109 protein-coding genes and 1 tRNA gene (1 of these 110 cut by a window edge) are annotated in these 115,343 nt (G+C 32.6%); 59 read left to right on the forward strand and 51 right to left on the reverse strand.

Annotated elements, in window-relative coordinates; genetic code table 11:
* Together BLT80_RS06340 and map are read right to left on the reverse strand one after the other, a co-directional pair.
* A protein-coding gene (locus BLT80_RS06340) for a DUF3050 domain-containing protein (protein ID WP_092466717.1) crosses the window boundary here: on the reverse strand, nt 1-523 show its 5' portion. The gene continues 239 nt to the left of window position 1, outside the view; only the first 523 of its 762 coding nucleotides appear in the window; the start codon lies at nt 521-523; the stop codon falls past the left edge of the window.
* A gap of 9 nt (nt 524-532) precedes the next feature.
* Nucleotides 533-1,351 carry a type I methionyl aminopeptidase gene (map, locus tag BLT80_RS06345; RefSeq protein ID WP_092466718.1) on the reverse strand — a complete coding sequence of 273 codons (819 nt, stop codon included), beginning with the start codon at nt 1,349-1,351 and terminating at the stop codon, nt 533-535.
* Nucleotides 1,352-1,476: 125 nt separating this feature from the next.
* Between map and BLT80_RS06350 the strand changes: the two genes are divergently transcribed.
* Nucleotides 1,477-2,745, forward strand: coding sequence for an acetyl-CoA hydrolase/transferase family protein (locus BLT80_RS06350; protein WP_092466899.1), 1,269 nt, complete (start codon nt 1,477-1,479; stop codon nt 2,743-2,745).
* A gap of 8 nt (nt 2,746-2,753) precedes the next feature.
* On the opposite strand, the gene BLT80_RS06355 is transcribed toward BLT80_RS06350, so the two are convergent.
* Nucleotides 2,754-3,152: a BT0820 family HAD-type phosphatase gene (locus BLT80_RS06355; protein ID WP_092466719.1), complete on the reverse strand. Its 399-nt coding sequence runs from the start codon at nt 3,150-3,152 to the stop codon at nt 2,754-2,756.
* A 43-nt stretch (nt 3,153-3,195) separates the two neighbouring features.
* The gene (gpmI, locus tag BLT80_RS06360) at nt 3,196-4,713 is read right to left on the reverse strand and encodes a 2,3-bisphosphoglycerate-independent phosphoglycerate mutase (RefSeq protein WP_092466720.1); all 1,518 of its coding nucleotides are present in this window, start codon (nt 4,711-4,713) and stop codon (nt 3,196-3,198) included.
* Between the two features lie 261 nt (nt 4,714-4,974).
* On the opposite strand from gpmI, the gene BLT80_RS06365 reads away from it, so the two are divergent.
* A complete protein-coding gene (locus tag BLT80_RS06365; protein ID WP_092466721.1) occupies nt 4,975-5,370 on the forward strand; it encodes an ankyrin repeat domain-containing protein in 396 nt (131 codons plus the stop codon).
* A 115-nt stretch (nt 5,371-5,485) separates the two neighbouring features.
* Here BLT80_RS06365 and pepE read toward each other — a convergent pair whose 3' ends face one another.
* Nucleotides 5,486-6,193, reverse strand: a complete 708-nt coding sequence (gene pepE / locus BLT80_RS06370) for a dipeptidase PepE (protein WP_092466722.1) — start codon at nt 6,191-6,193, stop codon at nt 5,486-5,488.
* 233 nt (nt 6,194-6,426) lie between these two features.
* Between pepE and BLT80_RS06375 the strand changes: the two genes are divergently transcribed.
* The 6 genes from BLT80_RS06375 (at nt 6,427) to BLT80_RS06400 (ending at nt 12,966) form a co-directional block, all read left to right on the forward strand.
* On the forward strand, nt 6,427-7,245 hold the full coding sequence (locus BLT80_RS06375; protein WP_092466723.1) for a carboxypeptidase-like regulatory domain-containing protein: 819 nt from the start codon (nt 6,427-6,429) through the stop codon (nt 7,243-7,245).
* Nucleotides 7,232-8,044, forward strand: a complete 813-nt coding sequence (locus BLT80_RS06380) for a peptidase associated/transthyretin-like domain-containing protein (protein ID WP_139181024.1) — start codon at nt 7,232-7,234, stop codon at nt 8,042-8,044. Before BLT80_RS06375 ends, BLT80_RS06380 begins: the two co-directional genes overlap by 14 nt.
* Before the next feature lie 47 nt (nt 8,045-8,091).
* Nucleotides 8,092-8,598: a DUF6702 family protein gene (locus BLT80_RS06385; protein ID WP_092466725.1), complete on the forward strand. Its 507-nt coding sequence runs from the start codon at nt 8,092-8,094 to the stop codon at nt 8,596-8,598.
* Between the two features lie 61 nt (nt 8,599-8,659).
* Nucleotides 8,660-10,957, forward strand: a complete 2,298-nt coding sequence (locus BLT80_RS06390; protein ID WP_092466726.1) for a M1 family metallopeptidase — start codon at nt 8,660-8,662, stop codon at nt 10,955-10,957.
* A gap of 102 nt (nt 10,958-11,059) precedes the next feature.
* The gene (locus BLT80_RS06395) at nt 11,060-11,350 is read left to right on the forward strand and encodes a Sec-independent protein translocase subunit TatA/TatB (protein ID WP_092466727.1); all 291 of its coding nucleotides are present in this window, start codon (nt 11,060-11,062) and stop codon (nt 11,348-11,350) included.
* A 116-nt stretch (nt 11,351-11,466) separates the two neighbouring features.
* The gene (locus BLT80_RS06400) at nt 11,467-12,966 is read left to right on the forward strand and encodes a S8 family peptidase (protein WP_092466728.1); all 1,500 of its coding nucleotides are present in this window, start codon (nt 11,467-11,469) and stop codon (nt 12,964-12,966) included.
* Nucleotides 12,967-13,035: 69 nt separating this feature from the next.
* Here BLT80_RS06400 and BLT80_RS06405 read toward each other — a convergent pair whose 3' ends face one another.
* The 13 genes from BLT80_RS06405 to kynU form a co-directional block, all read right to left on the reverse strand.
* Entirely contained in the window at nt 13,036-13,428 is a 393-nt protein-coding gene (locus tag BLT80_RS06405; protein ID WP_092466729.1) for a DUF3037 domain-containing protein, read from the reverse strand.
* Nucleotides 13,418-14,197, reverse strand: coding sequence for a HipA family kinase (locus BLT80_RS06410; protein ID WP_092466730.1), 780 nt, complete (start codon nt 14,195-14,197; stop codon nt 13,418-13,420). The genes BLT80_RS06405 and BLT80_RS06410 overlap by 11 nt, the downstream gene beginning before the upstream one ends.
* Nucleotides 14,198-14,208: 11 nt before the next feature.
* Nucleotides 14,209-14,850, reverse strand: a complete 642-nt coding sequence (locus tag BLT80_RS06415; RefSeq protein ID WP_092466731.1) for an O-methyltransferase — start codon at nt 14,848-14,850, stop codon at nt 14,209-14,211.
* A gap of 41 nt (nt 14,851-14,891) precedes the next feature.
* Nucleotides 14,892-15,977: an amidohydrolase family protein gene (locus BLT80_RS06420; protein ID WP_092466732.1), complete on the reverse strand. Its 1,086-nt coding sequence runs from the start codon at nt 15,975-15,977 to the stop codon at nt 14,892-14,894.
* Between the two features lie 157 nt (nt 15,978-16,134).
* Complete coding sequence (locus BLT80_RS06425) at nt 16,135-16,671, reverse strand: 3-hydroxyanthranilate 3,4-dioxygenase (protein WP_092466733.1); 537 nt, start codon at nt 16,669-16,671, stop codon at nt 16,135-16,137.
* 27 nt (nt 16,672-16,698) lie between these two features.
* Nucleotides 16,699-17,481, reverse strand: coding sequence for an SDR family oxidoreductase (locus BLT80_RS06430; protein WP_092466734.1), 783 nt, complete (start codon nt 17,479-17,481; stop codon nt 16,699-16,701).
* A 35-nt stretch (nt 17,482-17,516) separates the two neighbouring features.
* The gene (locus BLT80_RS06435) at nt 17,517-17,834 is read right to left on the reverse strand and encodes a GIY-YIG nuclease family protein (RefSeq protein WP_092466735.1); all 318 of its coding nucleotides are present in this window, start codon (nt 17,832-17,834) and stop codon (nt 17,517-17,519) included.
* 36 nt (nt 17,835-17,870) lie between these two features.
* A complete protein-coding gene (locus BLT80_RS06440) occupies nt 17,871-19,310 on the reverse strand; it encodes an aldehyde dehydrogenase (RefSeq protein WP_092466736.1) in 1,440 nt (479 codons plus the stop codon).
* Entirely contained in the window at nt 19,311-19,934 is a 624-nt protein-coding gene (locus tag BLT80_RS06445; protein ID WP_092466737.1) for a hypothetical protein, read from the reverse strand.
* 1 nt (nt 19,935) lies between these two features.
* Nucleotides 19,936-20,370 carry a RidA family protein gene (locus tag BLT80_RS06450; protein WP_092466738.1) on the reverse strand — a complete coding sequence of 145 codons (435 nt, stop codon included), beginning with the start codon at nt 20,368-20,370 and terminating at the stop codon, nt 19,936-19,938.
* Between the two features lie 64 nt (nt 20,371-20,434).
* The gene (locus tag BLT80_RS20380) at nt 20,435-20,560 is read right to left on the reverse strand and encodes a hypothetical protein (RefSeq protein ID WP_262508022.1); all 126 of its coding nucleotides are present in this window, start codon (nt 20,558-20,560) and stop codon (nt 20,435-20,437) included.
* A gap of 126 nt (nt 20,561-20,686) precedes the next feature.
* Nucleotides 20,687-22,084, reverse strand: coding sequence for an FAD-dependent oxidoreductase (locus BLT80_RS06455; RefSeq protein ID WP_092466900.1), 1,398 nt, complete (start codon nt 22,082-22,084; stop codon nt 20,687-20,689).
* Between the two features lie 66 nt (nt 22,085-22,150).
* Nucleotides 22,151-23,425, reverse strand: a complete 1,275-nt coding sequence (kynU, locus tag BLT80_RS06460; protein WP_092466901.1) for a kynureninase — start codon at nt 23,423-23,425, stop codon at nt 22,151-22,153.
* A gap of 153 nt (nt 23,426-23,578) precedes the next feature.
* On the opposite strand from kynU, the gene BLT80_RS06465 reads away from it, so the two are divergent.
* Nucleotides 23,579-24,976, forward strand: coding sequence for a sensor histidine kinase (locus tag BLT80_RS06465; RefSeq protein WP_092466739.1), 1,398 nt, complete (start codon nt 23,579-23,581; stop codon nt 24,974-24,976).
* Between the two features lie 160 nt (nt 24,977-25,136).
* Here BLT80_RS06465 and BLT80_RS06470 read toward each other — a convergent pair whose 3' ends face one another.
* Complete coding sequence (locus BLT80_RS06470; protein WP_092466740.1) at nt 25,137-25,826, reverse strand: hypothetical protein; 690 nt, start codon at nt 25,824-25,826, stop codon at nt 25,137-25,139.
* A gap of 42 nt (nt 25,827-25,868) precedes the next feature.
* Between BLT80_RS06470 and BLT80_RS06475 the strand changes: the two genes are divergently transcribed.
* Nucleotides 25,869-26,669: a class I SAM-dependent methyltransferase gene (locus BLT80_RS06475; RefSeq protein ID WP_092466741.1), complete on the forward strand. Its 801-nt coding sequence runs from the start codon at nt 25,869-25,871 to the stop codon at nt 26,667-26,669.
* A gap of 72 nt (nt 26,670-26,741) precedes the next feature.
* Entirely contained in the window at nt 26,742-27,629 is an 888-nt protein-coding gene (locus BLT80_RS06480) for a carboxypeptidase-like regulatory domain-containing protein (protein ID WP_139181025.1), read from the forward strand.
* Nucleotides 27,630-27,686: 57 nt separating this feature from the next.
* Here the strand turns inward: BLT80_RS06480 and msrA are convergent, their stop codons facing one another.
* The 3 genes from msrA to BLT80_RS06495 form a co-directional block, all read right to left on the reverse strand.
* The gene (msrA, locus tag BLT80_RS06485) at nt 27,687-28,349 is read right to left on the reverse strand and encodes a peptide-methionine (S)-S-oxide reductase MsrA (RefSeq protein WP_092466743.1); all 663 of its coding nucleotides are present in this window, start codon (nt 28,347-28,349) and stop codon (nt 27,687-27,689) included.
* A 130-nt stretch (nt 28,350-28,479) separates the two neighbouring features.
* The gene (locus BLT80_RS06490) at nt 28,480-29,265 is read right to left on the reverse strand and encodes a zinc ribbon domain-containing protein (protein ID WP_092466744.1); all 786 of its coding nucleotides are present in this window, start codon (nt 29,263-29,265) and stop codon (nt 28,480-28,482) included.
* A 2-nt stretch (nt 29,266-29,267) separates the two neighbouring features.
* The gene (locus BLT80_RS06495; protein ID WP_092466745.1) at nt 29,268-30,362 is read right to left on the reverse strand and encodes a Nif3-like dinuclear metal center hexameric protein; all 1,095 of its coding nucleotides are present in this window, start codon (nt 30,360-30,362) and stop codon (nt 29,268-29,270) included.
* A 40-nt stretch (nt 30,363-30,402) separates the two neighbouring features.
* Here BLT80_RS06495 and lpxK point away from each other — a divergent pair, with 40 nt between their 5' ends.
* Complete coding sequence (gene lpxK / locus BLT80_RS06500; RefSeq protein ID WP_092466746.1) at nt 30,403-31,401, forward strand: tetraacyldisaccharide 4'-kinase; 999 nt, start codon at nt 30,403-30,405, stop codon at nt 31,399-31,401.
* On the opposite strand, the gene BLT80_RS06505 is transcribed toward lpxK, so the two are convergent.
* The 6 genes from BLT80_RS06505 to BLT80_RS06530 all read right to left on the reverse strand — a co-directional run bounded on the left by BLT80_RS06505 (nt 31,394) and on the right by BLT80_RS06530 (nt 37,763).
* Complete coding sequence (locus BLT80_RS06505) at nt 31,394-33,634, reverse strand: ATP-binding protein (protein ID WP_092466747.1); 2,241 nt, start codon at nt 33,632-33,634, stop codon at nt 31,394-31,396. The genes lpxK and BLT80_RS06505 overlap by 8 nt on opposite strands.
* Before the next feature lie 29 nt (nt 33,635-33,663).
* Nucleotides 33,664-34,680: a type I glyceraldehyde-3-phosphate dehydrogenase gene (gene gap, locus BLT80_RS06510; RefSeq protein WP_092466748.1), complete on the reverse strand. Its 1,017-nt coding sequence runs from the start codon at nt 34,678-34,680 to the stop codon at nt 33,664-33,666.
* On the reverse strand, nt 34,680-35,552 hold the full coding sequence (gene lipA, locus BLT80_RS06515; protein WP_092466749.1) for a lipoyl synthase: 873 nt from the start codon (nt 35,550-35,552) through the stop codon (nt 34,680-34,682). Before lipA ends, gap begins: the two co-directional genes overlap by 1 nt.
* A gap of 352 nt (nt 35,553-35,904) precedes the next feature.
* Nucleotides 35,905-36,450, reverse strand: a complete 546-nt coding sequence (locus BLT80_RS06520) for an RNA polymerase sigma factor (RefSeq protein ID WP_092466750.1) — start codon at nt 36,448-36,450, stop codon at nt 35,905-35,907.
* Entirely contained in the window at nt 36,441-37,553 is a 1,113-nt protein-coding gene (locus BLT80_RS06525; RefSeq protein WP_092466751.1) for a glycosyltransferase, read from the reverse strand. Before BLT80_RS06525 ends, BLT80_RS06520 begins: the two co-directional genes overlap by 10 nt.
* A 6-nt stretch (nt 37,554-37,559) precedes the next feature.
* Nucleotides 37,560-37,763: a membrane or secreted protein gene (locus BLT80_RS06530; RefSeq protein ID WP_092466752.1), complete on the reverse strand. Its 204-nt coding sequence runs from the start codon at nt 37,761-37,763 to the stop codon at nt 37,560-37,562.
* A gap of 223 nt (nt 37,764-37,986) precedes the next feature.
* Here BLT80_RS06530 and aqpZ point away from each other — a divergent pair, with 223 nt between their 5' ends.
* The gene (gene aqpZ, locus BLT80_RS06535) at nt 37,987-38,673 is read left to right on the forward strand and encodes an aquaporin Z (RefSeq protein ID WP_092466753.1); all 687 of its coding nucleotides are present in this window, start codon (nt 37,987-37,989) and stop codon (nt 38,671-38,673) included.
* Nucleotides 38,674-38,747: 74 nt separating this feature from the next.
* Here the strand turns inward: aqpZ and BLT80_RS06540 are convergent, their stop codons facing one another.
* The 5 genes from BLT80_RS06540 to BLT80_RS06560 all read right to left on the reverse strand — a co-directional run bounded on the left by BLT80_RS06540 (nt 38,748) and on the right by BLT80_RS06560 (nt 43,032).
* A complete protein-coding gene (locus BLT80_RS06540) occupies nt 38,748-39,539 on the reverse strand; it encodes an anti-sigma factor (protein WP_092466754.1) in 792 nt (263 codons plus the stop codon).
* An 11-nt stretch (nt 39,540-39,550) separates the two neighbouring features.
* Nucleotides 39,551-40,084, reverse strand: a complete 534-nt coding sequence (locus BLT80_RS06545) for an RNA polymerase sigma factor (protein ID WP_092466755.1) — start codon at nt 40,082-40,084, stop codon at nt 39,551-39,553.
* A 197-nt stretch (nt 40,085-40,281) separates the two neighbouring features.
* Nucleotides 40,282-41,295, reverse strand: coding sequence for a UDP-N-acetylmuramate dehydrogenase (gene murB / locus BLT80_RS06550; protein ID WP_092466756.1), 1,014 nt, complete (start codon nt 41,293-41,295; stop codon nt 40,282-40,284).
* Nucleotides 41,295-42,485, reverse strand: a complete 1,191-nt coding sequence (locus tag BLT80_RS06555) for a pyridoxal phosphate-dependent aminotransferase (RefSeq protein ID WP_092466757.1) — start codon at nt 42,483-42,485, stop codon at nt 41,295-41,297. The genes murB and BLT80_RS06555 overlap by 1 nt, the downstream gene beginning before the upstream one ends.
* 121 nt (nt 42,486-42,606) lie before the next feature.
* On the reverse strand, nt 42,607-43,032 hold the full coding sequence (locus BLT80_RS06560; protein ID WP_092466758.1) for a DUF1573 domain-containing protein: 426 nt from the start codon (nt 43,030-43,032) through the stop codon (nt 42,607-42,609).
* Nucleotides 43,033-43,219: 187 nt separating this feature from the next.
* Here BLT80_RS06560 and BLT80_RS06565 point away from each other — a divergent pair, with 187 nt between their 5' ends.
* Entirely contained in the window at nt 43,220-45,853 is a 2,634-nt protein-coding gene (locus tag BLT80_RS06565) for a valine--tRNA ligase (protein ID WP_092466759.1), read from the forward strand.
* Nucleotides 45,854-45,944: 91 nt separating this feature from the next.
* Here the strand turns inward: BLT80_RS06565 and rodA are convergent, their stop codons facing one another.
* From rodA to purH, 6 genes are all read right to left on the reverse strand, one after another.
* Nucleotides 45,945-47,225 carry a rod shape-determining protein RodA gene (rodA, locus tag BLT80_RS06570; RefSeq protein ID WP_092466760.1) on the reverse strand — a complete coding sequence of 427 codons (1,281 nt, stop codon included), beginning with the start codon at nt 47,223-47,225 and terminating at the stop codon, nt 45,945-45,947.
* 6 nt (nt 47,226-47,231) lie between these two features.
* The gene (gene mrdA, locus BLT80_RS06575) at nt 47,232-49,184 is read right to left on the reverse strand and encodes a penicillin-binding protein 2 (RefSeq protein ID WP_092466761.1); all 1,953 of its coding nucleotides are present in this window, start codon (nt 49,182-49,184) and stop codon (nt 47,232-47,234) included.
* Nucleotides 49,181-49,687, reverse strand: a complete 507-nt coding sequence (gene mreD / locus BLT80_RS06580) for a rod shape-determining protein MreD (RefSeq protein ID WP_092466762.1) — start codon at nt 49,685-49,687, stop codon at nt 49,181-49,183. The genes mrdA and mreD overlap by 4 nt, the downstream gene beginning before the upstream one ends.
* A complete protein-coding gene (gene mreC / locus BLT80_RS06585; RefSeq protein WP_092466763.1) occupies nt 49,680-50,501 on the reverse strand; it encodes a rod shape-determining protein MreC in 822 nt (273 codons plus the stop codon). The genes mreD and mreC overlap by 8 nt, the downstream gene beginning before the upstream one ends.
* A gap of 10 nt (nt 50,502-50,511) precedes the next feature.
* On the reverse strand, nt 50,512-51,540 hold the full coding sequence (locus BLT80_RS06590; RefSeq protein WP_092466764.1) for a rod shape-determining protein: 1,029 nt from the start codon (nt 51,538-51,540) through the stop codon (nt 50,512-50,514).
* 225 nt (nt 51,541-51,765) lie between these two features.
* Nucleotides 51,766-53,295, reverse strand: coding sequence for a bifunctional phosphoribosylaminoimidazolecarboxamide formyltransferase/IMP cyclohydrolase (gene purH / locus BLT80_RS06595; protein ID WP_092466765.1), 1,530 nt, complete (start codon nt 53,293-53,295; stop codon nt 51,766-51,768).
* 144 nt (nt 53,296-53,439) lie between these two features.
* On the opposite strand from purH, the gene BLT80_RS06600 reads away from it, so the two are divergent.
* Nucleotides 53,440-54,693: an ABC transporter permease gene (locus tag BLT80_RS06600; protein ID WP_092466766.1), complete on the forward strand. Its 1,254-nt coding sequence runs from the start codon at nt 53,440-53,442 to the stop codon at nt 54,691-54,693.
* Nucleotides 54,694-54,791: 98 nt separating this feature from the next.
* On the opposite strand, the gene BLT80_RS06605 is transcribed toward BLT80_RS06600, so the two are convergent.
* On the reverse strand, nt 54,792-55,250 hold the full coding sequence (locus BLT80_RS06605) for a GAF domain-containing protein (protein WP_092466767.1): 459 nt from the start codon (nt 55,248-55,250) through the stop codon (nt 54,792-54,794).
* A gap of 92 nt (nt 55,251-55,342) precedes the next feature.
* Between BLT80_RS06605 and xrtF the strand changes: the two genes are divergently transcribed.
* The 9 genes from xrtF to BLT80_RS06650 all read left to right on the forward strand — a co-directional run bounded on the left by xrtF (nt 55,343) and on the right by BLT80_RS06650 (nt 62,067).
* Complete coding sequence (gene xrtF / locus BLT80_RS06610; protein WP_092466768.1) at nt 55,343-55,894, forward strand: exosortase family protein XrtF; 552 nt, start codon at nt 55,343-55,345, stop codon at nt 55,892-55,894.
* On the forward strand, nt 55,887-56,315 hold the full coding sequence (locus BLT80_RS06615; RefSeq protein ID WP_092466769.1) for an exosortase F system-associated membrane protein: 429 nt from the start codon (nt 55,887-55,889) through the stop codon (nt 56,313-56,315). The genes xrtF and BLT80_RS06615 overlap by 8 nt, the downstream gene beginning before the upstream one ends.
* Before the next feature lie 49 nt (nt 56,316-56,364).
* Nucleotides 56,365-56,778, forward strand: a complete 414-nt coding sequence (locus BLT80_RS06620) for an HYC_CC_PP family protein (RefSeq protein ID WP_092466770.1) — start codon at nt 56,365-56,367, stop codon at nt 56,776-56,778.
* Nucleotides 56,779-56,850: 72 nt separating this feature from the next.
* Entirely contained in the window at nt 56,851-59,088 is a 2,238-nt protein-coding gene (locus BLT80_RS06625) for a TonB-dependent receptor (protein WP_092466771.1), read from the forward strand.
* Nucleotides 59,089-59,176: 88 nt separating this feature from the next.
* Nucleotides 59,177-59,548: a heavy-metal-associated domain-containing protein gene (locus BLT80_RS06630; protein WP_092466772.1), complete on the forward strand. Its 372-nt coding sequence runs from the start codon at nt 59,177-59,179 to the stop codon at nt 59,546-59,548.
* A 180-nt stretch (nt 59,549-59,728) separates the two neighbouring features.
* On the forward strand, nt 59,729-60,292 hold the full coding sequence (locus BLT80_RS06635; RefSeq protein WP_092466773.1) for a Crp/Fnr family transcriptional regulator: 564 nt from the start codon (nt 59,729-59,731) through the stop codon (nt 60,290-60,292).
* Nucleotides 60,293-60,439: 147 nt separating this feature from the next.
* The gene (locus tag BLT80_RS06640) at nt 60,440-61,252 is read left to right on the forward strand and encodes a type 1 glutamine amidotransferase domain-containing protein (protein WP_092466774.1); all 813 of its coding nucleotides are present in this window, start codon (nt 60,440-60,442) and stop codon (nt 61,250-61,252) included.
* Nucleotides 61,253-61,645, forward strand: coding sequence for an ACT domain-containing protein (locus BLT80_RS06645; protein WP_092466775.1), 393 nt, complete (start codon nt 61,253-61,255; stop codon nt 61,643-61,645).
* Between the two features lie 95 nt (nt 61,646-61,740).
* Nucleotides 61,741-62,067: a DMT family transporter gene (locus tag BLT80_RS06650; RefSeq protein ID WP_092466776.1), complete on the forward strand. Its 327-nt coding sequence runs from the start codon at nt 61,741-61,743 to the stop codon at nt 62,065-62,067.
* A 94-nt stretch (nt 62,068-62,161) separates the two neighbouring features.
* Here the strand turns inward: BLT80_RS06650 and BLT80_RS06655 are convergent, their stop codons facing one another.
* From BLT80_RS06655 to miaB, 10 genes are all read right to left on the reverse strand, one after another.
* The gene (locus BLT80_RS06655) at nt 62,162-62,815 is read right to left on the reverse strand and encodes a DUF6090 family protein (RefSeq protein ID WP_092466777.1); all 654 of its coding nucleotides are present in this window, start codon (nt 62,813-62,815) and stop codon (nt 62,162-62,164) included.
* Between the two features lie 180 nt (nt 62,816-62,995).
* A complete protein-coding gene (locus BLT80_RS06660) occupies nt 62,996-63,829 on the reverse strand; it encodes a phosphatase PAP2 family protein (RefSeq protein WP_092466778.1) in 834 nt (277 codons plus the stop codon).
* 117 nt (nt 63,830-63,946) lie between these two features.
* Entirely contained in the window at nt 63,947-65,575 is a 1,629-nt protein-coding gene (gene groL, locus BLT80_RS06665; RefSeq protein ID WP_092466779.1) for a chaperonin GroEL, read from the reverse strand.
* A gap of 97 nt (nt 65,576-65,672) precedes the next feature.
* Complete coding sequence (locus BLT80_RS06670) at nt 65,673-65,948, reverse strand: co-chaperone GroES (protein ID WP_092466780.1); 276 nt, start codon at nt 65,946-65,948, stop codon at nt 65,673-65,675.
* 170 nt (nt 65,949-66,118) lie between these two features.
* Nucleotides 66,119-66,460 carry a preprotein translocase subunit SecG gene (gene secG, locus BLT80_RS06675; protein ID WP_092466781.1) on the reverse strand — a complete coding sequence of 114 codons (342 nt, stop codon included), beginning with the start codon at nt 66,458-66,460 and terminating at the stop codon, nt 66,119-66,121.
* A gap of 1 nt (nt 66,461) precedes the next feature.
* Nucleotides 66,462-67,427, reverse strand: coding sequence for a tetratricopeptide repeat protein (locus BLT80_RS06680; RefSeq protein ID WP_092466782.1), 966 nt, complete (start codon nt 67,425-67,427; stop codon nt 66,462-66,464).
* 5 nt (nt 67,428-67,432) lie between these two features.
* Entirely contained in the window at nt 67,433-67,936 is a 504-nt protein-coding gene (locus BLT80_RS06685; protein WP_092466783.1) for an LptE family protein, read from the reverse strand.
* A gap of 64 nt (nt 67,937-68,000) precedes the next feature.
* Nucleotides 68,001-69,266, reverse strand: coding sequence for a sigma 54-interacting transcriptional regulator (locus BLT80_RS06690; RefSeq protein ID WP_092466784.1), 1,266 nt, complete (start codon nt 69,264-69,266; stop codon nt 68,001-68,003).
* Nucleotides 69,267-69,269: 3 nt separating this feature from the next.
* Entirely contained in the window at nt 69,270-70,199 is a 930-nt protein-coding gene (locus BLT80_RS06695) for a hypothetical protein (protein ID WP_092466785.1), read from the reverse strand.
* An 11-nt stretch (nt 70,200-70,210) separates the two neighbouring features.
* Nucleotides 70,211-71,656 carry a tRNA (N6-isopentenyl adenosine(37)-C2)-methylthiotransferase MiaB gene (gene miaB, locus BLT80_RS06700; RefSeq protein ID WP_092466786.1) on the reverse strand — a complete coding sequence of 482 codons (1,446 nt, stop codon included), beginning with the start codon at nt 71,654-71,656 and terminating at the stop codon, nt 70,211-70,213.
* 178 nt (nt 71,657-71,834) lie between these two features.
* On the opposite strand from miaB, the gene BLT80_RS06705 reads away from it, so the two are divergent.
* From BLT80_RS06705 to BLT80_RS06740, 8 genes are all read left to right on the forward strand, one after another.
* Nucleotides 71,835-72,623, forward strand: a complete 789-nt coding sequence (locus BLT80_RS06705) for a hypothetical protein (protein ID WP_092466787.1) — start codon at nt 71,835-71,837, stop codon at nt 72,621-72,623.
* Nucleotides 72,624-72,795: 172 nt separating this feature from the next.
* The gene (gene topA, locus BLT80_RS06710) at nt 72,796-75,339 is read left to right on the forward strand and encodes a type I DNA topoisomerase (protein ID WP_092466788.1); all 2,544 of its coding nucleotides are present in this window, start codon (nt 72,796-72,798) and stop codon (nt 75,337-75,339) included.
* A gap of 6 nt (nt 75,340-75,345) precedes the next feature.
* Nucleotides 75,346-76,512 carry a formimidoylglutamase gene (locus BLT80_RS06715; RefSeq protein ID WP_092466789.1) on the forward strand — a complete coding sequence of 389 codons (1,167 nt, stop codon included), beginning with the start codon at nt 75,346-75,348 and terminating at the stop codon, nt 76,510-76,512.
* Between the two features lie 165 nt (nt 76,513-76,677).
* Nucleotides 76,678-78,024, forward strand: a complete 1,347-nt coding sequence (gene porK / locus BLT80_RS06720; protein ID WP_449488721.1) for a T9SS ring complex lipoprotein PorK/GldK — start codon at nt 76,678-76,680, stop codon at nt 78,022-78,024.
* Between the two features lie 76 nt (nt 78,025-78,100).
* Nucleotides 78,101-78,736: a type IX secretion system motor protein PorL/GldL gene (gene porL / locus BLT80_RS06725; protein WP_092466791.1), complete on the forward strand. Its 636-nt coding sequence runs from the start codon at nt 78,101-78,103 to the stop codon at nt 78,734-78,736.
* A gap of 46 nt (nt 78,737-78,782) precedes the next feature.
* Nucleotides 78,783-80,357: a type IX secretion system motor protein PorM/GldM gene (porM, locus tag BLT80_RS06730; RefSeq protein WP_092466792.1), complete on the forward strand. Its 1,575-nt coding sequence runs from the start codon at nt 78,783-78,785 to the stop codon at nt 80,355-80,357.
* Between the two features lie 64 nt (nt 80,358-80,421).
* Entirely contained in the window at nt 80,422-81,333 is a 912-nt protein-coding gene (porN, locus tag BLT80_RS06735; RefSeq protein ID WP_092466793.1) for a type IX secretion system ring subunit PorN/GldN, read from the forward strand.
* Between the two features lie 121 nt (nt 81,334-81,454).
* Entirely contained in the window at nt 81,455-82,498 is a 1,044-nt protein-coding gene (locus tag BLT80_RS06740; RefSeq protein ID WP_092466794.1) for an NAD(P)/FAD-dependent oxidoreductase, read from the forward strand.
* Here BLT80_RS06740 and BLT80_RS06745 read toward each other — a convergent pair whose 3' ends face one another.
* Nucleotides 82,499-82,906, reverse strand: coding sequence for a DUF983 domain-containing protein (locus BLT80_RS06745; RefSeq protein WP_092466795.1), 408 nt, complete (start codon nt 82,904-82,906; stop codon nt 82,499-82,501). It abuts the gene before it with no gap.
* Between the two features lie 111 nt (nt 82,907-83,017).
* Here BLT80_RS06745 and BLT80_RS06750 point away from each other — a divergent pair, with 111 nt between their 5' ends.
* The 27 genes from BLT80_RS06750 (at nt 83,018) to BLT80_RS06880 (ending at nt 115,235) form a co-directional block, all read left to right on the forward strand.
* Nucleotides 83,018-84,925: an ABC-F family ATP-binding cassette domain-containing protein gene (locus tag BLT80_RS06750; protein WP_092466796.1), complete on the forward strand. Its 1,908-nt coding sequence runs from the start codon at nt 83,018-83,020 to the stop codon at nt 84,923-84,925.
* 76 nt (nt 84,926-85,001) lie between these two features.
* Nucleotides 85,002-86,141: an efflux RND transporter periplasmic adaptor subunit gene (locus BLT80_RS06755; protein WP_092466797.1), complete on the forward strand. Its 1,140-nt coding sequence runs from the start codon at nt 85,002-85,004 to the stop codon at nt 86,139-86,141.
* On the forward strand, nt 86,141-89,338 hold the full coding sequence (locus tag BLT80_RS06760) for an efflux RND transporter permease subunit (protein WP_092466798.1): 3,198 nt from the start codon (nt 86,141-86,143) through the stop codon (nt 89,336-89,338). The genes BLT80_RS06755 and BLT80_RS06760 overlap by 1 nt, the downstream gene beginning before the upstream one ends.
* Nucleotides 89,328-90,647: a TolC family protein gene (locus BLT80_RS06765; RefSeq protein WP_092466799.1), complete on the forward strand. Its 1,320-nt coding sequence runs from the start codon at nt 89,328-89,330 to the stop codon at nt 90,645-90,647. Before BLT80_RS06760 ends, BLT80_RS06765 begins: the two co-directional genes overlap by 11 nt.
* Nucleotides 90,648-90,653: 6 nt before the next feature.
* A complete protein-coding gene (locus BLT80_RS06770) occupies nt 90,654-90,833 on the forward strand; it encodes a CPXCG motif-containing cysteine-rich protein (protein ID WP_092466800.1) in 180 nt (59 codons plus the stop codon).
* 134 nt (nt 90,834-90,967) lie between these two features.
* Complete coding sequence (locus BLT80_RS06775) at nt 90,968-91,813, forward strand: leucine-rich repeat domain-containing protein (RefSeq protein ID WP_092466801.1); 846 nt, start codon at nt 90,968-90,970, stop codon at nt 91,811-91,813.
* 172 nt (nt 91,814-91,985) lie between these two features.
* Nucleotides 91,986-92,058 (forward strand) — tRNA-Met (locus BLT80_RS06780).
* A 52-nt stretch (nt 92,059-92,110) separates the two neighbouring features.
* Complete coding sequence (locus BLT80_RS06785; RefSeq protein WP_092466802.1) at nt 92,111-93,466, forward strand: tyrosine-type recombinase/integrase; 1,356 nt, start codon at nt 92,111-92,113, stop codon at nt 93,464-93,466.
* Entirely contained in the window at nt 93,459-94,388 is a 930-nt protein-coding gene (locus tag BLT80_RS06790; protein ID WP_092466803.1) for a hypothetical protein, read from the forward strand. The genes BLT80_RS06785 and BLT80_RS06790 overlap by 8 nt, the downstream gene beginning before the upstream one ends.
* A gap of 237 nt (nt 94,389-94,625) precedes the next feature.
* A complete protein-coding gene (locus BLT80_RS06795; protein ID WP_092466804.1) occupies nt 94,626-95,123 on the forward strand; it encodes a DUF6364 family protein in 498 nt (165 codons plus the stop codon).
* 2 nt (nt 95,124-95,125) lie between these two features.
* Nucleotides 95,126-96,166 (forward strand): AAA family ATPase, encoded by a 1,041-nt coding sequence (locus tag BLT80_RS06800; protein WP_245710135.1) that lies wholly within the window; start codon nt 95,126-95,128, stop codon nt 96,164-96,166.
* A 3-nt stretch (nt 96,167-96,169) separates the two neighbouring features.
* Nucleotides 96,170-96,367: a hypothetical protein gene (locus BLT80_RS06805; protein WP_092466805.1), complete on the forward strand. Its 198-nt coding sequence runs from the start codon at nt 96,170-96,172 to the stop codon at nt 96,365-96,367.
* Nucleotides 96,368-96,424: 57 nt separating this feature from the next.
* Nucleotides 96,425-97,273 carry a DUF6371 domain-containing protein gene (locus BLT80_RS06810; protein ID WP_092466903.1) on the forward strand — a complete coding sequence of 283 codons (849 nt, stop codon included), beginning with the start codon at nt 96,425-96,427 and terminating at the stop codon, nt 97,271-97,273.
* 142 nt (nt 97,274-97,415) lie between these two features.
* Nucleotides 97,416-100,121, forward strand: a complete 2,706-nt coding sequence (locus tag BLT80_RS06815) for a class I SAM-dependent DNA methyltransferase (RefSeq protein ID WP_092466806.1) — start codon at nt 97,416-97,418, stop codon at nt 100,119-100,121.
* Nucleotides 100,122-100,174: 53 nt separating this feature from the next.
* The gene (locus tag BLT80_RS06820; protein ID WP_092466807.1) at nt 100,175-101,173 is read left to right on the forward strand and encodes a virulence RhuM family protein; all 999 of its coding nucleotides are present in this window, start codon (nt 100,175-100,177) and stop codon (nt 101,171-101,173) included.
* A gap of 1 nt (nt 101,174) precedes the next feature.
* Entirely contained in the window at nt 101,175-103,115 is a 1,941-nt protein-coding gene (locus BLT80_RS06825) for a DEAD/DEAH box helicase (RefSeq protein ID WP_092466808.1), read from the forward strand.
* Nucleotides 103,108-104,319 (forward strand): GIY-YIG nuclease family protein, encoded by a 1,212-nt coding sequence (locus BLT80_RS06830; protein ID WP_092466809.1) that lies wholly within the window; start codon nt 103,108-103,110, stop codon nt 104,317-104,319. Before BLT80_RS06825 ends, BLT80_RS06830 begins: the two co-directional genes overlap by 8 nt.
* A 1-nt stretch (nt 104,320) precedes the next feature.
* Nucleotides 104,321-105,553, forward strand: a complete 1,233-nt coding sequence (locus tag BLT80_RS06835) for a putative phage abortive infection protein (RefSeq protein WP_092466810.1) — start codon at nt 104,321-104,323, stop codon at nt 105,551-105,553.
* 40 nt (nt 105,554-105,593) lie between these two features.
* Nucleotides 105,594-107,297 (forward strand): hypothetical protein, encoded by a 1,704-nt coding sequence (locus tag BLT80_RS06840; protein WP_092466811.1) that lies wholly within the window; start codon nt 105,594-105,596, stop codon nt 107,295-107,297.
* Between the two features lie 4 nt (nt 107,298-107,301).
* On the forward strand, nt 107,302-108,072 hold the full coding sequence (locus BLT80_RS06845; protein WP_092466812.1) for a hypothetical protein: 771 nt from the start codon (nt 107,302-107,304) through the stop codon (nt 108,070-108,072).
* Nucleotides 108,065-109,558 (forward strand): DUF6339 family protein, encoded by a 1,494-nt coding sequence (locus BLT80_RS06850; protein WP_092466813.1) that lies wholly within the window; start codon nt 108,065-108,067, stop codon nt 109,556-109,558. The genes BLT80_RS06845 and BLT80_RS06850 overlap by 8 nt, the downstream gene beginning before the upstream one ends.
* A 12-nt stretch (nt 109,559-109,570) precedes the next feature.
* Entirely contained in the window at nt 109,571-110,260 is a 690-nt protein-coding gene (locus BLT80_RS06855; RefSeq protein ID WP_092466814.1) for a hypothetical protein, read from the forward strand.
* Between the two features lie 10 nt (nt 110,261-110,270).
* The gene (locus BLT80_RS06860) at nt 110,271-111,668 is read left to right on the forward strand and encodes a protein NO VEIN domain-containing protein (protein ID WP_092466815.1); all 1,398 of its coding nucleotides are present in this window, start codon (nt 110,271-110,273) and stop codon (nt 111,666-111,668) included.
* Nucleotides 111,659-111,874 carry a hypothetical protein gene (locus BLT80_RS06865; RefSeq protein ID WP_092466816.1) on the forward strand — a complete coding sequence of 72 codons (216 nt, stop codon included), beginning with the start codon at nt 111,659-111,661 and terminating at the stop codon, nt 111,872-111,874. The genes BLT80_RS06860 and BLT80_RS06865 overlap by 10 nt, the downstream gene beginning before the upstream one ends.
* Nucleotides 111,875-111,878: 4 nt before the next feature.
* Nucleotides 111,879-113,876 carry an AAA family ATPase gene (locus BLT80_RS06870; protein ID WP_175455554.1) on the forward strand — a complete coding sequence of 666 codons (1,998 nt, stop codon included), beginning with the start codon at nt 111,879-111,881 and terminating at the stop codon, nt 113,874-113,876.
* A complete protein-coding gene (locus BLT80_RS06875) occupies nt 113,873-114,844 on the forward strand; it encodes a hypothetical protein (RefSeq protein WP_092466818.1) in 972 nt (323 codons plus the stop codon). The genes BLT80_RS06870 and BLT80_RS06875 overlap by 4 nt, the downstream gene beginning before the upstream one ends.
* A gap of 13 nt (nt 114,845-114,857) precedes the next feature.
* Nucleotides 114,858-115,235, forward strand: coding sequence for a DUF6979 family protein (locus BLT80_RS06880; RefSeq protein ID WP_092466819.1), 378 nt, complete (start codon nt 114,858-114,860; stop codon nt 115,233-115,235).
* Nucleotides 115,236-115,343: the final 108 nt, after the last annotated feature.

Below are 115,343 nucleotides of genomic sequence, written 5' to 3' on the forward strand. Positions count from 1 at the left end.
ACATATCAGGAATTACATCTTCACGTCCAAAAGTAAATGCTGAGGCAATTTTGTGCGATTCATTTGTTGCAATTACCTTAAATGTAAAATCTACAAATTTTAAGGTTTCAGCATTCAAAGTTACTTTTTCTGCAGCATGAGATACAGAATTATTATTTTGAATATGATTAACAAAACTTTCAATTTGCGAAGTGCTTGCTCCAATTTGGTGCATCGCATCTAAGTACATTTCATAATGACTTTTAGGCTCTCCTAATTCATTAATATCACTTTCTTCACCAAGAACAATTTCATTAATAAAACGCGCCGTCGATGGATTTTTAACAGGAGTCCAAGGCACTCTAGTGTTCGTTAATTGATTTTGAAGCGCTTTTAACAAAGACATAAAGTCCCAAACGGCAAACACATGTTGCTCCATAAAAGTTTTTACATCTTCAATAGAAGATAAAGCACTATATAATTTATGGCTGTTAAGTTCAGACCTTAAGTCTGTTAATTCGTTTTCTAAATACTTAATTGTCATGAGAGTCTTTTAAATAACGAGTGCTTTTTGTCTAAAAGCATCTTCTTCATCTGAAGTAATACCCAAAGCCTCATGCACATAAGCAAAAGTTGAAAGTATTTCTGGTTTCCCGTTTACAATAGCAACATCGTGTTCAAAATGTACACTTGGTTTCCCATCTTGCGTTACAATAGTCCAACCGTCGCTCAATTGTTTTACTTTATGAGTTCCTAAATTTATCATTGGCTCAATGGCAACAACCATACCTTCAATAAATTTCTTACCACGACCACGTTTTCCGTAATTTGGCATTTCAGGATCTTCATGCATTTTTCTGCCTAAACCATGACCAACTAATTCTCTAACCACACCATAGCCTTCTGCTTCCGTAAATTGTTGAATTGCAAAACCGACATCACCAACGCGATTGCCAATTTTTAATTGTTCAATACCTTTATAAAGTGATTCTTTAGTAATCTGAATGAGTTTCTTAGTCTCTTCTGCAACATTTCCAATTTCAAAAGTATAAGCATGATCACCATAAAAGCCATTCATAAATGAACCACAATCTATAGAAACAATATCACCATCTTTTAATGGAATGTCTGTTGGTAAACCATGAACTACAGCTTCATTAACACTACAAAGCAACGTTGAAGGACAATCGTAAAGGCCTTTAAAGCCAGGTAAAGCACCGTGATCCCTAATAAATTCTTCAGCGATAGCATCCAAATGATTCGTGGTTACACCTTCTTTGGTTTCTTTAGCCAACATACCTAAGGTTTTAGATACGATGAGCGCACTTTGACGCATTAATTCAATCTCTTCTGCTGTTTTTACTATAATCATGATTCAAAATATTGAGCGGCAAAGATAGGGAATTATAACAATTCTTAAGTATTTCTAAAACATGATATATAACAGTTTAAAAATAAGTTTTCTATTATATGTTTGCAGAATTAAATGGTATAACTATGTATAGAATTGTTTCCGCAGAAGAGGCTTTAAAAGTTGTGAAGTCTAATGATCGTGTATATATTCAAGCAGCAGCGGCTGCACCTCAGGTACTTGTTAAAGCATTATCCGCAAGACATGAAGAGCTGCGTAATGTTGAGGTTTGTCAGTTGCATACCGAAGGAGTTGCTCCTTATGCTAATCCGGAATTGAAAGACAGCTTCCATGTTAATTCCTTTTTCATTGGAAAAAATGTGAGACATACCTTAAAAGCGGGTAATGGATCTTATACACCTGTGTTTTTAAGTGAACTTCCGCGTCTTTTTCAGCAACGCATTTTAGAGCTCGATGTGGTTTTGATTCATGTTTCTGTTCCAGATCGTCATGGCTATTGCTCTTTAGGTGTTTCTGTTGAGGCTATTTTGGCTGCTATAGATAATGCTAAGACTGTGATTGCTCAAGTAAATCCACAGATGCCAAGAACACATGGAGCAGGAATTATTCATATTTCAGAAATCGATTATTTTGTAGAATCGAATGAAGAATTGCCTGTACATTTAATGGCTGAACCTAATGCTATAGAACTTAAAATAGGAGAATACGTAGCCAGTTTAATCGAGGATAGAAGTACACTTCAAATGGGAATTGGTTCTATTCCTAATGCCGTTTTAACGCAGTTAACAAATCACAAAGATCTAGGTTTACATACAGAGATGTTTTCAGATGGAGTTATAGATTTAATTCTTAATAATGTTATAAATGGTAACTATAAAAAGATTAATCGTGGACGAGCGCTTTCAACATTTTTAATGGGATCCAAACGCTTATATGATTATGTAGATGATAATCCGTTTGTAGAAATGCGTGCTTCAAATTACACCAATAATGCAGCATATATTAAACAGAACCCTAAGATGGTTGCCATCAATTCTGCAATTGAGGTTGATGTAACAGGTCAAGTATGTGCAGATTCTATTGGTTCTGATATGTATTCTGGTGTCGGAGGACAAATGGATTTTATTAGAGGCGCATCATTAAGTGATGGAGGTAAAGCAATTATTGCCTTACCATCGGTTACTAAAAATGGGATCAGTAGAATTGTTCCTATTTTAAAACCAGGAGCAGGTGTTGTAACGACGAGAGCCCATGTGCATTATGTCGTTACGGAATACGGCATTGCGAATCTATATGGTAAAACAATTAAAAATAGAGTAAAAGCTTTAGTCAATATAGCACACCCAGATCACAGAGAGGATATTGAGAAATCTTATTTTGATTTAATAAACTAGAAGACCCACTAAAATTGCCACCACTTTTTATTAGCAGTAGGAATTTTAGGTTCTTCATTGGTAATAATTTGATAAACTTCGCCCCAGCCGAGAATACCTCCAATGTTTCTATCGTCTATAAATAGATCAGCATGGATTTTTCGACTTCTACTGTAATCGTATTTTTCTTCCGGAAAACTAGCATTTACGGCATAGAATTCAATGCCGTTATCTTTACAGAAATCAACAGCTTCTTGCAGTTTTGCACCATTTCTATACGTCCAAAGAATTAATCGATGACCATCTTCTTGAAGCTTTTTTAAGGTTTCAAAAGCAAAGATGCGCGTTTTTCCAATTTTAGGATAGGCATCTTCTACAATGGTGCCATCGAAATCTACGGCTACTATTAATCTATTTTGAAAATTCATGCTATTTATTATAATCTAGGGCAAAGTTACACTATTAAGAAATTTATACAAGACTTTCTCTAGTCATTGCTTTAGGCTGAGGTACACCAATTAATTTTAAAATCGTTGGCGCTATGTCGCCTAAAACACCGTCTTTAATGTTTTTTAAATCTTTGTCTATTAATATAATTGGAACAGGATTAGTTGTATGAGCCGTATTTGGAGTGCCATCAGGATTTATCATGGTTTCGCAGTTACCATGATCAGCAATTAAAATAGTGGTATAATCATTCTCTAATGCTGTAGTCACAACTTCTTTGACGCATTTGTCTACATGTTCACAAGCTTCTATCGCTGCTTGCATAACACCTGTATGACCAACCATATCACCATTGGCAAAATTTAAGCATACAAAATCAACCTCTCCTTTTTTAAGTTCAGGAATAAGTGCCTCTGTTAATTCATAAACACTCATTTCTGGTTTTAAATCGTAGGTTGCTACTTTTGGTGAGTTTCTTAAAATTCGAGTTTCACCTTCGAATGGTTTTTCTTGTCCACCTGAAAAGAAAAAAGTAACATGAGGATACTTCTCAGTTTCAGCGATACGAATTTGCTTTTTATGATGTTTCTCTAAGACTTCACCTAGGGTTTCTGTAAGATTATCTTTATTGAAAACAACGTTAATGCCTTTAAAGGTGTTATCGTAATTTGTAATCGTCACATAGTTAAGATTCATTTTGTGCATGTTGTACTCATGAAAATCTTTTTGTGTTAATGCTTCTGTTAGTTGTCTTCCTCGGTCGGTTCTGAAGTTGAAAAAGATTACAACATCATCTTCTTTTATCGTCGCCACAGGTTGGTTATCTTTACCTGTTACAATTAAAGGTTTTATAAATTCGTCTGTAATGTCGTTTTCGTAATTATCTTGAATCGATTTTAAAACATCTTTAGTTTTTTCTCCTTCTCCATTTACTAATGCATCATAAACAATCTTTACACGTTCCCATCGCTTATCTCTATCCATAGCATAATAACGACCAGTTACGGATGCTAATTTCCCAGAGGTTTCTTTTAGGTGGTCTTCTAATTTCGAAATAAAACTAAATCCAGATTTTGGATCTACATCTCTACCATCTGTAAATGCATGTACAAAGACATTTTTTAGTCCATAATCATGTGTGGCATTTAAGAGTCCGAAAAGATGATTAATATGAGAATGCACTCCACCATCACTAACTAAACCTAAAAGGTGTACATTTTTATTATTGACTTTTGCGTATTCAAAAGCTGTTTTTAAAACAGGTTCTTCACGAAGCGTATTATTTTCTACAGCAAGGTTAATTTTTACTAAATCTTGATATACAATTCGTCCCGCACCTAAATTCATGTGTCCTACTTCGCTATTTCCCATTTGTCCTTCTGGTAAACCCACATGTAAACCATCAGTTCTTAAACTGGCGCTTGGGTATTTAGTGTAAAGTGAATCTATAAATGGAGTGTTTGCATTGTCTATAGCTGAAACTTTAGGATCGGGTGATTTTCCCCAACCATCTAAAATCATTAAAATAACCTTTTTATTCATGTGAAATATTTTGAGTATCAAAGATAATACATACAACGCTACAACAAATCTGTATGTTAAAAAAATTTGAAATGTTAACCCTATTTTAAGTCTTTCTAAGTAGATGATAAAGATTTATTTATGTTTTGAGACGATATTAACATATTTATTTTCAAAGTGTTAAAGAAATGTTATAAAAAAAATAAAGTGTAACACATTAAGGAATCTGTCGTCTATTAGGTATAATCAAAAAACAATCAATTAAATTAAAAATCTTTCATCATGAAAAAATCAGTAATCGTATTAGCTTTAGCATTAGGCTTCTCCATTTCAAATTTAAATGCATCCAATGATCTTAAAACTTCAGAATTAAATGAAGTTATTGTAAAAACAGTTGAAGTGAGTCCTTTATGTAAGGCCGTTGCTACTGGTAACTTAGAAGAAGTTAATAAGCTTATAAAAGCTGGTGCTGATGTTAATGCAAAGTCTAATGGTATGATGCCAATTCATTACGCAGCAAAATATAATCGTGTAGAAATTATTAAAGCTTTGATCACTGCAGGTTCTGAAATTCACAAACCATGTGATTTGGGATATACCGCTTTAAGTCATGCGAAAAATTCTAAAGCTAAAGAAGCGGAAATGTTTCTTAAGCGTTTTAAAAACAAAGATGTCTAGGAGTAGACAATTATTTGAGTTAGTTAGTTGAAAAAAGCGCCTTTAAGGCGCTTTTTTGTGTTTATAAATATTTTGTTTTAGCTTTTTGATTATGGCATATCAATAGGGCTTTAACCTATTTTAAAAAGCCTAAATCTGAATGTGTTGTAATTTCATAAGGCTCCTTGTTAAACTCAAAAATTCGAGCTTCTAAAGTTCCTTTTAAAGTAAGTTTTTTGCCATCGACAGCAATCCAACTCCCTTCTCGTAACCCAATTACAGGTTGATTATTATAAGCATGAAATTCTTTAATCCGTGTTTCTCTGGTTTCCCCCATATGCGTACTACCTTCAATAGGATCTAAGTAATGCGGGTTTATATTAAATGGTACCAGTCCTAAAGTTTTGAAACTCGGAGGATATACTATTGGCATGTCATTAGTAGTATGCATCGTTAAGCCACAAATATTACTTCCTGCACTTGTACCTAAATAAGGTGTGCCATGATTAATGGCTTCTTTTATAGGTAACAGTACATTGTTTTTATATAATTGAGACACTAATACAAAGGTATTACCACCACCAACAAAAATACCTTGTGCATTTTTAATGGCGTCTTCTGCATTCTCAAATTCGTGAATACCTTTTACTGTTTTTCCTATTTTAGCAAAAGCTTTAGAAGCTGTATTTGTATAGTCATCATGCGAAATACCTCCTGGTCTAGCATACGGAATGAATAAAATTTCATTTGCAGATTTAAAATGAACTTTTAGTTCGTCCATTAAATACTCTAAATAACCACTGCCATGAATGGTCGACGTACTTGCTATTATAATAGATTTCAAAATTTTTTGTTTTAGATGTACAGTTTTACAAAGAAAGTCAATCTTTTTTTAAAAGTGCTATTTTCTCATTTAACAAACATTTACGAACGGATTCCTATGAGAATTGAAGAATATAACCGAAATTTAGTACAAGAATTGAAAACAAGAACCAAGCGTGTTAAAATTGTTGTCAGTTAGGCGTATGACTATGAGTGAACAGCAGGTGGTAATTACGAATAAAAAAATATAAACACATGAAAAAAATACTACTCTTATTATTTACAATTACAACGTTAACAGCTTTTAGTCAAGATATTGATAGAGTTACTGTAAATGGTAGAATTGTGGTGTCCTCTGATGATAAAGAAGGTGTCACCGTTTTTAATTCCTCTTCCAATAAAGGAACTTATACAGACGCAGATGGAAATTTTGAAATAAAAGTAGCAGTTAATGATGTTGTAGAATTCGGTGCACTTCAATTTAAAGATTTTAATGTTACAATTACCGATAAGATTATTTTATCTAAGCGTTTAACGGTTATCCTTGTTGAAGACGTCAATAAATTAGATGAGGTTGTGTTGCTGCCATTTGACTTAACGGGTAACTTGGGAGCCGATTTAGAAAACGTTAGAACTTACAACGTAAGTTTAGACGCCGTTTATTTTGGTTTGGATAATATCGAGGATTTTGAGTTCTCTGCAGATTATAAAACCAAAGCAGATAATTTGGCTTTTAACGAATACAATCCACATGTGGGAGATATGGTGGATCTAGTTAATGTAGCCGGATTTTTGATTAAAAATGTGGTTGATTTTAGTAAAATTAAGTTTAAAAGTAAGAAAGATGTTGTGTTAGAAAAAACACCTTTTAAGAAAGCCTTAGATACTTACAGTGTAAATTATATTCACAATAACTTTGATATACCTCTAGAGCAGGTGGAATCATTTATTGATTATGCTGATAAAGAAGGTATAGATGATAGCTTATTTGAAGAAAATAAGGAAATGCAACTTTTAGAACGTATTTCTCAATTAAGTAAAGCGTTTTTAAAAGACACTAGTGAAAAAGAGTAAAATTCTTTATGTCCTGACTACCTTTTTGAGTGTGTTATTTGTTAATGCACAGCGAAGCGATTTAAATGGGAAGTTAATTGCAAACGACGAGGTCGAAGGACTTCATGTTCAAAACAAAACAGCAGCAAAATATACCATTTCAAATGAAGATGGAAGTTTTGTGATTCCGGCAAAAGTACAAGACACATTAGTTATTTCTGGTGTTAAATATCAAACACAAGAAGTTATTATTTCACAATCGATATTAGATTTAGGCGAATTCAGTGTTGTGCTTATTGAAAATATTAATGAACTGAATGAGGTTATTGTCGGTAAAATTTTAACAGGAAGCTTAGAATCAGATCTTCAAAACTCAGACGCTAAACCCGAGATTAATTTTTACGATTTGGGTATTTCTGGGTATAAAGGAAAACCTCTTACTCAAAACGAACGGAAACTACACGATGCTGATGCAGGGCCTGTTGGATCAATAATGGGAGGTCCGTTTGGAGGTGGTGTAGGTTTAAATCTTCATAAAATACTGAATAGGGTTAGTGGTAGAACTAAAAAACTCGAAAACATCGTAGAATTGGATGATAGAGAACGTTGTATTCAACGTTTAAGAATAGGGTATGAGTCGTTTATTTTTGAGAATGATTCTTTAGCTGAAAACCTACGTACTGAGTATTTTCTGTTTTGCCAAGAGGACGATGAATTTTTAACGTTGTGTAATAAGAATGATGATATAACACTATTAGAATTTTTACAAGCAAAGCTAAAAGTGTATCAGGAAAATAGAAAATCAATAACTAAAGACTAACTTTGGAATGCGTTTTGTAAATAAATTATGCATCGTTAAAATAAAATATGAAATTACTACCTATTTTAATTGTCTTTTTAAGTCTTCCATTTTTAATTTCGAATACAAATAATCACGAATATTATGTTAGTGTAACTGAAGTAGAATACGCAAAAGAAGAACAAGCTCTCCAAATAATAAGTCAAATATTTATTGATGATTTTGAAACCTTATTACGCAAACGTTACGATGAAGATATAACACTCGATATCGAAGGTGAATCAGATAAGGTAGACACATATATGAGTCGGTATTTAACAGATAAATTAAAGGTTATCGTAAATGGTGATATCGTAAACTTCAAATTTATAGGAAAGGAATATAAAGATGATATTACGTATTGCTATTTAGAAATAGAAAATATTTCAATTATTAAGTCAGTAGAGATTACCAATCAAATTTTATTCGATGCGTTTTCAGAACAGCAAAATATAGTTAGGTTAAAACTTCTAGGTAAAAACAAGAGTTTTTTGCTGGTTCCGCAGAATGACACTTGCGTGTTAAAATTTGAATAAAAAACTATTAAGCCATCATAAATTTATACTTTAGGCATCATTTTAACAACAATAAAATTATATGAAAATTATTAAATTTTTCGTGTGTGCTATGCTTTTGACTTCTTTTAGCACATATGCTCAAGATGACGTAAAGGCCGAACGCCAACAAGGTCATACTAACCAAAACAAATTCAAACAGCTTTATGAAGAGTTTTCTACGCCAAATGTGTTTAGAACAGGTTCTGGAGCGCCTGGTCCTGGATATTATCAGCAGCAAGCCGATTATAAAATGGATATTGAAATAGATGATGTTAATGCAAAATTATTTGGAGATGAAACGATTACATATACCAATAATTCACCAGATGAGTTAAAATATTTATGGGTACAATTAGACCAAAACATGCGCGCAAGAGATTCAAAAACACCACTTATTGGTAGCTCTAGCATTTCTCCTGCGTCGTTGTCTTCTAGTGTTGTAAAATCTTATTTAAAAGAATCTTTTGACGGAGGTTTCAATATTGTACATGTTAAGGATGTTAATGGCAATGATTTACCATATACCATAAATCGTACAATGATGCGAGTAGAATTGCCACGAGCAATGAATACTGGTGATAAATTTTCATTTCAAATAAAATGGTGGTACAATATAAATAATCATGTTAAAGATGGTGGCCGTTCTGGTTATGAATACTTTGAAGAAGATGATAACAATCTCTACACAATAGCTCAGTTTTACCCACGTATGGCCGTATATAATGATGTAGAAGGATGGCAAAATTCTCAGTTTTGGGGACGTGATGAGTTTGCTTTGCCATTTGGTGATTTTGATGTTAATATTACAGTGCCTGCAGATCATATTTTAGATGGGACAGGAGTATTAACGAATCGTGAAGAAGTTTTTACAAAAGAGATGATGAAACGCTACAAGAAAGCACAGAAATCTTATGACGAACCTGTAATGATTGTAACAGATGAAGACGCTAGAAAAGCTGAAAAATCTAAAAGTAAAGACAAGAAAACGTGGAGGCTTTCGGCTAAAATGGTTCGTGATTTTGGTTTTGCAACCTCTCGTAAGTTCCTTTGGGATATGATGGCTGTAAAACTTGGAGAAAAGGATGTTATGGCTGTGTCACTATATCCAAAAGAAGGAAATCCTTTATGGGAACAATGGTCAACTAAAGCAGTGGCGAGTACATTAAAGACATACTCTCGCATGACGTTTGATTATCCTTATCACAAAGCAATTTCTGTAAATACACCTATGGGAATGGAATACCCAATGATCTGTTTTAATTTTGGTCGTCCGGATAAAGAAGGAAATTATTCCGATAGAACTAAATACGGAATGATAGGAGTAATTATTCATGAGGTTGGGCACAATTGGTTCCCAATGATTGTAAATAGTGATGAGCGTCAATGGACATGGATGGATGAAGGGTTAAATACATTCACCCAATACGTTGCAGAGCAAGATTTTGGGGAATGGTATCCTGGTGCTTTATCTCCACAGCACAAAGCATTTCCATCTAGACGAGGACCTGCCAAGAATATTGTGAGATATATGGGAGGTGATCAAAATTTTATTGCACCAATTATGACCAAAGGTTTAAATACGTATCAATTTGGAAATAACGCTTACAGTAAACCTGCTACAGCCTTAAATGTTTTAAGAGAAACCGTAATGGGGCGTGAGCTTTTTGATTATTCATTTAAAGAATACGCAAATCGTTGGATGTTTAAACACCCAACTCCTGAAGATTTTTTCCGTACTATGGAAGATGCATCTGCAGTAGATTTAGATTGGTTTTGGAGAGGTTGGTTTTACACTACAGATTATACTGATATAGGTGTTAAAGAAGTTAAGAAATTTGCAGTTACTACAACTCCAAATGATAACGGAAAAAGATTAGCTGAACGTTATAATAGAGATCCTAAAAGTTTAGTGTATTTTATTGAAGAAGGTGACGAAGGCTATGATGATGCAATAAAAACAAATACATCTATTGATGCTTTGCCTACAGTAAAAGAATACATAATGGATAATTTTACACCAGAAGAGCAGAAGGCAATGAAAACAGCACCTAAATATTTTTATCAAATTACATTTGATAAACCAGGTGGATTAGTAATGCCGTTAATTGTAGAATATACATATGCAGATGGAACATCAACCAGAGAAACATATCCAGCTCAAGTATGGAGATTAAATGATAAGGAAGTGAAGAAAGCAATTGCTAGCGAAAAAGAAATTGTATCTATACAAGTAGATCCAGATTTAGAAACAGCAGATGTAGATACCTCTAATAATTCTTGGCCTAGAGAAGTTAAAGAAAGTGATTTTGATAAGTTTAAAAGTAGAGTAAGAGATTAATAAGAAGTAAGATTATAAATTTAAGCCAACTTTTTTTAGGTTGGCTTTTTTTATTTTTAATTTGAAGTGGTTTAATTCACAAACTCATTCTATATTTGCACCGTGATACATCAAATAACAATATTATTTATTGGAGCTGCCGAAATAATGGTGATACTATTAATAGTGGTATTAGTATTTGGTGCAGATAAACTTCCTGAAATTGCACGAGGCTTGGGTAAGGGTATGCGTCAATTAAAAGATGCAAGTAATGACATTAAACAAGAAGTTACTAAAAGTGCAAAAGAAAATAACATCCTAGATAAGGATGTTACAAAAAATGTTCAGGAAGAGATCGATAAAATTAAAGATGATCTCGAAGACTTCACAGGATCATTAAAACGCAATAAGTAATTGCGTATTTCTTAAGAATACACCTCGTTTTTTAATACAATCATAAAATAGCTTACTAATTAGCGCGTTTTATTTAATATATTTAGAGAGTTAATTAACCATCTAAATTTTATTACATGAAAAAAATGTACACATTGGTAGTGCTTCTATTAGCAATTACCATGGCGTCTTGTTCTAAAGATGCTATTATTGATTCTGAATTGGAAGCAGTTCAATTTCCAAAGGACCCTTTAACCGTTGAGCAAATTAACCAACGTATTAGTGAAAGCATCAGAACAACGGGTGATTTTGATTGGAATAAGGAAGATGCACACTTTTTATGGAGCGCATTAACGCACGGACAAAATGTACTGACTGTTGGTTATGGTGACGAAGGACAAAGCTTTAGTGAAGTCGAAGATGAAGAACTTAAAATTAAAAAAAATAATTTGTTGGCAACAATAATTAGAGAAGAGCAAATTCTTAAAGAAGACTTTAAGCTAAAAGAGGATGATATTCTAACTGTTTTTGATGCAGAAGTTACAAAGCTCGAAACTATTATTGCCTTAAGAGAAAGTGAATACGTTAGATATTTAGAGCCAAATGGGTATAATCAATATACAGATGTTCAAGAAAAATCAAGCTCAGGATGTGATACTAGTGGGGATTCAATAAATTCTGCACACTATTCTACAATAGCTCCTAATAACGCACAAGTGTCTTGGCATTTTAATGAACATAATATTCAAAGTGCTTGGAATTATTCTACAGGGGCTGGAGTTACGATTGGTTTAATTGATACTGGGGTTTCAAAAAATCAAGTACTTTTAAATTCAGCAGGAATTAATGATGGCTACTCATCAGGTCGGTTTGTTCAAAAGTATGGCACTTTTATAGATTCTAATTGGTGGTGGTCTAGTAATTATGATGGTCCTCACGATAAATGTGGTCATGGAACTGCAATGGGATCTACCATGGCAGCACCAAGAAATGATAACGGAATGCCTTTAGGTGTAGCGTATAATTCTAATTTAGTGGCTTACAGAGCTACGGAAGACGTGCTATTAAACGATTATCATGAGCGTAAGGGTGTTTCTCAAGCCTTAAAAGATTTAGGTAATAGAAGTGATGTAAAAATAATTTCAATGTCCATAGGTTATGTGTGGTCAATTGGTAATGTAAAAGATGCAGTACGATACGCTTACAGTAAAGGCAAATTAATTTTTGCGGCAGGTGGAACGTCTACTAGTTTTACCAATGGCTTTGGTGTTATATTCCCAGCAACCATGAGCGAAACGGTAGCAGTTACGGGAGTTAATGATGGAAGTAATTATGAACGTTGTGATACCTGTCATAGCGGTAGTAAAATAGATTTTACGATTGTCATGGAAGGAGATAATAATACAAGTAAAGCACCTCCTGTATTAGGATTTTATGATGGTCAGAGACGTTATACAGGTGGATCTTCTGTAGCAACAGCAACTACAGCTGGTATAGCGGCTTTAATATGGTCGAGATATCCAAGTTGGAGTCGCACACAAGTTCTTAATAGGTTAAAACAATCAGCAGAATTTTATCCAAATAAAAACAGCAGTTTTGGTTATGGTAATATTGATGCTTTGCAAGCCGTGCAGTAATCTGAAATGTTTAATAAAAGGAAAAGCCTCATTAGTTTATAATGAGGCTTTTTTTTATGAACAGTGGTGTCAATCTGCAACTAAAACATGTTTTTTGAAAATAGATTGTAATTCAAGTTCAGGATTGTCTGTTAACCCAGAATGCGTCTTAGAACTTTGAATAACCGTACTGCGAGAGGCAGCTAACCATCTAAATCTATCTGACAATTCAAACTGCGCAATCGCTCCGCCAGAGGCATCTCCTTTAGAAATTAATTCCCAAGATTTTAAGTAACTATTTAAGGCGTCTAAATCTAATTCGCATGAAAAGGCATTTAACTTATTTTCGTCGACTTTAAATTTAACTCCTAGAAATTTCTTTCGTTTAGAGAATAAAATGACTCCAATGTTGAAAAACTCTTCACGTTCAACTTTAGGTACCAATCTAATAATGGCATATTCAAAAGTAACTTTATCTTGCATCTTCAGCTTCTTTTACTAAGGTGTCAATTTTTGAGAGTCTTGAATTTAAGTATTCAATATAGGCTTTTCGCATTTGATTTGGTGTGAAGGAATCAGACTCATTTATCAGCCAATCTTCAGGTATATTATAGATGATATCTTCAATGGTACTTTCATTAAGCATATCAATAATGGTTTTAGAGGCTTCGTTTAAAAGTGAAGCACGCTCTAAAAGCACATGATCTTTAATAAGAGGAAACGTTCTAGTGAGATGATTTTCCCATGTGTCCCAATTATGATGAAAATAGAAACTAGCACCATTATCTATAACCCATAATTCTTTATTCCAATTTAATAAATTAGTGTTTTTTACGGTTCTGTCTATATTGCTAATAATACTATCGAGCAGTACTATTTTAGAAGAGGTTAGTGCGTCTGCAACAGAAACTAAAGGATCAAAAGTTATAGAACTACTTAGGTAATGTAATCCTAGATTTAGACCCACACTAAATTTTAGTAAATCTTGTATTTCTTCATCCGGTTCCGTTTTACTAAAGGAATCGTCCAAATTCAAAAAAACTAATTCGGGAACTTTTAAACCAATGGCTCTGGCTAATTCACCTCCAATAAATTCTGCGATTAATGCTTTTGTACCTTGGCCAGCTCCTCTAAACTTTAAAACATATAGAAAACCATCACTAGCTTCAATAATAGCAGGTAAAGAACCACCTTCTCTTAAAGGGGTGATGTATTTAACAACATCAACGGTTCTTATATCAATTTTACTCATAATCTGCGAGGTTATATTTTTCTGCTAATCGTTAAACCATCTCTTATGGGCAGAAGAACGGTTTCAATACGTTTATCATTTTTAAGAAGTGTGTTATAATCTAAAACGGCTTTGGTTGATTTATCCTTTTCATCTAAAGGTTCTACAACTTTTCCATGCCATAATACGTTATCTGAAAGAATAACACCTCCTTTATTTAGTTTGTCTATTATTAAATGAAAATAATTTGAATAGTTTGGTTTGTCTGCATCAATAAAGACCAAATCAAATGTCTCGTCTAGTTGAGGGATAATATCTAAAGCACTTCCTGTATGTTGAATAATCTGTTTTCCATATTCAGATTTATCAAAATATGTTCTCTGAAAATCAACTAATTCTTCGTTAACATCTATAGTATGAAGCGTGCCATTTTCTTGAATTCCTTCGGCTAAACATAATGTAGCATAGCCTGTAAATGTGCCCAATTCTAAAATAGATTTTGGTCTAATTAACTTAGATATCATACTCAATACACGACCTTGGTAAGGTCCGCTAAGCATAATCGGTTGTAATACTTTTTGATACGTTTCTCTAGTAAGCTGTTGTAGTAGTTTAGGTTCTTGTTCAGAATGGTCAACTACATATTTATCTAAGTTTTCAGGTAAGAAATGCATACATAATAATTTTAATTATAGGAATAGGATAAGGGAAACCACTAGGATAAAATCCTATCGACTAATTTCTTTTTAGCAGCTCCATCATCTCCACATAACCACTGAATAACGTTGTCTTCCCAAATAGCATCACCTTCGGTCTCTGTAATTATCTCGCGCTCTATAGCTAAATCTATTATTTTTCCAGGGTAAGAAGATTGCTTTTCGCTTTCCATTTCACCCAATGGATAAGGGTCATCTAATCCCATTAAGACTTGTTTAGAGCCTTGATTTCTAATTAATAGTTCTAGGCCACCTGTGTCGTGTACCAATGTATCAAAGAATATGTTTTTATGACCAACGGCTTTTCTAGGATGACTTTTGCCTTCAAATAAATCTGGACGACCATCAAAGCCTTGAATACGTCTCCCTAAGTTGATTTGTGCCAATTGTCCACCATGGGCAAAACACGTACGCATATTAGGATATTTGTCTTGGTACCCATTTAAAGTTAAGAAGTGATATGCATCAGCACATTGTGCCAACATCCATATTAAGTGAAATCTCCAAGAGGTATTTTCTAGTTTTATGAATTTTTCTCCATCGTAAGGATGGATTTCAACAGCAAGATTGTATTTGTTCGCTAATTCGAAAATAGGCTCGTTTTCTTCGTCAAAAATACAACGCCATGTCCCAATAGTATCCATGTAATGGGTTGGTAAACATAGAAGTTGAAGGCCTAAAACTTCAACGCAACGTTCAATTTCCCAACATGCTCCTCTAACAAACCCAGGATGAACAACAAATCCACAGGTAAATTTACTTGGATGATTATGTTGGATTTTGGCATTAAAATCATTCTGAAAACGTAAGGCTTGTTTCATCTCCTCAACACGAAGCCCATTTCCATAAAGTTGCGATAGGTTTAAAACAACAGCATGGTCAATATTAAAACGCTCCATCCATGCTAACTTTTCATTTAAGAAAAAACTAGAATCCGTAATTGGTCGATTCCAATCTTTTTGAAGCATGAATTTTCGATCTTTGTCCACCCAAAAAATCCCTTTATCTTGCATAAATTGAGGAATTTCCTCTGGATATGGAAGTAAATGTGAGTGGCCGTTTATTCTAAGTTTTCGTTTAGTCATATGTAGTTGTCATGCTGAGCGCAGTCAAAGCATCTCGTTTTGTCATTCCTGCGAAAGCAGGAACCTTATTGATTGGAATTCAACTTATTATTGAACCCTTTAGTTAGTTCTGTTTTATGAATTTAGAGTTTTTCCTTTTCGGAAAATCAACCGACCTTTAATTATCGATCTTCACCTTTTCTGGTGGTTCCATTACCTCACCACAATTCGGACATTTACGTTTATCCTTGTCTCCATAATATTTGTCGAAAATTATAGGCATATCGGTTTCAATATTTTCAACAGTGAAATCTTCTTCGTACAATTTGGTAGTACAGTTTTCACAGAACCAAAGTAAAGCATCTTGAACACCTTTATCTCTTGGGTATTCTATAACTAAACCAACGGTATTGGCTTCACGTTGCGGTGAATGTGGAACTTTTGGTGGTAAAAGAAATATTTCACCTTCTCTAATATGAATATCTTTTGGTTCACCATTTTCAATGATTTTTAAAACCATATCTCCTTCAATTTGATGGAAAAACTCTGGTGTTTCATTATAGTGATAATCTTTTCTGCTGTTAGGCCCACCAACAACCATCACAATAAAATCACCATCTTTCCAAACCACTTTGTTACCAACAGGTGGTTTTAATAAATGCCGGTTTTCATCTATCCATGCTTTGAAATTAATGGGGGGATATATTTTACTCATGATTTTTGTTTTTTATTCTCTATAAAGTTACAAAGATTTTGTTCGTCCACCATCAACAGGAAGATTAATTCCGTTAATATAAGCGGCGCGTTCACTTGCTAAAAAAGTAATAGCATCAGCTAATTCTTCTGGTTTTGCGAAACGTTTGGCTGGTACAGCACTTTTCATAGCATTAGCAGCTTCTTCTTCAGTGTTCCCTGTTTTTGCTGATTTGTTTTTTATGATTTCAGCTAAACGTTCTGTTCCTGTAGCGCCAGGTAAAACGTTATTCACTGTAATACCAAATTGCCCTAATTCATTGGCTAAGGTTTTACTCCAGTTAGCCACTGCACCACGAATGGTGTTACTAACACCTAAACCATCTAAAGGTTGTTTTACAGAGGTTGAAATCACATTGATGACACGACCATAACCTTCAGCTTTCATAAAAGGAACTACCGTTTGAACTAAGACATGATTACATTTTAAATGTTGCGTAAAAGCGGATTCAAATTCTTCAACATCGGCAGAGAATACTGGACCACCTTTTGGGCCACCTGTATTATTTACTAAAATATGAAACCCGTGATGTTTAGAAATATAATCTGAAACTTTAGATTTTAAATCTGAAGGGTTAGAGAAATCAGCTACGATATAATCGTGTTGTCTTTGTTGAGGTAACTCGGCTAGTGTAGCTTTTAATTTATCTTCATTTCTAGCAATTAGGGTTACTTGTACACCTTCTGCCGCTAAAGCTAGTGCTGTTGCTTTTCCTATTCCTGCTGTGCTTCCGCAAACTAGTGCGTATTTGTTGTTTAATTGTAAATCCATAATATTTTGTCTGGTCGAGCGCAGTCGAGACCTGCCTAGTTTTCGGGATTATAATTTGAGTGTGTTGCATTTCTGCATTCAGATAGAATTTGTAACAAATCATAATCTCCTTTAGCTAAAGCATATTTTTTCTTTGCACTCCATTTTTTTATTTTCTTTTCAAAGAATATTGCTTGTTCAATATCGTTAAATTCTTGATGAAATATTAATTTTAAAGGTCTTCTTTTATATGTGAAACAATTTTTGTTTAATCCTTTTTGATGTTCTTCAAAACGTCTTGAAATGTTATTTGTTACTCCTGTATAAGTGAGGTTGTCTGAGCATTGTAATATGTAAACATAATAGGTTTTCATAAGCTACCTCTCGACTGCGCTCGAGGTGACATTTAATTAATACTTTATACAAACATTCTTAGCTTCCGTAAAAAAACGCAAAGCGTCAAATCCACCTTCGCGTCCAACTCCAGAAGCTTTTACTCCTCCAAAAGGGGTTCTTAAATCGCGCATCATCCAAGTGTTTACCCAAACAATTCCTGCTTGTAATTGGTGACTTAATTTCATGGTGCGTTTTAAATCATTGGTCCATAATGTCGCTGAAAGTCCGTATTTAACTTTGTTGGCCATTTCTAAAACCTCGTCTTCAGTATTGAATGGCATAATGGTGACTACTGGTCCAAAAATTTCTTCTTGGTTCACTCTGCAGTCGTCATTAGGAACTTCAATAACTGTTGGTTCTAAATAATAACCGTTTTCATAACCTTTAATAGTAACTTCATTACCACCACATAACACAATTCCGTTTTCTTCTTTAGCGATTTCAATATACTCTTTTACTTTCTCTAAATGAGGTTTAGATACTAATGCTCCAATATTGGTGTCTTCATTCGAAGGATGTCCAACTTTTAATGCTTTTACTTTAGCTACAAAATCTTTTTTGAATTTCTCATAAATAGAGGCTTCAACAAAAATACGACTGCCACATAAACAAATTTGCCCTTGATTAGCAAACGATGAGCGGACCGTTGTGTTAAGCATGTCTTCATAATCACAATCTGCAAAAATGAGATTTGGATTTTTCCCTCCTAATTCTAAAGATAATTTTTTGAACATTGGTGCAGCTACTTTGGCAATGTGCGCTCCAGTTGCTGTGCCTCCTGTAAATGAAATGGCTTTAATATCTTGATGTTCAATTATGGCTTGTCCTGTTGAGGTTCCTAGACCGTGAACAATATTTAATACGCCTTTTGGCAAGCCAGCTTCATTGCAAATTTCGCCTAATAAATAAGCGGTCATTGGAGTGACTTCACTTGGTTTGGCAACCACACAATTTCCGGCAGCAAGCGCTGGTGCAATTTTCCAAGTAAACAAGTAGAGTGGAAGGTTCCAAGGTGAAATACAGCCTACAACACCAATGGGTTGGCGTAAGGTGTAATTTATGGCTTGTTGTCCTACGGATTCATGACTTTCACTTGCAAATTGTGTAATCGCATTTCCAAAGAATCTAAAGTTGCTTGCAGCTCTTGGAATATCAACCACTTTTGCTAAACTGACAGGTTTCCCGTTATCTTTACTTTCTGCTTCTGCTAAACGCTGTAAGTTAGCTTCTAGTAATTCTGAAATTTTAATTAAGATTCTGCTTCGTTCTTCTAGTGTCGTTTTACTCCAAGTTGGAAAAGCAGATTTTGCTGCGATATAGGCATTTTCAACATCTTCTTTTGATGAGTTAGGTATTTGTCCGTAAACTTCACCATTAGATGGATTGTAGTTATCTATCCAATTATCTTGAATTGGGTCGTGGAATTTTCCGTTTATGTAGTTTTGAATTTTCATTTATAGTGCATCACAATGAAATATTAATAATATGCCTTTATTGAGTAGAGATTCTTTTTTTTCTTTAAAATAATTACTGAGTTCATCATTATGTTTGGTGAAATCGTCTTCAAAGGACTTTATTTTTTCTGAAATGTCATTTCTATGGTTTAATAATTCAGTATCTTTATTCCAGGTCATTAGTATTGTACTACAATTTTCAGCATAATTTTCGTTGTAGATTCCTGCGGAATTAGGTTGATTGATTTTGATTAAATCATATTCCGCATCAGTTAATTCAAAGATTCTGTCTGTCACTCCAAAATCTAAATAATCGTTTATACTTACTTTCCAATAGTCGGAAAGATTTATTGTTTTTTTGAATTCAGTTTTTGTAAAATCTAAAGCTAGGTTTCCTATGGATATAGTTGAAATTGAAGAATATAAAGTAATAATATCTTTACCTAAAAATTCTTTAAAATCGTTATTTCTTCTAAATTCATTTTCAGTGTATAAATAATAGTATCCGTTTAGTGTATCACCTTTTTCAGATACAAGATTTAAATGAAAACGATAGGCATAGCCTGCATCTGCAAATGAATAGCAGCTGACAAATAGAAATAAGATTAAAACTATTTTCTTCATTTTAAGATTTCTTATAAGCCATAACCTTTATCTCAACCACCAAATCTGGATGTGGTAATTGATGCACAGCAACTGTTGTTCTAGTTGGTCCTGTTTCTTTTTCGAAGAACTCTGCGTAAGCTTTGTTATAATCGGCAAAGTCATTCATGTTGACTAAAAACGAGGTGACATCAACTACATCTTTTAAACTAGCTCCAACTTTTTGAAGGTTTTTATCGATGTTTTTTAAGACTTCTTGGGTTTGTGTATAGGCATTTAAGCGTTTTGTTCCCATGTCGTCTATAATATCGACGCCTGCAATGGTGTTATCTGGTCGACGAGAACTTGTGCCTGATACGAAAATAAAATCTCCGACATGTTTTACGTGTGGATACGCTCCTCTTGGTGTTACTCCTGTTCCTACAGAAGCAGGAATATTATCATTTGTTTTACTCATGTTTTCTTTTTTACTTGTTCATTTTGTCTTGAAACAAAACGAACCAAAAATTCAAAACGATTTATTATGAAATTGCTAAAGCACCACTCGCTTTCGAAGCTACATGCTTGAAGCTTCGCTTCGCAGTTTCGCTTCTTCGCTCTTTATTTCTGAAAATCGTTGCTTCCGATAATATCGGAATATGGGACATTAACTTTTGTTGATTTTTGTTTTCTTCCCGAGTTATATTTTAATCTTTGCTAACAGCTAACAGCTAACAGCTAACAGCTAACAGCTAACAGCTAACAGCTAACAGCTAACAGCTAACAACTAACAGCTAATGCAATCCCGCAATCCGATCGTCTTCTAAAATTGCTTCCGTTTCTACGTTTACCTTATCTAAGATGTCCTTCAAATCATCATCGGATGACATAATGTTATCAGTTAACATATTCAAAATAGCCTTGTCTTGTGCTCGTCCTTTTAACATGGCTTCTCTATAACCAATGTTTTCATTAAAGGTAACCAAACTATATTTTGATGAATATTGATTTGGGAATTCTTTTTCTAAAGCCATTTCAATTTTTCGTTTTTCTTGAAATATTGGATTCGCAACATGACCTTTCATTTCATGGAAATTGTCAATAGCTAAATCGGCAATGGCATCTGTATCTTTCTTCCTGTTTTTTTCGTAAGCTTCAAATGTAGCTTCCCAATTGTCAAGATTTTGGTCTAGTACTTTATCAAATTCAACGACATCTTCAAACGAAGCATTCATACCTTGACCATAAAATGGAACTATGGCATGTGCTGAATCTCCCATTAATAAGGTGTTGCCTTTATAATGCCAAGGGGAACATTTTACGGTTCCTAAAGCGGCTGTTGGATTTTCGAAAAAATCATCTACCAAATTAGGCATGATTTCTAAAGCATCTGGGAATTCTTTTTGGAAGAATTCCGTTACGATTTCTGGTGTGGTTAAATTATTAAAATTGTATTCTCCTTCGTTGTAACTTAAAAATAAAGTGACTGTAAAACTACCGTCTAAATTTGGTAAAGCGATAAGCATAAAGCTACTTCTTGGCCAAATGTGTAACGCATTTTTATAGGTTTTGTAACCACCATCTTCTTTTGGTAAAAAGGTTAGTTCCTTATAACCGTGACTTAGATACTCTTGGGAAAAACTGAATAGGAATTTATGACTTAAATAATAGCTTTTTCGTAATGCTGAGCCAGCTCCATCTGCGGCGATAATACAATCTGCATCTTCAATAAACTCTTCTTTAGAATTGTAATCTTGAAATAAGGCTGTGGTTTTTTCGAAATCTACAGAGTTACATTTCTTGTTGAAATGAATGGTGACATTGTCGTGCTTTTCCGCTTCTGTTAAAAGTAAACCGTTGAGTTCACCTCTAGAAATAGAATTGATATATTCATAATCTCTTCCGCTGTAATTAGATAAAAACGTATTGCCTTCTTTGTCGTGGATCATTCTGCCATTCATAGGTATGCATAATGCTTTCACTTTATCTTCAATACCAACGAGTTTCATGGCTTTATTTCCACGATCCGAAAATGCTAAATTGATGGAGCGACCTGCAGAAATATCTGTGGTTCTTAAATCTGGACGCATTTCGTACACAGTGACGTTATAGCCTCTTTGGCCTAGTCTTAATGCTAATAGGCTTCCACAGAGTCCTGCTCCGATGATTAGTATGTTTTCTTGTTTCTTCATAGTATTCTGTCTGGTCGAGCGCAGTCGAGACCTAATTTGACCTCTCGACTGCGCTCGAGGTGACATTTAGTTTTTATTCAAAATAACTTTCATTTTTTCAACCATCAAATAAACATCTTCAAATGAATTATACAATGGCACTGGTGCACATCTTATAACATCTGGTTCTCTCCAATCGCTAATGACTCCGGCTTCGGTTAATTTATCGTGTAATGATTTATCAGCCTTTAAAACTTGAATGGAGAGTTGGCAACCACGCTCATCAGGATTTTCTGGTGTGATAATTCTTATGGTGTCTTCTCCTAAGTCTTTCAGTAAATACTCGAAATAACCCGTTAGTTTTTTTGATTTTTTAATGATCTTATCAATACCAACTTCATTAAACATATCTAAAGACGCTTTAATGGCGGCCATTGATAAAATTGGAGGATTGCTCAATTGCCAGCCTTCGGCTCCTGGTAACACATCAAACTCATGTCGCATATTAAAACGTGTGTCTTTGTTGTGGCTCCACCAACCTGTAAATCGGTTGAGGTCTTTGTCGTAAGCATGTCGCTCATGGACGAAACATCCCGACAAACTTCCTGGTCCAGAATTCATGTATTTGTAAGTACACCAAACGGCAAAATCGGCTCCAGAATTATGTAAGTCTAAATTAACGTTTCCTGCACCATGTGCACAATCAAATCCAACTTTACATCCGTAACTGTGACCAAGATCTGTAATACGTTTAAAGTCGAAAAATTGACCTGTGTAATAATTGACACCACCAATCATTATTAATGCAATTTCTTTAGCGTGTGTTTTTAGTATAGATTCTAAATCTTCATAATTTAATAATTCTTCACCTTCTCTTGGTTTCCAAAGAATTAAACCTTCCTTGTCATCATAACCATGATGGCGTAATTGCGATTCTACAGCATATTTATCAGAAGGGAAGGCATCACTTTCAATGAGAATTTTATAACGTTCTTTAGTTGGTTTGTAAAACGAAGCCATCATAAAATGAAGATTCGCTGTTAAGGAATTCATCGTAACAACTTCAATAGGTTTTGCTCCAACCAGTTTTGCTGTTGCTTCAGCTAAAAATTCATGATAAGGTAACCAAGGGTTTTTGGCATCTGTATGTCCTTCTACTCCAAGATTAGCCCAGTCTTCTAATTCTTGATTGATATATGCTCTTGTAGACTTTGGTTGAAGTCCTAAGGAGTTGCCACAGAGGTATATAAGTTCGTTTCCGTTTTTGTCTTTAGGGATGTGGAATTGTGTTCGATACTGGGATAATTCGTCTAAAGCGTCTTGTTTTTTTGCGTAGTCAAGACCTGGTTTGTAGTTGGACAATTTGAAAGGTTTTTCGGTTTGTAACAAAAATAGCATAATTATATGATATTTCCGTTAATCGATTAATGTAGAAAGTAGTAGGGAATTAAAAAGAATTAAATAGTTTTGCGCATATTTTCCTGGCTAAGTTTAAAGTCAATAATTATTTTGTATATGCTAAAAAAACTTTGGTTGTCCTATCGCCAATGGTATATTAAGTATAGCGGTTTTTCTAATGAAAAAGAGAAAGAAGATTTATCATATTTTAGAGATAAATTGTTTGTTTCTATTTTAATATTAACCCTTGCTTTAAGCTTATTGTCTTATATCCCTAGTGCAGGTATGGCTGTTGCATTAGATAAATGGTTTGTTTTTGTTATAGATACAGTAGCTGTGTTGGTTATGATGTTTTTGGTTTTTAATAAACAAATGCGTTTAACAACAAAGAAAACAATATTTTCTGTCAATTTATTTGTGTTGTCTTTTGCTTTAATTATTGATTTAGGGCTTAATGGTAGTGGCACAATTTTACTCTTTATGCTAAGTGTTTTAATAACACTTTATAGTGGAAAAAAAGCGGGTGTTAATTCTGTTATAGTATCTGCAATATTTTATGGGATTGTATTATTCATTGATTATGCTAAGTGGATAGATATTCGGTTTTTTACAGAGTCTCCAATAGAAGTGTTATTTGTAGTTTTTATTAATAATGTGCTTTTTGGTATGCTTACTGTTCTTTCAGTTTCGTTTTTAATTGATCGTTTGCATAACGTGCTATTAAAGGAAAATGAATTGCAGGAAGAGCTTCTTGAGAAGCATAAAAATGTCGTCATTGCAAAAGAGCGTGCCGAGCAATCGGATCAGTTAAAATCTGCGTTTATGGCTAATATGAGTCATGAGATTAGAACACCAATGTATGGTATTTTGGGTTGTGCTGAACTTTTAAAAGGATATCATGAAGACGATGAAGAGTACCAAGAATATGTTAAAGTCGTAGAGGGTAGCGGTAACGAGTTATTAGATGTTATTACAGATATTTTAAATATCTCTAAAATTGAAACCGGACATATGACTGTTAAAACATCGTTGTTTAATGTTAACGATTGTATAGAGGCTACGTATAAAGCGTTTTTACCTCAAGCAGAATTAAAGCAGGTTCAGTTTACTTTAAACAATTTTATTTCGGAAAAGGATTTTCAAATAAATTCTGATAGCGATAAGCTAACTGCGGTGTTAAAGCATTTAATTGAAAATGCATTGAAGTATACATCAAAAGGAGATAGCATTTTGCTTAGTTGTGGTTTCGATAATAGTACTTCTCAATTAAGGTTTCACCTAAAAGATACGGGTGTCGGTATTCCAGAAGATAAAATAGAAACTATCTTTCTTCCTTTTTATCAAGTTGATGTTGCAAATAGACAGGCGCTTCATGGTTCGGGTATTGGCTTATCTATATCCAAAGCATATATAGAAATGTTAGGCGGAAATTTGGTATTGGAGAGTGAAATTGGTGAAGGAACGGCCTTCAGTTTTTGTATAGCTGTAGATTTGGAAAATACCAACCCTTCTTAAATATTGATTTTATAAGTATTCTACAAAAAAAAGCACTTCAATATAAAAATTGAAGTGCTTTAAATATATATAGGCGCCCTAAGGCGGAAAATGTAAGCTATGCATTTTAAGTTAAAACTTAAAACACGAATCTTACATTATAGGTTGCAAAAATACAGTGTTATTTCTGATCATCCAAAGTAATACTGACATCCGTGAAATTCAAATTCCATTGGCCACCTTCTTGTTTGTGATCTGTCGCTATTTTAATGCCGTTGTAATCTTTATAATTTTCAAAAGTTGTAGTTAGTGAGGGTTCTGGCGAATTTCCTTTTCTGTAAGTCCATTCTCTTATAATGAATTGCTCATCATAAAAAATATCATAAGCATCGCCTGGTGTATAACCACCTTCATTAGAATAAGTAAGGGTTATCCTATTTAATTCTGTCTTGCTAATTGGAGCTTGTGCTTTTGTTGTTTCAGAAATTCTAGCAGAGGTGTCCCATACCAATTGAAAGGGAACCAAAAGCCAGAATTTATCATTAATAAAGCCTCTATCATTGGCTATTTGTGTACTGTCCATATGCTTTCTGGAATATCGTTGTTCTCCATGTAAAGATTCAAAAAGTACTTCGTCGCTTTTAGGATACCAAGACCAAGATCGTCCTTTTCCTCTTCTGCTGTCGGTATCTACTTGAAAGGTGAATTTGACTTCTGATACATTTTTCCATTGTTCAAAACCATGAGCGTTTGCAATTTTTTCAGCTATGGATAATTCTTTTGTATCGACTTTTAAGCTTGTTTGTTTTGGGTCGGATTTACAGCTTGAAACAAGTAGCAGACAGATGAGACCTAGATATAGTGACTTCATATTAAAAAAGATATAGTAAATTACACGCTAAATTAATCAACCATGAAAGACGACACTAATTATTTTGAAGTTAATAAATCCACTTGGAACAAAAAGGTAGCCATACATGCTCAAAGTGAAATGTATAATATTGATGCTTTTAAGAAAGGAAAAACTTCTTTGATGCCTTATGAGTTAAAGGCGTTGGGTGATGTAAACGGGAAGTCGCTATTGCATTTGCAATGCCATTTTGGTCAAGATACGTTGAGTTGGAGTCGAATGGGAGCAAAGTGTACAGGTGTAGATTTGAGTGATGAAGGTGTGAAATTAGCAAAGCAATTAAACACCGAATTACAACTCGATGCAGAATTTGTGTGCTGTAATGTTTTAGAGACCTCTAAATATATTTCTGAGACGTTTGATATTGTATTTACGAGTTACGGAACTATTGGTTGGTTGCCAGATTTAAAGCCTTGGGCAAAAATGATTGCTGAACGCTTAAACGTAGGAGGAACATTTTATATTGTAGAATTTCATCCCATTGCATGGATGTTTGATTATGTAGATGGACAGCCAAAAATGACATATCATTACAGTCAAGATGAAGTGATTTATGACGAATATGAAGGGACTTATGCCAATCAAGATTCAAAAATGGTGAGTAAAGAGTATGGTTGGAATCACGGCTTAAGCGAGGTTGTTAATTCACTTATTGAAGCTGGATTGCAAATTGATTATCTCAATGAGCATGATGAAAGTCCTTATGATGTGTTTCCAGATTTAATAAAAACGGAATTCGGGATGTATAAGATGAAAAATCAATTATTTCCTATGATTTTTGAATTGAAGGCGACAAAAATGTAGTTGGAATCGCTTCTGGTGTTTTAAGTTTAAAAACCGTTAGTATTCAATGAATTATAAATATAAAAAACAAATTTGAAAATAAATACACTTTTAATTGTTCTGTTTAGTATCAGCATGATTAATGCTCAAACCATTAATGGCGTTGTAAAAGATTCTTTATCAGGTGAAGTCATAGCGTATGCAAATATCGTTTTAAAGAATGGAAAAGGAACGTACTCAGATGAATTTGGAAGTTTTAAGTTGACTGTTAAAAACGTAGATACCGATACTTTAAAAGTTTCAACAATAGGGTATGAGTCTCAATTTATACCCGTCAATTTGTTTAAAGATGATTTGATTTATAACGTTTTATTAGCGCCAAAAACAGAAGGTTTAGATGAGGTTCTTATTTCTAGTAAAAAATTAAAATATGGTAAAAAGGAAATTTTAGGTGAACAGCGTGAGGGCAATCAGAGTGTGACGTCTTTAATTGGGTATGAAACGGCTGTTTTAATCGAGAACCCTGAAAACAAAACAGGAAAAGTAAATGGGGTTTACATCAACCTAAAAAAGAGAAATGATGCTGAATATATAGCCACTTTTAATGTGAAATTTTATCAGTTTGATTCTATTGCTAATGCACCAGGAAAATTAATGTATAATGAAAATATATACGTTCAACCTAAAAATAAAAAATACAGATTATGGGTTAATGTTGAAGATTTTGGTATTCTGTTTCCTAAAAATGGAATGTGTGTAGGTGTAGAAATGGTGAATACATATGGTAAGGTTAAAAAGTACGCTTATTTTGGTCCCATGTATAGGTATACATTTACAGAAGATAAAACGTTACAGACGTGGTCTAATTATCATAACTCAGGTTGGAGAGATGGATCTATTGAGTATAAAAATCCGAAACGCACTAAAGTGGGAGTTTTAAATCCCATGATAGGTGTTGAGGTTGAGTATATTTTGGAATAAGATTTTTTAAATATTTTAAGACCTGTCAGATTTTAAAAACCTGACAGGTGTTAAGTATTAATGCTTTCCACTGTCTTTTAACAACTCAGGAAACTTAGCTTTAAATTTATTTAACCTCGGAATAGATACGTTTCTTATGTAGCCTTGGTCAGGGTGTAAACGCTCATAATTTTGGTGGTAATCTTCTCCAACCCAAAACTTTTGAAACGGGTAAACCTCAGCGGCTATAGTAGCATCTAATTCTTTAGCTAAAGTAGCTTTTTTATCTTCAATGATTTTCTTTTGTTCATCATTTTGATAAAATATAATAGAGCGGTATTGCGAGCCATGATCAGGTCCTTGGCCATTAACTTGTGTTGGGTCTTGTGATCCAAAATAGACATCAACTAAAGTTGCAAAACTGACGACTTCAGGATCGTAAATAATTTCTACAGCTTCTGCATGTCCGGTTCTACCAGTGTTGCTTGCTTCATAAGTTGGGTTTTCTGTATGTCCGCCAGCATATCCTGAAATAGATTCTTCAACACCTTTTACGCTTTCAAAAACGGCTTCAACACACCAAAAACAGCCACTTGCAAAATAGGCTCTTGCTTTACCATCTATTAAAGGGACAACTACGGGTTCTGCATCTATTGCAGCTTGTTGCTTTGGGTTTGTTTGTGCTTGGTTGTGACAACTGAACACTAAGGATATCGTTAAAATACTGAGTAACTTTTTCATACTTTAATTTTCTTTAATTAAGTAGTCGTTGAAAAATGCATATCCTTAGTTTAAATTATCATAAAATTATATTAAATAAAAAAAAAGCCTTTGCAAATGCAAAGGCTTAGATATATGATGTGTAGAATATTTATTTACTAAGCTTAGCAAATAATTTATTCATTTTTATTTTTTCTTCTTCTGCTAAATCAGCATCAACTAAAATACGACCACTATGTTCGTCAGTAATTACTTTTTTACGAGAAGCAATTTCAACTTGTATTTGTGGTGGAATTGTAAAGAAAGAACCTCCAGATGCTCCACGCTCAATAGCAACAACAGCTAAACCATTTTTAACGTTGTTTCTAATTCTTTGGTAAGCCTTTACTAAACGCTCATCAATTTTCTTTTGAAAATCTAAAGACTTATCGTTAAGTGCTTCTTCTTCTTTTTCAGTTTCCTTCAAAATTTCATTAAGCTCTCCTTTTTTGTGCTTTAAATGCGCAGTACGGTCCTTTAAACGATCTTTAGTTTCAGAAATAACTTCTTTTTTCTGCTCTATCTGAACTTTAAATTCTTTAATGTGCTTTTCAGCCAATTGAATTTCTAATTCCTGAAATTCAATTTCTTTAGTCAGTGAGTTGTATTCTCTGTTATTTCTAACATTTTTCTGCTGCTCACTATATTTTTTGATTAAAGTCTTAGCTTCTTCGATTAAGTTTTTCTTAGATTTAATCTCATCATCAACAATAGTTAGGCTATCATTTAGCTTTTCCATTCTTAAGTTAAGTCCTTCAACCTCGTCTTCTAAATCTCTAACTTCTAAAGGAAGTTCTCCTCTGACATTTCTTATTTCGTCTACTCTAGAGTCAATTAATTGTAAATCATATAGTGCTCTTAACCGCTCTTCAACAGAAACTTCAGCTTTTTTTGCCATAATTATAGATACTTTATCGGATTTGTATTTGTCTTTGATAAAATGATTGCAAAATTAGTGATTTTTTTTGAGAGATAGTCTACTAAAAACGATTTTGTGAACTGTTCGCTTTCATAATGTCCAATATCTGCCAATACTAGGTCGTTTTCCGCACTAAAAAAATCATGGTATTTTAAATCTGCAGTGACTAAAATATCAGCATTAGCCGCTTTTGCAGCCGAAATAGCAAAACTGCCAGACCCACCTAAAACAGCAATGCGTTTAATAGGTTTATTTAAAGATTTTGAATGTTTTATACATTCCGTATTCATTTTATTTTTTATAAAATTGAGACAATCTTCGGTTTCCATGGCATTTTCTAGCTCCCCAATCATGCCTATTCCTATATGTTGGTTGGTGTTTTCTAAGGTCGAAATTTCATAAGCAACCTCTTCATAAGGATGCGCTTCAAAAAGCGTTTTTAAAACTTTAGATTCTAAATGTTTTTTGAAAGTTATCGAAATCGCTACTTCCTTTTCAGTATGTAATTTACCCTTTTCTCCAATTACAGGATTAGAATCTTCATTTCCTAAATATGTGCCTTCTCCTTCAACATTAAAGCTACACGATTCGTAATTGCCAATACTCCCTGCACCAATATTGAATAACGAAGTTCTTAATGCCTCGGCGTTTGCTTTTGGGACATAGGTTTGTAATTTTTTAATTGTACCAGATTGCGGAATTAAGATTTTTTTGTTTGTTAATCCCAATCGATCGCATATAATTGAATTAACGCCCTGTAGAGCGTTGTCTAAAGCTGTATGAATAGAAAATATAGCAATATTATGTTGAATGGCTTTTATAACCACACGTTCTACGTAAGTTTTTCCTGTTAATTTTTTTAAACCCGAAAATATAATAGGGTGGAAACTGACAATAAGATTGCAATTGTTTTGAATGGCCTCATCTACAACGGATTCAAGCGTGTCTAATGTGACAAGAATGCCCGAAACATTTTGCTTTTTATCACCGACTAAAAGTCCTACGTTATCAAAATCTTCAGCATAAGCTAAAGGAGCTAAGTTGTGTAAATGATTAATTACGTCTTGTATAATCATAAGTGTATATTTGTTTCAAAAATAATATAATTTAGTACTCGTGAAGATTATCCGCATCATATTGTTTCCTATTGTACCTATTTATTTCGTAATTACTTGGTTGCGAAATTGGTTGTATGATGTAGGAATTAAACCGTCTAAGTCTTATGATTTTCCTGTGATTTGTGTAGGAAACCTAAGTACAGGTGGTACAGGGAAAACACCAATGATAGAATATTTAATTCGACTTTTAAAAGATGAAAAGTCGCTTGCCACATTAAGTAGAGGTTATAAACGTAAAACAGACGGTTTTGTTTTAGCAGATAAAAATGCGAGTGCAGATACTATTGGAGATGAGCCTTTTCAGTTTTATAGAAAGTTTAGTAATGTAACCGTTGCTGTTGACGCTGACCGACAAAATGGAATTGCAAAACTTAGAACTTTAAACTCGCTACCAGAAGTTGTGTTATTAGATGATGCTTTTCAACATAGAAAAGTAAAAGCCGGTTTTAATATTCTTTTAACCGCATACAATAATCTGTATTATAAGGATATTGTTTTGCCATCTGGTAATTTGAGAGAACCTAGATCTGGTGCAAAACGCGCAGATTTAATTGTGATTACAAAGTGTAATAAAAACATTTCGGAAGGGGAAAAGGGGGAAATTGCTTCGAGGTTAAATATTAAAAATAATCAGCACTTATTTTTTAGCTATGTGGATTATGCTTCAGAGGTGCTATCAGAATCAGATTCGTTAGAGCTAACAAAACTTCCGAAATTTACCTTAGTTACAGGAATTGCCAATGCGAAACCATTGGTTGATTTTTTAGTTGAGAAGGGATTGAAATTTGACCATCTAGAATTTAGTGATCATTATAATTTTAGAGCTACTGATATTAAAAATTTGGCTTCAAAATCATTAATAGTTACAACAGAAAAGGATTATGTGAGGTTAAGCAATCATAGAAGTTTAGATGGTAAATTGTATTACATACCTATTGAAATAAAAATAGATAAGGCAGCACAATTTAATGCAGCAGTTAAAGCCTTTGTTAACTAAAGAAACTAGATACTATTTTTTCTCCAGATAATGCTGCGTGCAATTTATCTTCAAAATCGTCTTGTTTAAACGGTTTAGAAATTATATCATCAAAACCAGCTTCGCCAAACTCGTGCATTTTGTCTTCTAATGTCACTGCTGTTAGTGCAAAAATGGTAAGCTCTTTATCAAATGTTCTAATGATCTTTGTGGCTTCTAATCCGCTAATACCTGGCATATGAATATCCATTAAAACGACATCGTATGTCACTTCTTTAACTTTTTCTACAGCAGCTTCTCCATTATCAACCACATCACAATACAGATTCATTTTGTTTAGAATCTTTTTGGTAATCATTTGATTGATTTTGTTATCTTCTACAATTAGAATCTTAACGTTACTTAAATCTAATCCTTCCATCTTATTTACTTTTTTAACTTCTACTACTTCAGTTTTGTCTACAGCTTCATCATACTTTAATGGAATTTCAAAAAAGAATGTTGTGCCTTTACCAAGCTCACTCTTTAAATGAATTGTTCCCTTAAGAATTTGAATTAGTCCTTTTACAATAGATAAACCTAAACCAGTACCTCCATACTTTCTGTTAATTTGTACAGAACCTTGCGAGAAACTCTCAAACATATGTTCTTGTTTTTCTTTTGTAATACCAATACCATTATCTTCAATTTCGAAGCGAAGCTTGTACACATCGTCTTTTAGATCAACTTTATACGCTCTCACCCAGATGTCGCCATCTTTTGTGAATTTAATAGCATTTCCAAGTAGGTTGATTAGGATTTGGGAAATCTTTAACTGGTCACCAACAAATGTTTCTGGTAAACCATTTTCATAATCAAAATGAATTTGAGTGTCTTGATCCTTAGCAGAGTTACTAAGAGCCGAGATTACGTTTTCTAATTTGTTTTTAAGATTAAAATGTTCTGGGTCTATTTCAACTTTATTGGCTTCAATTTTATTAATTTGAAGAATATCATTGATGAAGGTTAATAGATAATCTCCAGAAAATTTTAAGGATTTTAAATGTGGTACTTGATGTTCTTTTGGATCTTCATCCAATAACATATTAGTAAGTCCTGTTACAGCATACAATGGTGTCCGTAACTCATGAGTAACGGTAGATAAGAAGTTAGCTTTAGTTTTTGAGGCTAATTCTGCTTTTTCTTTTGCAACAATAAGCTCATCATTCTTTTTATGAAGCATAGTGTTGGTATTCAGTCTTATGTTATTGTTCTTATATAATGATAACGTTAATAATGATAAGATTGTAATTAATGCGATACTCAGTATTGTTGTAATCCTTGTAAATGCACTATCTGCTTTTACTTCGTCTATTTGTGCTTTTAATTGGGCATTTTCAGCGTCCTTATAATTATTAATGGATTGGCTAGATATGCCAGTTGCGATGTTTTCTCGCTTTACATTTAATATAGAATCAGATAAATGAATGTGTTTTTTTATATAATCATGAGCCCTTTTGTAATTTCCATTTTTTTCATGGATATCACTGAGTGTTACATAGGCTTCGTTTACATTTTCAATAATCTTTTGAGATTGGGCAATAGCTAAACCTTCTTCGGTTTGAGATAAAGCCATTTTTGAATTATCAAGAGCGCTATATACTTTTCCACTTTGAATCAATGCACTACTCAAACGACGCTTCTGACCGTATTTTTTAGCTATGATTGTTGTTTTTTCGAGTTTCGTTTTAGCTTCTTCATATTTTTTTTGTGCTATATATGCTTTAGCTTCGTTAAGGGTAACGTCTGAGATGTATTCCTCTAAATCAACTTGTTCAAATAGATTTTTGGCCGATTCATAATAGATTAAAGCTTTGTCGTATTTTTGTTGTGTGCTAAATATTACACCTTTAATATTATAGGTAACCGCTAGGTTGCTATAATCATTATTCTCACGTTGCAGTTGAATAGCTTTACTCAGAGAAATGGTAGCTTGGTCTTCCTCACCAACGTAAAACTCAACTTTAGCTATTTTTGTGTGAATTGTGCCTTGACTAGTTTTGTCGTCAATTTTTTCTGCGATAACCAATGCTTTATCCAAATTATCCTTGGCATTATAATAATTGCCACGATCGTTGTCTAGTTTTGCTTGGTTTAGATGTTCATTAAGTCTCAAAGTAAGCATGTCTTTATCTTCTACGCTGTCTTGCTGCGCGAAAATAAGACTACCGAAACATGCTAAAAAAACAAATATGTAGTATTTGATCTGGGACATTCAGCTCACTTTAATTTAAACAAATATAATTATTTATTCGACAAACGTGCTTTTTTGTCCGATAAATTGCAGATTAAATCTAAAATTCTAGAACTGTAACCTGTTTCATTATCGTACCAACCAACTATTTTTACCATATTACCTATAACTGAGGTCATTAGAGAATCGAATATACAAGAATGTGGATTGCCAACAATATCAATTGATACAATAGGATCTTCGGTATATTCTAGAATACCTTTTAATTCGTTATTTGCTGCATTTTTAAAAATGGCGTTCACTTCTTTAATTGAAGTCGGCTTTTCAACATTTATTGTTATATCCGTTAATGAACCGTTCGCAACAGGAACTCTAATGCCACAACCACCTATAACCTCTGATAAATCAGGGAATATTTTTGTCAAAGCTTTAGCTGCTCCTGTAGTGGTTGGTACAATGGATTGTCCTGCGGCTCTCGCGCGTCTTAAATCTTTATGAGGTTGATCGTGCAGGCTTTGATCTGTAGTGTACGAATGTATCGTTGTTATGTAAGCTTGCTTTATACCTAAATGCGCTTTTATTAAAGCAATCATTGGTGCAGCATTATTAGTGGTACAAGAAGCATTTGATAGAATGGTTTCTGTACCATCTATGCTTTGGTCGTTAACACCCAAAACAATGGTTTTAATATCATCTTCCAGAGCTGGAACAGATAAAATAACACGTTTCGCTCCATTGGTAATGTGATATTGAAGATCTTCCTTTGTCTTGAATTTGCCTGTCGATTCTACTACAAAATCGGGTTGTACTTTAGACCAATTAATGTTTTTTGGATGCGATTCGCTATATAATGGGATTGAAACGTTATTAACAATGATATGATTCTCATCATATGAAACAGTGTCTTTTAAAACACCATGAATACTATCATATTTTAATAAATGGCTTAACGTTCTTGCATCAGCCAAATCATTTATACCAACCACACGAATTTCTGGATGCTCTAGAGCTAATCTAAATACACGACGGCCAATTCTACCAAAACCGTTAATGGCTATAGTAATCATTAATTAATATGTTTTTGAGCTTTGTACGAAGATCTTACTAAGGCACTACTTTCTACATGCCTGAAGCCTAACTCTAAACCAATGGCTTTATATTCATCAAATTGATCTGGGTTTATAAATTGTTTTACAGGTAAGTGCTTTTTGCTTGGTTGTAAATATTGTCCAATCGTTACAACATCTACATCGTGCGCTCTTAAGTCGTGAAGTGTTTGAATAACTTCTTCACGTTCTTCACCTAAGCCTAGCATAATTCCAGATTTGGTTCTGCGTTGTCCTTGTGCTTTCAAATATTTTAAAACACCAAGACTGCGGTCATATTGTGCTTGGATTCTCACCTCTCGTGTTAAGCGTCTTACGGTTTCTATATTGTGAGATACAACTTCTGGTGCTACATCAATAATACGATCAATGTGTTTTTCTATGCCTTGAAAATCGGGAATTAATGTTTCGAGCGTAGTTTCAGGATTCATGCGTCTTACGGCTTTTACAGTTTCAGCCCACATTATGCTTCCCATGTCTTTTAGGTCATCGCGATCAACGCTTGTTAAAACGGCATGCTTAATTTGCATTAATTTTATAGATCGTGCTACTTTTTCGGGTTCATCCCAATCTACCGTTTCTGGTCGTCCTGTTTTTACCCCACAAAATCCACAAGATCGCGTACAAACGTTTCCTAAAATCATAAACGTTGCTGTTCCCTCTCCCCAACATTCGCCCATGTTTGGGCAGCTTCCAGACGTACAAATTGTATTTAATTTATACTTGTCAACTAATGTTCTAAGTTCTGTATATTTTTTGCCTGTAGGTAATTTTACTCTTAACCATTTTGGTTTACGTTCTGGTAAAATATTTGAAGCAACTTTTGTGTCCATGCAATTATCAATTTCTAAGGGCAAAGATACAAAGTAAATAATAAAACTAGTTTATAGTATAGAGAGATGCTAGATGCTAAATCTGGTTATAAAAATGATTTCTAACCAAGCTATAAATAGAAGTTTTTTACTAAATCTCTCATCTAGAGGCGTGGTTAACGAAGGTATAGTCGTATTTTTAGAATTCTACTTATTTCAGAAGCAAAAGTAAAAAGTATAATATTGACTCTGAATATCTAGTTAAAGATTCAATTCAATCTGCTGATGCTCTGGTTGTTTGTGCTAGATGATAAACATCGATGGCTCTCGTGGCAAAGATTAAATATTGATCCAATTTTTAATATTAAAGCTGTTAGCTTTTAATAATAATTTCAGCTAATAATTTTTTGGCTCTCAAAAGTTTAACTTTCACGTTATTGATAGGCTCTTTTAATTCCACTGAAATTTCTTTATAACTCAACTCTTGGAAATACCTTAAGTTAATAACTTCTTGATAATGAGGTTTTAATTTTTTGATATTACGTAAAAGATTGGCGAGATTCTGCTCTGTAATAATCTTATCCTCAGGTGTAGGTGAATCATCAATGATATCAAAATAGTGATCTTCGTTATCTTTAGACGTGTTGTTGATTGTTTTTTTCTGTTTTCGGACTAAATCGATATGAATGTTTTTCGAAATAGTGATTAGCCAAGTTTTAAATTTATAATCGTCATTATACGTGTCAATCTTATCGAAAGCTTTAGAAAATGTCTGAATGGTTATGTCTTCAGCATCATTTTCGTTCATGGTGCGTTTCAGTTGAAATGCATAGACGTCATTCCAATAGGTGTCTAGGAGAAATTTGAATGCAATTTGGTTATTATTTTTTGCTTTGTGTATAGCTTCTTTTACTTCCAATGTTTTGGCTTAGATATCAGATTAGCTATAAAGATACTTAATTGTGTAGTAATGAGAAATAATTCTAGTATTGGCATGAGAATAATAAGGTCTGTCTCTTTAAATTTCTTCGCTGTAAATCCAAAACATAACCATTGAATCACAAAGCGTAAGCCAATTAAGGCTATGATCCAAGGCCAAGAAAACCCAATGATTAATAGTGAAATTCCCAAAATCCAAAATAGTAAGTTCGTGATATAAAATAAGCCTAATAAAAATTGATGCTTCAATTTGTAAAAATTAGCTGTACTAATATGTCTTCTTTTTTGAAGAATCCATGCTTTAAAACTTGTTTTCGGTTCAGAAATTGTAAAACTATCTGTTGTAAAACATAGTGACGTGTTAGAAGCTTTTGCCACTTCATTTATAAACAAATCGTCATCACCAGATTTAATAGACATATGATTGTTAAATCCACAATTATTGAAGAATAGCTCTTTTCTGTACGCCATATTACGACCAACGCCCATATAAGGTGTTCCCATTTTTGCATAAGAAAAATACTGTAAAGCTGTCATTACGGTTTCAAATCGTATAAGCTTGTTTAAAAATGAAAACTTCTTTTTGGCGTAGGCTCCATACCCTAAAACGATAGACTTATCATTCGAAAAATGACTACTAATTTGTGCCAGCCACTGTTCAGAGTTTGGAGTGCAATCCGCATCAGTAAATACTAAAAAATCATGTTTAGAAGCCTTAATACCTAAGGTAAGTGCGTATTTTTTATTTCCCCAAAAGGCTTCATTAGTTTTTACATCCACAAGTTTAATATTGTTGTTTTCAGCATCAAAAGCTTTCATAGTTTCCAATGTATCGTCAAACGAACTGTCGTTAACTAAAACAATTTCAAAATTTGAATAGTCTTGATTTAGTATTAGTGGAATATTTTTCTTTAGATTTTCTGCTTCATTTTTAGCGCAGATAATCACAGATATTGGGATGTGCTTTTTTAGTTGCGTCTCGGCACGTGTGATACTAAAAGAGAAAAGAAAACTAAGATAATATGCAATTTGAATACCAGTAACAGCAAAAAAGGCATAAAATAGTATTGAGGGAATTGTCATTAATGCTTAAGAATGTTGAGGTTCGCTACAGTCTTTATATTCGTCTGGCGATTTTCCACAAAAACCACATGCTTCACCGTCTTTATTAAGCATAGGGTTTTGACTGGCACAAGTACCTGCAAATTTACCGTCTTTTTTTGCCCATATTTTTATAGCGATTCCTCCTACTGCAAGAGCTAATAATCCTAATGTAAGTAATAGTAATTTCATCTGTTTATATCTATATTTATTTTAATTGCCAGATGGAACATCCTTAATAATTCCCTAAGTATTAAATTATTAAATCTCAGAATGTTTCACTTAAATGCTTAAATTTATTGCAAAGATAATGCTTTTACATTTATTTCCTTGCTCATTTTGGTGTGACTTAACTTGCTGATGTGGTGTCTTATTACTAAATAAAGTTTTTTATTAACTAATTAATTAAAGAATTATGAAAAAATTATTCGCAGAGTTCTTCGGAACATTTTGGCTTGTATTTGGAGGTTGTGGTAGTGCAATATTTGCTGCTGGATTTCCTGAATTAGGAATCGGATTTCTAGGTGTGGCTTTGGCATTTGGTCTTACCGTATTAACTATGGCATTTGCTGTTGGTCACATTTCTGGTGGTCATTTTAATCCTGCTGTATCTATTGGTCTTTGGGCTGGTGGAAAGTTTGAAGCTAAAGATTTATTAGGTTATATTTTAGCCCAAGTTATAGGTGCTGTTGCTGCAGCTGGTGTGTTATATCTTATCGTTTCTGGTAAGGCTGGTTTTGATGGAGTAGGAGGGTTTGCTGCTAATGGCTATGATGATTTATCGCCAGGAGGTTATAATATGATGTCTGCTTTAGTTGCTGAGATGGTTTTAACAGCCTTCTTTTTAATTGTTATTTTAGGAAGTACAAATTTTAGAGCTCCTAAAGGGTTTGCTCCAATAGCTATTGGATTGGCATTAACTTTAATTCACTTAATTAGTATTCCAATTACAAATACTTCTGTGAATCCTGCAAGATCTTTAAGTCAGGCTATATTTGCTGATGGAGCGTATTTATCACAAGTATGGTTGTTTTGGGTGGCTCCAATTGTGGGTGCTATAATTGGTGGAATAATTCATAAATCATTTTTTGAAAAAGGGTAGACTCTCTAAATTTTAGATATAAAAAAAGAGGAGCAATTTAAATTGCTCCTCTTTTTTGGATTAATTAACCTTATTTACTTTTCTTTTAAAGAAATTTCTGCAACTTCGGTATCATTTTCGTTAGCGTTGTCTCCTTTAGTACCAATTTTAATACTAAGTGCTAAGGCATCTTCCATGTACGGAATTTGCTTTAACTTACGATCAGATTCATCTAAAATACCCAAGTTAACCATTCTGTCTTGCAACTCAGCCCAAATTTGATATTGCTGCTCTTTTGGTAATTGAGGTAAGGTAATAACATCAATCATAGACGTTTTCTCTACCGGATTAATATATGCTACCGTTTTTAAATTTTTAGCACGGTCATTACCATTAATAACATACTTTCTAGAATCTGGATTATTAAGTTTTAATAATTCTCTAGATAGCTCGTCTAATTTAGAGTTGTTGCTCTCTATGTCACTTCGTAAGTCAAAAATTTCTTCAACAACAACATTGTTTTCACTATTTAAATCAATATTTTTTTGATAAAGCATAAACGACGTTGCTGCAAATAATATGGCTGCTGCACTAGCTGCAATACTGTACCAAGGGGTTCTTTTTGTTGGTGTTAATTGAATTACTTTAGAGTCATTAGTTTGTTCTAAAGAGTCTAAAATATCTCCTATAATATAATTAGGTGCGTCAACAGCACCCGCTTTCGCAACAATTTCTAAATTATCTTGAAGTTTTTCATAAGCTTGCGCTGCTTCAGGATACTTAGAAATAAAGAGTTCTACTTCTTTAGATTCTTCCAAAGAAATGTCTCCGACCAAGTACTTATTAAGTAGGTCAGAATTTAAAAAGTTTTGTAGTTTTTTTTCCATGATCAAATAATTTAGGGATTGTAAACCTTTTTCAGTTCTCGCAATCCTATTTTTAATCTAGATTTAATTGTGCCAAGCGGAATGTCTAATTCGTCGCTAGCTTCTTGTTGTGTCATTCCTTGAAAAAACAAGGCATCTAACACAATTTGATATTTTTCTTCTAGTCTTCCAACATGTTCTTTGATGTCCATGACATCTTGGTTAAAATTTGTTGTTGGTAAGATATATACGTTGGATGTTTCAATTTGGACTTCTTTATGGTACCGATTATTAAAACTTCGCAGTTTGTCTATGGCTGTATTACGTGCAATACGAAACAGCCATGTAAAGAGTTTAGCTTTAGATGAATCGTATTTTGAAGCGTTTTTCCATACCTTAACAAAGGTTTCTTGTAAAGCATCTTGAGCAACTTCTTCATTTACTGTTATTTTTAAGATAACACCATAAAGACTATTAGAATAGTTTTCATAAAGCAAATTCAAAGCACGTTTATCTCCTTGTTGGAGATAATCAATAATCTTTTGTTCTGTAGGTGTTATACTCAAAGTGTTAAAATCTTTTTTTTTAGATGGTTAAAACGTCCAAAGCAAATTTCTGAACGTAAATATAATTAAATACACCTTAAAGGTGCTCAATATAAAGTCTTAGAATGATTTTATCTTCATAAGAGGTTGATTAATAGCATTTTCAAATAAAAATTATTCTAAATTCAAAAGTCACAATTCTAATTGTGACTTTTGCTTTATATAATATTCACTTCAGTTTCTATACTAATATTAAATAATCGTTTCACTGTCTTTTGAATTAATTGTGCCAATTCAAAAATTTCTTTCCCACTTGCATTGCCATAATTAACCAAAACTAAGGCCTGTTTATTATGAACACCATAATCGTTAAAACGTTTGCCTTTAAATCCGGCTTTTTCAATGAGCCATCCAGCAGGTATTTTAATAGCCTCGTCTGATATTTTATAAGAAGGTACATCTGGAAAGTTGGCTTCTAATTCAATAAATTCTTCAGCTGAAATAATAGGATTCTTAAAAAAACTGCCACTATTACCGATCTCTTTCGGATCTGGTAATTTACTTTGTCTAATAGCAATTACGGCGTCTGAAATATCTCGAATCGATGGTTCTTTAATATCATTAGCATCTAGTTCATTTCTAATAACTCCATAGTCTGTGTGCAATATATGGCTGTTTTTAGTGAGTTCAAGATTAACACTTGTAATGATATATTGTCCCTTAAGGTCTTGTTTAAAAATAGATTCTCTATAACCAAAATTACAATCAGATTTTAAGAATGTTCTTTTAGATTGGTCGTCTATTTTTAAAGCTTCACAACTTATAAAGACATCTTTAAGCTCAACTCCATAAGCACCAATGTTTTGAATAGGAGCGGTTCCAATATTACCAGGAATTAATGATAAGTTTTCAATACCTCCAAAATTGTGCTCTAAACACCAAAGCACAAAGTTATGCCAGTTTTCACCAGCCATGGCTTTTATAATAACTGAGTGTTCAGTTTCACTAATGATTTCAATACCTTTTAAATTAATGTGAAGAACTAAGGCTTCAATATCTTTAGTTAACAACATATTGCTTCCTCCACCTAAAACAAATAAAGGAGTTTTATGATGTTCTTTTAAAACAGATTTAAGGTCTTCAATAGCGCTAATGTCACAATAGGATTGCGCTTTAGCATCTATACCAAAAGTATTAAATGATTTTAAGGAAGCATTGTTAATAATAGTCATTAGTCTTTATATACTTTTAATGCTTCTTCTAAGATTTTAACGGCAATTTTTAAACTTTCGCTATTTAAAACATAAGCAATACGGATTTGGTTTAAGCCAACTCCGGGAGTCGAATAAAAACCTGCAGCAGGTGCTACCATTACAGTATCGTTATTGTAATCAAAGGATTCTAAAAGCCATTTCGCAAAATTATCTGAATTTTTTACAGGTAATTCTGCTATGCAATAAAAGGCACCACTTGGAGTCGCTACCTTAACTCCTTCAATTTTTTCTAATGCTTCAATTAGTGTATTTCTACGCTTTACATATTCTTCTTTTACATCATCAAAATAACTTTGAGGTGTATCTAATGCAGCTTCACTCGCTATTTGTGCTAGAGTAGGCGGGCTCAATCTTGCTTGTGCAAACTTTAAGGCTGTTTTTATAAAGTCTTTATTCTTCGACACTAAATAGCCAATACGTGCACCACACATACTGTAGCGTTTAGAAACGGAATCAATCACAATAGCATGTTCTTCTAAACCAGGTTCTTGTAAAATAGAATAATGCTCTACACCATCGTAAACAAATTCTCTATAAACTTCGTCAGCGATTAAAAATAAATCGTGTTTTTTTACAATAGCGGCAAGTTGTTTTATTTCTTCTTTTGAATATAAATACCCTGTAGGATTACCTGGATTACATATTAAAATAGCTTTAGTCTTTGGTGTAATTAATTTCTCAAATTCTTCAATTGGTGGTAATGCGAAATTATCTTCAATTTTAGAAATTACAGGAACTACATTCACTCCAGAAGCAGTTGAAAATCCATTGTAATTGGCATAAAATGGTTCTGGAATGATGATTTCATCACCTTCGTCCATAATACTTCCAAAAGCAAATAAAAGCGCTTCACTTCCTCCTGTAGTTACAATAATATCATTGTGCGAAACTTCTATTGAATTGCGTTTGTAATAGTCGGCAATCTTTATTCTATAACTCTCAGCTCCTTCAGATCTACTATATGCTAAAGTTTCAATTGTCGTATTTTTTATAGCATCTAATGCTACTTGCGGTGTTTTTATATCTGGCTGACCTATATTAAGGTAGTAGATGTTTTTTCCTTTTTTTTGTGCTTCTTCAGCATATGGTACCAATTTTCTAATTGGAGATTCTGGCATCTGGATGCCTTTATTTGATATTGATGGCATTTGGTAGTGGTTTTAAAATGCTAAGTTCTGAAAATTCTTAAAGTTTAAAGGTAAAAAAAGCATAAAAAAAGAGCTTTCAATTTGAAAGCTCTTTTCTTTAAATTTATAAATGGATGCTCGATTATTGCTCAAGCATACTTTTACTTTTCTTTTCTAAAACGCTAGTCTTATTAGAATCAACTACTAATCCTTTTATTTTAAGCGCTACTGTTGGAGTTTCTGCATTAGAAAAAACAGTAATAGTCTTTCTAATTGGGTTAACTCTTTTAGTATCATATTTTACTTCTATTTTACCTGTTTCACCTGGCATAATTGGGCCTTCTGGTTTTTTAGGAACTGTACAACCGCAAGTCGATTTTACATTAGAAATTACTAAAGGAGCATCTCCTGTATTGGTAAACTCAAAAACTCTTACTCCATCAGCACCTTTTTCAATGGTACCGTAATCTATAACATCTGTTTTAAATTCTATTTTTGCTACCTTCTCCTGAGCATAAGAACCAAAACTCATTAATCCTACAAATAATACTACTATTAAATTTTTCATCATTTTAATTTTAAAATTGATTAGTCAAACTTAGTTACTTTTTCATTCCTAACAAAATTTATTAGACGTAATACACTCCATTTAACAGAAATTTTGGCTTTTGAACCTATATTGTTACGCTAATAATTTTTCGAAAAAGGAATTATAAGTACTTTTGACAGTTCTATTACAAAAACAATACCAAAACATGGAAATTCCATCTAAATATAATGCATCTTCAGTAGAAAATAAGTGGTACGACTACTGGATGGAGCACAAATACTTTCATTCTAAACCAGACGAAAGAGAACCTTATACCATTGTAATCCCTCCACCAAACGTTACTGGGATATTACACATGGGACATATGTTGAACAATACGATTCAAGATGTCTTAATTCGTCGTGCCCGTTTGCTAGGCAAAAATGCATGTTGGGTACCTGGTACAGACCACGCCTCAATTGCTACAGAAGCTAAAGTTGTTGCGAAACTTAAAGAACAGGGTATTGATAAAAATGATTTGTCAAGAGAAGAATTTTTAGAACATGCTTGGGAATGGACAGAAGAATACGGTGGAGTCATCCTAGAACAACTTAAGAAATTAGGATGTTCTTGCGATTGGGACAGAACTAAGTTTACAATGGATGACGATATGTCTGAAGCTGTAATTAAAGTTTTTATAGATTTATACAACAAAGGTCTTATTTATAGAGGCTACCGAATGGTGAATTGGGATCCTGAAGCACAAACAACCTTATCTGATGAAGAAGTAATTCATGTTGAAAAACAAGGTTTACTATATTATTTAGAATATAAAGTTGAAGGTAGCGATGAAAAGTTAACCATTGCAACCACACGACCAGAAACCATTTTTGGAGATACTGCTATTTGTATTAACCCAAATGATGAGCGTTTTACACATTTAAAAGGTAAGAAAGCGATTGTTCCTATTTGTGGACGTGTCATTCCTATTATTGAAGACGAATATGTAGATGTTGAATTTGGTACAGGATGTTTAAAAGTAACACCTGCACACGATGAAAATGATAAAGTCTTAGGTGATAAGCATCAATTAGAAGTTGTTGATATTTTTAATGCGGATGCCAGTTTAAATAGCTTCGGAATGCATTACGAAGGTCAAGATCGTTTTGTCGTTAGAAAGGCAATTACAAAGGAATTAGAAGAGGCCGGTATTTTAGTGAAAACTGAAAACCATATCAATAAAGTAGGAACATCAGAACGTACAAAAGCAGTGATCGAACCAAGATTGAGTGATCAATGGTTTTTAAAGATGGAAGATTTAGCACAACCTGCTATTGATGCTGTTTTAAAAACTGGAGATGTAAAGTTATTTCCTAAGAAGTTTGAAAATACGTATCGTCATTGGATGGAGAATATTCGCGATTGGAATATTTCACGTCAATTACTTTGGGGACAACAAATCCCTGCATATTTCTATGGAGATGGAAAAGAAGATTTTGTAGTTGCTGAAAGTTTGGAAGATGCTTTAGTTTTAGCTAAAGAGAAAACCAACAACCAACAACTAACCACTAATGACTTAAAGCAAGATACTGATGCACTAGACACATGGTTCTCATCATGGTTGTGGCCAATGAGCGTGTTTGATGGTATTAGAAATCCTGAAAACGAAGAAATAAAATACTATTATCCAACAAATGATTTAGTGACTGGTCCAGATATTTTATTTTTCTGGGTAGCACGTATGATAATTGCTGGTTATGAATATAGAGATGAAAAACCTTTTGAAAATGTTTACTTAACGGGGTTAGTTAGAGATAAACAACGACGTAAAATGTCGAAGTCTTTAGGGAATTCACCAGATGCTTTAAAGTTAATTGAAGATTACGGAGCAGATGGAGTTAGAGTTGGACTTTTATTAAGTTCAGCGGCTGGAAATGATTTAATGTTTGATGAAGATTTGTGTCAGCAAGGAAAGCAGTTCGCTAACAAAATTTGGAATGCCTTTAGATTAGTACAAGGTTGGGAAGTTGATAACACAATAAGTCAGCCAGAATCGAGCAAAATTGCTTTAGAATGGTTTGAGTCTAAATTTCAGAAAACTATTTTAGAAATTGAAGATCATTTTAGTAAGTATAGATTAAGTGATGCGTTAATGTCTACTTACAAGTTAATTTGGGATGATTTTGCATCATGGTTATTAGAGATTATAAAGCCAGCATATCAACAACCTATTGATGCCAAAACATTAGAAAGTGTTAATGCTATTTTTGAAGATATCCTAAAGATTTTACATCCATTCATGCCATTCTTAACAGAAGAAATCTGGCATTATATTAAGGAACGTTCGCCAGAAGAAGCTTTAATTATCGCAAAATGGCCAGAAGTAAAACCAATTAACGAAACTTTGATTTCAGAATTTGAATTTGCTTCAGAAGTCATTTCTGGATTAAGAAACATTAGAAAGCAAAAAAATATTGCTTTTAAAGATGCGATTGGTTTTTCTGTAGTAAATAACGAAAATGTAAATCCTACGTTTGATGAAGTGATTTCAAAATTAGGAAATCTAGAGAGCTTCGATTATGTTACAGAAGCTGTTGAAGGTGCGTTGACGTATCGTGTTAAATCGAATGAGTACTTTATTCCAATGGAAGGCAGTATTGATATAGAAGCTGAAATTGAAAAGCTAACAGAAGAATTAAAATACACCGAAGGCTTTTTGAAATCTGTTCAAAAGAAATTATCTAATGAGCGTTTTGTTGCAGGTGCACCAGAACAAGTAGTTGCTTCAGAAAAACAAAAAGAAGCTGATGCATTGGCTAAGATTGAAACCATACAAGCTAGTTTGGCGAGTTTGAAGTAAATTATATAACCTGCAAGGTTTCTAAAACCTTGTAGGTTTTTGTTTTGAAGATCATTAAAAAAGGACTACTGGAAAAAGTGGTCTTTTTTATTTACCATTCATTAATCTTATTGCTGTCTAACTTTACAAAGATAAATAACAAAATAGTAAAGCCCCAAAGCCCTGAGCCCCCATAACTAAAAAAGGGCAGGGGAATACCAACAGTAGGTATTAAACCCATCACCATACCGATATTAATGGTGAAATGCACAAAAAGAATAGAAGCTACTCCATAGCCGTAAACACGACTAAATTGTGATTTTTGACCTTCAGCTAAGTATAAAATTCTAACAATTAGCAGTACAAATATGATGACGACAAAGCTTGTGCCTAAAAACCCCCATTCTTCACCTACAGTGCTAAAAATATAATCGGTATGTTGTTCTGGTACAAATTTACCTGTCGTTCTTGTGCCTTGTAAAAAGCCTTTTCCTGAAACACCACCAGAACTTATGGCTTGTTCTGATTGAATAAGGTTATAAGCTTCTACTTTTTTCATGCGTTCTAGCTTGGCAGGATCTTTTTCTAACCGCAACCAAAGACTAATTCTATTTTGCTGATGTGCTTTTAGTCCATGTTCATAAAACACTTTTACTCCGTAAGAAAAAGCTATAGAGACCATTAGGACAACGATATATTGTAAAATTGAACCTCTCTTTTTCTTTCTGAAGAAATATACGCATGTAAGTATAACAGCAACTACAATTGCTGTTATTAGAACCCCAAATTTTAACCCTAAAACAGCAAGGATTATCAAAGATAAAGCGATAACTAAATAGACTTGCTGTAAGCCTTCACGATAAAAAACAAAGAAAAATGCTAAATAAACGATGGTGCTTCCTGCATCATTTTGAAGTAAAATAAGTAAGGCAGGAATAAAAATAATAGCAGCAACTCTAAGCTGGTCTTTTACAGTTGTCATATTAGTTTGGAGGTCACTAATATATTTAGCAACAGCCAATGCAGTCGCAAATTTCGCAAATTCGCTAGGTTGTATAGTCATGCTACCAATACCATACCATGAGCGTGCCCCATTAACATCTTTTCCAAAAATGAAAAGTCCTATTAAGGCCAGCATCGCAATTAAATAAAGGATACTTGCAAACTGTTCATAGAACTTGGCTTCAAAAGACAAAATTAACACGATGAGTAGGGCGGTTAGACCTATGAAAACAAGGTGTTTACCGTAAAGTTGGCTGGTGTCGAAGTAACTTGTGATTTCTCCAACATGGGAAGCTGATAGTATATTGAGGTACCCAAAACCAAGCAATAATAAAAATAGAATGATGGTAATCCAGTCAAACTTAAAATGTCTTTGATTTTCTCTTAACATGAAAGGTTACGATTTTATGTCGATTGGATTTTCGGTCTTAATTGGGTAATTTTCTTCAGTTGCATAATTTTCGATTACCTGAAGTTTAGCCTCTCCATTAATTTTGAAATTCTCACCAGAATATGGTTTTTTATATTCATCCTCTAGGCTATGGGTTAAAATCCAATCTTCTAAATCTGTTCTTGTAATATGACCTTTAATATATTTTTCTATCATTAAACTTGCCATTCTTCCTGCAAATCGACCTCCCCAATATCCGTTTTCAACAAAAACAGCAATCGCAATCTTTGGGTTATCTTTAGGGGCAAACGCTACAAATATAGAGTGGTCAGTAAGTTGAGTTTTGACGCTATCTATTCTTATGAAATTTTCTGCAGTACCCGTTTTTCCGCAAATATCAATTCCTGGGATTTTTATGTGTTTTGCAGTACCTTCATTATAAACATCAAACATACCTTGTACAACGGGTTCAAAGTGTTGTTTGTCAATAGTTGTATACTTTGGAGTCGTGTATTTGCTATCTATAGTTTCGCCTTCAATATTCTTTATAATATGTGGAGTGTAATAATAACCTCGATTACCGATAGCTGCAGCCATATTTGCCAATTGAATAGGTGTCGCTTCAACCTCTCCTTGTCCAATAGCATTAGAAACAATATAGGTAGATCCCCAACGATTATCTCCGTACTGTCTGTCGTAATAATCTCCATCAGGAATACGACCCGGTTGTCCGACGGATAAATCATTGTTTAAAAAATTTCCTAAGCCAAAACTTTTAGCGTGATTTGCCCAAACGTTCATGCCTTTTCCTGCATCATCATATTTATCGACAATACGGCGATACACATTTACAAAATATGCATTGCAAGATTGTGCAATACCTCCATTCATGGCAATAGGACTTCGGTGATGGTGACAACCCGTTAACCGTCTACTACCATAATAATAACCCATTCTACAAGTGAATTTTTCGTCAATGGTAACAACACCTTCTTGTAGGCCGATGAGGGCGTTAATAACTTTAAAAGGAGAACCCGGAGGGTATTGCGCTTGTAAGCCTCTATCGAAAGTGGGTTTGTTAACTTTATCTAAGAATAAGCTTGAAAAATTTTTGTTACGCTCTCTACCAACTAACAAATTGGGATTGTAACTAGGTCCTGTTACCATAGCGAGAATTTCACCGCTGCTTGGGTCAATCGCCACAATACCTCCTCTTTTGTGCTTCATTAATAATTCTCCATAAGCTTGTAAATCTGAATCAATGGTAATAGTAACATCTTTTCCGGCTTGTGGTAAAGTATCAAGAGTTCCTTCTTTAAAAGGGCCTATGTTTTTATTAAATCGGTCTTTTTGAATAAATTTTATCCCTTTAACACCTCTTAAGGTTTCTTCGTATGTTTTTTCAATACCTTGTTTTCCAATTAGATCACCTAAAGTATAGTAAGGGTCAGTTTCAATAGTTCTACGATTGACCTCTCCAAGGTCGCCTAGTACATTGGCGCCAATACTTGTTTGATAAGACCTTAGAGAACGTTTTTGAATATAGAAACCTTCAAACTTTCTCATTTTTTCTTGAAGAACCGCATAGTCTTTTTTTGAAAGCTGGGGAACAAAAGGTGAGGGTAGTCTTGGTGAATAGTGAGTTGCACGTTCTAATTTTTTATCGTAATCTTCTCGCGTTATTTTTAAAAGACTGCAAAATTCTTCAATATCTAATGAGTCTAAAGGAGCAACCTCTCTCGGAATAACCATAACATCATAAGAGGGTTGGTTGGCGACTAATAATTTTCCATTTCTGTCATACACATAGCCACGCTTAGGGTAGTTGTACTCTTTCCTTATGGCATTGTCCTCAAAAATATCATAAACCGCATTATCATAAACTTGAAGATAAAATAAACGCGCAATAAAAACGAGACCAACAAGGATTACAGTTGTTAATAATAGCAGCTTTCTCATTTTCGGTTTCGGCTAAATAGAATTATAATCAATACACTAAGTAGTATTGTGAAAATACTAGAAAATAACGTCTTTTGTAATACTAAAAGTATGTTGGAAATGTTAAAAATTTCTAGTGAGAATAATATAAAATGGTGAATTACGGTTCCTAATGAGATATAAGTAATTAAACTACCAATATCCGTAGTACTAAACTTTATAGTTTGATGCTCATACAACATTCCAAATGAGCTTTTTAAAAGTATTGGTCTTGCATAAGCCAAACTAACTGCTGCTGCTGCATGCACTCCACCAGAATCGGAGAATATATCCACCATCATGCCTAACAAAAAGCTAACTAAAAGGAGGACTAGTCTGTCCTCTCGTATGGGAAACAGAAAAATAAAAATGATATAAATGTAAGGATTAATGTAGCCTAGAAAATCAATATGATTGCATATTACAACCTGAAGCAGCAGTAATAGAACGAATCGGACGATATTTATGCCAGCAATACTATTCATCAATGTTTTTTTCTAAAGATTGAATTTCTGCACGGTCTAAATTTTCTAAAATGTAAACGGTTCCAATATTAGTCATGTCATTAAACAATTTTACTTGGATCGTATAGGTGTCTCCACTAATATCACTTTCAAAACTCGTAATAGTACCAATACCAATTCCTTTTGGGAAAATAGAAGATTCACCACCTGTTTGAATGGTGTCCCCAACTTTTATAGGTGCAAACTGAGACACATCTTCTAACTGAACATAAATCGGTGATTTGCCATCCCAAGTTAAAGAACCAATATGATTGGTAGATTTTATCTTAGCATTAATCTGGCTTTTGACATTTAAAATAGATAATACCGTAGAATAATTGTTAGAGGTATTATCAATTATTCCAATAATACCATTAGAAGTCATAACCCCAAAATCTTGCTTAATACTATCGTTTTTACCTTTGTTTAAGGTGAGGATATTATTGGTTGAAGAATAGCTGTTTTTATAAAGGTCAGCAATCGTAATCCTATATTGTCCCTTTGTATAGGAGCTGTCTATATATGAAGAGTCTTTAGTAACGCTAGTATTAAATAGCTGCTCTCTTAAGAGTCTATTCTCTTCAGTTAAAATGTCATTGGTAGTTTTTAAATCAAAATACTGATCTACAGAATTCATTGTACCATAAACTCCGCCAGTTAAAAAATTGGCTGAATTTATGAATTTACTCCTATGATAAGAATGCGATTGAATCGTTAAAGCTAAAGCAATACTAAAAAGCAATAAAAACAACAGAAAGGTTTTGTTTTTAATAACAAAATTGAAAATTTGTTGCATTATTTACTTCTTATTTAATCAATATACTTTTGTATTTAGGTAAGTTTTTAAGCACTATTCCTGTACCTCTTACTACAGCTCTTAATGGATCTTCTGCAATATAAACAGGTAGATCTGTTTTTTGAGATAGACGTTTGTCTAAACCTCTTAACATAGACCCGCCACCTGCTAAATAAATTCCGGTATTGTAAATGTCTGCGGCTAATTCTGGAGGTGTTTGAGATAGTGTCTCCATTACAGAATCTTCAATACGCAAAATAGATTTGTCTAATGCTTTGGCAATTTCACGATACGAAATCTGAACTTGCTTTGGTTTTCCTGTTAATAAATCACGACCTTGAACACTCATGTCTTCTGGAGGTAACTCTAAATCTTCAGTAGCTGCACCAATTTGAATTTTAATTTTTTCAGCAGTTCTGTCACCAACATATAAATTGTGTTGGGTTCTCATATAATAGATAATATCATTTGTAAAGACATCACCTGCAACTTTTACAGATTTATCACAAACAATACCTCCAAGGGCAATAACTGCAATTTCGGTAGTTCCACCACCAATATCTACAATCATGTTTCCTTTTGGTTGCATAATATCAATACCTATACCAATAGCAGCTGCCATTGGTTCGTGTATTAAATAGACTTCTTTTCCATTAACACGCTCACAAGATTCTTTTACCGCTCGCATTTCTACTTCTGTAATTCCAGAAGGAATACAAACTACCATGCGCAATGCTGGATTAAAAAACTTCTTCTTTAACGCAGGAATGTTTTTTATAAACATGCTAATCATTTGCTCAGAAGCATCAAAATCGGCAATAACTCCGTCTTTTAACGGGCGAATAGTTTTAATATTCTCGTGCGTTTTTCCTTGCATCATGTTGGCTTCTTTACCAACTGCTATGATTTTTCCGCTAATGCGGTCTCTTGCGACTATCGATGGATTATCAACAACAACTTTGTCATTGTGTATTATCAGTGTATTTGCGGTTCCTAAATCTATGGCTATTTCTTCCGTTAGGAAATCAAAAAATCCCATGTGCTGTTCTTAATTATTTGGGTTATTTGTGTCTTATTTTAAAGACTATCTGTAAAAGTAGTAAAATATACGTTATTTATATGTTTAAAGATGTTTATTGCTAAACTTTTTTTGTTTTTTCTTTTACTTTACTTATAAAATAAATTAGAGAAGGGTTTTGGTAAAAAAAAAGAACCCAAAATAAAGATGGATTACATCTTAATTCTGGGTTCTAAAATGAAGTTTTTAATGTTTAAAATGACGTGTGCCTGTCATTACCATAGCGACATTATTTTCATTGCAATAGTCAATACTTAATTGGTCTTTTATAGAACCTCCTGGTTGAATTACAGCAGTAATACCAGCATTGTCTGCAATCTCTACACAATCTGGAAAAGGGAAGAATGCATCACTTGCCATTACCGAGCCTTTTAAATCAAATTTAAAGGATTGCGCTTTATGAATCGCTTGGTTTAACGCGTCAACACGACTGGTCTGACCGGTTCCACTAGCGCATAACTGTTTATTTTTTACTAAAACAATTGTATTAGATTTTGTGTGTTTGCAAATTTTTGAAGCAAAGATTAAATCGTCTAATTCATTTGAGGTAGCCGTTGTTGTGGTAACCGATTTTAAACCTTCAAGTGTATCTGTTATATTGTTTCTGTCTTGAACTAAAACACCATTTAAACAACTTCTAACGTTGGTTTGTGGCATCTCTATATCTTTTAAAATTAAAAGGATTCTGTTTTTCTTTCCTTTTAAAATTTCTAAAGCCTCTGGTGAAAAAGAAGGTGCAATAACGACCTCACAGAATAGTTTATGAATTTCTTCAGCAGTAGCTATATCTATTTCCGAATTACTAATTAAAACTCCTCCAAACGCAGAAACTGGATCGCCTGCTAAAGCATCGACATAGGCTTGGTGTAAGCTCTCGCGTTGCGCTAAACCACATGCGTTATTGTGTTTTAAAACAGCAAATGTTGGTGCGTCGTTTTTAAATTCTAGCATTAAATTTACGGCGGCATCTACATCTAAAAGATTGTTGTAGCTTAATTCCTTTCCATGTAATTTTGTGAAAATTTCATCAAAATCTCCGAAGAAAAAACCTTTTTGATGTGGATTCTCGCCATATCGTAAAACCTTGCCTTTATTTTCTGAAATTTTTAAAGTCGGAATTTCTTGGTTTTTATTGAAGTAATTAAAAATAGCTGAATCGTAATGCGAAGACACATTAAATGCTTTTGCAGCAAATTGTTTTCTGTCGTCTTCTGATGTTTCACCATTTTTAGTTTCTAATAATTCTAAAAATTCAGCATAATCGACAACTGAAGATACACAAGTGACATCAGCATAATTTTTAGCTGCTGCTCTAATTAAAGAAATACCTCCAATATCAATTTTTTCAATAATATCTTGGTTGCTCGCTCCTGAAGCAACTGTTTTTTCAAAAGGATATAAATCGACGATAACAACATCGATTTGTGGAATGTCAAATTCTTTTAATTCGGCAACATCACCTTCGTGATTTTGACGATTTAAGATACCTCCAAAAACTTTAGGGTGTAATGTTTTTACACGTCCGCCAAGTATAGACGGATAAGATGTTACATCTTCGACCGGCACGACGTTGATGCCTAAATCTTTAATGAATTTTTCAGTGCCTCCTGTGGAATAAATCGTAACGTTGAGGTCGTTTAGTTTTTTTACGATTGGTGCTAATCCGTCTTTACTAAATACAGAGATTAGTGCAGACGAAATGGTTTTGTTGCTCATAATGTTGTGTTGTGTTTTAGATGCTGCAAAAGTACGTATATTCAAAAAGAAAAGCTCGATGCGAAAACGAGTTTCTTTAAGTTTTTTGTAACAATATATTGTTGAAAACGTCCTATCTTTAAAATGTTTTAAAACAAACCTTGCATGCTGGTCTATTTACGTTTACTAAAAGAGAGTTTTTCATTCGCCATAAATGCACTTCGTACTAATAAACTCAGGACATTCTTGTCACTTTTAGGGGTTACGGTAGGGATATTTTCTATTATAGCGGTGTTGGCAGCTGTTGATTCACTTGATAAAACGATTCAAGGGCAATTAAGTTCATTAGATAGTAATACTATGTATTTGGCAAATATGTCTTTTGGACCAACGGATGTACCACGTTGGCAAAGAGAAACTTTTGATGAGGTGTCTTATAACGAATACAAAACTATAAAATCGTCTATAGCTGATGCAGAGCATGTGGCTTTACAGTTATTTGTAAAACGTGAAAATATTAGATACGAATCGGAATTGGTAAGTAGTGTTAATACTGTTGTGGTATCACATGAGTTTATCGATATTCAGGTTATGGAATTTGAAAAAGGCCGTTTTTATAACGAATCTGAATCTAATGCTGGAAGACCTGTTGTAGTTATTGGTTCTGAGATTTCAAAATCACTTTTTGGAGAACTTGAGCCAATCGGTAAGAAGGTACGCCTCTATGGTCAGAAATTTACAGTTATTGGAGTCGTTAAAAAAGAAGGCTCAGGCTTATTTGGGGATAGTAATGATGTTTCTATTTTTCTTCCAGCAAACTATGTTAGAAATAGATATGGAGATAATAATCCATTTATGAAGTATATCGTTATCATTAAGCCAGAAAAAGATGCTGATATTGAAGGTGTAAAAGCTGAAATCACTCAAGTAATGCGTAATAAGAGAGGCTTAAAGCCAGATGAAATAGATACATTTTTTATAAGTGTTATTTCTGGTTTACAGGATGTTATAGATACGATTATTGGAAGTTTAAATTTAATCGGATGGGTTATTAGTGGTTTTTCTCTTTTAGTTGGAGGTTTCGGAATTGCTAATATTATGTTTGTAAGTGTTAAGGAGCGTACTAATCTTATAGGTATTCAGAAGTCCTTAGGTGCTAAGAATAAGTTTATACTATTTCAGTTTTTATTTGAGGCCGTTATACTCGCTGTAGTTGGTGGTTTGGTAGGGTTGTTTTTAGTGTGGATAGGAACTATAATTGGAAGTAATCTTACGGAAGATTTTGAATTTGTGCTTTCACCTCAAAATATGGCGCTTGGATTTTTTATATCTTCTATAATAGGGTTGATTTCTGGAGTGATACCTGCATTAACGGCATCACGATTAGATCCTGTAGAGGCTATACGAACTGGAATGTAATTTCGTACATTCTCAATATTTAATATATAAATTCTAAAAGAATCTTTATTGGATAACCTTTACTCAGTTTAACTGTTATTACAGTACTAATGATGGTTTTATTTTAATAAAGAAGAAACTTCTTTACAAACAAACTCTAAAAATCGCTCGTCTGCTTCAGAAAATGGATCTGGTGTATTAGAGTCAATATCTATTTGACCTACGTTTTCATTATTTAGAAAAATAGGAATCACAATTTCAGCTTTAACTGTAATACTACAAGCAATATAATTATCTTGAGCAGCCACATCTGGAACCACAAAATTCTGATTACTTATTGCAACTTGTCCACAAATACCTTTTCCAAACGGAATAATAATATGGTCTGTTGGCTCACCTACGTAAGGACCTAATTTTAATTCGTCTTTATCTCCATTTTTAAAGTAAAAACCAACCCAATTATAATAACTTATATTTGCTTCTAGAGTTTCGCAAATCTTTAATAGACGTTGATCAACACTAAGGTTTTCTTGTGCTACAATTGATTTGATTTCAGGTTTTAAGTCGTGTAAATTCATAGGTGTAAAAAACTTTTTGCAAAAGTATCTAAAATACACTGTTTTAAAATGCTGTTTTTATAAATTTAACAACAAACTAACATTAGGAATTTTTGAAGGCGCTTTTAGTAAAATATAAATCTGTAATTCGTTTTATCGTCACTTTTTTGGCGGTATATGGGGCTTTGACTATTGGTTATAATGTGTACTTAAATGTATCTCATGGTTCTGTGTTTTACCCAGATTATTTAACCAATTTGGTAGCAGAACAAACCAATGCTTTATTAAATGGTTTGGGTTATGAGGCGAGTATTACTCCACATCCCAATGAACCTTCAATGAAAATTATTATCAATGAAAAATACGTGGCACGTGTTATAGAAGGTTGTAATGCTATAAGTATTATCATTTTGTTTTTATCTTTTATAGTCGCTTTTGCAGGCAAGCTTAAAACCACTTTATTATATGGGTTAGCTGGAAGCATTATTATTTATGCTTTCAATTTAATTCGAATTGTAATTTTATCTGTAGGACTCTATCATTACCCTTGGAGAAGAGAAATTCTGCATACCGTTATTTTTCCAATGTTAATTTATGGAACCGTTTTTCTTCTTTGGATGGTTTGGGTGAATCGATTTTCTAAAAAAGCGAAGTCTAATGCGTAAATTAATTACCTATAGTTTAGTCGGAGTATTACTACTATTATTAATCTTAATTAGGGCTTATGAAGACGTACTGTTTTACGATCCCTATTTAACGTTTTTTGAAAATGATTATTTGTATTTGGATAGTCCAAGACGAGAAATAGCAAAGTTAGTCTTGTTTACAACATTGCGTTATGTTTTAAATACTGTAATCTCATTGGGGATTTTGTATCTTATTTTTAAAGATAAAAGTATTGTCAAGTTTTCAGTATTAGTTTTTGCCGTGGCTTATGTTTTATTGCTAATTCCATTTTTATATTTTGTTATAAATCCAAACCAGGAAGATTACTATTTGTTTTTTAATATTAGACGCTTTTTAATCCAACCTATTGGTTTAATTCTGCTATTTCCAGCATTTTATTACTATAAATTGAATCGTTAATATTGTATCTAGAGCATTTTATAGTTTAATAATTTTGTAGCTTTGCATCGTGAAATTTTCATATCTACATAAAACCTTTTCTGTTGCACTATCATTTTTGGTATTGTTTTCTACATTATCATTAACTATTGATAAGCACTTTTGTGGAGATGTTTTAATTGATGTTGCCATTTTTTCCGAAAGTAAAACATGTGGAATGGAAGTTTCAAAAACGGAACAGACAGATGTAATTGAAAAAAGTTGTTGTAAAAATGAAATAGATGTTATTGAAGGAATTTCGGATTTAACTATTAATTCATTTGAAGATTTTGATTTAATTCAACAGCAAGTATTATTTGCCTATAGTTATTCTTACATTAATCTTTTTGAAGGTTTGCCAAACTTGGTCATTCCTCATAGTGATTATTTACCACCAACATTAGTTGAAGATATCCATCTTTTAGATGAAGTTTACCTCATTTGATTCAGTTATAACCCTTAGTGAAAAAGGAAGCACATACTTATGTGCAAGTCGTTATACCTGAAATTCAAACAAATGAAAAAATATTTAATTATAAAATTTATGTTCTTGTCGCTAATACTTTCTGCGCAAGATCAATTAAAAGGTGTTGTTCTCGAAACAAGTAGCGGAAAAGAAATGCCATTACCTGGAGCCAATGTGTATTGGTTGGGCTCATCGGTTGGAGCTATTACAAATGCAGATGGAACATTCACATTACCATATAAGTTTTCTTATAATAAGCTAGTGTTTAGTTATGTCGGATTTAAATCGGATACGATAACCATAAGTGAAAACAAGTTTATAAAGCATGTACTTCAAGCGAGTGACGAGTTAGATGCTGTAGAAATTACATCTAGAAAACAAGCAACCCGTAAATCTTATTTACAAGCCTCAAATACTTTTACCGTTACTAGTGCAGAATTGCTAAAAGCAGCCTGCTGTAACTTGGCAGAAAGTTTTGAAACCAATCCGTCAATTGATGTTAATTTTGCTGATGCGATTTCAGGTTCAAAGCAGATTAAAATGTTGGGTTTAAATTCACCTTATATATTAATTGCGACCGAAAACATACCAGCCATACGAGGAGCTTCTCAAGCTTATGGCTTAAGTTTTATTCCTGGTACTTGGGTAGAAAGTATTCAGATCACTAAAGGTACAGGTAGTGTTGTTAACGGGTTTGAGAGTATCGCTGGTCAAATCAATGCCGAAATGGTAAAACCTACTACAGACGATAAATTATTTGTAAACCTATATGGAGCTTCAAGTGAACGTTTAGAGTTAAATACGCATTTTAACACTAAAGTTTCTGATAAATGGAGTACTGGTTTGTATGTGCATGGTAACACACATCAAGAAGAGCATGATGTTAATGATGATGGTTTTATGGATATGCCCATCTATAATCAGATTAATGTTATGAATCGTTGGCAATATACCAATACGGAAAAAGGAGTGGTTAGCTTCATTAATTTGAGATATCTTAATGATGAAAAACAAGCCGGACAAGTTGAGTTTGATCCAGAACGTGATAAAGGCACCGCTAATTTTTGGGGAAGCGAAATTAATACAGAACGTTTTGAGGTGACTACAAAATTAGGTTATGTCAATCCAGAAATTCCGTACCAAAGTCTTGGTTTTCAAACGGCCTTTAGTCATCATCAACAAGATTCCTATTTTGGGTTAAACCAATATGACATTAAACACAATAGTTTTTACTCTAACTTGGTTTATAATTCAATTATTTCCGATTCGAGACACAAAGTAAAAACAGGATTAAGTTTTACTTACGATCATTATAATGAGCTTGTAAATAGTGTAAACTATAAACGCACGGAGAATTCTGTGGGTGGTTTTTTTGAATATGCTTTTGATAATTTAGACAAACTATCATTAACAGCCGGAATGCGCGTAGACCAGCACAATAGACTTGGTTTTTTTGTAACACCGCGTTTGCATGTGCGTTATACACCTTGGGAGAAATCAGCATTACGCGCTTCAATAGGAAGGGGGAAACGTAGTGCTAATATTTTTGCAGAAAACCAGAATATGTTTTCAAGCTCAAGACAGATTAATATTTTAAATTCAAATGGTAAAATTTACGGTTTAGATCCTGAAATTGCATGGAATTATGGCATTAGCTACTTACAGGGCTTTAATTTATTTGATAGGAAGGCCGATGTCACTTTTGATTTTTATAGAACAGATTTTCAGAACCAGGTGGTTGTAGATTGGGAGAATCCGTATGAAGTCAATTTTTATAATTTAGAAGGAGATAGCTATGCTAATAGTTTTCAGTTTGAATTTAATTATAATGTTTTTGAACATTTTGATTTACGAATGGCTTATAAGTATTACGACATTAAAACGGATTATATTTCGGGTAAACTAGAAAAACCATTAGTGCCAAAGCATCGTTTATTTGCTAATACGTCTTATGAAACTGCTATTAAAGAAAGTGGATCTCAGTGGAAGTTCGATGCCACCTATAATTGGTTGAGTGCTCAGCGTTTTCCTAGTACAGATTTAAGTCCATCTCAATTTCAATTGGCTGATAAAACGCCAACGGTTGGAACTTTAAATCTGCAAGTTACTAAAGTATTTTCTCCAAAATTTGAAGTATATTTAGGGGGCGAAAACGTGACGAATGTGCGTCAAGATAATCCAGTAGTTAGCGCAGATAATCCGTTTGGTTCAAATTTTGATAGTAATTTTGTGTATGGCCCAATTTATGGCAGTATGTATTATGCTGGTCTGCGGTTTAGAATAAAATAATCAATCTATTATTACGAAGTTAAACAGATTACTTAAAAGTTAAATAAATTGATTCTTACTTTGGTAGGAATTATAAAAATTAAAAATTATGAAAAAACTAATCACAGTTATTATTGTATGTATGGGAATGTTTGCTTTCTCACAAAATAAAAATGCCAAAGCTAACATTGAAGTGGATGGTGTTTGTGGAATGTGTAAAGAGCGTATAGAAAAAGCAGCCATTAGAACCAAAGGTGTAAAATCGGCAGTATGGAATGTTGATACACATGAATTGAAATTGATTTATGACGAACGTAAAACAGATGTTAAAACGATCTCTAAAAGCATAGCTGCTGTAGGGCATGACACTAAGGAAATTAAAGCTACTGATGAACAATACCATTCTGTGCATGCTTGTTGTCTTTACCGCGATGAAGATGTTAAGAAAGACCATGAAAAGGAAAAAGAAGATGGAAACTAATATAGAAGCCTGAATTTAGATTCAGGCTTTTTTTTTATGTTCTTTTTTCATTCTCAGCAAAACGAAAATGTCTTATGTTCTTTAGATAGTTTAGAAATTTTCAACCAAATTCGATAAGATCTTATAGCGCTAGAATTAAGTATTTTTGAAATAATAAAAAATCGAATAATAGTTACAAATATGGAACTAGACCAAATTATTGATAATATTTACCCGCTAACAACTAAATCGAAAGACTTAATTAAAGCGTCGATAATTGAAGTTAAATTTTCAAAAGGCCATATTTTATTTAAAGCCAATAAAATTGAGAAAAGTATTTATTTCATTAAAAAAGGAATAGCAAGAGCCTATGCGTATTCCGATGATAATCAAATTACATTTTGGTTTGGTAAAGAAGGAGATCCTATTGTTTCGATGCAAAGTTATGTCAACAATCAAAAAGGTTACGAAGATGTAGAATTGTTGGAAGATTGCGAACTTTATGAATTAAAGATGGAACAACTTCAAAAACTTTTTTTAGAAGATATTCATATTGCAAATTGGGGGCGAAAATTTGCAGAATTAGAAATTATAAAATCCGAAAAACGTCTTATTTCCTTGCAATTTGAAAATGCAACTCAGAGGTACTTAGCACTTCTTAATAATTACCCTAGCTTACTGCAGCGCGTACAATTATCTCATATTGCATCTTATTTGGGTATTACCCAAATTAGTTTAAGCCGAATTAGAGCGAATGTAAAATAAATAGCGTTTTTATCATTTGTTAAATGGTTTCTCTAAAATGTTTAGGAATTTTGCTCTCTGATATTATTCTTCATTGGAAGCTGTAAAATTATTTTAGCTTTTAAAAAATGAGAATAATCTAAAACTAATTTTAAAATATACTTAGATATGTTAAATACGATAAAAATTAAAACGTCACTTATTCTACTATTATTTGCAGCTTTTTTTGTGGGCTGTAATAATAGTAAAACCAATGTGGATAATTCAACTGTAAAATCAGAAACTAAAGCATTAAAAAAAATATTATTTGTAGTAACAAGTCACAGTGAAAAAGGAAATACAGGAGAGAAAACAGGTTATTATCTAGGAGAAGTTTCGCATCCATGGGATGTATTACATACCGCAGGTTATGAAATCGATTTTGTAAGTCCGAAAGGAGGGAAGGCACCTGTAGATGCTTTTGATATGACAGATTCTATTAATAAGAAATTTTGGGATAACGATATATACCGCAATAAAATTGAAAACACTAAAACACCGAAAGATGTAAATCCGGATGATTATGTTGCCATTCATTATGCAGGTGGTCATGGAGCGATGTGGGATTTTGCCGATAATACCGAAATAGCTGAAATTGCAGCGCAGATCTATGAAAACAACGGTGTCGTTAGTGCGGTATGTCATGGTCCTGCCGGCTTAGTGAATATTAAATTAAGCAACGGATCTTATCTTGTTGATGGTAAAAAAGTAAATGCGTTTACAAATGAAGAAGAGGTTAAAGTAAAACTAGAAGATGTCGTTCCGTTTTTACTAGAAGATCAATTAATAGCGCGTGGTGCTATTTTCGAAAAGTCCACGCCTTTTACGGAACACGTCGTTGCGGACCAACGATTGGTTACCGGTCAAAACCCACAATCTGCTCATGGTGTTGGTCAGGCGACCTTAAAAGAGCTACAAAGACTAACTAAAAGCAAGAAGTAAATGAGTGGAGAGAAAAATTTAGAAATGCTTTTAAAATCAATGAAACCAAAGCACAATTTAGGCGAATTTGTATTTTGTAAAACAGAACATTTGGATCAAATAAATTTAAGCCAAGTTGTAATGACTTTTAAAGAAGAGGAAAGCACTACTATTATCCTCAAAAAAGAAATTGCAAACCAACTACATTTAGATTATTCTTACGTGGCGTCTTGGATTACACTTACTGTGCATTCTTCGTTGGAGGCCGTGGGTTTAACAGCTGCATTTTCAAATGCATTATCTGAAAATGGAATTAGTTGTAATGTTGTCGCCGCTTATTATCACGATCATATTTTTGTAGATAAAAAAGATACAGACAAAGCCATGGAAGTTTTGAATGCATTTTCTAAATAATGCATTCAGTGTAGATATCACTGTTTATAAAACGTTTGTTGTAATACTGAAGCAGACCATGATTTAAAATTACCACACCAAATAAATAATAACGAATGAATTGGATATTACTAATAATTGCAGGACTTTTTGAAGTGGCCTTTGCAGCTTGTTTAGGAAAAGCTAAAGAAGCTACAGGAAATGAATCAACCTATTGGTATATTGGTTTCTTGGTTTGCTTAGTAATAAGTATGCTGCTTCTTATAAAAGTGACACAAGTATTACCCATTGGTACAGCATATGCCGTTTGGACAGGTATCGGTGCCGTAGGAACTGTGTTGGTTGGTATTTTTGTCTTTAAAGAGCCAGCAACACTGTGGAGACTATTTTTTATTTCAACATTAATTATCTCAATTATCGGGCTAAAGGTGGTTTCGCATTAAACAGATTAATATGAGTGGTAGGATTTATCATTAATGGTACGTTTAAAATAGAGATATGTTTCGGCTTCCTAATTAAGGATGTTATGTTTTAAATTTATTTTAAAGCTGAATCAATCTCAGCAATAAGAATATCACAACTTTTAATACCTAGTTCGGTGGCTTCTTTCTTATCATCAAAAGTGGTTAATAATGCTCTAACAATGTTTTTCAATTTAATTTCATCTAAAAAGGGGCCTTTTCCTTGTGGTATTAAATCGTAATCGGCATAGTTGACTAAGTAATTGCCTAAATAATCTTTTATCAGGCTTGTGTGTCTTACATAAACATCTGCTACTTCATCGTAATTGGAGTAGTGCTGTTGAATCGCTGTTTTGAGCTTGAAATTTTCAATCAGTTTTAAGTCTCCAGAATTGATTAAGGTTTTATAAGTGATACTTTTTGGGCTGAAGTTTTCATATTTTACGATGTCAAAAATATTATACATCAATTTCATGTCCTGATTTGTTTCAGAATTCAACACGGGAATAATCTTTGAGCAAATCGCTAATTTTTTGTCAATAGCTTCAATATTTTTTTGAAGTTGAATTTTATCCGCTTCAACATCACTTTTAAGATTTGTGAGATATTGGATTTTAAGTTTATTATCCTTTACATTGTCAGCACATTTGTTCATGCTAAATGCAATTGTAATTCCTATGATGACAATAATAATTTCTCTTAAAGTGTATTTCCAAGTTGTTTTTGCCATAGCATAGTTTTATTAGATTTCTAAATCTATGAAATATAATTCGAATTTCAATTTTAGTAGAATCAAAAGTCTAATCTAGAGATGAAAACTTGTAAATGCTATTAAGGGACAAGAGTTGTTGTGCTTATTTTGAGATTATAAATAAAGGGATAAACACTATTTGTAAGTTGTACAGAGATTTTAAAAAGTACCTATCATACCAATAGTTCCAGCTCCGGCGCTTATACGCCAGCTTATAGTTTTAGGCTTAGAATCAGTATAAAAGTTGTTCTTGGTCATAAAATTCTCAATGCCATCTACAACAACTATACTCAGAGCCATCCCAAAACCAACATCACTCAACCAATGTGCGTTTGCCCATAATCTTGAAATAGGAGCAATGGAACCAACAGCATAAATGCCAGCTTTAGTCCAAAAATTATCAAATTGTTTGGCTATAGCATGTGCCATTGTAAAAGATAATACACTATGACCAGAAGGAAATGAGTGAAAACCAGGTTTATTACTAAATGGTTCAAATTCATCATGGTTACCACTGTTAGGTCTTGCTCTTCCCACAACGGTTTTAGAAATCGATTGAATGATTCCTGTTGTTATGGCAGAAGAAAATATCAAAATACCTGTATGACGTACTTTTTCATTATCTGTAAGCAATCCAAAACCATAAATACCAGTAGATACCATAAAGAAATTTTGAGGACTTCCAAAATACCAACCAAAGTCTTTTAGAACTTTTGGCGCACCAGTTCCTTGCTTTAAAAAGATACGATTAGCTTCTTGGTCACTTAAATACAGTAAGCTAGTTCCTGCAATAATACCGCCTGCAGTTAAAAAATCATCACTTTTCCAATGAAGTGGTCTTGTAAATGAATACCCAACACTTTTTAGGGTCACATTGGCGTCATACTTTAGGTTACTCCATACTTTATTAGTTTTGGTAGCGGTGGAGTCTGATTGAGAAAACAGGGGTGTCGATACTAATGATAGTAAATATAGAATTATGATCTTTTTCATTTCAATAGCTGTAAAATTTAAATATAATACAAAATAAAGCCTTTGATGAGAGTCAAAGGCTTTAAATTATAATTACAGTTCAATATTGCTGTATACACGCTTTGTCAATTGTTCTGACTACATCATGCCTGGCATTCCGCCTCCACCCATTGGCATGGCTGGTGCGTCTTCTTTAATATCGACTAAAGCACATTCGGTTGTTAAGATCATACCAGCTACAGAAGCGGCATTTTCTAAAGCAATACGTGTTACTTTCTTAGGGTCAATAATTCCGGCTTTAAGCATATCAACGTAAGTTTCAGTTTTAGCATCATAACCAAAGTCTTTTTTGCCTTCTAATACTTTATTGATAACTACAGAACCTTCACCACCAGCATTTTCTACGATTGTTCTTAATGGAGATTCAATCGCTTTGTTTACGATTTGTACACCAGTTGTTTCGTCTATATTCTCAGTCGTAATTTTTTCTAAACATTTCTTAGCTCTCACTAAAGCAACTCCACCACCAGCAACAATACCTTCTTCTACTGCAGCTCTTGTTGCATGTAAAGCATCATCAACTCTGTCTTTCTTTTCTTTCATTTCAACTTCAGAGGCAGCACCTACATAAAGTACAGCAACTCCACCAGCTAACTTAGCTAAACGTTCTTGAAGCTTTTCTTTATCGTAATCAGAAGTCGTTGTTTCTATTTGAGCCTTAATTTGATTAACTCTCGCTTTAATATCATCAGCTTTACCTGAACCATTAACGATAGTTGTGTTGTCTTTATCAATAGTTACAGTTTCAGCTGTACCTAACATTGTAAGATCTGCATTCTCTAATGAGAACCCTCTTTCTTCAGAAATAACAACACCACCTGTAAGGATAGCGATATCTTCTAACATTGCTTTACGTCGGTCTCCAAAACCTGGTGCTTTTACAGCAGCGATTTTAAGTCCACCACGTAGTTTGTTAACTACTAAAGTAGCTAACGCTTGTCCGTCAACATCTTCTGCGATAATTAATAACGGACGTCCAGATTGTGCAACTGGTTCTAATATTGGAAGAATTTCTTGTAGGTTAGAAATCTTCTTATCAAATAATAAGATATAAGGATTTTCTAAATCAGCAATCATTTTGTCAGCGTCTGTTACGAAGTAAGGAGATAAATAACCTCTGTCAAACTGCATACCTTCAACAACGTCAACGTAAGTTTCCATGCCTTTAGCTTCCTCAACAGTAATAACACCTTCTTTACCAACTTTAGCGAAAGCTTTGGCGATTAGATCACCAATCGTATCATCGTTGTTTGCGGAAATTGCGGCAACTTGCTTGATCTTGTCAGAATCGCTACCTACTTTTTGAGATTGCTTATCTAAATCTTTTACAATCGCTTCAACTGCTTTATCAATACCACGTTTTAAATCCATTGGATTTGCACCCGCAGCAACGTTTTTAAGACCTTCTTTTACAATTGCTTGAGCTAATACTGTTGCAGTAGTTGTACCATCACCAGCTAAATCGTTAGTTTTAGAAGCAACTTCTTTTACCATTTGCGCTCCCATGTTTTCAAGCTCGTCTTCTAGCTCAATCTCTTTTGCTACAGAAACACCATCTTTAGTCACCTGTGGTGCACCAAAAGATCTTCCAATAATAACATTACGACCTTTTGGTCCTAAAGTTACTTTTACCGCATTTGCTAAAGCATCAACACCACGTTTAAGTCCGTCGCGTGCTTCAATATCGAATTTTATATGTTTTGCCATTTCTATTTTAGGTTTTAGCCATAAGCGTTTAGCTTTTGGCTGAGTTTTAATTTAAATTTTTTGTGCTAACAGCGAAAGGCTGATAGTGAAAAGCAATTTAGATAATTGCAAGGATGTCGCTTTCACGCATCATTAAATAATCTTTACCTTCAAGTTTAAGTTCAGTTCCTCCGTATTTACCGTAAAGTACAGTGTCTCCAACTTTAACTGTTAAAGGTTCGTCTTTTGTACCATTACCAATGGCAACGACAGTTCCTTTTTGTGGTTTTTCTTTTGCGTTATCAGGAATAATAATACCTGAAGCTGTTTTAGTTTCAGCTTCTTTTGGTTCTACAAGAACACGGTCTGCTAATGGTTTAATGTTTAAGCCCATTTGTTATATATTTTTAAGTTGTTTTTAAATTACGCTTTAGCGTAGTTCGAAAATTATGCCAAGAGAGAAAGTCTGACAAAGTTTCAGACCGGTCTGCCGAATTTGTGGGAATAAAAAAAGCCAACTTAAAAAAGTTGGCTCAATGTCTTTATGTAAATAACTGTTTGTTATTATTTAGGTGTACCATCTGTTGTTGGAGAATCTGTTGTCGCAGCAGGTAATACTGGCATCTCAGTAGCATCATCAGCATCGTAAGCTTTAGATTCAATATTACCGCCAGAACTAATGGTTACATTAGAGGCTAAGATTAAAATGATTAATGCTGTAGCTAAAAACCATGTACTCTTATCTAAAAAGTCGCCAGTTTTCTTTACACCACCCATTTGTTGTGTTCCACCACCACCAAAAGATGATGATAATCCTCCGCCTTTAGGATTTTGTACCATAACTACTATAATAAGTAAGAAGGCAACGATTACGATTAGGACTAAAAAAATTGAAAATGCACTCATTCTATATTGTATTATTATCTTTTAATTCTTTTACCAATTTTATTTGGTGTGCAAAGAAACTACTTTTTTCTGGATATTTCAAACTTAAAATTTTGTAAGATTGAATTGCTTTATCATAGTTTTTTTGTTCTAAATAAATTCGCGCCAAAGTTTCAGTCATTAAACTGTCTGAAATAGGGTTGTCGTTATTGACTAACTTTGGTTTTGGAGCATTGTTAGTGACGGGTTTAATCTTTGGATTTTCGCTTATAAATTTATCTATAATAGCTAGTTTATTATGAAGTGGAGAGGTGGTTTCTTCTTTTGAAATATCATTTTCGGATGCTATTTTAATTTCAGGTTTAATGTCGACTTCAACGTCAACTTTTCCTCTATTAATAGGTTTGAAACTTGTTATTTTTAACCATTCTGTAAACGAATGATTTTCAGTTTTATCAAATTCTAAAGGTTGACCTATTTTTAATTCCTTTTCTGGGGTTATATTTTTTACATCAACGGCAATGATAGAATCTTCAATTTTTGGAACTTTAGGTTCTAGTCTTGGTTGAGGTATTGGTTTTACTTCAAATAAACCTGGATCTAAAACACCTTCCGTTGCTTTAATATGTGCTTTTAAAGCATCATCTATGGTAACACTCTTATTAACAGAAATATCATCTATTTCATTAACTTCAATAGATTTTATATGCTCGGTATTTTGTTTAATTTGTTCGGATATTTCATTTTGATTGAAAACATCTGAAGTAATATAATCAAACAACACACTACGATCTGTGGTGTGCGCAGCTGTAATTTTTAAAGCATTATTATATTTATAACTTTCTTTCTGTTTTAATCCTTTAAGATATAAGGCTCTTAAAGATTGAAAATAAGGATACTCTTTTATTGCCGAAGAAAGTGCTTCGGTTTGAGATGCTGTAACGGCTTCTGGGTGTTGTAATAAATATGTAAGGTCTTGAAGCTGCATAGTTTTTACCAATCTGCTAAAGAAGCATTAAGAATGTCTTGTGTTAATCGTTCTAAAATTTCGTCAAAAGCGGTGTCTCTTACACCACCTGTAAGCTGTTCGCTAGCTCCGTAGTCATAAAAGAAGGAAAACGTTCTTTCAAAATCTTTTTCTTCATCTTTCGTATTAATATAGCGTACTCTAACACCAATGGTTAGCCTGTTTTGTGCTGCAGTATTTTGAGCTGTAGCGGTCATTGGAGCAATCCGGTATTCAACTATTTCACCTTCATAAATCACTTCTCCACCTGAGGTTACTAATTGTGCGCTAGTTTGATTTACAATAAGATCTTGAAGGGCATTGGTAAATAATTGGTCTAAGCCGGGTTCTACCAAATCGGCATTATTTTGAAAAAAGTTAACTTGAAACGTTTCTGGTGTTTCCGTGATACCAGTAAATGAATAGTTGACTTTACAGCCGAAGCATACAAGACAAATGGCAACTATGAAAATGTATTTGAATGAATTCATTTGCTAATTTCTATTTATAACTTAAAAATAATTGTTATCTTATTGTTGACTTCCTAAATTTATCTTAAAGATCAAATTGTTTTATTTTTCTGTAAAGCGTACGTTCACTAATGCCTAATTCTGCAGCAGCTAATTTACGTTTTCCACTATGACGCTCTAATGATTTTTTAATCAATTCTAATTCTTTATCATGTAGAGATAAAGTTTCCTCTTCTTCTATTTCTTCTGCAAAATGATATTTGTCTTCCGCTTCTGAAGCCGCACTCTCATTTGCTTCAGTATGTTCTGCAAGAGATAGAACCTCTAAATCTTCAACAGCAGCTTCAAATTCTTCGTCCTTTTCTTCACCATATATTTTTTGAATGAGATGCTCGTTATCTTTTTGAACATCGGAATCGCTTCCTTTTTTCATGAGTTCCATAGTGAGTTTCTTGAGATCGTTAAGGTCACTCTTCATATCAAATAAGACTTTGTATAAAATCTCACGTTCACTACTAAAATCACTTTCAGATTTAGAATTATTAACAACAGCTGGTAAATTACTGCCTATGCTAGGTAAATAATTCTGGATTGTAACACCATTTATAGTACGATTTTGTTCTAAAACGGAGACTTGTTCCGCAACATTTCGCAACTGTCTAATGTTACCATTCCAACGATATTTTACTAATAAATTAACAGCGTCGTCTGTTAATTTAACTGTTGGCATTTTATATTTTATAGCAAAGTCGCTTGCAAATTTTCTAAATAATAAATGTATGTCCTCTTTACGCTCTCTTAGTGGGGGTAAATTGATTTCGATAGTACTTAATCGATAGTATAGATCTTCCCTGAATTTTTCTTTCTTAATGGCTTCAAACATATTAACGTTTGTAGCGGCTACAATTCTAACATCGGTTTTTTGTACTTTACTAGAACCTACTTTGATAAATTCACCATTTTCTAAAACACGCAGTAAACGTACCTGTGTCGTTAACGGTAATTCTCCAACTTCATCTAAAAAAATAGTCCCTCCATCAGCAACTTCAAAATAGCCAGAACGTGTAGCTGTTGCGCCTGTAAACGCTCCTTTTTCGTGACCGAATAATTCACTATCAATTGTGCCTTCTGGGATGGCCCCACAGTTAACAGCAATATACTTACCGTGTTTCCTGTGTGATAATTGATGTATGATTTTTGGGATGCTTTCTTTACCTACGCCACTTTCACCAGTAACTAAAACTGAAATATCAGTAGGAGATACTTGAATCGATTTTTCTATAGAGCGATTAAGTTTAGGATCATTTCCTATAATCCCGAAACGTTGTTTTATGGCTTGAATAGATTCCATATCTTAATTTACAAAATTGAATCTTTCGTTAATCTCAAAAGATAACTCTGGTCCGAAGTTATAAGCAATATCACGACTTTTAATACGTCCTACGGAATTGTATTCTAAATTAAAATTAAATGCTGTTCCATTAAATGATGCTCCTTTCCAGTTGTTCGTTGAAAGAAATTGTGCTATTTGCGGACCAATCTCATCAGAATATTCATCCCTTAAAAAAGGCAAAAGGTAATTGTCTTCATAAATTACTTTTAGAGGATTTATATTATCGTCAAAGGCATAGGTAGTATTGCTTTCTGTTTCGATTGATGTTACACTGCTACTTATGTTGCCATTACTATCGTAAGCTATAGTCTCTATTTGTGCAGCGAAACCATTAACATAAGATTCTTTTGATACGATGCGGTCAAGTGCATCTACTCTGAAAACAGTCATTTCTGTACTTCCTACTTTGGTTCTGGTTATTTGATTACCTTCATAAGTAAAGTTATACGTGTAATCGTCTTCATCATCTTCATAATAATCGTAAGTTATTTGTGATATAACTCCGTTGGTGTAAGTAACTGAGGTCTCATTAGTTGTAACTCCTGCGTTATTTACAGATTTGTCGTTGATAATTTGTCCAGAGCTATTACGAGTAATGATTAGATTCTCATTCTCAAAGGCGCTTCCATTAGTCGATAAAGCATTAGTGCCAGATGCAATTTTGTTACTGGAAATATTTAAATCTGAATTGGTAATGGTTTCAATTGGGAGACCAAAAAACACTAAGCTAATTTGTGTGTCCAATTCATACAAAGACATTGTTAAGTCTGCACTTTCACTACCACTTCCTCCACCTTGATTGCCACCTTGGTTGTAAGCAGGGTCTAATGGTTCTACATCACAAGAGGTCATTAAAGTTAATGCGAATAATAATAAGGCTAATTTCTTCATTGATTTTATTATTAATTGTTTTTTGAATAATCAATAGCTTTTCCAATAAGCGTTGCACTTGTGCAATCCGTTATAAGAACATTAACTAAGTCTCCAACTTTATAATGTTCTTTAGGGAATACGGCAACGGTGTTGTCCGAAGTTCTACCAGACCATTGTAAATCAGATTTTTTTGAGGCTTTCTCTATTAAAATCTCTACTGTTTTATTGAGGTGTGCACGGGTGTTAATTTCACTGTACTTTCGTTCTAATAGAATAATTTCCTTTAGGCGACGTTTTTTAATGTTTTCTGGTACATCATCTTCCATTTTACGACCAGCTAAGGTTCCTGGGCGTTCAGAATAGGTAAACATATAACCAAAATTATATTTAACATATTCCATTAAAGATAACGTATCTTGATGATCTTCTTCAGTTTCAGTTGGGAAACCAGCGATTAAATCGACGCTTATTGCACATTCAGGAATGATACGTTTAATGTTATCAATAATCTCAAAGTATTCTTGGCGTGTGTGTAAACGATTCATTTCTTTTAAAATACGATCGCTTCCACTTTGTACCGGTAGATGAATGTGATTACAGATGTTGACGTATTTCGCCATGGTTTCAATAACATCCATGGTAAAATCTTGCGGATTAGATGTTGAAAATCGAATACGCATTTTTGGCTGTGCTTTAGCACATAATTCTAAAAGATTAGCAAAGTTTACAGCAGTTGCTTTCTGAAGTTCTGAAGCATTACTAAAATCCTTTTTTAGTCCACCTCCATACCATAAGTAACTATCGACGTTCTGTCCTAAAAGCGTAATTTCTTTAAAGCCTTTCTCCCATAAGTCATTTACTTCTTCAATAATACTTTGTGGGTCTCTACTACGTTCTCTTCCGCGAGTAAACGGTACAACACAGAAAGTACACATGTTATCACAACCACGAGTAATAGAAACGAAAGCCGTTATGCCATTGCTGTTTAATCTAACAGGTGAAATATCGCCATACGTCTCTTCTTTAGAAAGGATAACGTTAATAGCGTCTCTTCCTTCTTCAACTTCAGCAAGCAGATTCGGTAAATCCTTATAGGCATCAGGTCCTACAACTAAATCTACAATTTTTTCTTCCTCTAAGAATTTTGTTTTTAAGCGTTCTGCCATACAACCTAAAACCCCAACTTTCATTTTTGGGTTTATGCGTTTTACGGCATTATATTCTTGCAGTCGTTTTCTAACGGTTTGTTCAGCTTTGTCCCTAATAGAACAGGTATTTACCAAAACAAGATCTGCTTCTTCAAGGATTTGAGTAGTATTAAAACCTTGTTCAGAAAGAATGGAAGCTACAATTTCACTGTCACTAAAATTCATAGCACAGCCATAACTCTCAATAAATAATTTCCGTTGGTTACCTTCTTTCTTGTCTATGACTAAGGTTTCTCCTTGTTTGTTTTCGTCTATAATTTTTTCCATCAGCTGTAGTGAATACTTCAATTCTCAATAAGTATGCAAAGGTAATATTATTTTATGGATTGTGACAAAGTGGCAGTCATAATGTTTAGTTATAATTTAAAAGATGTTTAGAATAGGGTTTTGTTTGAATATTTAATAAAAATAGATTTCTTTTGGCGAACGAACCAAATAACTAAAAATGAATAGTACCCAAATTAAAAGTCGAATTGAAAATGCCAATGCATTAGACTTTGGCATTATCTTTAATCAATCCATAGAATTATTTAAAAAAGTTTGGGTGCAAGGTTTGGTAACGTTACTGCTAAATATGGTTTTAGCGATACCAGTAATAATGATTGTTTATATACCCTTGTTATTTTTAGGTTTTGCAAATGCCCTTACTATTGACAATAGTTATGACTCTTATGACTCTACGGGAGTAGGTGTTGTTTTTGGGTTTGTGTTTTTTATTGTTTACATATTTTTAATTGTAGCTATGAGTGCCATTGGGCTAGGCTTAAAAGCTGCATTTTATAGAATATGTAAATTTAAAGACTTAGAGCAAATGGGTAAAGAGGATTATTTTTATTTCTTCAAAAAACCGTACTTAGGTAAAACCATAAAGCTAGGTGCTGCATTTACTGGTATTGCTCTTTTGGCTACACTATTATGTTTCATCCCTATTATATATGCCGTAGTTCCATTATCTTTTATTGTTGTAGTCTATGCTTTTAATCCTGATTTATCTATTTCAGAAATTATTAAATTAGGTTTTGATCTTGGTAATAAAAAATGGCTAATTTCTTTTGGACTTATGTTTGTGTCTGGGTTTTTAGCAATGATGGTTGGTTTCTTAATGTGTGGTTTTGGAATATATGTGACCTCCTCATTTGGTCAGTTACCGTCCTATTTTATATATAAAGATGTTGTAGGTTTTGATGAAGAGGATGATCAAATGCGACGTATTGAACAACTGTCTACATTTTAAGGCAACCTTTAATAAGTTTTATATTTTTTTTAAAATCCGAGAAGCCTTGCAAAATGTAAGGCTTTTTTTGTTTTTTTTAACGCTTTAATCACGATAAAATGTATGGTATTTACGACCAAATTAGGATTGTAACTTAATTTTCATATACATTTGTAAACGCAAAAATTTAAGAATGTCAAAGAATCTCGTTATTGTTGAGTCACCTGCAAAGGCTAAAACTATTGAAAAATTTTTAGGAAAAGATTTTAAAGTGGAGTCCAGTTTTGGACACATTGCAGATCTACCATCTAAAGAATTAGGAGTGGATGTAGAAGGCGACTTTATGCCTAAGTATCAGGTTTCTAAAGACAAGAAAGATGTCGTTAAGAAATTAAAGGAATTAGCTAAGAAAGCAGATATTGTTTGGTTAGCAAGTGATGAGGATCGCGAGGGAGAAGCAATTGCTTGGCATCTAGCTGAAACTTTAAAATTAGATAAAGAAAAGACTAAACGTATTGTATTCCATGAGATTACAAAAACGGCGATACAAAAAGCAATAGAGAATCCAAGAAGTATAGATTATAACTTAGTCGATGCACAACAAGCAAGACGTGTTTTAGACCGTATTGTAGGTTATGAATTATCTCCGGTATTATGGAGAAAAGTAAAAGGTGGTTTATCTGCCGGTAGAGTACAATCGGTTTCAGTTCGTTTAATTGTAGAACGCGAACGCGATGTGCAAGGGTTTAAAACAACCGCATCTTATAGAATAGATGCAGAATTTACAAATGAAGACGGAAATTCATTCAAAGCTAAATTGCCTAAGAATTTTGATTCTGAAAAGGAAGCATTAAAATTTTTAAATGATAATCTAGGAGCGTCATACGAAGTTTCAGATCTTCAAAAGAAGCCAGCGAAAAAATCACCCGCTGCGCCATTTACAACATCAACACTTCAGCAAGAAGCGTCTCGTAAGCTAGGCTATTCTGTAAGTAGAACGATGACCAATGCTCAACGTTTGTACGAAGCTGGTTATATCACTTATATGAGAACTGATAGTGTAAACTTATCTGATGAAGCTAAAAAAGGAGCAGAGAACGAAATTACATCAGCTTACGGTGCTAAGTTTAGTAATCCAAAAAATTATAAAGGTAAGTCTAAAGGAGCGCAAGAAGCTCACGAAGCTATACGACCAACAGATTTTTCAAATCATACCGTTAGTGCAGAACGTGACCAAGCACGATTATACGATTTAATCTGGAAACGAGCTATAGCCTCTCAGATGAGTGATGCTAGACTAGAAAGAACCAATCTTAAAATTCAAATCAATTCTAAAAATAAAATTAGCGAACAATTCACGGCGAACGGGGAAATCATCACGTTTGAAGGGTTTCTAAAAGTATATTTAGAAGGAACAGATGACGAAGACGCAGAACAAGAAGGAATTCTACCAGATTTAAAAGTTGGTGAACCTCTTAAAAATAAATACATCACAGCAACTGAGCGTTTCACAAGACCTCCTGCAAGATTCACGGAAGCTTCATTAGTGAAGCAATTGGAAGAACTTGGTATTGGACGTCCATCTACTTACGCACCAACTATTTCTACAATTCAAAATAGAAACTACGTAGAAAAAGGAACGAATGAAGGTGATGAAAGAAGCTACAAACAATTAGTTTTTGAAAATCAAACAATAAAAGATACCACGCTTTCAGAGCAAACAGGTTCTAATAAAGGTAAATTAGTACCTACAGATATTGGTATTATTGTTACCGATTTCTTAGTGAACCATTTTGAAAGTATTCTCGATTATAACTTTACAGCAAGAGTAGAAGATCGTTTTGATGATATTGCTGAAGGTAAGGAAGATTGGCGTGAAATGATGAGGGATTTCTACAAAGGCTTTCATCCACAAGTCGAAGATGTACAGGAAAATGCAGAACGAGAATCCGGAGAACGTGAATTAGGTATCGATCCTAAAACAGGAAGAACAGTTTTAGTACGACTTGGTAAATTCGGACCATTGGTACAGTTAGGTAAACCTGATGATGAAGAAGAGCCTCAGTATGCAAGTTTATCACCAGATCAACAATTAGGTTCTGTAACTTTTGAAGAAGCTATGGACTTATTTAAGCTTCCAAAAGCATTAGGTCATTATAAAGATGAAGAGGTTGAGGTTAATAACGGACGATTTGGACCATATGTAAAGTTTGGTAAAAAATTCGTGTCATTACCAAAAGGTGTTGATCCATTGAGTGTAGAGATGGACGAAGCTTTAATATATATTAAGGACAAAGAAAAAGCAGATGCTCCTATATATATGTATAAAGATATAGAAGTTACAAAAGGTAAAGGACGTTTTGGGCCATTTATAAAATGGAACAACATGTTTATCAATGTAAATAAAAAGTACGATTGGGATAATTTATCTGAAGAAGACATTGTAACTTTGATTGAAGAAAAGATTCAGAAAGAAATTGATAAGGTCATCCATAACTGGGAAGACGAAGGTGTAAGAGTAGAGAAAGCTAGATGGGGAAGGCACAATATCATTAAAGGCAAACAAAAAGTGGAGTTGGCCAAAACTGTAGATGTGAGTAAAATGACTTTAGAGAAAGCACAAGACATTCTCGAAAAAAACGCACCTAAAAAGAAAGCGACCAAAAAGAAAGTCACTAAAAAAACGGCAACAAAGAAAACTGCAACAAAGAAGAAAGTTACAACTAAAAAGAAATAATTGGATATGAATTTTAATTTCCTTACGCCTATATCAGATGCGGTTTTAGCTCATAATGAACTAACAGCGCAACAAGCGCTAGGAAAAAAAATAAAGGTACATTCTCGTCAAAACGGTATTCCCGATTTGGAAAACGTACAAATGGCAATTATTGGAGTTCAAGAAAATAGAAATGACGTCAATTATATTGGTGCTCGGATTAATTTCGATTCTATTCGTAAAACACTTTATGCTTTATTTCCGGGTAATTGGCATACAACTCTTGCAGATCTTGGAGATATTGAGCCAGGTGAAACTGTTGAGGATACGTATTTCGCCATTCGCACAGCGATTTCTGTTTTAGTAGAAAAAAAGATTATTCCTATCGTTTTAGGGGGAAGTCAAGATTTGACTTATGCTAATTATAGGGCTTATGATTCGCTTTTACCAATGGTAAACATTGTTAGTGTAGATACTAATTTTGATTTAGGTGACGCCAATCTTCCAATTAAGAATAATAGTTATGTAGGTAAAGTTATTGTAGAAGAACCATATAATCTATTTAATTATTCAACAATAGGGTATCAAACATATTTTAACTCCCAAGAAGAAATAGATCTCATAGAAAAGTTATACTTTGAGGCCTACCGTTTAGGTGAGATATCTGGTGATATTAGTAGAGTAGAGCCATTAATGCGCGATGCACATATTGTATCCGTAGATTTAAAGTCGGTTAGAGCGTCTGAGGTGAGTGATAACCAAAAGTATTCTCCAAATGGGTTCTCTGGAAAAGAAATTTGTGCCATAAGTAGATATGCTGGTATAAGTAATAAAGTATCGTCATTTGGGATTTATGAATATCAAGGATCTAAAAATGATAGTGCGTCGTCAATGCTAATTGCACAAATGATATGGTATTTCATCGAAGGTGTAAATTGTAGAGTTAAAGATGACGATTTTAACAATGAGAATCATTACCAAAAGTATAATGTTTTGGTAGAGGATGATGAATTAATTTTTTACAAGAGTTTAAAAACAGGTCGTTGGTGGATTGAAATTCCATTTTTACCAAACGTTAATAATAAATTAAAAAAGCATACGTTATTACCTTGCATGCATTCCGATTATGTGCATGCAACTCAAGGTGAAATACCAGAACGTTGGTATAAAGCCTACAGGAAGAATAGCTTTTAAAATAAGCCTTTAATCGGATTTTAACACTTTTTTAATCGATGAAATGCTTATTTTTGGGGTAAAGTGCAAAAAAAAGATAAAAAAAGTTGTTTATTCGGAAATATATAAATATGTTTACGACCTCAAAAATAATAAGGACTAATTTAACCTAGAGTTACTATGAATATTAAGAAGTTTATTTTACTAACCGCAGTACTAGTTATGGTAGCCAGTTGTAATTCTGGAGATCGAGGACAATTGGTTGGTGTACAAGGTAAGAAATGGCATCCAGAAAAGCCCTATGGAATGACATTGGTGCCAGGTGGAGCTTTTATTATGGGTAAATCAGATGATGATTTAGCTGGAGTACAAGACGCGCCAACAAGAACAGCTACAGTTCGTGCATTCTATATGGATGAAACTGAAATTACAAATAGTGAGTACCGCCAATTTGTAGAATGGGTAAGAGATTCTACTCTAAGATTAAAATTAGCTGAGATGGCTGACTTAGAAGGAAAAACACCTGGAAGTGGAGACATTGGAGAATTTGCATATGAAGATGCAAATCCAGAAGATCTTAACGCTTATGAAAGTTACATGGTGAATACCTATGGTAACGAGCAGAGAAAAATTAATCGTGAAGCTAAGTTGTATTTCAACACGGATGATTATCCAGATGAATTGTATGCAGAAGTCATGGATGGTATGTATTTACCATTAGAAGAATCATATAATGGTCAACGTACTTGGGATGTAAAGCAATTTAAGTTTCAGTATACTTATATGGATATTCAAAAAGCCGCTAAAAACAGAGGTTTAAAGCGTTCTGAAGTTGTAGTTCAACAAGAAGTTGAGATTTATCCAGATACAACGGCTTGGATTAGAGATTTTGCATACTCTTATAATGAGCCAATGCATAATGATTATTTCTGGCATGATGCTTATGGAGATTACCCAGTTGTTGGTGTGTCTTGGAAACAAGCGCAAGCGTTCTGTCAGTGGAGAACTTTGTATCACAATGCAGATAGAAAGAAAAGAGGAAGACAACCTGTGAATTCTTATAGATTGCCATCTGAAGCTGAATGGGAATATGCTGCACGTGGTGGATTGCAAGGGGCAACTTACCCTTGGGGTGGACCTTATACTAAAAATGACAGAGGTTGTTTTATGGCTAACTTTAAACCATTAAGAGGTGATTATGCTGCCGATCAAGCATTATATACGGTTGAAGCGGATTCTTATGATCCTAATGATTTCAATTTATATAACATGGCAGGTAACGTTTCAGAATGGGTAAACGGTTCTTACGATCCTGCATCTTATGAATTTGCATCATCAATTAATCCAAATGTAAATGACCCTGATAATGCACGTAAAGTGGTTAGAGGTGGATCTTGGAAAGATGTTGCTTATTTCTTACAAGTGAGTTCTAGAGATTACGAATATGCGGATTCTGCGAGAAGCTATATCGGATTTAGAACAGTTCAAGATTACATGGGAACTGAAGTAACTAAAAACGCAGCAACTAATTAAACTTAACTTAAACCTAATATTAATCCTAAATGAGTATTAATTAACCAAGCTCATTTGAAAACAAAAACTTAAAATCATGGCACAAAAGAAATTATCAACAATGAATATGGTCTACGGACTTGGAGCTGCAATTGTAATTGTTGGAGCATTATTCAAAATTCAACACTGGCCTTATGGATCCCTTATCCTTACAATAGGTATGATTGTTGAAGCACTAGTATTTACGTTATCAGCATTCGAAAAACAAGGAGATGACTTAGATTGGTCATTAGTATATCCGGAATTAGCAGGTGGACAAACTTTAGGATCTAAAAAGAAAGCTTTAGAAGAGCCTAAAGATGCTGAAGGTATGTTATCTAAAAAATTAGATAACTTATTAAAAGATGCCAAAATTGATGGTGCGCTTATGGCAAGCTTAGGTGACAGTATTAAAAACTTTGAAGGAGCAGCAAAAGGAATTTCTCCTACAGTTGATGGTATGCAAGCTCAAAAGAAATATAGCGAAGAAATGTCATTAGCAGCAGCTCAAATGGAATCTTTAAATAGTCTTTATAAAGTGCAAATGGAAAGCGCAAATCGTCAAGCAGCAATCAACGAAGAAGCTGTAGAAAATGCGACTAAATTAAAAGAACAAATGCAGTCATTAGCATCTAACTTATCATCTTTAAATGGAGTTTATGGTGGTATGTTATCTGCAATGAACAAAAACTAATTGGTTTTTATAATCGAATTAATTAATAATTAAAAACTAATTAGAAATGGCAGGAGGAAAACAGTCCGCAAGGCAAAAAATGATTAACTTAATGTACTTAGTATTTATTGCTATGATGGCGATGAATATGTCTAAAGAAGTACTATCCGCTTTCGGTTTAATGGAAGCAAAATTTGCTGATGCTAATGAAGCAACAGGAAGTAGAAATGAAGCGATGCTTGCAGATTTAAAGACTAAAGGTGAAGAAAAACCTGAGGAATTTAGTGTCCCAGCAGCAAGAGCACAACAAGTGCAAATTGCTTCGGATAAATTTTATAAATTTATAGAGACTTTAAAAGTAGATTTACTTAAAACAGGAGAATATCAAGTTGATCCTAAAACAGGTAATTTACCTTTTGAAGCTATGGATAAAACTGATATTCTTGATGAAGCTTGGTTTACGGGTGATCGTTTAACAAAAGAAGGAGACAAGGTAATGGCTGCTCTTAACGATTACAAAACAGACATTAAGGCTATCCTATCTAAAGATGAAGCGTATAGAGGTGAAAGTGAAACTTTTGAAAAAACGTTTAGCACAGAACAAGAGGTTAATAAGGATGGAAAGAAAATTGATTGGTTAAATTATAACTTCCAAGGTTATCCAGCAATTGCATCTTATACTAAATTGACTGCTTTACAAAATGATGTTAAAGTAACAGAGGCTAACCTTTACAACTTATTTTTAGGTAATACATTATCTGAAGCTACAACACTTAATAATTATAAGGCCATTGTCTTAGCTGATAAGTCTGCTTTTTTCGCAGGTGAAAAGTTTCAAGGACGTGTGGTTATTGGGAAATATGCGAATGTACCACCGACTAAATTGGTTGTGCAAGGTCAAGAAGTAGATTTAAAGAATGCAATTGACTCTACTGGAGCGGCAACTTTAGATTTTAATGTTGGTAATGTAGGTGAGCATTCAATTGAAGGTGAATTTACTTTTATTGAAAATGGTAAAGAATTACCAATTCCAATCGTAGCCAACTATGTGGTTGTACCAAGACCTAACTCTGCAACCATTTCTGCAGATAAGATGAACGTTGTTTATCGTGGTGTTGCTAACCCAATGACAATTTCTTTTGCTGGTGTGCCAGATAATAAAGTGTCAGCTAGTGGATCAGGTTTATCGAAAGGTTCTGGTGTTGGTAAATATACTATGAATCCAGGAACAGGTAGAGAGGTTACAATTAATGTATCTGCTACCTTAGATGATGGATCTAGAGTAAGTGATCAACAAACATTCAGAATTAAAGATATTCCAAAGCCAACTGGTACAATTTCTGGACAGGATGGTATGGTTAGATTACCTAAACGTAATTTAGAAATTGGTACTGTTGGTGCTAAGTTAGATGACTTCGTATTTGATTTACCAATTAACGTAACATCATTTCAAATTAAAGTTCCGGGTCAACCTACAGTAAATGTAGCTGGTACTAAAATGAATGCACAAGCAAAATCAGCAATTGGTAGAGCACGTGCGGGTGATATAGTTACTATTTTTAATATTAAAGCTAAAATACAAGGGAATAACGCTTATCAATTGAAAGGTGTATCTCCTGTAACGGTTGAAGTATCAAACTAAATGATGATTGTTTAAGGAAAAACGTCATCATTAAAGAAAATCCCAAATTATAATAAACGATAAGATGAATTTAAAAAGCTTTTTATGTATAGGAATAGGTGTTTTAGCCGCAAACAGTATGTTTGCTCAGGCTAATATCCTAAATGCAAAAATACCAGAAGAAATTGGTATGAAAACTGAAGCGCAGTTACTTCTAGATAACGACAAGCCTTTAGAATATGGATATGTCGGAGATAGAGACATTTTATTTTCTAAAATGACTTGGGAAAAAATCGTTTTAGATGAACGTGCAAATTTCCCTCTATATTTTCCTATTGAAGACAATTTAGGAGACGATAGAAAATCATTGTATATGGTGCTGATGCAAAACATCAATGATGGTACTATTCCAAAAGTATATGCAGATTCATATTTTACTGAAGAACGTACCATGGAAGATTTGGCGCCTGCTTTAGTAATGGAACGAATTACTGATATTGGAATTGATTGGATGAATGCTGAAGGCGTTACTGATACTGCTCTAGTTCCTGAAGAATACAAGATTCGTAGAGAAATTGGACCAGCAGATATTAATTCTTATTTAATCAAAGGACTTTGGTACTTTGATAAACGTCAAGGAGAATTGAAATTTCGTGTTTTAGGTATTGCTCCAGCAGCACCAGATGTGAATTTTATTGACTCTGACGATGAAACAAATAAGGAACCAATTGGTTTATTTTGGGTATTTTTCCCAGAAATAAGAGATATTCTTCATGAAGCGAAAGCTTTCAACAACAAGAATAGTGCTGTACCGTTGTCTTTCGATCATTTATTAAATAGTAGACGCTTTAGTGGAATGATCTACAAAGAAGAAAATGTTTATGGTGATAGAGAAGTAAAAGAGTATGTTGCAGAAAACTCATTAATGCAGCTTTTAGAATCAGAACGTATCAAAGATAAGATTAGAAACTTTGAACAAGATATGTGGAGTTACTAGTTAACTTAACATAAAATAATAAAAACGCTCACTTTTTAAGTGAGCGTTTTTTTTGTTTTAATATTTTTTTTATCTCTTGTGTAAAGGTTTTTGAAGTCTAGATTTATTTACTTTTGTAATAATGAAAGACGTAGATTATATCATCGTAGGTTGTGGCTTAGCTAGTATATCATTTTGCGAGCAATTAAGAGTCAATAATAAATCGTTTATAGTATTTAATGATGACTCTCAAAAGTCTTCTATAGTTGCTGCCGGATTATATAATCCTGTTATACTTAAACGGTTTTCAGAAGTATGGAAAGCGAAAGAGCAATTAGCACTAGCATTACCTCTATATTCTAAAATTGAAAGCGAGTTAAATATAAAAATAGATTATAAACTACCAATATTAAGGCGTTTCACTTCTATAGAAGAGCAGAATAAGTGGTTTACGGCATCAGATAAACCATCTTTAGAACCTTATCTTTCACTTCAGCTTGTTAAAAATGATAATCCTGAAATTGATGCTCCTTATGGATTTGGCGAAGTATTACATGCCGGACGATTGGATACGGAAATGCTAATTACGAATTACAAGAATTTCTTAAAAAAGAATAATTGTCTAGAAGAGCGATCGTTTATACATAATGGTATTCAGTTTATAGACAACGCTATTCATTATGAAAACCTCAAAGCTAAACACATTGTATTTGCTGAAGGTTTTGGAGTAAAGCATAATCCGTATTTTAATACCATTCCGCTTACAGGCTCCAAAGGAGAAATATTAACCATTAAAGCTCCAAAGTTAAAGATTGATTATGCTATAAAATCTTCTGTATTTGTTATTCCATTAGGGGATGATTTGTATAATGTGGGTTCAACGTACAATAACGATGATAAATCTAATACACCAACAGAAGCAGCCAAAGAAGAATTGATTTCAAAATTAAAGACATTTATAACATGTGATTTCCAAGTTGTGAATCACATCGCAGGGGTAAGACCTACTGTAAAAGATAGACGCCCTTTGGTTGGTAGACATCCAAAGCATCATAATCTTTATGTGCTTAATGGATTAGGAACACGTGGTGTTATGATTGCTCCTTACGTCGCTGATAAGCTATTTAAATTTATAGAACATAATGAAAGTTTAGACGCAGAAATTGATGTAAATCGTTTTGAGTAATTAATGCTTTACCTTTTCTACTTCCGATTTTTTAGCTAGTTCTTTGTCATAACTCATAAAGAGGTTTATCCAAATATTACGAGATAAACGCATAATTATAGGCATAAATCCAATTAAGGTAGCCACAATAGCTATGAAAGCTACCGTTAAAGACGATTCTAATATATTATAGCTAATAATAAAAGCCGCTACCGAAAAAGCAATACCAACACCATAACTTACATACATAGAACCGTAGAAAAACGAAGGTTCTATTTGGTATTTTGTCTTACAATGCGAACACGTTTCTCGCATTTTTATAACTTCAGAAAGCACATAAGGGTTTTTATTCTGGTACATGGATTCTTGATGACATTTTGGGCATACTCCAAAAAGAATACTATAAAGTTTCATTCCTTTTCTAATCATAACTAAAACCTTTACTTTTGCATTTTCTAAGACACTGCTAAGATAAAATAATATAACTGAAGCACTGTAACAATTGTAACGTAAAACACAATTGTAATATTCAAAAAACTTATGCTAAATATCCATAATCTTTCTATATCATTTCAAGGAGAATACCTTTTTGAAGAAATTACATTTAAACTCGGTCCTGGTGATCGTATCGGTTTAATTGGTAAAAATGGAGCAGGGAAATCCACGATGCTTCGAATTTTATCAAAAGAACAAGAAGCTGATTCTGGTCAGATTGCTGCTGATAAGGATATGAGAATCGGATTCTTAAAGCAAGATATTGATTTCGATTTAGGTAAAACAGTATTAGAAGAATCTTACCAAGCTTTTAAAGAAATTAAAAAGTGTGAAGCACAGCTAGAAGATATTAACACGCAATTAGCTGAGCGTACCGATTATGAAAGTGAGACCTATCATCAGTTAATGGTTGATTTGAATGATATACAACACCAATACGAAATCTTAGGCGGATATAATTATCAGGGTGAGACGGAGAAAATTCTTCAAGGTTTAGGTTTTAAACGCGAAGATTTTGATAAGCTAACCGATACCTTTTCTGGTGGTTGGAGAATGCGAATTGAATTAGCAAAACTGTTACTTCAAAATAACGATTTATTACTTTTAGATGAGCCTACTAACCACTTAGATATTGAATCTATTATTTGGTTAGAGAACTTTTTGAAAGGGTACACTGGTGCTGTTGTTATTGTATCTCACGATAAAATGTTTCTAGATAATGTTACCAATCGTACAATTGAAATCTCATTAGGTAGAATATACGACTACAATAAGCCTTATTCTCAGTTTTTGGTGTTGCGTAAGGAAATGAAGATTCAACAATTGGCAGCTCAGAAGAATCAGGAGAAACAAATTCAGCAAACTGAAAAACTTATTGAGAAATTTAGAGCTAAAGCTTCTAAAGCGACCATGGCACAATCGCTCATTAAAAAATTAGATAAGATAGATCGTATTGAAGTTGATGAAGATGATAATAGTGTAATGTCTTTAAAGTTTCCGGTGTCTATTACTCCAGGTAAGGTTGTTGTAGAATTGGAAAATGTGTCTAAACGCTATGGAGACTTGCAAGTATTGCATAATGTGAATTTGGCTGTTCCTAGAGATATTAAAACGGCTTTTGTTGGACAAAACGGACAAGGGAAGTCAACTTTAGCTAAAATTATTGTTGGTGAAATTAAGCACGAAGGAAAATTAAATTTAGGACATAATGTTCAAATTGGTTATTTCGCGCAAAACCAAGCAGAGTACTTAGATGGTAATAAAACGGTTTTAGATACCATGATTGATGCGGCAAATGAAACGAATAGAAGTAAGGTTCGTGATATTTTAGGGTCGTTCTTATTTAGAGGTGAAGAAGCAGAGAAATACGTAAGAGTACTTTCTGGTGGTGAACGAAACCGTTTAGCTTTGGCTAAGTTATTGTTGCAGCCATTAAACGTCCTTATTATGGATGAGCCAACAAATCACTTAGATATCAAATCTAAAAATGTTTTAAAAGAAGCGTTAACGCAATTTGAAGGCACTTTAATTTTAGTATCTCACGATAGAGATTTTCTTCAAGGGTTGACAGATACGGTTTACGAATTTAAAGATCAGAATATTAAAGAGTATTTAGGTGATATTGATTTTTATCTAGAACAACGTAATCTCGAAAATTTAAGAGAAGCTGAAAAAAGAACGGTTATAGCAGATAAACCAAAAGAGAGCAATAAGCAGAGTTACGAGGATCAAAAGAAATTAAAGTCTTTAAATAATAAGTTGAGCAATATTGAGTCTAAAATTAATCAACTTGAAAAAGATATTAAAGCTGATGATTTAAAATTGGCAACAGATTACGATAAAACAGCTTCTGATCCTAAGTTTTTTGATGACTATCAGAAAAAGAAGAAGTCTTTGAGTAAATTAATGGAAGATTGGGAGACCGTTCAGTTTGATTTAGATGCTATTTCTTAAGAATAATTAAGATTTTTTTAACGGCTTCACTTAGCTATAAAGTTAGCTTTGTAAATTATTGACGACCAACGAGCTTATGTTAAGAAAAATTATTTTATCCGTTTTAGGAGTTGCATTAATAATAGGTGCAATCATTTATGCTAATTATCTTATTGATAACAAGCACAAACCGAAACCTGTTATACCTAAAGTGGTTAAAACAGTTCTTGTAGACACTGTTAAAAACTCAACGATACCTATTGTGATTACGGCTAATGGAAACCTTACGGCTTTGCAACGTGTAGAGCTGTATTCAGAAGTTCAAGGATTATTTCAGACAGGTTCAAAGCTTTTTAAGCCAGGTCAGAAATTCAATAAAGGTGAAACATTAATTCGCATAGATGCGTCGGAATATTATGCCAGTGTGCAATCTGCAAAAAGTGGCTTGTATAATAGTATTGCTGCTATAATGCCCGATTTACGTTTAGATTTTCCTGATGTATTTCAAAAATGGCAAACGTATTTAAATGGTTTTGATTTAAATAAAACAACTCCAAAATTACCTGAAATTTCAGGAGAAAAAGAAAATTACTTCATCACTGGTCGTGGTATTGTAAGCGCTTTTTACAATGTAAAGAACCTAGAGCAACGTTTAACAAAATATAGAATCGTAGCACCATTTTCAGGGATATTAACTGAAGCATTGGTTACAGAAGGGACGTTGGTTAGAAATGGTCAGAAGCTGGGTGAATTTATAAACCTTTCAGTTTACGAAATGGAAGTGGCCGTTAGTAAGTCTTTTGCTGATATTTTAAAAGTAGGTGAGAGTGTCGCCTTAACGAGTTTAGATAATACTAAAACCTATGAAGGTAAAGTATCGCGTGTTAACGGAAGTATAGATGCAACCACACAAACCATAACTGCTTATATAGAAGTTAAACATTCAGATCTTAAAGAAGGGATGTATCTTGAAGCAAATTTGAATGCTGAAAAGGTTGAAAATGCTATTGAGATTGACAGAAACCTGTTATTAGATAGTCAAGAGATTTATGTGGTTAACGATAGTTTACTTGATGTTATAGCCGTGAAACCAGCACACTTTTCTAATGCAAAAGTTATTTTAAAGGATGTGCCTAATGGGACTATAATTTTAAGAAAACCTGTGCCTGGTGCGTATGCAGGAATGCATGTTAAAGCAGCAAAAGGTGATACTGTAACTTCTGATTCTATTCAATAATGAGAAAATTAATTGAATATTTTATAAGGTATCATGTTGCAGTAAATATATTTATTATAGCATTTATTGTCTTTGGTACTATTGGCGCTTTATCTTTAAAGTCGTCGTTCTTTCCGCTTACAGAGTCTAAAATTATCAATATTAATATAGCTTATCCTGGTGCTTCTCCTCAAGAAATTGAAGAAGGGATTGTACTTCAAATTGAAGATAACCTAAAAGGACTAAAAGGAGTTGATCGCGTAACGTCAACATCGCGAGAAAATAGTGGAAGTATTACTGTAGAAATTGAAAAGGGGGAGAGTTTAGACTTTATGCTTCTTGAAGTCAAAAATGCAGTAGACCGTGTACCTTCGTTTCCAACGGGTATGGAGCCACTGGTCGTTTCTAAACAAGAAGCAGTTCGAGAAACGATTTCTTTTGCAATTAGTGGAAAAGACATTCCTTTAGTAACACTAAAACAATTAGCGCGCCAAGTAGAAACAGATTTACGGGCAATAGATGGCATCTCTCAAATTGAAATTTCAGGATTTCCTGAAGAAGAAATTGAAATAGCTGTTAATGAACTCGATTTATTGGCTTATAACCTCACGTTTAACGAGGTGGCAGCGGCTGTCACTAATGCTAATATTTTAGTTACTGGTGGTAATGTAAAAACGGTTGCAGAGGAGTACTTAATAAGAGCAAACAACAAACAATATTACGGTAGCGAGCTTTCTAATATTATTGTAAGAGCGTCTTCCGACGGAAAAGTAATTCGTTTAAAAGACATTGCGGTCATTAGAGATCGTTTTTCTGAAACACCAAACGCGACGTATTTTAATAAAGAATTGGCTGTAAATATTTCGATTACAAGTACCAATAATGAAGATTTAATTACGTCAGCAGATAAGGTAAATGCCTATATAGAGGAGTACAATCAAAAGTATACTAATATAAGATTAGATGTTGTACGAGATTTATCCGTGACCTTAAAGCAAAGAACCCAATTGTTAGCAGAGAATGCTATTGTTGGTATGATTTTGGTTTTAGTGTTTTTATCGATATTTTTAAATACACGTTTGGCATTATGGGTAGCTTTTGGTCTGCCTATTTCATTTTTAGGAATGTTTATTTTTGCCGCTCAATTTGACGTGACTATTAATGTATTGTCGCTTTTTGGGATGATTATCGTTATCGGTATTTTAGTTGATGATGGTATTGTAATTGCTGAAAATATTTATCAACATTACGAAAAGGGAAAAAGTCCAGTTCAAGCGGCTATCGATGGAACCATGGAAGTGATTCCACCTGTAGTATCTGCAATTATTACGACGCTTTTAGCCTTTTCGTTGTTTTTCTTTTTAGATAGTAGAATCGGTGAGTTTTTTGGTGAAGTCGCCGTCATTGTAATTTTAACCTTAGCGGTGTCTTTAGTAGAAGCGTTAATTATCTTACCGGCTCACTTAGCGCATTCTAAAGCATTAAGAGCTCAGAAGGTTGATGAAAATCCTTCAAAAATAAAACAGTTTTTCTCATTTATGAGAGTCATCAATAACGGTGGAGATCGACTAATGTCTTTCTTAAGAGATAGAGTGTATACTCCTATTTTAAATCGTGTTTTAAGATTCAAATTACTCTCATTAGGTGTTTTTGTAGCTTTACTAGTATTAACACTTGGTTCGCTTGGTGGTGGAGTGATAGGAGTTACGATGTTCCCTAGAGTCGCTAGTGATGCTGCCAATATAGAGCTAGTAATGCCTGCGGGAACTAATGTGAAAATCACAGACTCTATTATTTCTATGATAGAAGAGAAAGCGTTTATTGTAAATGAAGAACTGACAGAAAAATTTCTTAAAGGTACAGGAAAACAATTATTTGAGAATACGATAGTAGAGATTAGTAGTAGTTCTAGCGCAAGGCTAAGAATTAATTTATTACCAGGAGAAGAACGTCCGGATGAAATAAAATCAGATTTAATTACCAATCGATTAGAAGAATTAGTTGGCCCTGTAATAGGTACAGAACGATTAATTTATGGTTCTGGTGGAAACTTTGGTGGTAGTCCTGTGTCGGTATCTTTATTAAGTAATAATATCGAAGAATTAAAGGCTTCAAAATTAGAACTTAAAAAGTACATGGAATCCAATCCGCTACTTAAGGATATTGGAGATAACGATCCTGCAGGTATAAAAGAAATCCGATTAGAGCTTAAAGAAAGTGCTTATTTATTAGGGCTAGATTTAAGAACTGTAATGGCGCAAGTTCGTTCAGGATTTTTTGGAGCTCAAGCACAGCGTTTTCAACGTGGACAAGATGAAATTAAAGTTTGGGTACGTTACGATAAAAACAATAGAAGTTCTATTAACGATTTAGACGCTATGCGAATTGTAACACCAACAGGCGAACGTGTCACTTTAAAGGATATTGCAAGTTATAGTATTGCTAGAGGCGATGTTGCTATTAATCACCTTGAAGGTAAACGAGAAATACAAGTGTATGCAGATTTAAAAGATCCGAGTACAAGTGCCACAGATATCATGGATGATATAAAAACTGTTTTTATACCACAGTTACAATCTAAGCATCCAACTATAAATGCCTCTTATGAGGGACAGAATAGAGAAAAAGATAAATTAGTTGGTTCTTTAGGTGTTGCAGGTCCTATTATTTTAATATTAATTTATATCACTATTGCATTTACATTTAGAAGTTACTCACAACCGTTTTTGCTTCTTTTATTAATTCCATTTAGTCTAACAGCTGTAGCTTGGGGACATTGGTTGCTAGATTTTCAAGTTAATATTTTATCACTTTTAGGGATTATTGCTTTAATTGGTATTATGGTGAATGATGGTTTGGTTTTAATTGGTAAATTCAATGGTAATCTTAAAGAAGGCATGACGTTTGATTTGGCCCTTTCTGAGGCAGGGAAGTCACGTTTTAGAGCTATTTTTCTTACCTCATTAACAACTATCGCTGGTTTAGCACCATTGCTATTAGAGAAAAGTAGACAAGCACAATTTTTAAAGCCTATGGCCATTTCTATTTCTTTCGGAATTGCGTATGCGACTGTTTTAACATTATTGGTTTTACCTTTATTTTTATCATTTAGCAATAGCATTAAACAGGGCGGTAAATGGTTAGCTACAGGAAATAAGGTGACTAAAGAAGAAGTAGAACGTGCTATTAAAGAACAAAATGAAGAAAATGAGCATTAAAAACATACTTACGTTTCTGTTTTTTGCATGCTGTATTGGTTTGCAAGCGCAAGAGGTTTTAACCAAAGAACAGGCCGTTTCTGCAGCTTTAGGTAATAATTACGGAGTAAAAATCGCAAAAAATGCGGTTACAGTTGCTGAGAATAACACTAATATTCTTAATACAGGATTTTTACCAACGCTTACAGGTAATGCAGGTGCTAATTATAATATAGATAACACTGAAGCTGAATTTTCAGATGGTAGGCCAGATGCAGTTTTAAATGGGGCCGAAAGTTCTAATTATAATGCCAGTTTGAGTTTGAACTATACCATTTTTGATGGTTTAGGAAGACGTTATAATTATAAACGATTAAAAGAACAATATCAGTTATCCGAATTACAAGCCAGAGAAACTATTGAGACAACCATACTTCAGATGTTTTCTATCTATTATAATGTGGCTCAGCTTTCTGATAATTTGAATGCTTTAGAAGAAACGTTGAATAATACGAAAGATAGATTGTTAAGAGCTGAATATCAGTTTGAATACGGTCAGAACACCAAGTTAGAAGTGTTAAATGCAGAAGTAGATATTAATACCGATAGTATCAATATAATTAATACTAAGCAAGATTTAAAAACAGCTAAGCGTGACTTAAAATTAGTTTTAGGTGAAACGTATTCTAATGATTTTACTGTTGAAACAGACGTTGCGTTTACACTTCAATTTCAAAAAGATAGTTTATTTGAAAAAGCAAAATCTCGTAATGTCGCATTGCTTCAAACCGAAAAAAATATTTTAATTAGCGAGCTTGATATTAATTCGGGTAAATCGGCATATTTACCAACAATAGGTTTGTCTGGTTCTTACGGATGGAACAAAAATGATAACAATGCCGTATCACTTTTGGCGGTTTCTACGAATACAGGCTTGTCTGCAGGATTAAATCTAAGTTGGAATCTGTTTGATGGTGGAACAACCCTAACCAGAGTAAAGAATGCTAAAGTAAATCTTGAAACGCAAAAGCTTCAAAAGGAAAGTATCTTATTGAGTATAGAGCGCGATTTTAATAATGCTTGGGACAATTACCAGAATAAGCTTGAAATTTATAATATTCAAGAAAAAAATATTGTAACAGCTCAAAACAATTTTGATCGTACACAGGAAAAATTCAAAATAGGGCAAGTTAATTCTATTGAGTTTAGACAAGCACAGGTAAATTTACTTAATGCAGAACTAAGTCGAAATCAAGCTAAATTTGCAGCAAAATTATCTGAATTAGAAATTTTACAAATTAGTGGTGAGTTGCTAAATGTTGAACTTTAATTTATTATGGATGAACATTTCTTTCAATGTCCATACTGTTGGGAACAGATTTCTATGTTAGTAGATTTGTCTCAAAACCATCAAAGCTATATAGAGGATTGCGAAATTTGTTGTAATCCCATTCAACTTTCAGTAGCTATAGATAACCATGAAATTGTAAGTTTTGAAGCTCAAAACATAGAATAGTGTCAATTTGTAATTGGTTCATTTTTAGTTTTTTAAGATTTGAAAGATGTAGTTCGTCGAAAAAATTTGCTGTTCGTGGTCATAGTGGTTATATTCGTAGTGTTATTGTGTCCCTCCACAAAAAATCAACCACTATGAAGACACTTAAAATAACGCTGATATTCTGTTTAATATCAATATTCTCTTTTGCAGAAGTTTCTAAAGACCAAAAAGCGGCGCTTGTAGATCTATACAATGCAACCAACGGTGATTCTTGGAGTCAATCTTGGGATTTAGATCAACCAGTTTCAAAATGGCATGGATTAACCATCGAAGATGATAATGTTGTTGCCATTAACTTAAGTTTTAATGGTTTAAAAGGAAATCTTCCAGAGTCAATTTCAAAATTATCACATCTAAAAATACTTAACTTATCATTTAATAAATTAAGTGGTGAATTACCAAGTTCTTTAGTACGCATGATTAGCTTAGAAGAGTTAAAATTATTCTCTAATATTTTTAGTGGTAGAATCCCTGCAGATATTGGGGATTTATCTAATTTAAAATCTTTGGAATTATTTAATAATGATTTTTCTGGTGAAATTCCTGCTTCTATAGGCAGCTTAATTCACTTAGAAAATTTAATATTAAGCAGCAATCAATTAATTGGTACACTGCCATCAAATTTATCGAGTTTAAAATCATTAAAAGTGTTAAGCGTATTTGATAATCAATTATTAGGAATTATACCATCCTCTATTGGTGGACTAGCAAATTTGGAAGAATTAGTATTGTCTAATAATGCATTTTATGGTGATATTCCTAATGAATTGGCGCAGTTGACTAACCTAAAAACATTACTATTAGGTCAAAATCAATTTAAAGGTAATTTTGCAGCTTTAAAAGATAAGCTTCCAAATATCGTTGATTTCGATTTAGATGAAGTTAATAGAAAAGGAGCATTAGCAACGTTAGATGCTGAAGAAGAAGATGATAATTAATTCTTTGCCCTAATTGAATAGAAAATAACGCTCAATTTTATTTTTTGAGCGTTATTTTTTTTGTTTAATCTTTCGTAATCGAAAAAAAGTATTATCTTTGCAGTCCTAAAATGATTGAGTCGGCATTATGAACCGAAAGTTAAGAGCTAAGACATTCATTTTTTGATTACATCGCGGGATAGAGCAGTAGGTAGCTCGTCGGGCTCATAACCCGAAGGTCACTGGTTCGAGTCCAGTTCCCGCTACTAGGCGAAAGCCATTAAAATCAACGGATTGTGTCTCACAATCCGTTTTTTTATGTCTTCTTTTTTCTTACTTTTACAAAACGTACACGATATCGTACACGTTTTTCCAATGAAATCTAATTATTCAGATCCTAAATTATTTACAGGTGGTGTAGATATTAACTCATGGTCAAAGCTGTCCAAAAAGGAAAAAATGGAAGCTTTGAATAAGGATTGGTATATTTATTATTCTTTCCGAAATCCTAAAACTGGTAAACTTGTAAGACAAACCAATATTAAAGGTGGTGTAAATAGATACAAGGATAAACGAACGCGTTACCATCTTTTAAAAGTATTAAAGCAAAGCTTAGAGATTGTATTACAAGAAGGATTTAATCCTTACAAGGATAATGAAACTTTGGTTGAGCATTTACAAAACAAAATAGATGGTATGACATCTAAAACTAAAAAATCTACATTAGTTACAACCGTTGTTGAATCAACACCTCAGAAACAAATTGAAACTACTATTTCAGAGGCGTTTAAACTGGCTCTTGAATTAAAGGAAAAAGCGATGGCTGCTAGTTCTTTTATAAGATATAAAAGTCGTATCAATATATTCAAGAAATGGTTGCTAGAAAATGAATTTAAGGAGAAGGATGATATCGATTGTATTACAAAGAAAACGGTAATAAAATATTTGAATTCAATATTATTGAATTCTAGTTCTAGAAATAGAAATAATTCACGTACAGATATTGCTTCGTTTTTTCAAATACTTGAGGATAATGATTTAATTAAAGAAAATTTCGTTAAAAAAATTAATGTATTACGTAGTAGTCCTACACGTAACAAAACGTACAAACCAATTGAAATAGAAGAAATATTTGATTATTTGAAAAGTAATGATCCACTTCTGTTTTTATATGTACAATTAGTGTCTTACAATGTACTACGACCAATAGAAGTATGTAGGCTTAAGATTGGAGATATAGATCTTGAAGATAAGAAACTATACGTTAGAGCAAAGAACCAACCTGTAAAGATTAAAATAATACCTAGTATTCTATTAAAAGAATTACCAAATTTATCGCAATTTGATAAGAAGGATTTTTTATTTACCAGCAGTGGTATTGGAGGAAAATGGGAAGCAACGGAAAATAGTAAAAGAGATTTCTTTACTAAGAGATTCAAAAAAGTTAAGGATTCTTTAGGTTTAGGTGTAGAATATGGCTTATACAGTTTTAGACATACTTTTATTACAATCATGTATAGAGAAATGGCAAAAACAATGTCTCCATATGAAGTTAAAAGTAAATTGATGTTAATCACAGGTCATGCGACAATGACTGCGTTAGAAAAATATCTTCGTGATATTGATGCAGTATTGCCAGAGGACTATTCTAAATTACTTATAAAAAATGACTAATATAGAATACTATAATTCACATTATTCAGAAGTTTTAACTGATAATAAACGTGAATTGATTGAAATATTTAAAGAGGCCAAAACTTATCCACGACCTTTTAAAAAATTTTATATTCCTTTTTTGAAAAAAATTAAAGAGGATTCTGATAATAAATATGTTTTCAAAAATCAAGAATTGTATCCAAAAGCTCATAAGGTTTTTGAATTTAGACACGATTTTCATCTAGATGAAGAAAAAGAGGTAATTAGTAAAATTTTAGACAATGAAATAAAGGAATATTTTGAAGCTAACGATTTAAAAGCATTTAGGCCATTTATAATTGATATGGCAAAACAAAAAGCTCTACAGTATTTGCATAATCATTTGGAAAATTATTATAATTATTATGAGCTAATATATCTTACAGACAAATATGAATACTTTTATTTAAAAAATTTTGAACTTATTAATTATAAAGATTCAAAAGAATTTAATGAAATGCTTGACATTGAATATCCAGACCGCATTAATAGGAGAGAAGATGAAAATAGAAAAGATCATGAAATTTCGGAATCAATAAAGCAATCTACATCTAGGAATAATACCGAACTTTTTGACAGTTTTACTGATGATGAACGTTTGGTTGTTGCTAATGTATTTTTTGATATTAAAGATAATAAAGCAGAAGGACTTTCACTTCCAGCATTTTTTAAACTCAATAAAATTGTTGGTGCTTGTAATGATGAATCTATTTATTTAATAAAAGGCAAGTATACTACGCCTTATTATAAAGCACGTAAAGGTGTGTCTTACTATCCTAGTTATAAAACTCAGATAGATCTTCTAAAATCGACTATTTTAAAATTGAATAAGCTTGAGTTAAAGGTAGTTTCAAGTAAATTAAAAATGATTAAGTATCAATTAGAGAGGGAAAACAGATAGTTTTTAATCAATTATTTTCATTTTAAAATAGTGTAAATCGTCATTTGATCTAGTTAATCATCTGTTTTTTTGATCTTTACTAGGGTCTCTTGGATTCCAATGACGTTCCAATCCCTTGTTCATATTTCCTAAATCCACTTTAATTTTACACTCGTATTACAATCATTGTATTACCTGCTTCTTAGTCTCTCAAGACTTTCTAGTAGTTTAATAAATGTTTAAAACGTGTGTAGTTATATGAACACTAAAATTAATTTAAGAATAGACGAATACACTAAAGAGGCCTTAGATGAATATGCTTCTCAGGAAGGTAAACAGTTGTCAGAATATATTAGAGATATATTGAGAAATCATGTTGGTTTAATTCCTAATCATATAGAAGATGAATATTTTGTCATACCACAACTAGAGGTTATAGATGCACTAAATGAATATGAAAATTCTTATGATTTTACGTATTTATTAACTTGGCTCTTTTGCCGATATATGTTTCCTATAGAAACAAATAGTGAAGAAGCCATTCAGTCAATAAAACGGAGAGTCGAACTTGCAATCAACGAAAGTGGTTTTAGTCAAGAATTAAAGTTGGAGTTTATGAAGGTACTAAATGATATCAACCGTTTTTTAGTTGAATCTGAATATGAAAGAAAGCAATTCTACTTCCCTTTAAAGAATCATCAGTTGTCATTTAACTACAACCTGCTGATGAATGAAATATGGTCTAAAAAATATTAATTATGATGGTTAATAATGAACTTCATAATGAATTTAGAGCAGATTTAAATAAGAATCAAGCTTCATTAGATGCTCTAGAGCATAAAGATAATTGCTTAATCATAAAAACAGCAAACAAGTGGATTGATGAAGCGAAAAACCGTCCAATTCCAAATATGTTATTTAGTGAATTTTGGTATGAGAATGAATTGTGTATACTTTTTGCTGATACCAATCTTGGTAAATCGGTTCTTGCAGTTCAAATTGCGGATAGTATTAGCAAAGGTATTGCAATTCAGGGGTTTAAGTATGAGTCAGAACCAAAGAAGGTGCTCTATTTGGATTTTGAGTTGTCTGACAAGCAACTTGAAAAACGTTGTTCAGATAATTACAATAATCACTATAAGTTTCATCATAATTTTTACAGAGCTGAGCTTAATAGAGATTTAGAACTTCCTAAGACTGTAAAGACAATTGAAGAATATTTGTGTCAGAGTTTATCGCAATATATTGAAGATTATAATATCGAGGTAATTATAGTAGATAATCTCACTTATCTCAATAGTGATAATGAAAAAGCTAAGGACGCGCTTGGTCTAATGAAGTTTTTGAATAAACTAACAAAAAATAATAGCATTTCTATTCTGGTTTTATGTCATACTCCAAAACGCTACGACTCTAAACCAATTACTAATAACGATGTTTCAGGTAGCAAAATGCTTATGAATTTTTGCGATAGTTCTTTTGCCATTGGTAGGAGTGCGAAAGATCATAATTTAAGGTATATAAAGCAAATTAAGCAACGTAATACAGAACACATGTATCATGCAGAAAATGTTATTACATGTACTATTGGACAAGATTATAATTTTTTACAGTTTGAGTTTCTTGAGTTTGGAGCTGAATCAGAGCATTTACAGAATTTCAAATCTAACGACTTGGATCAGCGAGATGCAGACATGATGAATTTAATAGCTCAAAATAAGTCTAATGTTGAAATTGGTAAAGTATTAGGTATTACAGAAGGAGCAGTAAGAAAAAGAAAAAAAGCATTGAATCTTTAATCAATGAACGCTAATGATGTATATAATATAGCTAAAGCACTTCCAGAGGAAGAGCTTATCAGGTTATATAATATGCTCGACATTAGTGTTAGACCTAAAACTAAAATTAAGAAAAAAAGAAAGCCACTTCCTGAATTTACAGTTAATGACGGTATTCGTTTTTTACTAAAGAATCATTTCAATAAAATAAAAACGCAATAAGAAACTCGTACCATTCGTACCATAATTTAGGTACGAATGGTACGAGTTCAGTTTAAAATGACTTATAAATACACTTTAGACAGAACTAGTAAGAAGTTTAGTTGCCCATCTTGTGGTAAGAAAACCTTAGTGTGTTACATTGAAGTAGAAACAAGCAGATATTTAGAATCTACTTTAGGACGATGTGATAGAGAGTCTAAGTGTGCATATCACAAAAGTCCTAGTGGTAATATACCAATTACATCTAGTGTATTACAGAAAATAGAAGAGCCATCTTGCCATGACGATACTGTTATTGGCAGTTATGGACGTAATTATAGTAACAATAATTTTGTGCAATACTTAAGACAATATTTCTGTACTACAGATATCGAAGGGGTAATAAGGGAATATTTTATTGGCACGACGACGTATTGGAAAGGAGCAACCATATTTTGGCAAGTGGACCATCAAATGAATGTATGTGCAGGAAAAGTGATGTTATATAACGGTAAAAACGGTAAAAGAGTTAAGAAACCACGCGTATTTATCAACTGGATGCATAAGGTATTACAGATAGATGATTTTGTATTACAACAATGTTTGTTTGGAATACATAATTTATGCGATTACAAGAAAGGAGATACTATATGCATAGTTGAGTCTGAAAAAACGGCTATAATTATGAGCTTATTTTACCCTAGTTATTTGTGGTTAGCTACGGGATCGAAAACGAATTTGAAATTATCAGTGTTAAAACCATTAAAGGATTATAAAATAATAGTTTATCCTGATAAGTCGGAATACAAAAGCTGGAATATAAAAGTGGAAGCTTTTCAAAAAATGGGATACACTATAATTTGTAGTGATTTTTTAGAGGATTTTAAAGCTTGTGAAGGCGCTGATCTTGCTGATGTTATGATTTAATGTAGTAAGTAATTTATCTATTTGTTTTTAAATATGGAAAACCGTAATACAATTTATAGGTTTTTCATATCTTTAAAATCCCTTAGAAATATCCCCTGTGTACTATTTTATTTTAAACTTATTTAGATCTATAAATTAGATTATGAACGCATCTCAAATAGAAAAAAACGTAATAGCATTAGTTGAAAACTTCAATAAAGACGAATTTGTATTCGACTTACTGAAAGCTTACGGTATTTCTAAAACATCTATAACACGTTTAAAGAAAGGCGATTTTAATTTATCTAAAGTTAATGGAGAAGTACTTTACAAAAGTAAAATGCTATTTAAAGAGGTTGAATCTGGTACTTTATTAAATACTATTGACGAATTAACAAAAGATACAGATTCATTAAAACACAATCCAAGATTTGTAATTGTAACAGATTATAAAACATTATTAGCAAAAGATATAAGAACAGGCTTAGCGTTAGATACACCTATTCTTGAAATTCATAAACATTTTGGTTTCTTTTTACCTTGGGCAGGTCAAGAGAAGTATGCTCAAAAAAATGAGAATTATGCAGATAGAAAAGCATCATATAAAATGGCGAAGCTCTATGATATATTAGTTACAGAAAACCCAAACATATACGATGATGGTGGTCATAACTTAAATATTTTTCTATCTCGTTTACTATTTTGCTTTTTTGCAGAAGACACAGATATTTTTCCAATTGAGGGAATGTTTACAGATACATTAGAGCAACATACTCAAAAAGATGGAAGTGATGCACATACATTTTTAGATAGGCTTTTTAAAGTCCTTAATACAAAAGTTAACAGTAAAGAAGCAGCTCATTTTAAAGAGTTTCCTTATGTCAATGGTGGTTTATTTAGAAATACAATAGTATCACCAAAGTTTACTAAAGAAGCACGAAAAATAATTATTGAGTGTGGCGATTTAGATTGGAGCGAAATCAATCCAGATATTTTTGGTTCTATGATACAGGCAGTAGTAAATCCTGCATATCGTAGTGGTTTAGGAATGCATTATACTTCTGTACCTAATATTATGAAGGTGATTGAACCTTTATTTTTAAATGAATTAAACGAAGAATTTGAAAAGCATTTTAATGATGTAAAAAAACTAAATAAACTCATTAACAGAATTGCAAAAATTAAAGTGTTTGATCCTGCTTGTGGTAGTGGTAATTTTTTAATTATTGCTTACAAACAATTAAGGCGATTAGAAATAAAGATTTTAGCAAGAATTTACGAAGTTAACCATCAACTGAATTTAGGTTTTCCAGATGTATATACTAAAATTAAACTTTCTCAATTTTATGGTATAGAATTAGATGATTTTGCACACGAAATGGCAATTTTATCTTTATGGTTGGCAGAACACCAAATGAATAAAGAGTTTGTTAGCGAGTTACAAGATTATGGTAAAGCAGAAGATATTTTACCGCTAAAAGAAGCTGGTAATATTACACAAGGAAATGCAACACGTTTAAATTGGGAAGACACCTGTCCTAAAAACTCAACTGATGAAATTTATATTTTAGGGAATCCGCCTTATTTAGGTGGTAAAGCTCAGTCAAAAGAACAAAAACAAGATATGAAAATTGCATTTAGCAATGCAAAAAAAATTGGTGAATTAGACTATATAGCTTGTTGGTTTATTAAGGCATCAAGCTACATAAATGATAATAGTTCTTATTGTTTTGTAACTACAAGTTCTATTTGTCAAGGATCACAAGTCCAACAATTATGGCCACATATTTTAAGATTAGAACAAGAAATAGGTTTTGCATATACATCTTTTAAATGGAGTAATAATGCTAAAAATAACGCAGGAGTTGTTGTATCAATAATTTGTGTTAGACATTCTTCAAATAAGCTTAAAACTTTAATAGATGAAAACCGAAAAAAAATAGTCCAAAATATCAGTCCTTATTTGATGGAGGGCACAAATACTATTGTCTTTCAAAGTTTAAAACCTATATCTAAACTACCAACTATTTTAACTGGTAATAGTCCTTATGATGGTGGTAATTTGATATTAAATAAAGCTGAGAAAGACACTTTACTTTCTATAAATGAAAAATCAAAAAAATATATAAAAAAATTAAGAGGCTCTCAAGATTTTCTTAATGGTAAGCAAAGATGGTGTTTATGGATTAATGATGAAGATGTTAGTGAAGCTAAACAAATAAAGTTTATCGAAGACCGAATTAATCGGACAAAGACTTTTAGAGAAGGTGGTGGTGAGGTTGCAAGGGGTTTAGTTAAAAGGCCACATCAATTCAGATACACTCACCAAGCAAAAGAAAGCTTAATTATCTTGCCAAGAGTTTCTTCAGAGAGAAGAAAATATATTCCTTTTGGGTTTTTAGATTCAAGCTATATAGTTTCCGATTCCGCACAAGCAATTTATGACCCAGAACCATATGTTTTAGGTATCATTTTGTCTTTAATGCATATGACGTGGGTGAAAAAAACAGGAGGTTATTTAGGCACAAGCATAAGATATTCATCAGCTTTATGTTATAATACTTTTCCATTTCCTGAAATATCTCAAAAACAAAAAGAACAAATTAATCTACACGTTTTTGAAGTATTAGAAGAACGAGAAAAACATTCAGGTAAAACCTTAGCTCAATTATACGACCCTAATAAAATGCCTAAAGGTTTAAAAGAAGCGCATCATCAATTAGATTTAGCTATTGAGCGTTGTTATCGTTTAAAGCCATTTGAGAGTGATACAGAGCGTTTAGAATATCTTTTTAAAGAATATGAAAAGATGATAAATAAAAACACCTTGTTAGAAAAACCTAAAAGAACACGTAAAAAGAAAGCGTAACGTCATTGCGAGGCACGAAGCAATCTTATAATTTACAGAAATTTTATATTGTAATGGAAAACAACAAACAAAACATAATTATTTATAACACCGCAGATGGCAAAGCATCGGTAAGTTTATATACCAAAGATGGTAATGTTTGGATGAACCAAAGTCAGCTTGCAGCACTTTTTGACACCTCTATACCAAACATCAGTATGCATATATCTAACGTGCTGAAAGAAAAAGAGTTACAATCAAATTCAGTTATTAAGGATTACTTAACAACTGCCTCAGATGGTAAAGAATATAACGTTACGTTCTATGCTTTAGATATGATTTTGGCAATAGGCTTTAGAGTACGTAGTAAAAGAGGTACACAATTTAGAATTTGGGCAAACCAAAACCTTAAAGAATATATGATAAAAGGGTTTGTTATGGACGATGAACGTCTTAAAAACCCTGATGGTAGACCAGATTATTTTGATGAATTATTAGCTCGTATTAGAGAGGTAAGAGCATCAGAAAAACGTTTTTATCAAAAGGTAAGAGATTTATTTGCTTTAAGTAGTGATTATGACCCAACCGATAAAGCAACACAAATGTTTTTTGCCGAAACACAAAATAAATTATTGTATGCAGTAACAAATAAAACAGCAGCAGAATTAATTGTAGCAAGAGCAAATGCTAAAGACCCAAATATGGCATTAACTACTTGGAAAGGTAGTCAAGTAAGAAAACAAGATATATTTGTTGCAAAAAACTACTTAAATGAAGATGAATTAGACTCTTTAAACCGGTTGGTAGTTATCTTTTTAGAAACCGCAGAATTACGAGTTAAAAACCGTATAGATATTACAATGCGCTTTTGGAAAGAAAATGTAGATAGAGTTTTAGAGTTTAATGATAAAGCAATTTTAAAAGGATTAGGAAGTATGTCTAACAAACAGATGGATGAAAAAGTTAGAAAAATATACGCACAATTCGATGCAAATAGAAAATTGGAAGAAGCCAAAAATGAAGATGCTATTGAGTTAGAAGAAATAGAAAAGCTACTAAAAAAGAAAAAATAAAATGCCAGATATAGTACACGTAAAATACCAACAAACAGGAAAAAGTAAAAGTACCAACGAATATGGTATGAGAGAAATGCAACAAAAAGCATTTGAGGCTCGTACTGCTCAATATTTATTAATTAAAGCACCGCCAGCCTCAGGTAAATCGCGTGCCTTAATGTTTATTGGTTTAGATAAATTAATAAATCAAGATATTAAAAAAGTAATTGTAGCAGTTCCAGAAAGGTCTATTGGTAGTTCGTTTGCTAAAACAGAATTAAAGAAGTATGGTTTTTTTGCAGATTGGGAACCTAATCCAAGATATAATTTATGTACGCCTGGTGTAGAAAAAAGTAAAGTAACTGCATTTCTAAATTTTTTAGAAAGTGATGAAAAAATACTAATCTGTACACACGCTACTTTACGTTTTGCATTCGATGCAATAGACGAAAAACAATTAGATGATTGTTTGTTAGCTATAGATGAATTTCATCACGTATCAGTAGATGGAGATAATAAGTTAGGCTTAGTGTTAAGTAGTGTAATGAAAAAATCTTCTGCTCACGTAGTAGCAATGACAGGTTCTTTCTTTAGAGGAGATTCCGTACCTATTTTATTACCAGAAGATGAAGCAAAGTTTACAAAGGTAAAATATGATTATTACCAGCAACTAAATGGCTATAATTATTTAAAATCATTAGGTATTGGCTATCACTTCTATCAAGGGAAATATACTTCTGCTATTCACGAGATATTAGATGAAACTAAAAAGACAATAATTCATATACCAAGTGTAAATTCTGGAGAGTCTGAAAAAGATAAATATGAGGAAGTAAATAGAATTGTTGATGGCATAGGTGAGTTAGACTATCAAGACCCAGATACAGGTGTTCTATATGTGATAAGTAAGGCTACAGGTAAAACATTGAAGATTGCAGATTTAGTTCACGATAATCAAAAGGATAGAGATAAAATACAAGAGTATTTACGTAATGTAAAAAGTGTAGATGATATAGATATTATCATAGCATTAGGTATGGCAAAAGAAGGGTTTGATTGGCCATATTGTGAACACGCTTTAACGGTTGGTTATAGAGGGTCATTAACAGAAATTATTCAAATTATAGGTAGAGCAACAAGAGATAGTGATAATAAATCGCATTCTCAGTTTACTAATTTAATTGCACAACCAGATGCAGAAGATGATTTAGTAAAACTATCGGTAAACAATATGCTAAAAGCTATAACAGCATCATTATTAATGGAACAGGTCTTAGCACCTAATTTTAAATTTAAACCAAAATTTCCAGACGAAGATGATGATGATGATTCAGAAGATGACGATGATACTATAAAAATAAATGGCTTTAAGTTACCAAGTTCACAAAGAGCAAAAGATATTATTGATAGTGATATTAATGACTTAAAAGCAAAAATAATGCAAGATGATACAATGCTAAAAGCAATGCCTGGTAATGTAGATCCTGAAGTTATTAATAAAGTATTGATACCTAAAATTATTAAAGAAACCTATCCTGATTTATCAGATGAAGAAGTAGAAGCTGTTCGTCAACACGTAGTAGTAGATTCTGTAATAAAAAACGGTACTATTGAAGAAGTAGGAGATAAACGTTTTATTCGTATGGCAGATAGTTTTGTAAATATTGATGATATTAATATTGATTTGATAGATACAATCAATCCATTTCAAAAAGCATTTGAGATATTATCTAAATCTGTAACAGCATCAGTATTTAAAGCAATTCAAGAAACTATTGATGCTACAAGAATAACAATGACAGATGAAGAAGCTATTATATTGTGGCCTAAAATAAAAAACTGGATTGCAAAAACAGGAGAGCAACCAAGTATTCAATCTTTCGACCCACAAGAAAGACGTTTAGCAGAAGCAATAATATTTTTAAAAGAGCAAAAGCGTAAAGCCCAAGCAAATGAGTAAAAAGAAAACATTAGCAGATATATTTAATGATGATGAGTTTGGTATTTTAGATTCTAAACCTAAAAACTCTAATGTAAAAACTGAAGATGAACGCTTAATTGAATCGTTCCAAGATATTAATGCCTTTTTTGAAAAGAATAATCGTGAACCAGAAGCAACTAATGTTACTGAGTTTAAACTACTATCAAGATTAAAAGCATTAAGAAAAGATGCTAAAAAAGTAGAGGTTTTAAAACCTTATGATTCACATAATCTTTTAAATACCAAAGAAGAAGTAAAATCAGTAGAAGATATATTAAATGATGATGATTTAGGTATATTAGATACAGATGAAACCTTGTCTATATTTAAGTTGAAGAATGTAAAGAGCGCATCTGAAAGAGCAGAAACTGATTTTACAGCACAGAGAAAAGCGATGAAGGATAAGGAGTTTTTATCTTATGAATCCAAGTTTAAGGCTATACATAAGGAATTACGAGAAGGAAATAGAAAGTTATTCACTTATGAGAATGCAAAAAAGAATTTAAGAGCAGGTTCTTATTACATTTTGAATGGTGTGCTATTGTTTTTGGAAAGCGTAGATATTGAAACTAAAAATGTTTCACTTCCATCAGGAAATAGGCTTCGAGAAGATGGACGTACACGTATTATTTTTGAGAATGGCACTATAAGTAATATGAAGTACCGTTCTTTAGATAAGGCGCTTTTGCATAAGGATAACGATGGTAAAATTGTTTCACATACTGAAGAAGAAATTAATAAAGAATTATTTAATAGTGTAAATTCACTAAATGAGGAAGACGTTAAAACAGGGTGGATATATGTGTTAAGATCAAAGTCTACAAATCCAGATATAGCATCAATTAATGATTTATATAAAATTGGATTTTCATCTATAGATGTAAATGAACGTATTAAAAATGCTTCTAAAGAATCTACTTATTTGTATGCAGATGTTCATTTGCTAGATAAGTACGCTTGTTATAATATAGATTCGCAAAAGTTTGAACATTTACTACATCGCTTTTTTGCAGATGTATGTTTAAATGTTGATGTTTTTGATGATAAAGGAAAAAGAATAACACCAAGAGAATGGTTTGTTGCTCCAAGACTAATTATTGATAAAGTAGTTACATTAATATTGTCAGGAGATATTGTGAAGTATAAATATGACGCTATTAATCATTCGCTTTTAGAAAAATAATATGGTTTTATTTATTTCAGTTTTTATAGTCTTAGCAATCGTATCATTCTTTGTTTCAGTTTTTCTCGTTTTTGATAAATACAATACTTATGGTTTTAAGTTGTTTAAAAACAATTCTAAGATTATAATTTTTTCATTATTCCTGACTTCAATTTGTTCTATATTATTAGTGTTTGCATTGTATAAGACAGATTTTCTTTTAAACAATGCGGATAGAATTAAGACTGATTATAGTAATATAGGTGCTTATGGTGATTTAATAGGCGGGATTTTAAATCCTGTAGTGGCATTTATTGGAATAATAGCGGCATCCTTGGCTTTTTATGTTCAGTACAAGGCTAATACACAAGTTCAAAAACAGTTTCAAATTCAGCAATTCGAATCTCAATTTTATAAAATGTTAGATCTTCATAAAGAGAATATTACTGAAATGAAAGTGACATTTTTTGATCATATTACCTCTGAAGATTTTAAAATTGAGACTAATGAAAAAATTGAATCAGCAAAAACTCTTCACTCTTCTGAGATTTTTAGATCCGTTGAGGGTAGGAAGTTATTTCATGGAATGGTTGGCGAATTGGAAGCAATAATTCAAGTTGTAATAGAGGAATCAAATAAATATTTAGGAAAGGATGTTTCTAATTATCCTAATATATATGAGCATTTGTTAAATTATGCTTATAGAATATTCTTTTTTGGATTGGGTTCGGAACAAGCTTCTATTAGATCATATTTCCAAATGATAGAAGCCGAGACAATTTTTCATCTACTAAGAATTCAAAAGAAGTTTTACGAAAGGCACAAATTGGGAGCAGTAAATAGGCAAAGTGGACATCAATTTAGTTTTTATCCTTTTGAAGGACATGAATCTAGACTATCTCATTACTATAGAAATCTTTATGCAATAGTAAAAATGATAACAGCTAAACATAACGGTGAATATGGAACGAAAGACTATTTCATTGCTAGAAATTATTTGAAAATTTTACGAGCTCAACTTTCTAATTCAGAACAACATCTATTGTATCTAAATTATCGAATTGGTTTTGGTAAAGATTGGAATAGTATAAAACCACGTAACACTAATTATCTTACTACTTATAGAATGATTCATAATATTCCAGTGGATAGAATTACTATCCCTGAAAGTCCAAGAAAACACTTTGAAGCTTATATAAAAGGAAATGAGGTAAGCAGAAAAGACACTCTTTTTGAGTGGGGAGATTACGATTGATAAAAGAGATAAAGTAATAGAAGTTTTTGAGACAAAATAGATGTTTAATAAGTCTAGCTATATAGAATTTATAGTTGGTGAAATCTTTAATAAGAAGAAAACAGATATGAGTATAAAATGGCAATTTGCAGAACATACAGAGCTTAATGATATTGTTGGTTTTAAAGACAATGACATTGAAAAATTTGGTGTAAATCCTGCTAAATCTATAGTGAGAGAGGCTATTCAGAACTCTTGTGATGCATTGGATATAAACAATGGGCAAACACAGGTAGAAGTTGTTATTAAAACAGGTACTATTAAAAAATCAGAGTTGCCAAATTTTAGTGCTATAGAAGGTCACATAAAATCTTGTGTAAATACAGAAAATGATGAAGCGGAAAACAAAGAAATACAACGTCATATAGAAGCTTTTTCTCAAGATTCATATTCCTATTTAGAGATTTCCGACTACAATACAACAGGTATGGGTGAAAAACCCTTTCAAAGTTTAACACAAGGTATCTTTAAATCTACAAAAGCCACATCAGGTTCTCAAGGTAGTAAAGGAGTAGGTAAAGCAGCCTACTATGCCAGTTCATATTTGCGTACCATGCTCGTTTCTACAAGAAATGACGAAGGTAACAGATATCGTGGTGCAGCAAAACTTTCAAATCACGTTAGTCCTTTTGATGTTGGCACTCAATATAATTACAAAGGGTTTTATGGAGATCTTTCTGTAAAACAAAACTCAGAAATTCCATCACTATTTCAACGAGATAAAAAAGGGACATCAGTTTTTGTCATAGGGTTTTGGGATATTGCAGATTTTAGAGGAGAAGTAATTCGTGAGGTTTTACGAAATTATTGGTTTGCTATTGCAGAAGAACAATTAATTGTAAGAGTAGAGGATGAAACTATAAATGCAGAGAGGATTGAAGGTTATATTAATTTTTATTTTAGAGATTATAGAGATTATAAATCAGGTCATAAACAAAACCCAAGATCATTTTTTGAAGTTTATAAAAATGGAACAACTTATACAAAACACATTGCCAATATTGGTAATTGTAAATTATGGTTACATAAAAATGAAGCGTACAATTTAGGAGCAGTTGCAAGATTTAGGCAAACAAAAATGTTGATTTTTAAAGAAAATGATCTAGATGCTGGTTTTGCAGGTATTTTTCTATGTGATAATACAGAGGGAAATGCATTTTTAAAAAACATAGAAAACGATGCACACGATACATGGAACCCTAACTTAAATCACAGCGTCACAGAACAGGCAAAAATAACTTTAGGTGAGATTAAAGAGTTCATTAGAGAAAAATATATACTGTATTCTGGTTTAGGGAATCAAAGCTCTTTTAATATCGATGCGCTAGATAATCTTTTTAGTTTTTCTGGAGGAAATATTGTTAGTAAGCAAAAGAAGGATGGTGATAGAATAAAGCCAGAACCTTCAGAAGACACAAAAGATCGTTTAATTGGAAAGCATTCTTTTAAGGCAATTTATAGTAATGGTAAATATGTTTATCGGCTTATATTCAATTCAAAAAAAGCAGCAAATAATCAAAGATTTAAAATTAGTATTGGAACTGATTCAAGTAAGGATGTTATTAATATTACCAATGCTTCCAATGGTCGTATTGAAGGTAATACTTTAGAATTAGATGTAAAGAAAGGAGAAAACATTGTGAATACTATTGAATTAGATTGCCCTTACTTAGTCGCTCCTTCAATTACAACTTTAAACAAATAAGCTTATGAAGCAAACTACAAATTTCCCATATGATGTAGATGTAACTACGATTAACCTTGTTGATTTACCTCATGAGACAGATTACTTTAAGTACGAAGTGACTTTGCCAGATTACTATATTATGGATGATAAATTTACTGATGTAAATTATAATATTGATCTTATTGCTGAAATCAACTGTTCAGCAACAATGTATAGAAAAGTATTTACAACAAGTGACGATTTAAAACTCATTATTACTATCCCAAGAGATAAAGTAAGCTTAAATTTTACAGTTGATGTGTTATTAGTTTCTAACAAAGAATTTGAATGGGATTCACAAATTTTGCAAAAAGGGATGCCAATTGCACATTTTGGCTCTTTTAAAAAAGATATTGATAATAGGAGTACAGGATTGATTTCATTTGAAACTTCGGAGAGTAATGAATTATTTATATCAACTTCAGACCACACAATAAAAATAAAAATTCCGAAGAAGCAATATGAGTTTTTGTTAAAGAAACAAAACTCATTATTAATTAAAAAGGTACTTACCTCTCAATTTGCACAAATTGCTTTGCTAGAAGCTTGCAAGGAGTTAAAGGAAAACTCAAAAAGAGATAATTTAATATGGTACAAGGAGTTGTTGAATCGATGGAGAAAATTTTCAGGTAGTGATGAGGATTACCCTCAGGAAACGGATCATTTACGATTTGTACAAGATTTGTTAGAAAAGCCAAGTATTAAGTTAATAGATTATTTAATAGCTGAAGAAAAACAAAACCAAGATGAGTAAGATATTTACAACAGAAAGTCTTTCATTATTAAGAGATGAATTTAAGAACTACGAAGCGCTAGATGACTTTTTAGCTAAATATAAAAACGAGACCTTCGATTTTAGTTTAGTAGACTTAGAAGATGATTCTAGTTATCCTGTTTTAAATGAGGAAGCAGTAGATCAATTTTATAGGTCATATAAAAACAATCCTAAAGATGAATTTTCGTTAGCAAAAATTTTATATGAAGCACTTCCCATAAATTCAAATCAAGCATCTAATAATTTGTATTGGTTATACCTTAATCTCGATTCTTTTTTTAGCTACATAAAAGAGCGTTGGATTCAGAAATTGGATGATGATGAGACTGAAGATGATCAGGGTTTGAAAAATGATATAGAAAGGTTTTTCTTGTCCCTTGAGCCATCTCAGAATAGCTTAATGAAGTCGCCAATTGCAGGTTTATGGTGGGCAATTCAATTAACAGTAGATGAAACCCTTGCTGATAAATATTACTACAGCAAAATTTTTCTTTCAGAAAGAAACTTAAGGGATAAAAACATTGGGTCATATCAGTTGATCAGAGATAGAAAAGTACTGCAAGCGGCTTTAGATTTTTACCATAAATATAAAGATGCAGAACTAGATGGTAGAAGAATTGGTTCAGAAGCAATTGCACAGCAAATGATAAAAACTTTAAACCAAATAGGCGGTTTAACAGTATTGAGTTATTTAGAAAAGGATGAAGTGTTTGAAAAATTGGAAGCATATAAAGACACTGTTTTTCAAAGAGCAAGAAAAGTTCAATTAGGTAAAAAAGTATCAAGAAAACGTATAGAAGAAATAAAAAAGAAACAAGAAGGTTTCTTTGCAGGCGAAGAGAGTATTACAAAAGATCCACAAAAAGAGCCTAAAAACCGAATTAAGGGTAGGGCTGAAAATAAAAAACAGACAAAAGAAAAAGCTTTAAAATATTTTAATTTAAGAACTAATGGAGAATATAATTTAACAGGCAATGCTGTTAAAGGTTTTGATTATCAAATGGGAATCGGTAAAAGTTGTAAAAACGGTTACTTACTTATTTGTTATAATGAATCAGGCTATATCAATAGAATAAAGGTTTCAGAATTATTTAAAAAGAAACGTAAACTTTACCAAAATGGCATTTATGGAGGTAATACTATAAATCGAATTTTATTAACTGAGGAGAAAGCTATAATTGGTATTATTTACCATAGTAATGGTTCTAAATACTTTAAGGCATTTCTTACAGATCAATTAAAAAGTAATAATGGCAATGTTGGGCTTCAAGGTTATAAAACAATGAGTGATGAATATGACACTTTAGAATACTTAATGTTACCTATAGAATTAGAAACTAAACTTACTAGACTTATTTTTAAGTCATTTAATGCTACGGGTAAGTCTTTTGATAATTCTACTTACAAAAAAGAGTTTGCAATAATTAATGATTATAGTGACAATGTTGAGTATAATCTTTTTTAATAGTGAATTAGTATGTCAGAGGAAAGAGAATTTATAGTTGGTGGAACTTATAATTGGTATGATCAAAATGTTGCGGCTGGTATTGATTTAATAGAAGCTTTTATAGAGCAGTGTGAAATATCAAATAGCTTTGCTATTACTGAATATCACAAATATAAACAGGTAGAAATAGAAGAATATGAACACGGTGCGAGTATTTCTACTCATTTTAGACTAATTGATGGTGATACGTTTAATGCAGAAGATATTATGATTAATGTTTTTCCTAATATGAATAGGCACTCAACTTTGGTATTAATTATGAGTATGTTTGAAAAAATACTAAAAAATCTATGTGATAGAGTAAATACCTTATTTGAATTAAACAAACCATTTAAAAAAGTAAAACCAAGTTTACTATTAAGCATTAAATATTATTTAACTAATGAAGCAAATCTAGAATCAAATGAAATTTTAGAAAAGCAGTGGAGCGACTTAATGTGTTTGCAATCTATAAGAAATAATATTACTCATAATTTCGGATACCTTGAAGAAGGTAATAAATATGTAACGCGATACATTGATAATAATAAGAACTTAAGTTTGGCAGAGGACAATGAATTTCTTTTGAATCATGAGTTTTTAAAGGATTTAATTCCAAATTTTAGATCGTTTTGTTTGGAATTACAACAAGCGATAAGAGACAAGTCTAAGCGTAATTAATACCAAAACTATGGAAACACATTTTGAAATACTTATTGATGCTTCTGGTAGTATGGGTTTTATGAAAGGAAGCAAAGAACATGAAGATGAATATTTATTGCCAGATCAAAAAAGCACACGTACAGATTTAGTAAAAAAAATATTAATTGAATCGCTTCTCAATAATTTGTCTTTTGTTGAAATATTAGAAATTTCTTCATTCCGAAATAGCTATAATTTCGACGCAAAGGGAAATAGAAAAAAAAGTTATAAATGGGAAGTAAATAAAGAAGGTGTTAAAGAATATGTATGGTATTATCCTATGCCACACAAGTTACACCCAGTTTACAAAGATGGTTACAATAAAGAATCAATTATTACTGCAATTAATTCAATTAAAAACCCTGAAATTGGAGGTACACCACTATGGTGGGCTTTATCTGTAACTATACATAAACCAGTTAATAAACTGAATATTTTGATTTTAAGTGATGGTGATGCTAATGATAAAGAAAATTTTGACGAAGAAATTTTAAGCCTAATAAAAGAGAAAAAGAAGGACTGTACAATTCATTTTATCGGTATAGCTCAAGACGATGTGGCTTTAAAGAAATCTAAAAATTTAGCAGAAAAAACAGGTGGTATTTATACCAATTTAAAGGCTTTAAATTATGATAAGGATGCATTAAATGTGCTGTTGTCTAAATTAAATACCACAATAGTAGCTAAGGCTTTAGATGATAATATAAAAGAAACCCAATCTATTGCAGCAATCAGCATAATTGAAAAACCTAAAATAGAAGGCAGAGAAAAAATTGTTGAAGACAAAAAGGTACTAGCAGAAGAAAAAGCAGCAGTCGCAGAAACTGACTCAACTGTTTTAGAAAAGCAAGTGCATAAAAACACAACATCTTTAGAATATATTTCTGGTCAATTAAACAATATTTTGAGCCTTTTACACTCCAATGATCAAATTGAGGATGATGTTGTAGTAGTAGAAAACAAAATACATAATGAACGCATTGGTCGTTCAGCTGAAGAGTATTTATATGAAAAATTGCAAGAGCTTTTTAAGCGTGATTCTATTAAAGTGACTTGGTTAAACGAAAATGGAGAGCAAGGTAAGCCTTATGATTTTTTAGTGGAAAATGATAAAGACACATTTTATTATGAGTGCAAAGGATCAGCTTCTGATTTAAATGAATTTCAATTGACCAAAAATGAGTGGGATTTCTATTTAGAGAACAAAGGAAAATATAGGTTGTGTTTTGTGAAAAATGTAGATTCTATTCCGCAATATGTGCGTTTTATGGATTTACTAAAAGATATGGAATCTTGTCAACTAATTCCATGTACCAAACAAAACAAAGCTTATAAAGCTAATAGAGTTGTGTTTACAATTAATAATTCAAAGATAACATGGATTTAATTTTAGGTAATTACCAGGATAATATAAAATGCGATTCCATTTATTTAATAACAGCAAAAAGAATAAGTGAAACAACTAAGCAAAGTCAAAAACTCTCAGAGCTTCGCGATTGGTTTTTACCTATGTTAATGAATGGGAAGGTTACTGTTGGAGAGGCACAGCAAGAGTTGGGTATGGTTGCTGAGGAAAGTGAAAAATATAATTAAAAATATGTTTATAGCAGCTTTACATATAGAAAATCATTTTTTGTTTGAGGAACCGCAAACAATAAATTTTGGAGGTAAATATATTTATGATTTTAGAGACCCTTTTAATATGAAAAGGACTCTAAATGAAAAATACATTCCTAACTTTTATGCCGAAGATACAGTTGAATTAGTTTCTGCTATAGTGGGTGAAAATGGTGCGGGTAAAACCACTTTATTGAAAACTATTTTAGATATTATTCATGGTAAAAGTGGTAGTTCAGATTTCATTATTGTTATGGAGTATGATGATTATGCTTTAATTCATAATACAATCCCAATTCATCCTTCGAATATTTCATTTGACACACGACAATATAGTGCTGTAACAGAGACCATTTATTATTCACCTTTTTTAGATTTTAAAGAACCATTACCGGGTATTGATTTAAGTTATGATAGTATTTTAGAGGAAGATTTAGATGATATGTCTTTTTTGTTCCAAGCTAGTAACACAGTTATACCTTCCAGAAGACTTAAAACGAAAAATGCTTTACGCCAGTTGGAGTTTCAATATTCTGACTATGGCAAGTCTTTGGCTGAATCATTTAGTTATCCAGTTTTTAACAGGAGTAAAATTACTTTCACAAGACATAAAATAGAAGTAGATCGTGAAACTAATAAAATTCAATTTCATAATACGCCTTTTGATTTACAGTTTGTATTACAACCTTTGTTTGAATATATACAATATGAAGCGAAAGAAATAAATGAAAAAAGAGTAAATGATAATTTTCAAAAAGATTTATTTAAGAATTATATTATTATGGATATTCTTTGCTTATTTATTAAGCAAATGGAAAAAACAAATGATTATTTAACTGAAGGGCATATAAGTATAAAACAAAAAGAGTTTGTTGAAAAGCTTAAAGGTTTAAATTCAACTGAAGCATTGTTTTTGTTTTTAGATATTCACTTTTACAATATAAATTCAACTAAACAAAAGTTACTGCCAATTGAGGAGACAAAAACTTTTATTATTTATTTGTTTGAAATAATTGATGATTTAGAGAACGATTTTTTTAATTGGAATGATAAGGCAATTTATCTTGAAAAAGAAAAAACACAAGAAATCATTCTATTTCATAATAAATTTTTAAATGAAATAGATAAATACTATTTAGGTGTTGAAGAGAAAACTGGAGAGGTGCTTTTTGAAAAAAGAAATCGAATAGAAGGGATTATTAATTTTGAGCCTTCAGATAAGAGTTTAAGTTCAGGAGAGAACGCACTTCTAAATTTTTACTCAAGAATATATGATTATTTTAAGACTAATATGATTGATGTTCCAACTGTAAGTAAGGCTGAATTTTATCTAATATTTTTAGATGAAGCTGATTTAGGGTTTCATCCAAAATGGAAAAAAAAGTTTGTAAAGGAAACAATTAATTTTATAAAAGAATTTTTCAAAAGCCTTGATCTTCGGGTTCAAATAATTTTCACAACTCATGATCCATTAACACTGTCAGATATACTCAATTATAACATAGTTTACCTGGAAGAGCTGGATAACAAAAAAACAGTAGTTGATAAAGATGTAAACCCTAAAAGGTCATTTGGGGCTAACATAACTGATTTACTTGCTGATTCTTTTTTTATTGAAGACGGTTTAATCGGTCATTTTGCGAAGGATAAAATTAACGAAACAATTCAATGGCTCAATTACAAAAAATTGGATTTAGAAGTTGAGGAATTAAAAAAGAATAGACCATTAGGTGACTACCTTAATCTAGAGGTTGCTAAAATTGAAGAGTTATCTAATTTAAAAGCTGATATCAGAAATGATAATTCATATTATCACGAGAGACTAATTTCTTTAATTGATGAACCAATTCTAAAAACCAAATTAATGGAAATGTATTCAGAAGTATATGGTGAAAATAATAAGGAGTCAGAAATAGAACTTAAAAGACTAGCTGATAAATTGGGATACAATATTTCCCCTAAATCTTATAGGGAATGATTTATATAGATGATGGTAAACAAAATATTATTAAAGCTAAAAATCGGCACAATAAAGTTGTTTCTGAGTATATTTCAAGATATCATTTAAAACCCAATACAGATATAAACCGATTTATTAAAAATAATCTTGATCGCTTGATAAATGGAACCCCAGATGAATTATTTTTCTTAAATAAAAATTTTTATGACGGATTAAGACATTATAGCTATAATGAATATTTAATTTATTTAAATGCTCCGAAAATAGGAGGGACAGCAATCGAAATTGCTAAAAAAAAGAAATACTATAGACTTCATAAAAGAGTTGAAAAAAAAATTAATTATTCTAATTGGTTTATAACTAGTAAAAAACATTATGATTACGCTCTTGCAGAGAATTTAAATATTCCTTCTTGTACTTATTGTAATAGGATATACACTAATACAATGAAAACAGAAAAGGGGAAAAAAGTAATGCGCCCTCAATTTGATCATTGGTTTCCTAAAAGTAAGTTTCCAATATTAGCTTTATCTTTTTATAATTTAATTCCAAGCTGTAGTGTTTGTAATAGTTCTGCAAAATCTGATACAATATTTTATTTAGATAAACATTTGCACCCTTATGTTGATAGTGATGTATCAGACCGTTTTAATTTTTCCTATGACTATTTTAAATCATTAGACAAATACAATGTCAAAATTAGTCATAGATATGGAGATACAAAAGCTTTTAAAACCTTTTCAGATATGAACCTTGAAACTATGTTTAATGCACATATTTCAGAATTACAGGATTTGATAAGTATAAAAAAAGCTTATTCTAAAAGCTATATACTTAATATGATTAATGCTTATCCAAAAGCAAACTTATCTTATGATGGTGTATACAGATTAGCCTTTGGGACAGAATTTAAAGAAGAAGATTTTTATAAAAGACCTTTTAGTAAATTTAAGAAAGACATACTAACTGAACTAAAACTTATTTAAACACAAACTAGTTATGAATAAATACGGACAAGCAGTTTTAAAAGCAGTAAAAAATTATAAAGATTCTTCCCCTATTACAGAAATCTACGCTAGAGCTGCAAAAGAGATATTTTTTGATTCAATAAGTTCACAAGAAAAAGGTTGTCCGAAAGCCACATTTTTAGGTTTGTGTGAAGCTGGTTTGGTAAAAGGAATACCTAAAGGGAAGTATACAAAATCTGTTAAGAATAAAAAATATGCTATTGATGCAATTAAAATATTAAAGCAGGCAGATACAAAAACGTTTACGTCAAAAGAATTATGGGCAGAATTAAATCTAGGAGATAAAAAAACTAACTCTCAAATGGATGTTGTTTTGGTTCTATGGAATGAGGGGTTGATCGTGAAGTAAGAATATGTTTAGTTTTAACAAAAGAACTAATGAGTACATTAGAAATCATAAAACAAAAAGCTATTTAAAATTTTTTCACAATCCGATAATAATAGAAAGGCAGTTGGT

This window comes from Winogradskyella thalassocola, assembly GCF_900099995.1.
GTDB lineage: Bacteria > Bacteroidota > Bacteroidia > Flavobacteriales > Flavobacteriaceae > Winogradskyella > Winogradskyella thalassocola.

Bases quoted from the DNA above. Each gene is read 5' to 3' on its own strand.
- BLT80_RS06590 (WP_092466764.1), bottom strand. From the start codon at position 51,540: ATGGGATTTTTTGATTTCCTAACGGAAGAAATAGCCATAGATTTAGGA.
- gpmI (WP_092466720.1), bottom strand. From the start codon at position 4,713: ATGAATAAAAAGGTTATTTTAATGATTTTAGATGGTTGGGGAAAATCA.
- miaB (WP_092466786.1), bottom strand. From the start codon at position 71,656: ATGGAAAAAATTATAGACGAAAACAAACAAGGAGAAACCTTAGTCATA.
- BLT80_RS06820 (WP_092466807.1), top strand. From the start codon at position 100,175: ATGGAAAACAACAAACAAAACATAATTATTTATAACACCGCAGATGGC.
- BLT80_RS06355 (WP_092466719.1), bottom strand. From the start codon at position 3,152: ATGAATTTTCAAAATAGATTAATAGTAGCCGTAGATTTCGATGGCACC.
- secG (WP_092466781.1), bottom strand. From the start codon at position 66,460: ATGAGTGCATTTTCAATTTTTTTAGTCCTAATCGTAATCGTTGCCTTC.
- BLT80_RS06630 (WP_092466772.1), top strand. From the start codon at position 59,177: ATGAAAAAACTAATCACAGTTATTATTGTATGTATGGGAATGTTTGCT.
- BLT80_RS06455 (WP_092466900.1), bottom strand. From the start codon at position 22,084: ATGAAGAAACAAGAAAACATACTAATCATCGGAGCAGGACTCTGTGGA.
- BLT80_RS06745 (WP_092466795.1), bottom strand. From the start codon at position 82,906: ATGATTAGAAAAGGAATGAAACTTTATAGTATTCTTTTTGGAGTATGC.
- BLT80_RS06770 (WP_092466800.1), top strand. From the start codon at position 90,654: ATGGATGAACATTTCTTTCAATGTCCATACTGTTGGGAACAGATTTCT.
- BLT80_RS06375 (WP_092466723.1), top strand. From the start codon at position 6,427: ATGAAAAAAATACTACTCTTATTATTTACAATTACAACGTTAACAGCT.
- porL (WP_092466791.1), top strand. From the start codon at position 78,101: ATGGCACAAAAGAAATTATCAACAATGAATATGGTCTACGGACTTGGA.
- BLT80_RS06470 (WP_092466740.1), bottom strand. From the start codon at position 25,826: ATGAAGTCACTATATCTAGGTCTCATCTGTCTGCTACTTGTTTCAAGC.
- BLT80_RS06495 (WP_092466745.1), bottom strand. From the start codon at position 30,362: ATGATTATACAAGACGTAATTAATCATTTACACAACTTAGCTCCTTTA.
- porM (WP_092466792.1), top strand. From the start codon at position 78,783: ATGGCAGGAGGAAAACAGTCCGCAAGGCAAAAAATGATTAACTTAATG.
- aqpZ (WP_092466753.1), top strand. From the start codon at position 37,987: ATGAAAAAATTATTCGCAGAGTTCTTCGGAACATTTTGGCTTGTATTT.
- BLT80_RS06805 (WP_092466805.1), top strand. From the start codon at position 96,170: ATGAACGCTAATGATGTATATAATATAGCTAAAGCACTTCCAGAGGAA.
- BLT80_RS06755 (WP_092466797.1), top strand. From the start codon at position 85,002: ATGTTAAGAAAAATTATTTTATCCGTTTTAGGAGTTGCATTAATAATA.
- BLT80_RS06850 (WP_092466813.1), top strand. From the start codon at position 108,065: ATGAGTAAGATATTTACAACAGAAAGTCTTTCATTATTAAGAGATGAA.
- topA (WP_092466788.1), top strand. From the start codon at position 72,796: ATGTCAAAGAATCTCGTTATTGTTGAGTCACCTGCAAAGGCTAAAACT.
- BLT80_RS06465 (WP_092466739.1), top strand. From the start codon at position 23,579: ATGCTAAAAAAACTTTGGTTGTCCTATCGCCAATGGTATATTAAGTAT.
- BLT80_RS06540 (WP_092466754.1), bottom strand. From the start codon at position 39,539: ATGGAAAAAAAACTACAAAACTTTTTAAATTCTGACCTACTTAATAAG.
- BLT80_RS06625 (WP_092466771.1), top strand. From the start codon at position 56,851: ATGAAAAAATATTTAATTATAAAATTTATGTTCTTGTCGCTAATACTT.
- BLT80_RS06390 (WP_092466726.1), top strand. From the start codon at position 8,660: ATGAAAATTATTAAATTTTTCGTGTGTGCTATGCTTTTGACTTCTTTT.
- BLT80_RS06435 (WP_092466735.1), bottom strand. From the start codon at position 17,834: ATGAAAACCTATTATGTTTACATATTACAATGCTCAGACAACCTCACT.
- BLT80_RS06840 (WP_092466811.1), top strand. From the start codon at position 105,594: ATGTTTAATAAGTCTAGCTATATAGAATTTATAGTTGGTGAAATCTTT.
- BLT80_RS06560 (WP_092466758.1), bottom strand. From the start codon at position 43,032: ATGAAAAATTTAATAGTAGTATTATTTGTAGGATTAATGAGTTTTGGT.
- BLT80_RS06660 (WP_092466778.1), bottom strand. From the start codon at position 63,829: ATGAAAAAGATCATAATTCTATATTTACTATCATTAGTATCGACACCC.
- BLT80_RS06645 (WP_092466775.1), top strand. From the start codon at position 61,253: ATGAGTGGAGAGAAAAATTTAGAAATGCTTTTAAAATCAATGAAACCA.
- BLT80_RS06760 (WP_092466798.1), top strand. From the start codon at position 86,141: ATGAGAAAATTAATTGAATATTTTATAAGGTATCATGTTGCAGTAAAT.
- BLT80_RS06350 (WP_092466899.1), top strand. From the start codon at position 1,477: ATGTATAGAATTGTTTCCGCAGAAGAGGCTTTAAAAGTTGTGAAGTCT.
- BLT80_RS06425 (WP_092466733.1), bottom strand. From the start codon at position 16,671: ATGAGTAAAATATATCCCCCCATTAATTTCAAAGCATGGATAGATGAA.
- BLT80_RS06815 (WP_092466806.1), top strand. From the start codon at position 97,416: ATGAACGCATCTCAAATAGAAAAAAACGTAATAGCATTAGTTGAAAAC.
- BLT80_RS06695 (WP_092466785.1), bottom strand. From the start codon at position 70,199: ATGAAGAAATTAGCCTTATTATTATTCGCATTAACTTTAATGACCTCT.
- BLT80_RS06680 (WP_092466782.1), bottom strand. From the start codon at position 67,427: ATGCAGCTTCAAGACCTTACATATTTATTACAACACCCAGAAGCCGTT.
- purH (WP_092466765.1), bottom strand. From the start codon at position 53,295: ATGAGCAACAAAACCATTTCGTCTGCACTAATCTCTGTATTTAGTAAA.
- BLT80_RS06655 (WP_092466777.1), bottom strand. From the start codon at position 62,815: ATGGCAAAAACAACTTGGAAATACACTTTAAGAGAAATTATTATTGTC.
- BLT80_RS06420 (WP_092466732.1), bottom strand. From the start codon at position 15,977: ATGACTAAACGAAAACTTAGAATAAACGGCCACTCACATTTACTTCCA.
- BLT80_RS06835 (WP_092466810.1), top strand. From the start codon at position 104,321: ATGGTTTTATTTATTTCAGTTTTTATAGTCTTAGCAATCGTATCATTC.
- BLT80_RS06740 (WP_092466794.1), top strand. From the start codon at position 81,455: ATGAAAGACGTAGATTATATCATCGTAGGTTGTGGCTTAGCTAGTATA.
- mreD (WP_092466762.1), bottom strand. From the start codon at position 49,687: ATGAATAGTATTGCTGGCATAAATATCGTCCGATTCGTTCTATTACTG.
- BLT80_RS06690 (WP_092466784.1), bottom strand. From the start codon at position 69,266: ATGGAATCTATTCAAGCCATAAAACAACGTTTCGGGATTATAGGAAAT.
- BLT80_RS06795 (WP_092466804.1), top strand. From the start codon at position 94,626: ATGAACACTAAAATTAATTTAAGAATAGACGAATACACTAAAGAGGCC.
- murB (WP_092466756.1), bottom strand. From the start codon at position 41,295: ATGACTATTATTAACAATGCTTCCTTAAAATCATTTAATACTTTTGGT.
- BLT80_RS06810 (WP_092466903.1), top strand. From the start codon at position 96,425: ATGACTTATAAATACACTTTAGACAGAACTAGTAAGAAGTTTAGTTGC.
- BLT80_RS06765 (WP_092466799.1), top strand. From the start codon at position 89,328: ATGAGCATTAAAAACATACTTACGTTTCTGTTTTTTGCATGCTGTATT.
- BLT80_RS06670 (WP_092466780.1), bottom strand. From the start codon at position 65,948: ATGGGCTTAAACATTAAACCATTAGCAGACCGTGTTCTTGTAGAACCA.
- BLT80_RS06715 (WP_092466789.1), top strand. From the start codon at position 75,346: ATGAATTTTAATTTCCTTACGCCTATATCAGATGCGGTTTTAGCTCAT.
- BLT80_RS06830 (WP_092466809.1), top strand. From the start codon at position 103,108: ATGAGTAAAAAGAAAACATTAGCAGATATATTTAATGATGATGAGTTT.
- BLT80_RS06640 (WP_092466774.1), top strand. From the start codon at position 60,440: ATGTTAAATACGATAAAAATTAAAACGTCACTTATTCTACTATTATTT.
- rodA (WP_092466760.1), bottom strand. From the start codon at position 47,225: ATGTTAAGAGAAAATCAAAGACATTTTAAGTTTGACTGGATTACCATC.
- BLT80_RS06785 (WP_092466802.1), top strand. From the start codon at position 92,111: ATGTCTTCTTTTTTCTTACTTTTACAAAACGTACACGATATCGTACAC.
- BLT80_RS06565 (WP_092466759.1), top strand. From the start codon at position 43,220: ATGGAAATTCCATCTAAATATAATGCATCTTCAGTAGAAAATAAGTGG.
- gap (WP_092466748.1), bottom strand. From the start codon at position 34,680: ATGATTACTATAGCCATTAACGGTTTTGGTAGAATTGGCCGTCGTGTA.
- lipA (WP_092466749.1), bottom strand. From the start codon at position 35,552: ATGGACACAAAAGTTGCTTCAAATATTTTACCAGAACGTAAACCAAAA.
- BLT80_RS06490 (WP_092466744.1), bottom strand. From the start codon at position 29,265: ATGGCAAAAAAAGCTGAAGTTTCTGTTGAAGAGCGGTTAAGAGCACTA.
- BLT80_RS06705 (WP_092466787.1), top strand. From the start codon at position 71,835: ATGAATAGTACCCAAATTAAAAGTCGAATTGAAAATGCCAATGCATTA.
- BLT80_RS06800 (WP_245710135.1), top strand. From the start codon at position 95,126: ATGATGGTTAATAATGAACTTCATAATGAATTTAGAGCAGATTTAAAT.
- BLT80_RS06790 (WP_092466803.1), top strand. From the start codon at position 93,459: ATGACTAATATAGAATACTATAATTCACATTATTCAGAAGTTTTAACT.
- BLT80_RS06440 (WP_092466736.1), bottom strand. From the start codon at position 19,310: ATGAAAATTCAAAACTACATAAACGGAAAATTCCACGACCCAATTCAA.
- groL (WP_092466779.1), bottom strand. From the start codon at position 65,575: ATGGCAAAACATATAAAATTCGATATTGAAGCACGCGACGGACTTAAA.
- BLT80_RS06650 (WP_092466776.1), top strand. From the start codon at position 61,741: ATGAATTGGATATTACTAATAATTGCAGGACTTTTTGAAGTGGCCTTT.
- mrdA (WP_092466761.1), bottom strand. From the start codon at position 49,184: ATGAGAAAGCTGCTATTATTAACAACTGTAATCCTTGTTGGTCTCGTT.
- BLT80_RS06430 (WP_092466734.1), bottom strand. From the start codon at position 17,481: ATGGATTTACAATTAAACAACAAATACGCACTAGTTTGCGGAAGCACA.
- porN (WP_092466793.1), top strand. From the start codon at position 80,422: ATGAATTTAAAAAGCTTTTTATGTATAGGAATAGGTGTTTTAGCCGCA.
- BLT80_RS06410 (WP_092466730.1), bottom strand. From the start codon at position 14,197: ATGAGTAAAATTGATATAAGAACCGTTGATGTTGTTAAATACATCACC.
- BLT80_RS06845 (WP_092466812.1), top strand. From the start codon at position 107,302: ATGAAGCAAACTACAAATTTCCCATATGATGTAGATGTAACTACGATT.
- BLT80_RS06865 (WP_092466816.1), top strand. From the start codon at position 111,659: ATGGATTTAATTTTAGGTAATTACCAGGATAATATAAAATGCGATTCC.
- BLT80_RS06855 (WP_092466814.1), top strand. From the start codon at position 109,571: ATGTCAGAGGAAAGAGAATTTATAGTTGGTGGAACTTATAATTGGTAT.
- BLT80_RS06750 (WP_092466796.1), top strand. From the start codon at position 83,018: ATGCTAAATATCCATAATCTTTCTATATCATTTCAAGGAGAATACCTT.
- BLT80_RS06385 (WP_092466725.1), top strand. From the start codon at position 8,092: ATGAAATTACTACCTATTTTAATTGTCTTTTTAAGTCTTCCATTTTTA.
- BLT80_RS06365 (WP_092466721.1), top strand. From the start codon at position 4,975: ATGAAAAAATCAGTAATCGTATTAGCTTTAGCATTAGGCTTCTCCATT.
- BLT80_RS06415 (WP_092466731.1), bottom strand. From the start codon at position 14,850: ATGCATTTCTTACCTGAAAACTTAGATAAATATGTAGTTGACCATTCT.
- BLT80_RS06475 (WP_092466741.1), top strand. From the start codon at position 25,869: ATGAAAGACGACACTAATTATTTTGAAGTTAATAAATCCACTTGGAAC.
- BLT80_RS06685 (WP_092466783.1), bottom strand. From the start codon at position 67,936: ATGAATTCATTCAAATACATTTTCATAGTTGCCATTTGTCTTGTATGC.
- BLT80_RS06870 (WP_175455554.1), top strand. From the start codon at position 111,879: ATGTTTATAGCAGCTTTACATATAGAAAATCATTTTTTGTTTGAGGAA.
- BLT80_RS06505 (WP_092466747.1), bottom strand. From the start codon at position 33,634: ATGTCCCAGATCAAATACTACATATTTGTTTTTTTAGCATGTTTCGGT.
- BLT80_RS20380 (WP_262508022.1), bottom strand. From the start codon at position 20,560: ATGTCCCATATTCCGATATTATCGGAAGCAACGATTTTCAGAAATAAA.
- BLT80_RS06405 (WP_092466729.1), bottom strand. From the start codon at position 13,428: ATGCAAGATAAAGTTACTTTTGAATATGCCATTATTAGATTGGTACCT.
- BLT80_RS06635 (WP_092466773.1), top strand. From the start codon at position 59,729: ATGGAACTAGACCAAATTATTGATAATATTTACCCGCTAACAACTAAA.
- msrA (WP_092466743.1), bottom strand. From the start codon at position 28,349: ATGAAAAAGTTACTCAGTATTTTAACGATATCCTTAGTGTTCAGTTGT.
- BLT80_RS06400 (WP_092466728.1), top strand. From the start codon at position 11,467: ATGAAAAAAATGTACACATTGGTAGTGCTTCTATTAGCAATTACCATG.
- BLT80_RS06860 (WP_092466815.1), top strand. From the start codon at position 110,271: ATGGAAACACATTTTGAAATACTTATTGATGCTTCTGGTAGTATGGGT.
- BLT80_RS06555 (WP_092466757.1), bottom strand. From the start codon at position 42,485: ATGCCATCAATATCAAATAAAGGCATCCAGATGCCAGAATCTCCAATT.
- BLT80_RS06880 (WP_092466819.1), top strand. From the start codon at position 114,858: ATGAATAAATACGGACAAGCAGTTTTAAAAGCAGTAAAAAATTATAAA.
- BLT80_RS06605 (WP_092466767.1), bottom strand. From the start codon at position 55,250: ATGAATTTACACGACTTAAAACCTGAAATCAAATCAATTGTAGCACAA.
- BLT80_RS06530 (WP_092466752.1), bottom strand. From the start codon at position 37,763: ATGAAATTACTATTACTTACATTAGGATTATTAGCTCTTGCAGTAGGA.
- BLT80_RS06775 (WP_092466801.1), top strand. From the start codon at position 90,968: ATGAAGACACTTAAAATAACGCTGATATTCTGTTTAATATCAATATTC.
- BLT80_RS06600 (WP_092466766.1), top strand. From the start codon at position 53,440: ATGCTGGTCTATTTACGTTTACTAAAAGAGAGTTTTTCATTCGCCATA.
- BLT80_RS06525 (WP_092466751.1), bottom strand. From the start codon at position 37,553: ATGACAATTCCCTCAATACTATTTTATGCCTTTTTTGCTGTTACTGGT.
- BLT80_RS06445 (WP_092466737.1), bottom strand. From the start codon at position 19,934: ATGAAGAAAATAGTTTTAATCTTATTTCTATTTGTCAGCTGCTATTCA.
- mreC (WP_092466763.1), bottom strand. From the start codon at position 50,501: ATGCAACAAATTTTCAATTTTGTTATTAAAAACAAAACCTTTCTGTTG.
- BLT80_RS06615 (WP_092466769.1), top strand. From the start codon at position 55,887: ATGCGTAAATTAATTACCTATAGTTTAGTCGGAGTATTACTACTATTA.
- map (WP_092466718.1), bottom strand. From the start codon at position 1,351: ATGATTATAGTAAAAACAGCAGAAGAGATTGAATTAATGCGTCAAAGT.
- BLT80_RS06875 (WP_092466818.1), top strand. From the start codon at position 113,873: ATGATTTATATAGATGATGGTAAACAAAATATTATTAAAGCTAAAAAT.
- BLT80_RS06825 (WP_092466808.1), top strand. From the start codon at position 101,175: ATGCCAGATATAGTACACGTAAAATACCAACAAACAGGAAAAAGTAAA.
- BLT80_RS06450 (WP_092466738.1), bottom strand. From the start codon at position 20,370: ATGAGTAAAACAAATGATAATATTCCTGCTTCTGTAGGAACAGGAGTA.